The sequence below is a fragment of the Pseudomonas sp. MBLB4123 genome (assembly GCF_051904775.1).
Classification (GTDB): Bacteria; Pseudomonadota; Gammaproteobacteria; order Pseudomonadales; family Pseudomonadaceae; genus Aquipseudomonas; species Aquipseudomonas benzenivorans_B.
Genome location: NZ_CP196711.1, coordinates 3,269,568 through 3,381,088 on the forward strand (window position 1 = coordinate 3,269,568; position 111,521 = coordinate 3,381,088).

The following is a 111,521-nucleotide window of genomic DNA, read 5'->3' on the forward strand; positions in this document are numbered from 1 at the left end:
TTCGCCCTCACCGCGCGGCTCAACCACCGCCACGTGGTGCGCCTGTTCGGCTTCGAGGTGGACCTGCCGAGCCAGCGCGCCTTCCTCACCCTGGAACTGCTCAAGGGCCCGACCCTCGACCAACTGCTCGGCGAGCGACCCGACGGCCTGGCCTGGCCGGAGCTGCGCGAGATCGCCATCGCCCTGCTCGAGGCCCTGAGCTATTCCCACGACCAGGGCGTACTGCACGGCGACCTCAAGCCCAGCAATGTGATGCTCGCCGCCGACGGCCTGCGCCTGTTCGACTATGGTCTCGGCCAGCCGCTGGAGGGCCTGCTGCCCGGCCTGCCGCGCCTGTGCCGCAGCCGCTTCGCCGCCTGGACGCCACGCTACGCCGCGCTGGAGCTGCTCGACGGCGCGCCGCTGTCCGCCACCGCCGATGTCTATGCCCTGGCCTGCGTGCTGTACGAGCTGAGCAGCGGTCGCCACCCCTTCCGCCGCCTCAGCGCCAAGCAGGCCAAGGCCATGCGCCTGGACCACGAACTGCAACGGCCGCCCCAGCTGCCGGCGCACTGCTGGCACGCCCTGCGCACGGCCCTGGCGTTCGACGAGGCACAACGCAACATCGGCTGCGCCGAGCTGCTGGAGGCGTTTCGCACGCCACCGCCGACGCGCCTGCAACGCTGGCTGCGCCGGGCGCGCTGACGGCATCAATGGATGAGTTCTGCACAAGGAAATCGCAATGTTCAATCCGGCCAATGAAAGCCATTTCAGCCTGAGCATCGAAGGCGTCGAGCACGACCTGCAGGTGCTCGCCTTCAGCGGTCGCGAGGCGATCAGCCAGCCCTATCGCTTCGAGCTGGAGCTGGTCAGCGAGCGCCCCGACCTCGACCTGCAGAGCCTGCTGCACCAGCGCGCCTTCCTCGCCTTCGCCCCCGGCGGCCCGGGCATCCACGGCCAGGTCTACCGCGTGGCCCAGGGCGAATCCGGCAAGCGCCTGACCCGCTACCGCCTGAGCCTGGTGCCGCAGCTGGCCTACCTGGCCCATCGCCACAACCAGCGCATCTTCCAGCACCTCACGGTGCCGCAGATCGTCGCCACCGTGCTGGAGGAGCACGGCATCCTCGCCGATGCCTACCGCTTCCAGCTCGGCCCCACTGTCTACCCCGAGCGCGACTACTGCGTGCAGTACGACGAGAGCGACCTGCACTTCGTCCAGCGTCTGTGCGAGGAGGAAGGCATCCATTACCACTTCGAGCACGGCCCCCAGGGTCACGTGCTGGTGTTCGGCGACGACCAGAGCGCCTTCGCCAAGCTCGGCCAGCCCACGGCCTACCTGCAGGACAACGGCATGACCGCCGATGAGCCGGTGATCAAGCGCCTGCGGGTACGCCTGGAAACCCGCACCAGCCGCACCACTCGCCGCGACTACGACTTCGAGCAGCCGCGCCTGCTGATGGAGGCCGCCTACCAGGCGCCCCGCGACGCCGAAGCCAAGCCGCTGCCGGACCTGGAGGACTACGACTACCCAGGCCGCTTCAGCGACCGCAAGCGCGGCAAGCACCTGAGCCAGCGCATGCTCGAGCGCCACCGCGCCGACTACCGCCTGGCCGAAGGCCACAGCGACCAGCCCAGGCTGCTCAGCGGCCACCTGCTGGAAATCTCCGACCACCCGCGCCGGGAATGGAACGACCTGTGGCTGCTCAGCGAAATCCACCACGAAGGCAAGCAGCCCCAGGTGCTGGAAGAGTCGGTGACCCACGACGTGCACATCGCTGATGGTTTCACTCAGGGCTACCGCAACCGCTTCACCGCCACCCCCTGGGACGTGCCCTTCCGCCCGCCGCTGGTCCACCCCAAGCCGCGCGTGCTCGGCAGCCAGAGCGCGGTGGTCACCGGGCCAGCCGGCGAGGAGATCCACTGCGACGAATACGGCCGAATCAAGGTGCAATTCCACTGGGACCGCCACGGCCAGGCCGACGACACCACCAGCTGCTGGCTACGGGTGGCGAGCAGTTGGGCCGGCGACCGCTACGGCGGCATCGCCATCCCGCGCATCGGCATGGAGGTGTTGGTCACCTTCCTCGAAGGCGACCCAGACCAGCCCCTGGTCACCGGCTGCCTGTACCACAAGGAACACCAGGTGCCCTACGACCTGCCGGCGAACAAGACCCGCACGGTGTTCAAGACCCTGAGCAGCCCGGGTGGCGGCGGCTACAACGAACTGCGCATCGAGGACCGCAAGGGCGCCGAACAGATCTACCTGCACGCCCAGAAGGACTGGGACGAGAACATCGAACACGACCAGCGCATCCGCGTCGGCAACGAGCGCCACGACACCGTCGAGGCCAACAGCTACACCGAACTGCAGGCCGAGGAACACCTCACGGTGCACGCCGACCGCAAGGTCCAGGTCAAACCCGACGACCACCTCACGGTCGGCCAGAACCAGCACATCAAGCTCGGCAGCGCGCAACTGACCAAGGCCGGCAAGGAAATCCACCTCAAGGCCGGGCAGAAGATGGTCATCGAGGCCGGCACCGAGCTGACCCTCAAGGCCGGCGGCAGCTTCATCAAACTCGACCCCGGCGGCATCACGCTCTCCGGCCCCCTGGCCAAACTCAACGCCGGCGGCGCGCCGGGCAAGGGCTCGGGCATCAAGATCAAACCACCGGTACTGCCGGGGGCGGCGGACAGCGACCAGGCGGGCAACCTGCTGGACGAGGCCCTGCTCAACCGGCTCGAACAGACCAAGAAGAAGCCCAAGCGCATGCTCAATTTCTCCGGCTGACAAGGACAACCGGCCTCCCGGCCACCAAGGATTAGGACCAGGTAAGAAACCATGAGCGACACCACCAAAGTTGAGAACTGGGCGTTTCCCTTCAAGACCGCTGGCGAGGCCAGCCAAGAGGTCACCGACCCGCAGCTGTATTACGACGCCCTGGCCAAGGCCCGCAGCGGCTTCTACCCCCTAGGCGCCAATGGCCTCTGGCACGGCGGCGTGCATTTCGACCAAGGCACCGGAGCACTGCTGAATCAGAGCGAGGTCCGCTGCATCGCCGATGGCGAGGTCATCGCCTATCGAATCGATGAGAGATACCCCGAGACTCTATACGGGGCCATAGTCCCCGGTAACGGCCCCGAACCGCTCGGGGCCAAATTTTCGACGGGATTCGTGCTGGTCAAACACCGCTTGGAACTACCAGCGATGCCGCCCACGACAACCCCCGCGACCGGCGATGCAGCCGCGTCTCCCGCGGCGGCGACACCTCCTGCCGCTGCCGCCCCCGGAGATTCGGCGCCCGCGCCCGAGGCCTTGACCTTCTACAGCCTGTATATGCACCTACTCGATTGGGCCGGCTACCAGGCTGCGACGGCCCCCAAACCGCCAGTGTTCCTCGCACCGAGCCAGTACTCGGTGAAGCACACCTCAGACGACCCACTGTCAGGCTTGCGCGTGCGTGCATTGCACGACGATGGCATGACCGGGGTACTCGCCTTGCTCCCTAAAGGCTGCAAAGTGACCCTGGGTGAAGCTCACAGCATAAAGCCTCAATTCAAGCAGTTACTCAGCGTCGATGAAGGCGCAGCAGTTCCTGCCTTGCCGGCTGGCGCGACTGGCTGGGTGTATACCGCTGAACTGACCGGCAATACCGTGGCGGATAAAGCCCAGGACACCGAGCCGGCCTTAACACTCAGCCATCAAGGTTTGCGCGTGCGCAAAGAAGGCAACCGCAACGGGGCCATCATTGGTGTACTACCGCGCGGCGCAACGCTCAAAGTCGGAGAGAAGCGGTCCGGCGGCTATTGCAAGGTGTTGGAGGTAATGGACTATCGCGGCGTACCTGCCCTACCGAATGGGCCAGATGGCAAACCGCTGGGCTATGTGTATTTCGATGAACTCGAAACAAAGCAAACCGCGCCCAGCGATCTTGGGCATGTCCATCTGTTGCCAGAACCACACGCGATCAAGGCCGGCGAGTTAATCGGTCATATCGGTCTCTATCAGGACCATGACGAATCAACGCCCAAGCCGCGTCTGCACCTGGAAGTATTCAGTTGCGAGGATGTGCCCGCTTTCATCGCAAAGAGCCGCGCTCGGGCCGCCAGCCTGCCGGCCGAGCAAAAAACCCTGCTGAAGATCCACAAGGGCGCGAGCAAGCTGATCCCGCACCGAACCGATTTCAGCGCCAGCAACCCTCCGAAAATCACCGACACGGGCGTCACCATTGCTGTCGAGCGGACCATTCCCGTCAGCGTGCTGGAAAGCCTGCCTGCCGAGCGCAAAATACAGGTCAGCGAAGCCGTGCCCGGCAGCACCACGCCGCGCATCACCCACTGGTGGCGACTCGACAACCTGCTGGCCGATGAAGCGGGGAAACTTATCAGCGGCTGGCTGGCAGAGCAGGAACTGATCACCACCCGGCACAGCCCCTGGGAATGGGAAGGCTTCGACTTCATTAGCGAAACCACCTGCGCGGCCGACCACCTCGCCTGCCATCTCGCCGCGGAGCGCCTGCTAACAGAAGCGGAGCAGCCCGACTACCAGGCCCAAATCAGCACCGCCGACCACGGCCCCATAAAGACCCGCCTGTACGACATCATCGACGGCGCCGATGGCAGCACCCGCGACAAAAAGCTGAGCGTGCGCGAGATACGAGCGGCCCTAAGCAAACCCTGGCACGCACAATCCATTTCTCGGCTGATCACACACTACGAGAGCGAGTGGTTCTGGAAAGAGGGCAAGTGGGATGAGCTGGATAAGCTTATGGAGCATACAGAGGAAGACCCAAATCCACAGTGGGTGCGAGAGAAAGAGCGGATTAAAAAACTCAGTTGGTGGAGTGAGCTGGCAGGTAAGCAAGGGACTAATGCGGATGGGCGGGTTTGGCATTTTCAGCCGGCGGGGATGGTTTTTAGCTTTGGCAAACTAGACGACGAGAATGATCTTAAGTGGCTAAAAGTACCAAAAGGACAATTAACTTTTGATGTAGAAGGGAATGATATTGTCAACTCTATACATTTTAGCCGAGTGGTTCACTGGCCCAAGGGTCCTTCAGGAGTGACCATCGGGAGAGGTTATGATCTTGGTCAGCGCCCTAACCCAGAAGCAGATCTTACAGAGGCAGGTGTGCCAGAGCCTCTATTTAGTTGGCTCATAAACGCAAAAGGTTTAAAAGGACAAGCCGCGAAATCATATTTAGATGCTGCAAGCGAAGAAATTAGGCAATTTCAAATCACAAGAAAACAACAATACAAACTTTTCATACCAGTCTATGAATTCATGAAAAGTGAAGTAATACGAATATCTGGATCACCCGCAAACATTGAAGACTATGGAGCTCTTACCTGGGAAACAACTGACAGTAAGATTCAAGACATTGCCGTTGACTTGATATATAGAGGCGACTATACGCCAAACACTAGGAAGTTAGTGCAGCAGTATATTGTCGACAACGACTTGCCTGCGCTAAGCACTACCATAGCTGACAGTTCAAAATGGCCTGGCGTGCCAAGCGACAGATTTAACAGACGAGCAAGTTACTTGAGGTAGCACATGAAAAAAATATCCGTATTGTTTTTATTAATACTTATTCCGAGCTTAGTAGTCAGCGCCGAAATTGACTATTCCAAGATATCTGAAGCAAGATCCGCACGAATCGAAAAAATACTTGTACGCTACTTTAGACTATATGGAGAGCCATGTGTCAACATTCAAATACTTAACTCGAAAAACTGGGAAGCAGTAGAGACTAAACGCATCTGCGAACTCAACGGTCTATCTCTTGAGTCGGAAGTTGCTGATGCCTATTTTAGCAATCCTCAATTTTCCAACGAAGGCGTGCATCTTCAGCTAAGTATCACACCACTAGAGCCCGTTGGAGAGCAAAAAAAAGCATGTTTAATTCCAATTAAAGACAAACAGATAGGGGCGGTAGAATGTGCCGATATAGATTAGACACTCTTCTGGAAAATAGCTTGGTAGATAAAGCTGTATTGCTGGCTTAAGTAGTCCTATCTATTTTTAAATGGATTTTACTCTATGATCAAAAATATATTATTGCCACTATGTATAGCGACCATTTCGGTAAGTGGCTTCGCACAAGCGGAACCTTTCTACTCAGCGAAGATAATTCAAGCTGATTACTCAGCGGCACCTGACGTTAAGCTGCTGATTAGAATTCAGAACGTAAAAGGGAGTGGTGAAGAACCAAGCGGAGCCAGCCGAGCAAATTGCATGAAGGCTCATAAGTCGACGGACCAACCTGGGCCTGACCCCTGCTTTTCTTTCATGTTGGACGAAGGTGAAGGAAACGTTAAAGTAAAAAAGCAAACACTATTAAATGACCCTCAACGATCAACTGACCCAATTTATATCGAGTTGATTTATAATTCCGGCATAACCAAGAACCAGCATGGTTATTATGACAACAAGACCGTGAAGCTATGGGTTGATGATAATAATGGTTGGAATAACTGGGATGATGATCTGTTGCAAAGCATGCCTCAAGTTGCAATAACTCAAGATCGGGGAATTTATCAGCTGGTTCTTGCAGATGCGGATGCGCTGCTCAACTCTGCTTACCGAGATAAAGCCAGTCGACTGAGTCAAGAGAAGCGAATTATTTTTCGTGATATTCAACGGGCTTGGATGAAAAACAGAGACCTTGAATGCAACGGCGCTATTTTTGAGGAGTATCTGGATACATGCCTTATACGTCTAACACTTGACCGCGCAAGGCAAATTGCGGTAGCGCCAACACCAAAGTAATTTGGCAAAATTCTATATTGACGCAATAATGAGGGCGACGCAAAAAGGGGACAGATTTAATCTTAGCATTACGGCTGTAGCCGTCGCGCTATTTAACAATTAAAGCGAATATTACTTGGCGCCAAGTGCGAGGCGATTAGCCCACCCTATCGCTTCGAGCTAGAGCTCAAAAAAGGGGGACTGATTTATTTTCTAAACAATAAACCTGCCCCTCACCAAGCACCCAAACACCCTACTCATACATCAACAACCACCCCGCCGCCTTTAGCTGTTCGCCTTCCACCGCGAACAGCAGTTGGTCATGCTGGCCGCGCCAGTCGTAGACCCAGAGTTCGCCGGTCGGCTGGCCGCGCCAGTCGGTCAGGCGCAGCCAGTCGGCGTATTCATCCGATTCCGGCGTCCAGACCCGGTCCGGGGCGCCGAGCAGGGCGCGTAGCTGGGTTGCGTCGTAGCGCTCGCTCCAGGCCAGCTCGAGCAATTGCTGCATCAACTGGTGCTTGGTGCCCTGCCATTTGTCGACCTGGTCGTCCCAGGCAGCGCCAGAGAAATGCCCGGGCTTGGCGCGCAGCGCCTGCCATTGCTCGGCCAAGTGCCGGGCCTCGGTCGGCAGCGTCGGCGCAGGCTCGGCGACGGCGCAGGCAACCAGCGCCGTACTGAAACCGCAGACGGCCAGGAATCTCAAGAAACGGTTCTTGCTCGATTTTCGCGGATGCGACATATCCTTATATCTCCGTGATCGACTCGACACTTCGCGTGCACTTATCAGGTGCACAGCTTACAACTTCACCACCCAGTCATTAATTTGACTCGTTCAAAGCCAAATCCAAGCATCCCGTCTTAATGGCAGTAACAAATTGATTTGCCTGGCCGCCGTTGTTTCCCCGTAACCGATCCGGTCGGCTGCCTCTTCGGCTGGCCCGTCAAGCTGGCGTAAATACCGCAGAAAATGCCCAAAAAGCCTTCCAACACCCGGATATTCCCAGCAATTGACAGCAATTTAGAGCACTTCTACTTTGCAACGGTTCCCTGCCGGCGCTGGTATCGACAGCCGTTGCGGGTCAATTGAGGAAGTATTGACCCCGTTTCGAACTGGCAGCGGGATGCGTTTCCCAGCAGCCCTGAGTTCCACAAGAACTCTTCCCATCGCGAAGCCTATCCCGCTTCGCCGAGCAACTTTATTCGAAGGAAATGAATAATGAAGACAGCTCTACATACCTTGTCGGCTATCGCCCTTGTGGTCGCCGGTGTTAATACCAACTTGGCATTCGCCGACGCCGCTGTTGCACAGGACGATTTTCTCCTGCTCGAGCAGGAAAAGGCCGCCAACCAGGTCTACAAGGCGTTCTTCCCGAACAAGGAAATCGCCCGCAAGGCGGCCATCAGCTTCCACGGGCAGATGCTCGAGTCGCATTACGACGACGGCTACCTGGTCATGGAGTTGAACGACGAAGAGATGCAGAAGCTGCAGGTATTTGGCTTCACCTTCGCCCCGGCCACCGAGTTCATCGAGAAGCGCAACCAGATCCTGAGCAAGATGCAGAACCGCCTGCAGATGAAGGGCATGGCGGCGCCCAGCGCCAGCAGTGCCAGCGGTATTCCCGGTTACGCCTGCTACGCCACGGTGGAAGAGACCTTCGCGGCGGCCGCGGGGATGGCCAGCAGCAAGCCGAACCTGGCGCAGTGGCTGGATGTCGGCGACTCCTGGGAGAAGCGCAACAACCTGGGCGGCCACGATATGCGCGTGCTCAAGCTGACCAACCAGGCCAAGACCGGCGACAAGCCCAAGCTGTTCATCAATAGCGCCATCCATGCCCGCGAGTACACCACCGCCGCCCTGACCCTGGACTTCGCCCGCTGGCTGGTCGACGGCTATGGCGAAGACGCCGATGCCACCTGGATCCTCGACCATCACGAAGTGCACATCATGCTGATGGCCAACCCGGACGGCCGCAAGAAGGCCGAGACCGGGCTGTCCTGGCGCAAGAACACCAACCAGAATTACTGCGGCGCCAGCAGCAACAGCCGCGGCGCCGACCTCAACCGCAACTTCACCTTCGGCTGGAACAGCACCAACGGTCAGGGCTCCAGCGGTAGCCAGTGCAACGACACCTACCGCGGCCCCAGCGCCGGCTCCGAGCCGGAGATCCAGGCCCTGGAGAACTATGTGCGCAGCCTCTGGCCGGACCGCCGCGGCCCGGGCAAGAACGACGGCGCACCCAGCGACACCAGCGGCATCCACCTGGACATCCACAGCTACAGCGAACTGGTGCTCTGGCCCTGGGGCGACACCAGCAGCCCGGCGCCCAACGGCAGCGCCCTGCAGACCCTCGGGCGCAAGTTCGCCTTCTTCAACGGCTACAGCCCGCAGCAGTCCATCGGTCTCTACCCCACCGACGGCACCAGCGACGGCATCAGCTACGGCGAGCTGGGCGTGGCCGCCTACACCTTCGAGCTGGGCACCCAGTTCTTCCAGAACTGCAGCACCTACACCAACACCATCAAGCCGAACAACCTGCCGGCGCTGATCTATGCCGCCAAGGTGGTGCGCACGCCCTACCTGACCCCCTCGGGGCCGGACGTCACCGCCCTCAGCCTGAGCGGCACCGCCGCCACCACCGGCGTGCCGGCCGGTACCGCGGTCACCGTCAGCGGCACCGCCAGCGATGCCCGCTTCAACAACAGCAACGGCAGCGAAAGCACCCAGGCCATCAGCGCGGTGGAGGTCTATATCGACAAGGCGCCCTGGGAGTCCGGCGCGACGCCGGCGGCGCTGCAGGCCAGCGACGGCAGCTTCAACAGCGCCACCGAGGGCTTCACCGGCAGCCTGGTAACCGCAGGGCTCAGCGAGGGCAAGCATCTGGTCTATGTGCGCAGCCGCGACAGCTCGGGGGCCTGGGGCGCGGTCAGCGCCAGCTTCCTGGTGATCGACGAGGACGGCGGCACGCCGCCGGCGCAGTACTGCAGTGCCGCCAGCGGCAGCGCCAGCTATGAGTGGATCGGCAAGGTGCAGGTCGGCAGCTTCAGCAACGCCTCCGGCGCAGCCACCTACAGCGACTTCACCAGCCAGCAGATCGGCCTGCAGCGCGGCAACAACAGCCTGAGCCTGACCCCGCAATTCGCCGGCACCGCCTACAAGCAGTACTGGAAGGTGTGGATCGACCTCAACCAGGACGGCGACTTCAGCGACAGCGGCGAGCAGGTGTTCAGCTCGGGCAGCGCCAAGACCTCGGTGGTCAACGGCACGCTGAACATCCCGGCCAGCGCCGCCAGCGGCAAGACCCGCATGCGCGTGGCCATGCGCTACAACAGCGCACCCAACGCCTGCGGCAGCTACGACTACGGCGAGGTGGAGGACTACAGCGTGGTGATCCAGTAAGCCACCGCCAGGGCCGGGCAGCGCAGCCCGGTCCTGCCCCGTCCGCCGCGTATCCGCTCGGCGGCTCTTCCCGTCGCCCGCGCGCCCCCCTCGCCTGACCGCTCAGGCTCGCCGATCCAGGACGTCGGTCCGCCCGCGGGCCAGTTCGAACATCTGCTGCTCCACCCGCTCGATCAGCTTGCGGCTCTCCGCCGGTTCCAACACGCCCTCGTCGGCCAGATGCTGCACCGCCTCGCGCTGGCGGTTGAGCAACAGGCGCAGCGCCGTATAGCTCTCCAGCTGCGCCACTACCCTGCCGTGCTCGTGACGCAGCTCGGTCAACAGGGCCTGGGCCTGCTCGAGGTTGGCGCCGATCTGCTGCCGCGCGGCCGCCGCCATGCTCGGGTCCGGGGCCAGGTCGGTGGCCAGGCCCAGCAGTGCCTGCTGGGCCTGCAGGTAGCCGCGCAGGGTGCCGTAGACCGCGGCCAGGTGGCGGAAGCGGCTGCGCTGCAGCCAGCCCCAGCGGGCCAGGCGGCCGAGCCAGGGCGGCTCGGCCCAGAACCCCTGCAGGCGGGGTCGCGGCCCCAGATCGGGAACGCCGTCCAGGGCCGCTTCCACCGCCTCCACCAGACGCGCCGTGGCGCCCTGGTCGAGCAAGCCCAGGCCGAACTGGTTCCAGTAGTTCTGCCGTTCGCTCTCCAGCAGCTGGCGCTTGTAGAACACCGCCAGGTCCTCCTGCGGGCCGGGCGCGCGCGGCTGGAACTCGGCGCTGAGCCTGAGCCGCTGCAGGCTGCGCTCGATGCTCGGCCAGTCGGCATGGGCCAGCAGCGGGTCGCGCTGCAGGGCCTCGAGCAGATCGGCCACCTCGTTGTGGATCAGCCCCTCGGCCTTGACCACAGTGGCCTGCTTGGCCGGCGGCAGCTGGGCCAGGCCGAGCCACTGCAGCAGCGTGCCGATGCTGGCGCCGTTGATCACGATGGTCAGCACCACCAGGCCGGCGGTGAGGAACAGCACCTGCTCGCGGATGCTCGCCTCGATCTGCCCCTGCTGCGCCACCGACAGCGCCAGGGCCAGGGCCACCGCGCCGCGCAGACCGCCCCAGGTCAGCACTATGGCCTTGTCGCGGGTCAGGCCGATGCCCAGGCGGGCCAGCAAGGGCGAGAGCAGGGCGATGGTGGTGCCGCGGATCACATTGACCCCCAGGTACAGCAGCAGCAGGCTCAGCCACATATGCAACGGCGGCAGCGCCACCAGGCGGGCGATGATGATGCCCACCAGCAGGAAGATCAGGGTGTTGAAGATATAGGCGAGCATCTCCCAGAAGTGATGCAGGTAGTGCATCACCTCCGGGCTGAAGCGGGTGCGGCCGACCCCGGCCAGCAGCACCGCGGTGGTCACCACCGCCACCACCCCGGAGGAGTGGAAGCCGTGCTCGGCGACGATGAAACCCAGGTAGGCGGCGGCGATGGTCACCACGGTTTCCAGCACCGCGTCGTTGAACACCTTGCCGACCCAGAGCACCACCCCCGCCGCCACCAGCAGCCCGACCAGGGCGCCGACGCAGACTACGCGGAGGAACTCCAGACCGACCTGGGTCACCCCGGCCTCGACCGCGCCGCCCAGCAACATGGCGTAGAACAGCACGAAGAAGACGATGGCGGTGCCGTCGTTGAGCAGCGACTCACCCTCGATCAGGGTCTCCAGGCGCTTGCGCGAACTCTGTTCCTTGAGCAAGGACACCACCGCCACCGGGTCGGTGGCGCTGACCAGGGCGCCGAACATCAACGCCACCGGCCAGCTCCACTCCAGCGGCAGCGCCAGGCGCACCAGCAGCGCGGTGAGCAGGGTGGCGATGATCAGCCCCGGCACCGCCAGCAGGGCGATCTGCGGCAACATGCGGCGGAACAGGTGCACCTCCATGGCGAAGGCGGACTCGAAGATCAACGCGGGCAGGAACAGGAACAGGATCAGCTGCGGTTCGATACCGGCCACATAGTCGACGCTCTGGCCGAATTCCTGGGCCCAGGCCGGTAGCCAGGCCTGCTCCGCCAGGGCGCCGACCAGCAGGCCGAGCAGCAGCAGGGCGACCGAGTAAGGCACCCTGCTGCCGTGCAGCAGGAAGCGCAGCAGGGCGCCGCTGAGCAGGGCGAAGACCGCAAACAGCAGAATCGCCAGACCGTCCGTCATGGCTCACCCCCGTTTCGGGCAGGTGCTGGGCCTGTCCGCGCAGGAACAGGCAACCTCTGTTCAGCATAGGCAACGGCAGGCGCTCGGCCGGGGGCGCGTGAGGCGGTGCCGGCCTGGCGGCTAGAGGTCCGCCTCCTCCACCGGGCGCACCGCGGCGGCGTCCAGCGCGTAGGCCGCCTCCGCCAACTCGTTGCTGATCGGCTCGACCTTGAGCGTGCCGCTGACCCACAGCGGCGCGTAGATATCTTCCAGCGCTATGCCGGACGGGTAGCGCACCAGCACCAGCTGGTTCGGCGGCGGCGGCGGCACGTGGATGCAGGCGCCGGGATAGGGCACCAGGAAGAACAGGGTGCTGCGGCCCTCGGCGTCGCTCTCCAGCGGCACCGGGTAGCCGCCCAGGCGGATCGAGCGGCCGTCCAGCGCCGCCACCGTCCTGGCCGAGTACATCACCGCCGGCAGGTTCTTGTCCTGCTGGCGCAGGCCGCCGGGGTTGTAGAAGGTGCCGTCCTGCTCCGGGCCGTCGTGCTCGATCTCCGGCATGGCCTCCAGGGCCTGGCGGTCTTCTTCCGGCATCAGTTCCAGCCAGTCGGTTTCCGCCGGCTCGGCCAGCGCCAGGTGGCTGAGCAACAGCAGGGGCAGCAGCAGGTAGCGCATCGGCAGGCTCGCAACAGGTGGAAAGGGTCGGCTCAGCGCTTCTTGATCGCGCCGTAGAGGATCAGCAGCACCACCGCGCCGACCACCGCGCCGATGAAGCCGGCCCCCTGGCCGACCCGGTAGATGCCCAGCGCCTGGCCGCCGTAGGTGGCGGCGATGGAGCCGCCGATACCCAGCAGGATGGTCATGATCCAGCCCATGCTGTCGTCGCCGGGCTTGAGGAAGCGGGCGACCAGACCGACGATCAGGCCGATGAAGATGATACCGAGGATGTTCATGGCGGGCCCTCCAGCCAGATGGGAAACCTCAGGCGCAAAGCCTGTGGCGCTAGGCCATCAGACGGGAGGCGGCGGCAGAGGTTCAATCCGCCGCCGCCCGGACAGGTCGTCGGCAGCGCCTCAGGCCGGCTCGATCAGCGCCTGGACTTCGGCGATCTTGCGCTCCAGGGTGGCGCGATCGGCGCAGCGCAGGGTGGCGTGGCCGACCTTGCGACCGATCTTGAAGGCCTTGCCGTAGTGGTGCAGGTGGCAGTCGTCGATGGCCACGACCTTGTCGACCGCCGGCACCGCGCCGATGAAGTTGAGCATGGCGCTCTCGCCGACCTTGGCGGTGGAGCCCAGCGGCAGGCCGGCGACGGCGCGCAGGTGGTTCTCGAACTGACTGCACTCGGCGCCTTCGATGGTCCAGTGCCCGGAGTTGTGCACCCGCGGGGCGATCTCGTTGGCCTTGAGGCCGCCGTCGACCTCGAAGAACTCGAAGGCCAGCACGCCGACGTAGTCGAGCTTCTGCAGCACGCGGCCGACATAGTCCTCGGCCAGGGCCTGCAGCGGGTGATCGGTGCTAGCCACCGACAGGGCGAGGATGCCGCTGTCGTGGCGGTTGTGCACCAGCGGGTAGAAGCGCGTCTCGCCGTCGCGGCCGCGCACCGCCACCAGCGACACCTCGCCGGTGAAGGGCACGAAGCCCTCGAGGATGCATGGCACGCTGCCCAGCTCGGCGAAGGCATCGACCACGTCGGAGGCAGCACGCAGGACCTTCTGGCCCTTGCCGTCGTAGCCTAGGGTGCGGGTCTTGAGCACCGCCGGCAGGCCGATGCCGGCCACCGCGGCGTCCAGGTCGGCCTGGCTCAGCACGTTGGCGAAGTCCGGGGTGGGGATGCCCAGGTCCTTGAACATGGACTTCTCGAACCAGCGGTCGCGGGCGATGCGCAGCGACTCGGCGCAGGGGTAGACCGGCACGAACTGCGAGAGGAAGGCCACGGTCTCGGCCGGCACGCTCTCGAACTCGAAGGTCACCAGGTCCACCTCGTCGGCCAGCTGGCGCAGGTGGTCCTGGTCGCCGTAGTCGGCGCGGATGTGCTCGCCCAGGGCCTGGGCGCAGGCGTCCGGCGCCGGGTCGAGGAAGGCGAAGTTCATCCCCAGCGGGGTACCGGCCAGGGCCAGCATGCGGCCCAGCTGGCCGCCACCTATTACACCGATCTTCATGGTTCTACCTCATCAACGGCCGCAAGCGCCTGCGGCCCTCTGCACTGCCCTGGGCGCGGGTTGGCCCGCGCGACTCATCCCCGGTTGCCGGCGCGGCCCTCAGGCCTGGCGCGGGTCCGGGTTGTCCAGCACGGTCTCGGTCTGCTCCTGGCGGAACTGCTTGAGCGCCGCATGGTACTGCGGGTGCTGGTGACCGAGGATGCTCGCCGCCAGCAGCGCCGCGTTGACCGCACCGGCCTTGCCGATGGCCAGGGTAGCGACCGGCACGCCGGCCGGCATCTGCACGATCGACAGCAGCGAGTCGACGCCCGACAGCATCGACGACTGCACCGGCACGCCGAGCACCGGCAGATGGGTCTTGGCCGCGCACATGCCCGGCAGATGGGCGGCACCGCCGGCCCCGGCGATGATCACCTGAATGCCGCGGCCTTCGGCCTCCTCGGCATACTGGAACAGCAGATCCGGGGTGCGGTGGGCGGACACCACCTTGACCTCATGGGGGATGCCCAGCTTGTCCAGCATCTCGGCGGTGTGGCTAAGGGTGGACCAATCGGACTTGGAGCCCATGATCACGCCAACCAGTGCGCTCATCGTCGTGCCTCTTCATCGGGCGCCTCACGGCGCGTCAAAAACCAACAAGCCACGCACAGAGGCGTGGCTTGTCATGTTCGGGTCAAACCCGCGAGCGGGCGGGTTTAAAGGCGGCGCAGTATAGCGTAACGACACAAAGAGCGCCCCCCCTGCGTGACCGTCCGTCGCCGGCGCCGGGCGCCGCCGTGTCTGCTCGTTCCTCTATATAGGCCATGCGGGGCTGCGCAAGCCCTTGAGCTGGAAGGCCCCGAGGGGGCAGACTGCCGGCACACCCCGCCTCAGCAGGATATGGATATCTGGATGTGCCTCCTCCCGCCACGTCTGTGGACCCGCAAGAGCCGCACTTTTTCATCTTTCGACGAACAGCCCGGATATTCACGGTGAAAATGGCTTCGCCGTTTTCCACCCTACGTGGCCGCTGCAACGTTGGCTTCCGTAGAACGGGCAACGCTTGGCTTGCCCACCAGCCATGCGGAAGAACAGCAACGAACTGGTTTTAACCACACTATTTATTGACCCCTATCCCACACAGACCAACGGAGTATTGGATGTACCAAAACAGACAGGCCTTGGCCTTTGGAACGCTGGCTTTTCTGGTAATCGCCGGGTTTATCGCTATCGCCCTGGCGCTCTGGGCCTGGCCCAAATACAACGTCTACAAGATGCAGCTCAACGGTCAGGCCGCGCTGAAAGAAGCCGAGTGGTCGAAGCAGATCCTGATCGAAGAGGCCAAGGCCCGCGAGCAGGCGGCGCTGATGCAGGCCAAGGCCCGAGTCACCCTCGCCGAGGCGGAGGGGAAGGCTAAAATTGTTCAGGCGAAAGCCGAAGGGGCGGCCGATATCGAGCGCGCGAAGGCGGCGGCCGAGGCCAACCGGATCATCGGCGAATCCCTGAAACACAACGAGGAATACTTGCGGTATATCTGGATCAAGGGACTGCAGGACGGCAAGGGCGAGCGCATCTATATACCGACCGAGGCCGGTTTGCCGATTCTGGAAGCCGGAAAAGCGCGAAACTGAGGTTCAAGAGTCGAAAGGAGCACACTTATGAACCAGCACGGAAAACTCAACTACGTCGAACTCCCGGCCAGGGACCTGGCCGCGACCAAGGCCTTCTTCGAGGCCGCGTTCGGCTGGGTCTTCACCGATTACGGCCCCGAGTACACGGCGTTTGCCGATCAGGGGCTGGATGGCGGTTTCTTCAAGTCCGAGCTGTGCGCGGTGCAGGACAAGGGCAGCGCCCTGCTGGTGTTCTACAGCGGCGCCCTGGAGGAAACCCAGGCCAAGGTCGAGCGGGCCGGCGGGCGGATCAGCAAGGCCATCTTCGCCTTCCCCGGCGGTCGGCGCTTTCACTTCATCGAGCCCAGCGGCAATGAGTTCGCGGTGTGGAGCGATATAGGCGCCTGACGTTCCGCTGTTGAGCAAAGCGGCGTTGGGTGTGGTCGCCCCGGCCGGAGTTCTGCCGCTTTTCTGTGTTGGCCGCACCTGCTGGTTTCGCCCCCTCGGGCGAGTTACTTCTTCTTTGCTTGTGCAAAGAAGAAGTAACCAAGAAGAAAGCACACCCCACATCCGGCCCTGGCTGCGCCAGGGTCCCCTCGCTCCATCGCCGCTCCAGGGGCCCGCTACGAAGGGCCCTCCCTGGCCCATCGCAGCTCTCGCGGCATCCCTGCCGCTCGACCCCTTCCACGGCGATTGCACTCGGCCTCCTGAGGGGACCCGGGTCCCGGCACCACTTCCTGCGCAAGACCAATCATCGAGTCGGCGCCGCGCCCGCTGGCCCGCTTCGCGCCAAGTGGCCAGCACAGCCGCCGCTGCCGTCCAGCCATACCTCGGTGTGTCAGCCGTGGAACGATCCCCGTCAGGAGGCCGAGCAGAGGCGCTGCGCAGGGGGACGCGAGGCAGGACGCCGAGCGAGTCACGAAGGGGCAGGGACGCCCCTTCGTGACGTACCCCAGAGCGGTGCCGGCGCGAGGGAAGTCTCGCGCAGCGAGACCCGGATGCCGGGGCGTGTTTCTTTTGCTTACTTTTCTTTGTACCGGACGCCGATGCGGAGCAAAGAAAAGTAAGGCGCCCGAGGGGGCGCAACCCGAATGTGCAGCAAAAGCCGGGAATGGCTGACACCACACCTCACTCCCCATCACCGCGAAAAAAGTAGCGAGTGGCCTCGCCCCCCCTCGGTGGAAGACGAATAGCCTGCCCCAACGCCGTTCGGTTTTCCGAATGCGCCCAGCGCCCGCTGTTCGCCATGGCGAACGCGGCATCTCGGCCCCAGTCGCCAATCAAATATATTTTTCCTTTATTTTCAATAATTTATATTGATAAAGAGGCCGGCAATGCAGCTGGCACGCTCCCTGCTCTAACTCACTGCAGGCAAGCCAACGCCTTAGCCGCCGGGCAGCCAGCCGTCCGGTCCGATAACAACAACAGTGAGAATCCGCATGACCAAGAGCACGCTTTCCCGCGCCGTCGCCATCGCCCTGACCGCCGGCCTGCTCAGCGCCCCGGCGCTGGCCGAGGAACTGACCGGCACCCTGAAGAAGATCAAGGAGTCCGGCACCATCGTCCTGGGCCACCGCGACGCCTCCATCCCCTTCTCCTACTTCGGCGACAGCCCGCAGCAGCCGGTGGGCTTCTCCCATGACCTGCAGCTGAAGGTGGTCGAGGCGATCAAGCAGAAGCTGGAGCTGCCGGACCTCAAGGTGCGCTACAACCTGGTGACCTCGCAGACCCGCATCCCGCTGGTGCAGAACGGCACCGTGGACCTGGAGTGCGGCTCCACCACCAACAACGTCGAGCGCCAGCAGCAGGTCGACTTCTCCGTGGGCATCTTCGAGGTGGGCACCCGCCTGCTGGCCAAGAAGAGCTCGGGCATCGCCGACTTCGCCGACCTCAAGGGCAAGAACGTGGTGACCACCGCCGGCACCACCTCCGAGCGCCTGCTCAAGAGCATGAACGCCGAGAAAGAGATGGGCATGAACATCATCTCGGCCAAGGACCACGGCGAGTCCTTCCTGATGCTCGAGTCCGGCCGCGCGGTGGCCTTCATGATGGACGACGCCCTGCTCTACGGCGAGATGGCCAAGGCCAAGAACCCGGCCGACTGGGCCGTGGTCGGCACCCCGCAGTCGTTCGAGATCTACGGCTGCATGGTGCGCAAGGGCGACCCGGCGTTCAAGGCGCTGGTCGACGGCGCCATCACCGCCACCTACCAGTCCGGCGAAGTCACCGCCATCTACGACAAGTGGTTCATGCAGCCCATCCCGCCGAAGGGCCTGAACCTCAACTTCCCCATGAGCGCCGAGCTGAAGAAGCTCATCGCCAACCCCACCGACAAGTCTGCCGAGCAGCTGTGACGGTGACGCCGGGGCGCCCTCACGAGGGGTGCGCCGGCGGGGAACCGGGAGCCCAGGGCCCTGCGCGGCCCACTCCCCGCTACCACCAAGATGGACCGGGGGCACGTTCGCCAACCGCGGACGGGGCCGGCAAGCGCCTGCCCAGCCCCCGCCAACCCATGGTTTTGGATGCAGCCGCCGATGCCGGCGAAGACCGGCGAGCGGGCGGCTGAATCTGGCGACACCCGAGGTTTTACCCATATGAATTACAACTGGGACTGGGGCATCTTCTTCAAGTCCACCGGCATCGGCAGCGAAATCTACCTGGACTGGTTCTTCACCGGCCTGGGCTGGACCATCGCCATCGCCCTGGTCGGCTGGGTCATCGCCCTGCTGCTGGGCACGCTGCTGGGCGTGCTGCGCACCGTGCCGAACCGCGTGCTGGCCGGCATCGCCACCGCCTATGTGGAGGTGTTTCGCAACGTGCCGCTGCTGGTACAGCTGTTCCTCTGGTACTTCCTGGTGCCGGACCTGCTGCCCGAGCCGCTGGAGCTGTGGTTCAAGCAGGACCTGGCGCCGGCCACCTCGGCCTACCTCAGCGTGGTGCTGTGCCTGGGCCTGTTCACCGCCGCACGGGTCTGCGAGCAGGTGCGCACCGGCATCCAGGCGCTGCCCAAGGGCCAGACCGCCGCCGGCTACGCCATGGGCCTGCGCCTGCCGCAGATCTACGCCAACGTGCTGCTGCCCCAGGCGCTGCGCATCGTCATCCCGCCGCTGACCTCGGAATTTCTCAACATCTTCAAGAATTCCTCGGTGGCGTCCTTGATCGGCCTGATGGAGCTGCTGGCGCAGACCAAGCAGACCGCCGAGTTCAGCGCCAACCTGTTCGAGGCCTTCACCCTGGCCACGCTGATCTACTTCACCCTGAACATGACGCTGATGCAGCTGATGCGGGTGGTGGAGAAGAAGGTCGCGGTCCCCGGGCTGATCGCCGTAGGAGGCAAGTGATGGACTTTTCCGCGATCATCCCGGCCCTGCCGGGCCTGGCCGACGGCATGTGGATGACCCTCAAGCTGATGGTCCTCGGCGTGCTCGGCGGCGTGCTGCTGGGCACCCTGCTGGCGCTGCTGCGGCTGTCGCCGAACCGCCTGCTGGCCAACTTCGCCGCCACCTACGTCAACTATTTCCGCTCCATCCCGCTGCTGCTGGTGATCACCTGGTTCTACTTCGCGGTGCCCTTCGTGCTGCGCTGGATCACCGGCGAAGACACCCCGGTGGGCGCCTTCAGCTCCTGCCTGGTGGCCTTCATCATGTTCGAGGCGGCCTACTTCTGCGAGATCGTGCGCGCCGGCATCCAGGCCATCCCCAAGGGCCAGATGGGCGCGGCCAGCGCCCTGGGCATGACCTACGCCCAGAGCATGCGCCTGATCATCCTGCCCCAGGCGTTCCGCAAGATGACCCCACTGCTGCTGCAGCAGAGCATCATCCTGTTCCAGGACACCTCGCTGGTCTACACCGTGGGCCTGATGGACTTCCTCAACGCCGCCCGCTCGCGCGGCGACATCATCGGCCAGGCCCATGAGTTCCTGATCTTCGCCGGGTTGGTCTACTTCCTCATCAGCTTTTCCGCCTCGCAGCTGGTCAAGCATCTGCAAAAAAGGTTAGCCGTATGATCTCGATCCAGAACGTCAACAAGTGGTACGGGGACTTCCAGGTGCTCAGCGACTGCAGCACCGAGGTGAAGAAGGGCGAGGTGGTGGTGGTGTGCGGGCCGTCCGGCTCGGGCAAGTCGACCCTGATCAAGTGCGTCAACGCCCTGGAGCCCTTCCAGAAGGGCGACATAGTGGTCGACGCCACCTCGATCGCCGACCGCAAGACCGACCTGCCCAAACTGCGCTCGCGGGTCGGCATGGTGTTCCAGCACTTCGAGCTGTTCCCCCACCTGTCGATCACCGAGAACCTGACCATCGCCCAGATCAAGGTGCTCGGCCGCAGCAAGGCCGAGGCCACCGAGAAGGGCCTGGCCCTGCTCGAGCGGGTCGGCCTGGGCGCCCACGCGCACAAGCACCCCGGCCAGCTGTCCGGCGGCCAGCAGCAGCGCGTGGCCATCGCCCGCGCCCTGGCCATGGACCCGGTGGTGATGCTGTTCGACGAGCCGACCTCGGCCCTGGACCCGGAGATGGTCAACGAGGTGCTCGACGTGATGGTGCAGCTGGCCAACGAGGGCATGACCATGATGTGCGTGACCCACGAGATGGGCTTCGCGCGCAAGGTCGCCGACCGGGTGATCTTCATGGATGCCGGCAAGATCGTCGAGGACTGCCCCAAGGACGAGTTCTTCGGCGACATCAATGCCCGCTCCGAGCGGGCCCAGCAGTTCCTCGCCAAGATCCTCCAGCACTGAGGCCTAGGATGGGGCGGGCGGCTCACCGCTCGCCCGCCGCAACTGGTCAGCCCCGGACGACTGTGATGCAATGCCCTCCCGCCTGCCTTGGCGCCATGCCGCCCGCCCTGACCGTGAAGCCGCGTCTGACCCGCCATCTGCTGCTGCCGCTCCTGCTGCTGGCCCTGGTGCTCGCCTGTGGCTACGCCGGCTACCGCATCAGCGCGGGGGTGGGCATCCGCGCCCTGGCCGAGAACGGCGAACGCCAGCTGGAGCTCAACGCCCGGGCGGTGGAAAGCGAGATCACCAAGTACACCTACCTGCCCAGCCTGCTGGAGCTCAACGACGACGTCCGCCGCCTGCTGCAGACGCCCAGTCACTACCGCCGCCAGCGGGTCAACGACTTCCTCGAGGGGCTCAACCAGCGCAGCGGCAGCCTGGCCACCTATGTGCTGGACACCGAGGGCCGGGTGCTGGCCACCAGCAACTGGCGCGAGCCGAGCAGCTTCCTCGGCGAGGACCTGTCGTTCCGCGCCTACTTCCAGGACGCCATGGCCGGCCGCCCCGGGCGCTTCTACGGCATCGGCAGCACCACCGGCGAACCCGGCTACTACCTGGCCCACGGCCTCAAGCAGGGCGAGCGGATCATCGGCGTGGCGGTGGTCAAGGTGCGCCTGGATGCCCTGGAGCAGCGCTGGCAGCGCGCCCGCCTGGAGGCCTACGTCAGCGACGAGAACGGCATCATCATCCTCGCAAGCGACCCGGCGCGCCGGCTCAAGGCCGTCTACCCCCTGGGCCCGAACACCCGCGAGCGCCTGGCGCGCAGCCTGCAGTACCACTGGGTGGCCCTGGAGGAGTTGCAGCCCCTGGCGCGCCAGAGCCTGGGCGAGGGCATCGAGCAGGTCAGCTTCGCCGCCGCCGGTCCCGGCCAGGCCGTCGAGGCGGTCAACTACCTGCAGCAGAGCCGCGCCCTGGACGACACCCCCTGGCACCTGACCCTGCTCACCCCGCTGCGCGACCAGCGCCGCACGGCCATCGGCCACGCCCTGCTGGCCGCCGTGGCCTGCGCCCTGCTGATCTTCCTCGGCCTGGCGCTGAACCAGCGGCGCAAGGTGATCGCCACCCGCCTGGCCGCCCGCGAGGCCCTGGAGCAGGCCAACAGCCAGCTGGAACGACGCATCGCCGACCGCACCCGCTCCCTGCGCGCCAGCAACGAGCGGCTCAAGGCCGAGATCGGCGAGCGCCGGCAGACCGAGGCCAACCTGCGCAAGACCCAGGACGAGCTGGTCCAGGCCGGCAAGCTGGCGGTGATCGGGCAGATGTCCACCAGCATCGCCCACGAACTCAACCAGCCGCTGGCGGCCCTGCGCACCCTGTCCGGCAACACCGTGCGCTTCCTCCAGCGCGGCGCCCTGGACGTGGCCGGCAGCAACCTGCAGACCATCGGCGAGCTGGTCGACCGTATGGGCAAGATCACCGCCAGCCTGCGCGCCTTCGCCCGCCGCTCGGACGACCACGGCCAGGCCGACCTGGACAAGGCGGTGGAGGCGGCGCTGATGCTGTTGCACCCGCGCCTGCAGCGCACGCCCCTGATCGTCGGTCGCGGCTATAGCCCGGAGCCGGGCCAGGAGCCGCTGCGCCTGGCCATCGACCAGACCCGCCTGGAACAGATCCTGGTCAACCTGATCGGCAACGCCCTGGACGCCATGGCCCGGCAGCGCGACCGACGCCTGTGGCTCAGCGGCGCCCTGGACGGCGCCCGCTACCAGCTGGAAGTGCGCGACAACGGCCCGGGCATCGACCCGGCGCTGCGCGGCCACCTGTTCGAGCCCTTCTTCACCACCAAGCCCGGCGAGCAGGGCCTGGGCCTGGGCCTGACCCTGTCGGCCAGCCTGGCCGCCGCCGCCGGCGGCAGCCTCGGCGTGCGCCACCCGGACGAAGGCGGCACGGCCTTTATCCTCAGCCTGGCGCTGCACGCCGGCATGCCCCTGGAGCCTCCACACCATGGCTGAAGCCCTCAGCGTCCTGATCGTCGAAGACGACCCCCATGTCCTGCTCGGCTGCCAGCAGGCCCTGGCCCTGGAAGACATCCCCAGCGAGGGCCTGGGCAGCGCCGAGCAGGCCCTGGCGCGGGTCGGCGCGGATTTTCCCGGCATAGTGGTCAGCGACATCCGCCTGCCCGGCCTGGACGGCCTGCAGCTGCTGAGCGAGCTCAAGCGCCGCGATCCGAGCCTGCCGGTGGTGCTGATCACCGGCCACGGCGACATCGCCATGGCGGTGGGCGCGATGCGCGACGGCGCCTACGACTTTATCGAGAAGCCCTTCTCCCCGGAGCGCCTGGTCGAGGTCTGCCGCCGCGCCCTGGCCCAGCGCGGCCTGGCCCGCGAGGTCGGCGAGCTGCGCCGCCAGTTGGCCGGGCGCCAGGCCCTGGAGCAACGCCTGATCGGCCGCTCGCCGGCCATGCAGCGCCTGCGCGAGTTGATCGCCAACGTCGCCGATACCGGCGCCAACGTGCTGATCGAGGGCGAGACCGGCACCGGCAAGGAGCTGGTGGCGCGCTGCCTGCACGATTTCAGCCGGCGCTCGCGCAAACAGTTCGTCGCCCTCAACTGCGGCGGCCTGCCGGAGAACCTGTTCGAGAGCGAGATCTTCGGCCACGAGGCCCATGCCTTCACCGGCGCCGGCAAGCGGCGCATCGGCAAGATCGAACACGCCGACGGCGGCAGCCTGTTCCTCGACGAGATCGAGAGCATGCCGCTGAACCTGCAGATCAAGCTGCTGCGGGTGCTGCAGGAGCACAGCCTGGAGCGTCTGGGCTCGAACCAGCCGATCGCCGTGGACTGCCGGGTGATCGCCGCGACCAAGGCCGACCTCGACGCCCTCGGCCGCGCCGGGCAGTTCCGCAGCGACCTCTACTACCGGCTCAACGTGGTCAGCCTGGAACTGCCGCCGCTGCGCGAGCGGCGCGAGGACATCGGCCTGCTGTTCGAGCACTTCCTGCAGCTGGCCGCGCTGCGCTTCGACCGCCCGGCGCCCGAACCGGACCGCCACACCCTGGCCGCGCTGCTGGCCCACGACTGGCCGGGCAACGTGCGCGAGCTGCGCAACGTCGCCGAGCGCTTCGCCCTCGGCCTGCCGGCCTTCAAGCACAGCGGCCCGACCGCGGACGCCGGCGGGCCGAGCTTCGCCGAGGCGGTGGAGGCCTTCGAGCGCAGCCTGCTGGGCGACGCCCTGGCGCGCCACGCCGGCAACCTCAGCCAGGCCAGCCAGGCCCTGGGCATGGCCAAGACCACGCTGTTCGACAAGGTGAAGAAGTACGGCCTGTAGGCTGGCGGGCTAGCGCTCGCCGCCGCGCTGCTGGCTGTTGAAGCGCCGCCGGTAGGCGCCCGGCGCGATGCCGACCCGCTGCTTGAACAGGCGGCGGAAGGAGCTGCCGTCCTCGTAGCCCACCTGCTGGGTGATGCGCTCGAAGTTCTCCTGCCCGCCCTCCAGCAGGTGCTTGGCCCGCTCGATGCGCAGGTTCTGCAGGTACTGCCCGGGGGTCTGCCCGGTGGCGTCCTTGAAGCGCCGGATCAGGCTGCGCGGGGTCAGGGCGAAGCGCTCGGCGACCTGCTCCAGGGCGATGGGCTCGGCCAGGTGCTTCTCCAGCCAGATCTGCACCTTCAGCACCTCCTGGTCCTGGTGGGTCTTGTCGAACGGGCCGCTCATGTAGGGCGTCTGGCTGCGCTCGGCGCTGTCGACCAACAACTTTTTAGAGCATTCGGCGGCCAGCTGGGGCGAGGCGAAGCGGCGGATGATGTGCAGCAGCAGGTCGCTGCCGGTGGTCGAGCCGGCCGAACAGAGCAGCAGGCCGTCGTCGGTCACCGTGCGCTCGGCCTGCAGCCGCACCCGCGGGAAGTGCCGGGCGAACTGCTCGGCGAAGATCCAGTGGGTGGTGGCGCGCTTGCCGTCCAGCAGGCCGGCCTGGGCGGTGACGAAAGTGCCGGTGCACATGCTGGCGATATAGCCGTTACGCCCATGGTGATGGCGCAGCCAGGCGCACACCGGGCCCATCTCGGGCAGTACCGCGAGGATGTTGAACATGAAGCCCGGCACTATGACCAGGTCGCTGTCCCCGACCTCGGCCAGGGCCTTGTGCGGCGTCAGGCGCAGACCGCCGGTGCAGGTCACCGGCGCGCCGTCGATGGACACGCTCTGCACCTCGAAGGGGACGGTGCCGGCACCTCCGGTGGCGAACTGGTGCAACACGTTGGCGCACTCGAGGAACTCCAGGGCCGCCGATACGCTGGTGGCCGAGCAGCGATCGGCCATCAGAACCGTCACCTTCATCGCAATCTCCTCACTTCCCTGCCTCGCCTAGGTTTTTCGCCGGCCCGTTAGCCGCGCTTTTCGCACGCTTTTCGTCATTTTCACCCATGGTGAGCCCGTCCCCCGCTGCCTAGCATGGCGCCCCACCAGGGGATGGGAGGCGCCACTACGGGCGACTTAGCACCATGGTCCAAGAGGAGCGCGGCGATGAAACATACAGCCTATCGACTGTTCAAAAAACCCTTCTTCGGTCGCTTCATGCGGCCTTGGCGCTGGCCGGAGGGTATCGACCAGGGCCCCTGGCAGCGCCTGAGCATCGCCAGCGGCTCGGGCGCCCGCCTGGCCGCCCTGCTGGCCGAGGCCCATACGCCCGAGGCCAAGGGCGCGGTGCTATTGGCCCACCCCATGGGCACGGCGGCCAAGGGTTTCTGGCTGAAACAGGGCCACGCCGAGCTGCTGCGCCGGGCCGGTTATCACGTGATGCTGTTCGACCTCAACGGCTTCGGCGAGAGCAGCTCCACCACCATGGACTACCCCCTGGACGTGCTGGCCGCCGGCCAGGTCCTGCAGACCCGCTACCCGCAACTGCCGCTGGCGCTGCTCGGCGCCTCCATGGGCGCGGCCATGAGCGTCTGCGCCCTGGCCCAGGCCGGACATCCGTTCAAGGCCGCGGTGCTCGAGTCGGCCTTTCCGACCCTGCTGCACTTCTGGCGCCGCTACCCCATTCCCCGGCTCGGCATCCAGTTGTCCAGGCTGCTCTATCCGGCCGGCGAGCGGCGCCTGCGCCCGCTCCATGCCGCCACCCGGCTGGTGGGCCAGCCGCCCCTGCTGCTGATCTACGGCGAGGACGACCCCTACACCCCGGTGCGGGACGGCCGGCAGCTGCACCAGGCCCTGGCCCAGGCCACCCATAGCGAGTTCTGGCAGGTACCGGGGGCCCAGCACACCCTGGCCTATGCGGCGCAGCCCGAGGCCTACGCGCAGCGGGTGAGCGCCTTCCTCGACAGCCATCTGGCCGCTCAGGGCCACCCCCATAGCCGCGCCATCGCCTAACCAGAGGAACGACCATGAATTTTGCCGAGATGCTGCACGCCGCCTGCGCCTCATCCCCCAGCCAGGTGCAGATTCCCGAGCACTGGGGCCAGGGCCGGGCTACCTTCGGCGGCCTGCTGGCCGCCTGCCTGTTCGAGAAGATCCGCCCGCGGGTGGCCGCCGAGCGGGCGCTGCGCTCGCTGATGGTTTCGTTCGTCGCCCCAGTGGCACCCGGCGCCCTGGATGTGCAGGTCAGGGTGCTGCGCGAAGGCAAGGCGGCGACCCAGGTGCAGGCCACGGCCTATCAAGACGGTCAGCCCTGCGTGGTGATGCTGGCCAGCTTCGGCGGCGACCGCGCCTCGGCCGTGAGCGTGGCGGCCATGAACGCACCGACCACCAAGAGCCCAGAAGCCGCAACGCAGTTTCCCTTCATCCCCGGCCTGACGCCGGACTTCACCCAGCACTTCGACTACCGTTATGCGGTCGGCAAGATGCCCTTTATGGGCGGCCGGGAGCCCCACCTGGGCGGCTGGATCCGCCTGCGCGAGCCGGGCGGCCAGGCGGCCGGGGTGGCCGAACTGCTGTGCCTGCTGGATGCCTGGCCGCCGGCGGTATTCAGCCTGCTCAAGGCCCCGGCCGCCGGCAGCACCCTGACCTGGAGCCTCGGCTTCGTCGAGCGCCCCGAGGCCTGCACGGGCGGCGACTGGTGGCAGTACCTGGCCGACATCCAGCATGCCGCCAACGGCTACAGCCATATCGATGCCACCCTGTGGGACCGCCACGGCCACACGGCGCTGGTCAGCCGCCAGACCGTCAGCGTCTTCGCCTGAGCGGCCACCCTCCGCCACGCCCGACCGTGGGGTCGTCGACATTCGCGGTATGCTTCTTGCTCGCTTCTTGCCGACAGTCGGCCACCAGAAGACCGCGGACGCCACCGATGCTGCATGCCCACCTGACCACCCTGCACGTGGTCGCCCTGATCCTCGAGCTGCTCGCCGAGCGGCCCGAGCAGGCCGAGGCCCTGCTGGCCGGCAGCGGCATCCGCCCCGCCGAGCTGGCCAGCGGCGAGCGGCGCATCACCCGCACCCAGGAGTTGCAGGTGTGTGCCAATGCCCTGGAGCGGCGCGCCGACCTCGGCCTGGCGCTGGGCCGGCGCCTGCATGTGTCGTCCTACGGCCTGCTCGGTTACGCCGCGCTGTCGGCTGCCACCTTTGGTGACGCCTGGCGCCTGCTGCTGCAGTACCCGGCCCTGCTCGGCACCTACTTCAAGCTGGAACTGAGCGTCGAAGGCGAACTGGCCTGGGTCGGCGCCGCCGACTACCGCCATGACGCGGCGCTGGAGCGCTTCAACGTGGAGATGTGCCTGGCCTCGCTCAGGCTGGTTTGCGACGAGCTGCTGGGCCGGCCGCTGCCCCTGGCCGCGGCCCAGTTCCAGCACGCCAGGCCCGACTACGTCGCGCGCTACGCGGCCAGCTTTCCCTGCCCGCTGCAGTTCGACGCCCCTCGCAATGCCTTCGCCTTCCCCGTCGAATGGCTGCAGCGGCGCCTGCCACTGGCCGACCCGGTGACCCACCAGGACATGCTCGAACGCTGCCGCAAGCAGAACGTCGAGTTCACCACGCGCCAGCAATGGCTGCAGCGGGTGCGCGAGGCTCTGGCCAGCCAACTGGCCGAGCCGCCTGGCCTGGAGCAGTTGGCGCAGCAGATGCACTGCTCGCCGCGCACCCTGCGCCGCCACCTGCAGGAACTCGGCACCCACTACCAGGAACTGCTCGACGAGCTGCGCTTCGAACGGGCCAAGGCCCTGCTGGCCCGGGAGGACTGGCCGATCTGCCGCATCGCCGAGGCGCTGGGCTTCAGCGAGAGCGCCAGCTTCCGCCATGCCTTCCAGCGCTGGAGCGGCGTCGCCCCGAGTCGATTCCGCGCCTAGCCTGGATTAGCCGCAGGCGTCATCCGGGGGCTTCGGCCTGCCGAATTACGCTTCGCTAATCCAACCTACGCTCTACCCGACGGCCGCGGCCGCTGAATTTGGCCACTTCGATCCCCTATTGGCCGTTGCCAGCGTTCTCCCGCCGGCCACCTGGGCGAACAATGACTCCCACAACCACAAGCGAGCCCGGGAGCCGTTCACCCATGCTGACCTACTACAGCGACGACCATCACCTGCACCACGGCAGCTGCGAGCTGATCGACGGCCAGCTGCTGCCCTGCTTCGAGAAACCGCAGCGCGCCGACCATATCCTCGCACGGGTCAAGGAGCGCGGACTCGGCGAGGTACGTGCGCCCAAGGACTTCGGCCGCGCGCCGCTGGCGCGCATCCACTCGCCGGCCTACCTGGACTTCCTCGAAGGCGCCTGGGCCCGCTGGCAGGCCCAGGGCGGCAAGGGCGACCTGCTGCCCTACACCTGGCCGGCGCGCACCCTGCGCCAGCAGTTGCCCAGCAGCCTGCACGGCCAGCTCGGCTACTACAGCTTCGATGCCGGCGCGCCGATCACCGCCGGCACCTGGCAGGCGGCCTACAGCGCCGCCCAGGTGGCCCTCAGCGCCCAGGCGCAGATCGCCGCCGGCGCCCACAGCGCCTTCGCCCTGTGCCGGCCGCCGGGCCACCACGCCGCCGCCGAGGTGATGGGCGGCTACTGCTACCTGAACAACGCCGCCATCGCCGCCCAGGCCTTCCTCGACCAGGGCCGCGCCAAGGTGGCGATCCTCGACGTCGACTACCACCACGGCAACGGCACCCAGTCGATCTTCTACGCGCGTAGCGACGTGGTGGTGGCCTCGATCCACGGCGACCCGGCCGCGGAGTTCCCGTTCTTCCTCGGCTATGCCGACGAGTGCGGCGAAGGCGCCGGCGAGGGCTGCAACTTCAACTACCCGCTGCCGGCCGGCAGCGACTGGGCGACCTGGAGCGCGGCCCTGGAGCAGGCCTGCCGGCGCATCGCCGAGTCCGGCGCCGAGGTGCTGGTGGTGTCGCTGGGGGTGGATACCTTCAAGGACGACCCGATCTCCCAGTTCAAGCTCGACAGCCCGGACTACCTGCGCATGGGCCAGCGCATCGAGGCCCTCGGCCTGCCGACTCTGTTCGTCATGGAGGGCGGTTACGCGGTGGAGGCGATCGGGGTCAATGCGGTGAACGTGCTGGAAGGTTTCGAGGGCGCCTGAGCCCGCTCCAAGGATTCGGCTCGTCGGGGTGGATGGCGCTCTATCCAGCCACCCCCACCACAGCGTTAACTCACTACAAGAATGGAGTAACCCTGATGAACAGACTCACCCGCACCCTGACCGCCAGCCTCTGGGCCGGCGCCCTGCTCGGCGGCCTCGGCCAGGCCCAGGCCGCCGACCAGCCGCGCGAGCTGCGCGTGTACAACTGGGCCGACTACATGCTGCCTTCGGTACCCAAGGAGTTTCAGGCCAAGAGCGGCATCCAGCTGACCTGGGACGTGTTCGACACCAACGAGGCCCTGGAGGCCAAGCTGCTCACCGGCAACTCGGGCTACGACCTGGTGGTGCCGTCCAACACCTTCCTCGACACCCAGATCCGCGCCGGCGTGTTCCAGAAGCTGGACAAGAGCCAGCTGCCCAATTGGCGGCACCTCGACCCGGCGCTGCTCGAGCTGATGACCGCCAACGACCCGGGCAACGAGCATGCGGTGCCCTACATGTACGGCACCGTGCTGCTCGGCTTCAACCCGGACAAGGTCAAGGCCGCCCTCGGCGAAGACGCCCCGGTCAATAGCTGGGACCTGATCTTCAAGGAGGAGAACGCCGCCAAGCTGGCCCAGTGCGGGGTGACCATGCTCGACTCGCCCGGCGAGATCCTGCCGATCGCCCTGCACTACCTGGGCCTGGACCCCTCCAGCACCCAGCGCGAGGACTACGACAAGGCCACCGAACTGTTGCTGAAGATCCGCCCGCACGTGCGCTACTTCCACTCGGCCAAGTACATGAACGACATCGCCAACGGTAACATCTGCGTGGCCATCGGCTATTCGGGCAGCTTCTACCAGTTCGCCAACCGCGCCAAAGAAGCCGGCAACGGCGTGGTCATCGACTGGCGCCTGCCCAAGGAAGGCGCGCCGCTGTGGTTCGATTCCTTCGCCATCCCGGCCAGCGCGCAGAACGTCGACGAAGCCCACGAGTTCCTCAACAACCTGCTCGACCCGCAGGTGGTGGCGCCGATCAGCACCTTCCTCGGCTACCCGAACCCGAACAAGAGCTCGATGCCGCTGGTCAGCGCGGAAATCCGCGACAACCCCGACCTGACCCCGAATGCTGAGGCGCAGAAGACCCTGTACGTGCTCAAGCCGCTGCCGCAGAAGGCCGAACGCCTGCGCACCCGCGCCTGGACGCGGATCAAGTCGGGGACCTGAGCCGCGCTGCGCCCCTGACCGTGGCGGCCACCACGGCCGCCGCGGCCTCGCACGGCTAACGCAGGGCGGCGAGGATGGTGCGGATGTTCGCCTCGAGCATGCCGACATAGCTCTCCCCCGGCGTGCCGGGCAGGCCCAGGGAATCGGTGTACAGGGTGCCGGCGATGGCGATGCCGCTCTCGCGCGCGACCATCTGCATGCTGCGCGCATCGACGCTGGTCTCGACGAACAGCGCCGGCACCCGGCGCCGTTCGAGCTGCCCGAGCAGGGCGATGACCTGCTGCGGCGTGCCCTGGTTCTCCGCATTGATCTCCCAGATGTAACCGGCCTCGAAGCCGTAGGCGGCGCAGAAGTACTTGAAGGCCCCCTCGCTGGTGACCAGGTAGCGGCGCTCGGCCGGAATCTCGGCGAAGGCCGCCAGCGCCCGGTCGTGCAGCGACTGCAGCCGCTCGAGATAGGCCTGGGCATTGGCCCGGTAGGTCTCGGCATGGGCCGGGTCGACCCGGATCAGGGCGTCCCGGGCATTGCGCGCGTACTGCATGCCGTTGCGCACATCCAGCCAGGCGTGGGGGTCTTCGCTGCCGGCCTGACCGGTGGAGGTCAGGTACTGCGGCGTGACGCCCTCGCTCAGGCGGAACACCGGGGCGTCTGCGCCGGCCTTGCCGGCGGTGCGCAGCAGCTTGGCGAACCAGGCATTGCCGGCCTCCAGGTTGAGGCCGTTGTAGAACACCAGGTCGGCGTCGCTGGTGTGCTGCACGTCCAGCGGCAGCGGGTCGTATTCGTGGGGGTTGGAGCCCAGCGGCGCCAGGCTGTGGATCGCCACCCGCGCGCCGCCGACGTTCTTGACGATGTCGTAGAGGATCGAATAGGTGGTGACCACCTTGAGCTTGGCGCCGCTATCGGCCCAGGCCGAGGGCAGCCAGAGGCCGAGGACGAGCAGCAGCAGGGTTCTGATCATGGCGACACCTCATGCTTGAGCAGGGAGCGTTCGGGATTGTTGAGCCGCCGCCGGCGCCTGGCCCGCAGGGCACGCCAGACCAGGCCCTGGCTGGGGGACAGGAGCAGCGCGACGAAGAACAAAACCGTCGCGATCATGACGATGGTCGCCCCCGAGGCCAGGTTGTAGGTGAAGCTCAGGTAGAGGCCGCAGCAGGCCGAGACAAGGCCCAGGCCGGCGGCCCAGGCGATCATCAGTGACAGGCGGTTGGTCAGCAGGTAGGCGGTCGCCGCCGGGGTGATCAGCATGGCCACCACCAGGACGATGCCGACCGTCTGCAGCGAGGCCACGGTGACCAGGGTCAGCAGGGTCAGCAGCAGGTAGTGAATCAGCCGCACCGGCAGGCCGCTGGCGGCGGCCATGGTGGCGTCGAAGGTGCTGAGCAGCAGCTCCTTGTAGAACAGGTAGATGGCCACCAGCACCAGGGCGCCGATCGCCAGGGTCAGCGCCATGTCCCCGGGGCGCACCGCCAGCACGTTGCCGAAGAGGACGTGGTAGAGGTCGCTGCTGCTCTTCTGCAGGGTGATCAGGACGATGCCCAGGGCGAAGGCGGCGGTGAACAGCACGCCGATCGACACGTCCTGCTTGATCCGGCTGTGCTGGCTGACGTAGCCGATGGCCACGGCGGTGAGCAGGCCGGACAGCACCGCGCCAAGCAGCAGGTTGATGCCGAGCATGTAGGACAGCGCCACCCCGGGCAGCACCGCGTGGGAGATGGCGTCGCCCATCAGCGCCATGCCGCGCAGGATGATGAAGCAACCGATCACCCCGCAGAGGATGCCGACCATGGCCGAGGTCAGCAGGGCCTTCTGCAGAAAGTCGTATTCCACTAACGCGTGCAGGAAGTCCATCAGCAGGCCACTCCCAGCTGTACGGTGCCGGGCAGCTCGCCCAGGTAGGCCCCGGCCAGCACCGCCGGGGTGCAGACCTCGGCGGCGCTGCCGTAGCCATGGATGCGCCGGTTGATCAGCAGCACGCGGTCGAAATACGCGGCGGCCTTGCTCAGGTCGTGGTGCACCACCAGCACCGTCTTGCCGGCGTCGCGCAGGGCCTTGAGGATGCCGATGATGGTGCGCTCGCTGAGGGCGTCGATGCCGACGAAGGGCTCGTCCAGCAGGTACAGCTCGGCGTGCTGCGCCAGCGCCCTGGCCAGGAACACCCGCTGCTGCTGGCCGCCGGACAGCTCGCCGATCTGCCGCTGGGCCAGGTCCTGCAGGCCGACCCGCCGCAGGCACTCGAGGGCCCGCTGGCGCTCGTGGCGCCCGGGCCGGTTGAACCAGCCCAGGTTCGGGTAGGTGCCGAGCACCACGGTGTCCAGCACATTGATCGGGAACTGCCAGTCGATCGCGCTGCGCTGCGGCACATAGGCGACCTGGCGGCGCGCCTGGGCCAGGGGCCGGCCGAGGACCTCGACCCGGCCGCGCTCGCGGGGGATCAGTTCCAGCAGGGCCTTGAGCAGGGTCGACTTGCCGGCGCCGTTGGGGCCGATCAGACCGACCAGCTGGCCCGCCTCGATGCACAGGCTGGCCTCCTCGACGGCCGGGCGGCCGGCATAGGAGACACACAGGTTGTCGATCCGCAGGGCGTGGTGCATGGCGGCTTTCCTCAGGCTGGGGACGCGTCGCAGGCGACGGCGTGGCGATGCCGGGCGGCTGACCGGCAGTGGGTGAGGAAAGCCTACCAATCATGTTGATTGGTTGTTTTGGCGATATTAATCGCTAATTACGATTTAAACCCTCCGGATGCTCCTCAGTCGAGGGCGATCAGGCGCAGGGCCTTGAGCGCCTTGCCGATCTGCGGGCGGTGGCGGTTCTTGCTGAGGAAGGAGACGAACACCGGCTGCTCGATCTGCGGCGCGTCGAGCACCGGGAAGAAGTCGCCGCTGTCGATATGCTGCTGCGCCAGGTCGGCCGGCAGGTAGGCCGCGCCGCCATGGCCGCGCAGGTATTCCACGCTCATCACCCCCAGGCCCATGGACACCGGCGCCAGCTGCAGCTGCGGCAGCAGCTCGCCGTGGCGGGCGACGAAATGCGGGCTGATGGCGGCCAGCACATAGTGCTCCACGGCGACCTCGGCGAGGGACTGCGGCTTGGAGGCGATCATCACGAAACGCTCGTCGAACAGGTGCTGGATCTCCAGTTCCGGGCGGTACTGCGGGGTGTAGAGCACCGCGATGTCCAGGTTGCCGAAGCCCAGCTCGTCGATCATGGTCTTGGAGTAGTCGGCCTCGACATGGATGGCGGTCTTGGGGAACTCCTGGCGCAGCCAGAACACCCATTTGCTGATCAGCCGTTGCCACAGGCTGACCTGGGTGGCGATGCGCAGGCGGCCCTGGTAGTCGCGCGGCATGCTGATGTCCTGACGCGCCTGGTTCCAGCACAGGCGCAGGTTGGCCGCGTAGCTCTCGAAGCGCCGGCCCTCGGCGGTCAGCTCGGCGCCGGCGCGGCCGCGGATGAACAGCTGGGCACCGATCGCCTCCTCCAGGCTGCGGATGCGCATGCTCACCGTCGACTGGGTGACGCACAGGCGCTCGGCGGTGCGATTGAAGTTACGCGTCTCCACCAGGTCGGCGAAGGTGTCCAGAAACTCGATCTTCATTCGCGGCCTCCCAGGCCAGGCAATCAATCGTAATTTTGCTTTTATACGGTATTTTTAATTCATTATAAAAATCAAATTCAGGCCCATAGGATGGCAGCCATCACCCAGCCGTGGTGGCAGGGGTCGGCCTCGACCCACCGCCACGCATCACCACAGGAGCCTGAAAGATGACCACGATCATCGACTGCGATTGCCACAACTACTGGATGTCGGCGGAGGTGCTGCTCCCCTACATGGACGGGATCTTCAAGGACTTCTTCATCCGCGGCGAACAGCCCGGCCCGGTCGGAGCCTTCCCCCACGGCCACCGCCCCTGGCTGCATCCGGAAGGCTTCAAGCGCGCGGACATCAACCCGGCGACCCAGGACGAGCACTACAGCATCATGAAGGAGAAGCATCTCGATCGTTACAACATCGACTATGCCATCCTCACCGGCGACGAGGCCCTGGAGGCCTCGACCCTGGCCAACCCGCACTATGCCGCGGCGCTGGTGCGCGCCTACAACGACTGGATGGTCGACTACTGGCTGCCCAAGGACCGGCGCTTCAAGGGCTCGCTGCTGATCAGCCCGACCGACCCGCACGGCGCCGCCGCGGAAATCCGCCGCCTCGGCGGCCACCCGGACATCGTCCAGGTGCTGGCTTCCCATGGCGCCCAGCGGCCCTATGGCGACCCCTTCTACCACCCCATCTACGAGGCCTGCGCGGAGATGGGCCTGCCCTTCGCCATCCACCTGGGCGGCCAGGGCGGGGTCAACAGCAACCCGATCGGCGCCGGCCCGACCACCTATTTCTGGGAGACCCATGCCCTGCTGCCGCAGTCGGCCATGACCCACGTGGCCAGCATGATCGCCCAGGGCGTGTTCGAGAAATGGCCGGACCTGTACTTCGTGGTCATCGAGTGCGGCGTGGCCTGGGTGCCCAGCGTGCTCTGGCGCCTGGACGCCAACTACAAGGCGCTGCGCAAGGAGACACCGTGGCTGAAGATGCTGCCCAGCGAGTACTTCAAGCGCAACATCCGCTTCACCACCCAGCCGCTGGAGCAACCGGGCACCAAGGTCGAGCACCTGTGGGCGATCCTCGAGGCGATGGACGGCGAGAACACCCTGCTGTTCGCCTCCGACTACCCGCACTGGGACTACGACAGCGTCGAATCCCTGCACATCCCGCCGCAGTGGCGCGACAGCATTCTCGGCGGCAACGCCCTGAAGGTGTATTCGCGCCTGACCCAGCCCCTGGCCAAGACCGCCTGATAGAGAGGAGAAGCCCATGAATGCGAAGAAAGTACTGGCCTGCAAGACCCATGAAGTCGCCAGCGGCCAGCAGAAGATCGTCAAGCTCGGCCACCTGCCGGTCGGCATCTTCAACGTCGGCGGCGAATACCACGCCATGCTCAACGTCTGCCCGCACCGCGGCGCGGCGCTGTGCGAGGGGCCGCAGTGCGGCACCACGCAGGACACCGCGCACTACGAATTCATCTACGGCCAACGCGATGACCTGGTGCGCTGCGCCTGGCATGGCTGGGAATTCGAGATCAAGACCGGCGAGTTCCTCGTCGACCGCCGCATCAAGGCCAAGACCTACCCGGTCAGCGTCGAGGGCGAGGATCTCTACGTGCACCTCTGAGCCAGACCGCCGGACAGCGCTCAAGCCTGGGCCGCACAGGGACGGTGCGGCGTGCTCGACGATCCATGAAAAAGCCAGTCATTAGCTGAGCTTGGCCTTAGCGGTCGAATAGATCGTTTGTCAGCCATTCCGCCAGGTCGCAGTCTTGGTCTGCGCCCGGTCCCGGCCGAGTGCCCTGCACGGACGGCCGGGCCGCATTTCCACCCAGGCACCTGAACGGAAAGGCCCGAAGACTGCAACCCCGCTGTCGCCAGCCCCCCGGCGTTGACGCCAGCGACCATGCGGCAGCCGCGCCAGTAACGCCGCTCGCCCCTGCCACAACCTGAACCTGACGAGACGAACAACATGAATAAAACGAATCGTACTGCTTTGGTGGCTCTTGCACTGACCCTCGGCGCCAGCCAGTCCTGGGCCCAGGAGGCCCCAGCGTGCCAGACCATGCGCATGGCCGACGTCGGCTGGGTGGACAACGGCGCGATCAACGGCCTGACCATGGCTGTGGCCGAGGGCCTGGGCTACCAGGCGAAGGTCTCCACCCTGAGCCTGCCGATCATCCTGGTCTCGGTGCAGAAGAAGGATGTCGACTTCTTCCTCGACTACTGGTCGCCGGCCTCCGACCCGCTGTTCCAGCCGGCGGTCGCCGACAAGAGCGTCACCCTGGTGGAGGAGCCCAACCTGGTCGGCGCCAAGTTCACCCTGGCGGTGCCCAGCTACCTGGCCGCCGCCGGCCTCAAGGACATGAGCGACATCGCCCGCTTCAAGGACCAGCTCAAGGGCAAGATCTACGGCATCGAGTCGGGCGCCGGCGGCAACCAGCTGATCAAGACCATGATCAAGGAGAACCGCTACGACCTCGGCGACTTCGAGCTGGTCGAGTCCAGCGAGACGGCCATGCGCCTGCAGGTCGCGCGGGCCATCCGCAAGCAGGAGCCGATCGTCTTCCTCGGCTGGGCCCCGCACCCGATGAACCTGCAGTTCGACATGACCTACCTCAGCGGCGCCGACGACCTCTGGGGGCCGGACGGCGGTGCGGCCAAGGTGCACACCGTGATGGCCAACGACTACCAGGCGCGCTGCCCGAACGCCGCCCGGCTGGTGAGCAACATGAGGTTCGACATCCAGATGGAGTCGCACATGATGGAGAAGATCATGGACAAGGAGCCGGCCGTGGACGCGGCCAAGGCGCTGATCGCCAAGAACCCGCAGTGGCTGGACACCTGGCTGGAGGGGGTGACCACCTTCGACGGCAAGGACGCCAAGGCCGCGGTGCTGAGCTACCTGCAGCAGTGACCGCCTGAGCCGGCGCCTCAGTCGCAGCGGTGGCGCACCAGCCAGTCCCACAGCTGCTGCGCCGGCGCGCGCAGCTGGCGGCGCAGCGGGCGCACCAGCCAGAAGCGCTCCGGCGTGCTCACGCACAGGTCGAACACCGGCACCAGGCCGTGGCGCACCTCGCGCTGCCAGCGCATGAACAGATTGCGGTGGGCCAGGGCCAGGCCCATGCCCTGGCGCGCCAGCTCCAGGGCCATCACCTGGGTATCGCAGCTGACCCGCCGGGTCTGCCGCTCCAGTTCCGCCACCCCTGCCGCCTGCAACCAGGCCCGCCAGCCGACGGCGAAGCCCACCGAATGCAGCAGCGTCTGCCCGGCCAGGTCCTCGGGGCCCTGCAGGCGCGCCGCCAGTTCCGGCGCCGCCAGCACCACCATCTGTTCCTCGCCCTCGCCCAGGGCGACGCACTCCTGCTCCTCCCAGTCGCCGCGGCCGTAGCGGATCTCCATGTCGGCGCCCTCGCTGCCGAAGTCGGTGATCCAGAAGCCGCTGGCCAGGTGCAAGGCCACCTCGGGGTGCTCCCGGTGAAAGGCCACCAGGCGCGGCGCCAGCCAGGCCTGCTGCGCCAGCGGGGTGGCGCGCAGGGTCACCGGCGCGTCCCGGGTCAGGCCGAACACCTCGGCGGTGCTGTCGCGCAGGCGCACGAAGGCGGCCTGGATCGAGGGCAGCCAGGCCTGGCCGGCCAGGCTCAGGCTGAGGCTGCGCGGGTGACGCACGAACAGCTGCTGACCGAGGCGGTCCTCCAGCAGGCGGATGCGCTGGCTCACCGCCGACTGGGTGATGTTCAGCTCGCGGCCGGCGGCGGTGAAGCTCAGGGTCCGCGCCGCCACCTCGAAGGCCTCCAGCCAGAGCAGCGGCGGCAGGTCGTGGCTCAGCCCGGGCCAGTCCGGGTGCTCCGCCATCGGCCCGCCGCTGCCGGGTGCTACGGGGCGCTGGGAATCGCTCATGGGCAGGGCTCCTGAAACGGGAAGGGTCCGCCGAAGATAGCAGCATATGACTAAGCCAGGCATTAGTTTGGCTTGGCCTTAGAGCGCGAATTGATCGTTTGTCAGCCACCCGCCCAGGCCCCACTCTTGGCCTGCACCCGGCAGCGGCCCAATGCCCCGCCCCAGGCGGCCGGCCCCCTTCATGCGATGCGCTTCAGTGGAGATACCCCATGACTACCAGCCTCCTTTCCCCAGCCGCCGCCAGCCTGGGCCCCTCGGTCGACATGAAGGAATACGGCGCCTACGCGCTGACCCTGCCGATCGGCGCCGCGCGCTACGCCGAGGCCTGCATTCAGGTCAACTGGCAGGTACTGGAGACCCTGGAAAGCGCGGAATTTCCGCTGCTGTGGCTGCGCGACCACTGCGCCTGCGACGCCTGCCGCCATCCGCAGACCTACGAACGCACCCAGTTCATCATCGACCTTGACCCCGCCTGCCTGGAGACGGCGCCGGCCATCGACATCGAGGGTGGCCACCTGTGCCTGACCTGGAGCGACGGCCATGTCAGCCGCTTCGATGCCGGCTGGCTGTACCGGCTGCGTCCCCACCAGCAGGCCTGGCAACCGAACATAGTGCCGGCCAACCGCCCCTGGGCCGAGGACTTCAGCCCCCAGCGCACCGACTTCGCCGCCTACATGGCCGGCGGCAGCGCGCGCCTGGACTGGCTGCACGCGCTGTGTCGCGACGGCTTCGCCATCCTGCAGAACGGCCCCAGCGAGGGCGGCGAGATCGACCAGGTGGCGGCCAGCATAGGGCCGATCCGCGCCACCAACTTCGGCGGCCGCTTCGAGGTGTTCAGCAAGCCCAAGCCGAACAACGCCGCCTACACCGCCCTGGGCCTGGAGCTGCATACCGACCTGACCAACTGGAAGAACCCGCCGGACATCCAGATGCTCTACTGCCTGGCCAACGACGCCCAGGGCGGCGAGTCGATCTTCGCCGACGGCGTGGCCGTGGCCGAGGCCCTGCGCCGGCAGGACCCGGAGGCCTTCCGCCTGCTGGCGGAGACGGCCATCGACTGTCGCTTCGCCGACGAGGAAACCGACCTGGTGGTGCGCGCCACGGTGATCCACCTGGACGAGCACGACCAGGTCATCGAGGTGCGCTTCAACAACTGGCTGCGCGACAGCCTGCGCCTGCCGCCGGCGCTGATCATGCCCTGGTACCGCGCCTACCTGGCGTTCTGGACGCTGCTGCGCTCGCCGCGCTACCGCCTCGACCTGCGCCTGGACGCCGGCGAGATGGTCGCCTTCGACAACCGCCGGGTGCTGCACGGGCGCAAGAGCTTCGACCCGCAGACCGGGCGGCGCCACCTGCAGGGTTGCTACGTCGACTACGACATGGTCGAGTCGGCCCTGCGGGTCACCGCCCGCCAGGCCGGCACCGCCGGCTGAGCCGGCCTCAGCGCCCCAGCCCGCCGCTTTCCAGCTTGCGCCAGAGCAGGCGCACCGCCGCCTTGCGCACCAGGGCGCAGCGGTACAGGCGGATCTCCAGCGGCGTCTGCCACTGCTCGTCGCCGCACACCGCCAGCTCGCCGCGGGCCAGCTCGGCGGTCACCGACAGGCGTGGCACCCAGGCCACACCCATGCCCTGCAGGGCCATGCTCTTGAGGCTGTCGGCCATGGCCGTCTCGTACACCGTGGTCGAGCGCAGGGCGCGCTGGCGCAACAGCAGGTTGACCGAGCGGCCGAGGAAGGCCCCGGCGGTGTAGGCCAGCAGCGGCACGCTCTGGCCGCTGGCCAGGTCGAACAGCGGCCGGCCGCCCTCGTCCACCGCGCACACCGGCAGCATCGCGGTTTCGCCCAGGTGCAACGAGGGGAAGATCTCCGGGTCCATCTGCAGCGCCGCGTCCGGGTCGTAGTAGGCGAGGATCAGGTCGCAGGCGCCCTCGCGCAGGGCGTGCACCGCCTCGCCGACGTTGCTCGCCACCAGCCGGGTGTTCAGCGGCAGGCCCTCGCGACGCAGGCGGGCGATCCACTCGGGGAAGAAGCCCAGGGTCAGCGAGTGCGCCGCGGCGATCTGCAGCACCTCGCCCTGCTGGCCCTCGAGGTTGTGCAGGTGGCGCACCACCTCGCCGAGCTGCTCCACCAGGCTGCGCGCGGTGACCAGGAACAGCTGGCCGGACTCGGTCAGCTCCACCGGCGTGCAGGCACGGTTGACCAGGGTCAGCCCGAGCATCTGCTCCAGCGCCTTGATCCGCCGGCTGAAGGCCGGCTGGGTGACGTGGCGCTTCTCGGCCGCCTGGGAGAAGCTGCGGGTGGCGGCCAGGGCAACGAAGTCCTCCAGCCATTTGGTTTCCAGGTTCATGCTCGGCCTTTGCGGTTTCGCGGCATACGACCGACGAGTTTAGAACGTCACACCGACATTATGCCGATTATGCATACCCCAGCGCTTAACAGCATTGGCCGACGCAAGGGCTCAGCCCTTAGTCTAGAAGGCATCGCGGCCTTCGCCGCCTATCCCAGAGACTCCGCTCATCATGTCCGCTGCTGCATCCTTCCGCGTCGAAAAAGACCTGCTCGGCACCCTCGAAGTCCCCGCCGATGCCTACTACGGCATCCAGACCCTGCGCGCCGTCAACAACTTCCGCCTGTCCGGCGTGCCCCTGGCGCACTACCCGAAGCTGGTGGTCGGTCTGGCTATGGTCAAGCAGGCCTCGGCCGACGCCAACCGCGAACTGGGCCACCTCTCGGCGGCCAAGCACACGGCGATCAGCACCGCCTGCGCACGCATCATCCAGGGCGAGTTCCACGAGCAGTTCGTGGTCGACATGATCCAGGGCGGCGCCGGCACCTCGACCAACATGAACGCCAACGAGGTCATCGCCAACATCGCGCTGGAGGCCATGGGCCATGAGAAGGGCGAGTACCAGCACCTGCACCCGAACAACGACGTGAACATGGCGCAGTCGACCAACGACGCCTACCCGACCGCCATCCGTCTCGGCCTGCTGCTGGGCCACGACAGCCTGCTCACCGCCCTGGACAAGCTGATCCAGTCCCTGGCCAGCAAGGGCCTGAAGTTCGACCACGTGCTGAAGATGGGCCGCACCCAGCTGCAGGACGCCGTGCCCATGACCCTGGGCCAGGAATTCCGCGCCTTCGCCACCACCCTGGGCGAGGACCTGCAGCACCTCAAGCTGCTCGCCCCGACCCTGCTCACCGAGGTCAACCTGGGCGGCACCGCCATCGGCACCGGGATCAACGCCGATCCCAAGTACCAGGCCCTGGCGGTCAAGCGCCTGGCCATCATCAGCGGCCACCCGCTGACCCCGGCCGCCGACCTGATCGAGGCCACCTCGGATATGGGCGCCTTCGTGCTGTTCTCCGGCATGCTCAAGCGCACCGCGGTCAAGCTGTCGAAGATCTGCAACGACCTGCGCCTGCTGTCCAGCGGCCCGCGCACCGGCATCAACGAGATCAACCTGCCGCCGCGCCAGCCGGGCAGCTCGATCATGCCGGGCAAGGTCAACCCGGTGATCCCCGAGGCGGTCAACCAGGTGGCCTTCGAGGTGATCGGCAACGACCTGGCGCTGACCATGGCGGCCGAGGGCGGCCAGCTGCAGCTCAACGTCATGGAGCCCTTGATCGCCTACAAGATCTTCGACTCGATCCGCCTGCTGACCCGCGCCATGGACATGCTGCGCGAGCTGTGCATCGACGGCATCACCGCCAACGAGGCGCACTGCCGGGCGCTGATGGAGAACTCCATCGGCCTGATCACCGCGCTCAACCCCTACATCGGCTACGAGAACGCCACGCGCATCGCCAAGCTGGCCCTGGACAGCGGCCGCGGCGTGCTGGAACTGGTGCGCGAGGAGAAGCTGCTGGACGAAGCCGAACTGGCCGAGATCCTCCGCCCGGAGAACATGATCGCCCCGCGCCTGGTGCCGCTGCAGGCCTGAGCCACCGGCCAGGGCGCTCCCGCCCCGGCAACCGGAAAGGATGGCCGACGGCCATCCTTTTTCGTGTCCGGCCCGTGACGAACCGCCTTACTCCGGCACCGCCCAGGCCCGGCGCAGCGCCTGCAGCGCCGCGGCGATCTGCGCCTCGGGCACCGCGGCGAAACCCAGCACCAGCCCGGCGCGCGAATCCGCCGGCCCCGGGCTGTCCGCCAGCCAGTAATCGCTGAGGGCGCCGACCTCCACCCCCACCTCGGCCGCAGCCGCCACCAGTTCGCGTTCGCGCGCCAGGCTGGCGACCCGCACGCACAGATGCAGGCCGGCCTCCACCTGCGGCAGCGGCGAGCAGCCCGGCACCGACCGCGGCCAGCCCGCCAACAGGGCGTCGCGCCGGCTGCGGGCGGCCGTGCGCATGCGCCGGATATGCCGCTGGAAGTGGCCGGCGGCGATGAACTCGGCCATCACCGCCTGGCTGCCGATCTCCGAATGGCGCATGTCCAGGGCGCGGCGGCGGGCGAAGGGCTCGACCAGGGCCGGCGGCAGCACCAGGTAACCCAGGCGCAGCGCGGGAAAGGCGATCTTGCAGAAGGTGCCGACATAGAGCACCCGCCCCCGGCGGTCGAGGGCGGCCAGCGGCGCCAGCGGCGTGCCGCTGTAGCGGTACTCGCCGTCGTAGTCGTCCTCGACTATCCAGCCGTCGTGACCCTCGGCCCAGTCGAGCAGCTCCAGACGCCGCGCCAGCGACAGGACGACCCCGGTGGGGTACTGGTGCGAGGGCGTGACATAGGCCAGGCGGCAGTCGCCGGCGCGCGCCAGCGCGGCCGTATCCAGCCCCTCGCCATCCACCGGGATGCCCTGCAGGCGCCCCCCGGCCACGGCGAAGGCATGGCCGGCGGCGCGATAGCCCGGGTTCTCGATGGCCACCCGGTCGCCCGGCTGCACCAGCAGCTGGGCGCACAGGCTGATGGCCTGCTGGGCGCCACAGGTGACGACGATCTGCGCCGGGTCGCAGTGCAGGCCGCGGCTGTTGCGCAGGTAAGCGGCGATCAACTCGCGCAGCTGCCAATCGCCGGCCGGGTCGCCATAGCCCAGGCGCGCCGGCGAGGGCTTGCGCCAGAAACGCGCCGACAGCCGCGCCCAGGTCTCGAAGGGAAACAGGTCGAAGGCCGGCACGCCGACCCGGAAGGCCCGCGGCGCCCCCTCCAGCGGCGGGTTCAGGTGATGCGTCACGAGCCGCTGCAGGGCCGGGCTGGCCCCCGGGGCGGCGCCGCTCGGCGGCGCGGGGCGCACCACCGCGGCCAGCTCGGCGACATAGGTGCCGGCGCCGACACGTCCTTGCACATAGCCCTCGGCATACAGCTGGTCGAAGGCGCGCGTCACGGTGTTGCGCGAGATACCCAGCAGGCCGGCGAGGTCGCGGCTGGCCGGCAGGCGGGTGCCGCCCGCCAGGCGGCCATCGAGGATGCGCGCGCGCAGCGCCTGGTAGAGCTGACGCGCCAGGCCCCGGGCCGGGTCGAGTTGGATGCCGTAGAGGTCGACGGGCAAGGGCACTGGGCGGGCCATAGATTGGCTCCATGAAAGTCGCAATAAATGGATCTTACAACAGACCAATGTCCTGCCTAGCATGGCCCTACCCCATTCGGAGATTCGCCATGCACACCCCCGCGATCTTTCGTCAGCACGACCTCCCCACCCTGCACCGACAGATCGCCGCCAACCCCCTGGCCACCGTGATCAGCCAGGGCGAGCGCGGCCTGCAGGCCAGCCACCTGCCGCTGTTGCTGGTGCCCGAGGAAGGCGAATTCGGCACCCTCTACGGCCATTTCGCCCGGGCCAATGGGCAATGGCGCGACCTCGAGAGCCGCGGCGAGGTCCTGGTGGTCTTCCAGGGCCCGGATGCCTACGTCAGCCCCGGCTGGTACCCGAGCAAGGCCGAGCACGGCAAGGCGGTGCCGACCTGGAACTACATCGCCGTGCATGCCCATGGCCGCGCCGAGCTGTTCGACGAGCCCGAGCGCCTGCTGCACCTGCTCGGTCGCCTCAGCGACCGGCATGAGGCCGGCCGCGCCCAGCCCTGGGCGCTGAGCGATGCGCCGCGCGACTATATCGACGCGATGCTGCGCGCCATCGTCGGTTTCGCCCTGCCGATCCAGCGGCTCGACGGCCAGTGGAAGCTCAGCCAGAACCGCAGCCCGGCCGACCAACAGGGCGTGCACCTGGGCCTGAACAGCAGCGGCGCCAGCCGCGACCGCGAGCTGGCCCGGCGCATGCGCGAACACTGAAACCACCCGCAAGGAGCCCTTATGTCCCGCACCGCCCTCGCTATCCGCCCGGTCACCGCCGCCGACCACGCCGCCTGGCTGCCGCTCTGGCAGGCCTACCTGAGCTTCTACCGCAGCGAGCTCCCTGAGGCGACCAGCGCCATCACCTGGCAACGCCTGCTCGCCGCCGACGAGCCGACCCATGCCGCCCTGGCCTGGCAAGGCGAGCGCGCCGTCGGCCTGGTGCAGTGGATCTTCCACCGCAGCAACTGGTCGGTGGAAGACGCCTGCTACCTGCAGGACCTGTTCGTCGCCGAGGAGCTGCGCGGCACGGGCGTCGGCCGGCGACTGATCGAACAGGTCTACGCCGCGGCCCAGGCGGCCGGCAGCCGCCGCGTGCACTGGCTGACCCATGAGAGCAATGCCACCGCCATGCAGCTCTACCAGCGCATCGCCGAGCGCGCAGGCTTCGTCCAATACCGCAAGAGCCTGTGAAGGGAGCAGCGCCATGACCTGCGCCGACTTGTCCGGCTGGCAGCCCCGCCCTATTCCGCCACGCGCCGCGCTGCACGGCCGCTACGTGCGCCTGGAGCCCCTCGACCCGGCGCGGCACGGCGACGACCTGTGGTGGGCGCTGCAGGGCCCGGACAGCGACCCGTTGCTGTGGGACTACCTGCCCTACGGCCCCTTTGCCGAACGCGCGGGCTTCGACGCCTGGCTGACCGGCAACGCGAGCAGTGCCGACCCGCTGTTCTTCGCCGTGATCGAGCAGGCCGGCCGACGCTGCGTCGGCCTGCTCAGTTTCCTGCGCATAGCGCCCCGGGACGGCTGCATCGAGATCGGCCACATCGCCTTCGGCGCCGCCATGCAGCGCAGCCCGGCCTCCACCGAGGCGGTCTACCTGCTGGCCGAGCTGGCCATGGGCAGGCTCGGCTACCGTCGCCTGGAGTGGAAGTGCAATGCGCTCAACGCCCGCTCGATGCGCGCCGCCGAGCGCCTGGGCTTCGTCTACGAGGGCCGCTTCCGCCAACACATGGTGGTCAAGGGGCAAAACCGCGACAGCGCCTGGTTCTCCATCATCGACCGGGAATGGCCGCGCTGCCGCGGCGCCTTCGAACGCTGGCTGGCCGAGGACAACTTCGACGCCCGGGGCCGTCAGCGGCAGCGCCTGCAAGCGCTGCGCGGCTAGAGCGGTCTAGTCGATCTCGAACAGCCCGTCGCGGATATCCGCCGCTGTCAGGCGCTGCAGGATATCGGCGTCGATCCGCGGATCGTCCGGACTGTAGAGCATCACCTGGCGATAGGCGTTGACCCGGTTGATCTCAGTGCCGAGGAACTCCCAGACCACCCGGGTGCAGGCCGGGGTGCGCCGGTCGCCGCTGGACACCCCGGTCTTCAGGCCGTTGAGCCGGGTGATGCGGCTCTTGAAGCTGGGAATGAGGATGGTCTGGCTCATCTCGTTGCCGGTCAGCGACTCGTAGTCGATCAGGAACAGCCGGTCCTGCAGATAGAAGGCCGCCCCCAGATAGCGGCAGCGCACCCAGTCCTCGGCCTTGCCGCTGTCGGCGCGCGAGGGTTCCTGACGTTCCTGACGCTCGAACAGGTAGCTGCCGCGCTCCTCGCGCAGCTGCACCAGCGACAGCAGGATCTTGCCCGGCACCGACATGCAGTTGGCGTATTCGAAGTAGTAACCGCAATAGCGCGACAGGCTGCTGGAGTGCGCGCGCAGCGGCTGGAGAAACTCCAGCAGCGGGTCACCGGCCACCTGCGGGGCCTGGCCGCCGCTGCGCGCGCCGATCAAGTCGGCGAACTGCTCGCCCGGCAGACTCAGCTCATAGGTCTCGACCCCGAAGAAGTCGCAGATGCGCTTTAGGTTGTAGGCGGTCGGCCGGCTCTGCCCGCTGAGGTATTTGTTGAACTGGGCGCGGTTGATCGCCAGCTGCCGACACACCTCGGCAATCGAGCGGTAGTGGCTGCACAGCAGCTTGAGATTGGGGCCCAGATGGTCGGACATGCGCCTGTTCCTGATGGTGCGAACGACGCAATTCTAGCATCGACTCGCATCAGGTCGCCGTCACCCGCGAAATTGCATGACGGGCGTATCTGACCAACCATTCCTCTTTCGTCCCTTTCCGGCACAACAACAAGAGAGCCCCGTCATGCTCGACCTCCTCAACGACCTTATCTGGAGCAAGCTGCTGATCGTCATGCTGATCGGTCTGGGCCTGCTCTTCACCCTGGCCTCGCGCTTCGTCCAGTTCCGCTACTTCGGCCGCATGTTCCGCATCTTCGCCGAGGCGTTCCAGCGCCAGCCGGGCCAGCTCAGCTCCTTCCAGGCGCTGATGCTCAGCGTCGCCGGCCGCGTGGGCGCCGGCAACATCGCCGGGGTCTCGGTGGCCATCATGCTCGGCGGCCCGGGCGCGATCTTCTGGATGTGGATAGTCGCCCTGGTCGGCATGGCCACCAGCTACTTCGAATGCTCCCTGGCCCAGCTGTACAAGCGCCGCGAAGCCGACGGCAGCTACCGCGGCGGCCCGGCCTTCTACATCGAGCACGGCCTCGGCCAGCGCTGGCTGGGCATCGTCGTATCCTTGCTGCTGCTGGTGACCTTCGGCTTCGGCTTCAACGCCGTGCAGTCCTTCACCGTGGCCAGCTCGCTGCACGACACCTTCGGCCTGCCCACCCACATCAGCGGCATTGCCCTGGTGGTGGTGATCGGCCTGATCATCTTCGGCGGCATCAAGCGTATCGCCAGCGTCGCCGACGTGCTGGTACCGTCCATGGCCTTCGCCTACATCGCCATGGCGCTGTTCGTCATCGGCAGCAACCTCGACGCCGTGCCGGAGACCCTGGCCCTGATCGTCAACAGCGCCTTCGGCCTGGAGCCGGCCTTCGCCGGCGGCATCGGCGCGGCCATCATCATGGGCGTCAAGCGCGGCCTGTTCTCCAACGAGGCGGGCCTGGGCAGCGCGCCCAACGTCGCCGCCGTGGCCGAGGTCAAGCACCCGGTGGCCCAGGGCATCGTGCAGTCGCTGAGCGTGTTCATCGACACCCTGATCCTGTGCAGCTGCACCGCGCTGATCATCCTGCTGTCGGGCGTCTACCAGCCCGGCATGGAACAGGCCGGCGTGGTCCTGACCCAGACCGCCGTGGCCAGCGTGGTCGGCGAGTGGGGCCGGGTGTTCATCAGCCTCGCCCTGCTGCTGTTCGTCTTCACCACCCTGATCTACAACTACTACCTCGGCGAGAACGCCCTGAGCTTCTTCACCAGCAAGCGCAGCCCGGTGATGGTCTACCGCGTGCTGGTGATCGGCCTGGTGCTCTGGGGCTCGGTGCAGGACCTGGGCACGGTGTTCGCCTTCGCCGACGTCACCATGGGCCTGCTGGCCATCGCCAACCTGGTGGCCCTGGCGCTGCTGTTCAAGGTCGGCCTGCGCCTGATGCGCGACTATGATGGCCAGATCAAGGCCGGCGTCGAGTCGCCGGTGTTCGATCCCAAGCAGTTCGCCGACCTGGATCTCGATCCGGCGGCCTGGCCGGCCCGCCCGGAGAGCCCGATGGCGAGCGCCGAGGTCGCCCACAACCTGCATCAGCGCTGATCGCATCGCGAATAGATACAACAGGGGCCGTCAGGGCCCCTGTTGCTTATTGAGGAGACGCCAATGGCTTCGACAAAACTCCTGGTGCTCTACACCGGCGGCACCATCGGCATGCAACAGACCGCCAGCGGTCTGGCGCCGGCTTCCGGCTTCGAGGCCCGGCTGCGCTCGCAGCAGGCCCTGGAGACCGGCCGCCAGCTGCCGAACTGGGTATTCCGCGAACTGCTGCCGCCACTCGACAGCGCCAACATGAACCAGGCCAACTGGCTGACGATGGCCGCGGCGATCCGCGCCGGCGTCGAGCAGGACGGCTGCGACGCGGTGCTGGTGCTGCACGGCACCGACACCCTGGCCTACAGCGCCGCGGCGCTGAGCTTCCTGCTGCTGGGCCTGCCGGTGCCCGTGGTGCTGACCGGCTCCATGCGCCCGGCCGGCGCCCCGGACAGCGACGCCTGGGCCAACCTGTTCGGCGCCATGACCGCGCTGCGGCAGGGCGTGGCACCGGGGGTGCGGCTGTTCTTCAACGGCAAGCTGATGCACGGCGCCCGGGTCAGCAAGCTCGGCAGCGCGGTGTTCGATGCCTTCGCCGAGCAGCCGCGCCAGCGCCTCGCCGCCCGGGCCGGGGCGATTCCCGCCGAGCTCGATTACCGCCAGCCGCGCCAGCCGGTGAGCCTGGCGGTGCTGCCCCTCTATCCCGGCATCCAGGCCGCCCAGGTCGAGGCCCTGCTGGCCAGCGGCGTGCGCGGGCTGCTGCTGGAATGCTACGGCAGCGGCACCGGGCCGTCGGACGATGCCGCGCTGCTCGCCGCCCTGCAGAACGCCCACGACCGTGGCGTGGTGCTGGCCGCGATCAGCCAGTGCCCCCATGGCCATGTCGAGTTCGCCACCTATGCCGCGGGCAGCCGCCTGGCCAGCACCGGCCTGGTCTCGGCCGGCGGCATGACCCGCGAGGCGGCCCTGGGCAAGCTGTTCGCCCTGCTCGGCGCCGGCCTGCCCCAGGCCGAGGTCGAGTCCTGGTTCGCCCTCGACCTGTGCGGCGAGAACGCCGACTGAGGCCGGCACGGCCCCGGGTCGGCTCGCCGCCGGCTGCGGGGCTGCGCCCGACTCCCGGGCTTGCACGGCGCCCGCAAGAGTCTCAGGATGAGAAATTGCAGCTACAGGAGGTTGTCCGATGGCCGTTCGCATTCCCGTTGAGATCCGCCCGGTCGGCGCCGCCGACCAGGCCGCCTGGCTGCCGCTCTGGCAGGGCTACCAGCGCTTCTACATGACCGAGATTCCCGCCGCCGCCAGCGAGCAGGCCTGGCAGCGCTTCCTCGACCCCGCCGAACCCATGCATGCCGCCCTCGCCTGGCACGAGGACAAGGCCATCGGCCTGGTGCACTGGGTCTACCACCGCTCCAGCTGGACGGTCGGCGACTACTGCTACCTGCAGGACCTGTTCATCGCCAAGGACGTGCGCAGCAGCGGCATCGGCCGCCAGCTGATCGAGCATGTCTACGACCAGGCCCGCCAGCGCGAATGCGCCCGGGTGTACTGGCTGACCCATGAGAGCAACAGCCGCGCCATGCTGCTGTACGAGCGCATCGCCGAACGCTCCGGCTTCGTCCAGTACCGCAAGCTGCTGGGCTGAGCGAGGCCCCCATGGCGAGTGCCCCGCTGTTGCCCTGGCGCACGGCCAAGACGCCCGCGCGGCGGGTCCTGGACGGGCAGTACGCGCGCCTGGAGCCCCTCGACCCGGGCCGCCACGGCGACCACCTGTGGCAGGCCCTGCACGGCCCCGCGGCCGACCCGAGGCTGTGGGACTACATGGCGTTCGGCCCCTTCGCCAGCCGCCCGGCCTTCGATGCCTGGCTGCTGGGCAACCAGGCCAGCGAAGACCCGCTGTACTTCACGGTAATCGACCTGGCCTGCGGCCGCGCCCAGGGCCTGCTCAGCTTCCTCAACATAGTCCCGAGGCACGGCCGCATCGAGATCGGCAATATCTGCTTCGGCCGCGCCATGCAACGCAGCGCGCAGGCCACCGAGACCCTCCACCTGTTCGCCGGCTACGCCTTCGAGCTGGGCTACCGGCGCCTGGAATGGAAATGCGATGCGCAGAACATCCGCTCCCGGCAGGCCGCCGAGCGCTTCGGCTTCGCCTACGAGGGCCTGTTCCGCCAGCACATGGTGATCAAGCAGCGCAATCGCGACACCGCCTGGTACGCCCTGCTCGACAGCGACTGGCCGGCCATCGGCCTGGCCTGCCAGCGCTGGCTGGCCCCGGACAACTTCGACGCCGAAGGCCGGCAGCGGCGCCGGCTGGCGGAGCTGCGTCGGCGCGATCCGGCCGAGTCACGCTCCTAGAACACCGACCAGCCGATGCGCTGGCTGAGCAGCTCCAGCGCGGCCATGCCGGCCAGGGAGTTGCCGGCGGCGTTCAGTTCCGGCGACCAGACGCAGACGCTGAAGCGCCCCGGCACCACCGCGACGATGCCGCCGCCCACCCCGCTCTTGCCCGGCAGACCGACCCGATAGGCGAAGTTGCCGGCTTCGTCGTACAGCCCGCTGGTGGCCATGATGGCGTTGACCTGCTTGGCCTGGCGGCCGCTCAGCACCTGCTCGCCGCTGTGCGGGCAGAACCCGTCGTTGGCCAGGAAGCTGAAGGCCCGGGCCAGGTCGACGCAGCTCAGGCGCAAGGCGCAGTAGCTGAAATAGCTGCGCAGCACCGCCTCGACGTCGTTGTGGAAATTGCCGAAGGCCTGCATCAGGTAGGCCATGGCGGCGTTGCGCGCGCGGTGCTGGTATTCCGACTCGGCGACCTGGTTGTCGATGGTCAGATGGGGGTTGCCGGCCAGGCGGCGGACGAAGTCGCGCATCGACAGCGCCGGGGCGGCGAAGCGCGACTGGTTGATGTCGCAGATCACCAGGGCGCCGGCGTTGATGAAGGGGTTGCGCGGCCGGCCACGCTCGAACTCCAGCTGTACCAGGGAGTTGAACGGCTGCCCGGACGGCTCGTGGCCCAGGCGCTGCCAGATCGCCTCGCCGGAATGGCCGATGGCCTGGACCAGGCTGAACACCTTGGAGATGCTCTGGATCGAGAAGGCGCTGTGCGCGTCACCGGCGCAGAACAGCTCGCCGTCGTTGCCGTACACGGCGATGCCCAGCTGGTTCGGCGCGACACCGGCCAGGGCGGGAATATAGTCGGCGACCTTGCCCTGACCGATCAGCGGGCGGACTTCGTCGAGTATCTCGTTCAACAGTGCTTGCATGGTCGAGTTCGCAGCCATCCCCGAGCGGCGCCCGGGCTATGGCTGCTAGACGCTCGACGGCCCGCGCTGATCACAGCCGCCGTCCGCTCGCCTGCGGGTCAGAATTTCTGCGGGCGCAGCACCTCGACCTCGGCCAGGTAGCAGATCATCGCGTAATCGGCGTAGTAGTGCTGTTGCAGGTGCTCGGCCAGCTGCTCGGCCCGCTCGCGGGCGCAGATGATCTCCACGCGGATATTGCCTTCGGTGTCCCAGCCGGCGCTGCGTACGCCGTGGGCACCGCGGCCCCGGGCATCGGTGATGGTCCAGCCGGGGGCGCCGAGGTGTTCCAGGTCGGCCACCAGCTTCTTCTCCAGGGCCGCCTCGCAGATCACGGTGAGCAGGGTACGGGTCGATGCGTTCATGTCAGAGCCCCCAGGCGATGAGTCGTTCGGCCAACCCATGGTAGAGCGGAATGCCGATCAGGATGTTGAAGGGGAAGGTGATCCCCAAGGACGCGGTCAAGGATAGCGACGGATTGGCCTGGGGCAACGCCAGGCGCAGGGCCGCCGGCACGGCGATGTAGGAGGCCGACGCGGCCAGGGTGGCGAGCATGGCGGTGCCGCCCACCGACAGGTCCATGAAGCGCGCCAGCAAGGCGCCGATCAGTGCGCCGAGCAGCGGCATCAGCAGGGCGAAGGTCGCCAGGCGCAGGCCGAACTGCTTGAGCGAACCCAGCTGGCCGGAGGCGATCAGGCCCATCTCCAGCAGGAAGAACGCCAGCACCGGCTTGAACATGCTGGTGTACAGCGGCTCCAGCGGCTTGATCGCCTCCTTGCCGGCGATCGCGCCTATGACCAGGCCGCCGAGCAGCAGCATGATGCTCTTGCCGAGGAAGATCTCCCGGCCCAGCTCGCCCCAGTGGGTGTCGCGGCTGATGCCCTTGGCCAGGACGATGCCGACCAGGATCGCCGGGACCTCGAGGATGGCCACGAACAGCGGCATATAGCTCTCGAAGGCGATCTCCCGGGAGACCATGTAGGCCACCACCACGGCGAAGGTACCGGCGCTGACCGAGCCGTAGTGGGCCGCCACCGCCGCCGCGTTGATGCGGTCGAAACGCAGGCCGCGCAGCAGGACGAAGGCCAGCAGCGGCAGGCCGATGCCCAGCAGCAGCACCAGCGCCGACTGGCCGAGCAACTGCGCGCTGGCCTGCTCGGCCAGCTCGACCCCGCCGTGCAGGCCGATGGCCAGCAGCAGGATGATCGACAGCGTCTCGTACAGCGCCGGCGGCAGCTTCAGCTCGCTCTTGAGCAGGCCGGCGGCCAGGCCGAAGACGAAGAACAACACTACGGGATCTATACCCATCTCAGGCTCCTGATCCGGCCGATCCGTTTCGGCCGGGCAAAAAAAGGGAGCCTTGCGGCTCCCAGAGGACTCACTCGTTACAAGACGCTTGCAAGCCTAGCGCGCGATACATGCGGCGGCCTTCACTCGATCTCGACCAGCACTTCGCCCGGGTTGACCCGGTCGCCCTTGGCCACGTGCACGGCCTTGACGGTGCCGGCGATCGGCGCCTGCACCTCGGTTTCCATCTTCATCGCCTCGGTGATCAGCACCGCCTGGCCGGCCTTGACCGCATCGCCTTCCTTGACCAGGACCTCGACGATGTTGCCCGGCATGCTGGTGCTGACGTCACCCGGCGCGCTGGTCTGCTTGCGCTTGCCGCCGGCGCCCGCGACGAACTCGTTGAGCGGCTCGAACACCACCTCCTCCGGCACACCGTCGATGGACAGGTAGAAGTGGCGCTTGCCCTCGCCCTTGACGCCGACCCCGGTGATATCGACGCGGTAGCTCTCGCCATGCACGTCGACCACGAACTCGGTCGGCACCCCTTCGCCGCCCGCCCGGGCCACGCCGCCCGCCTCGGGGATCGGCAGCAGCACCTCGGGGGTCAGGCTGCCGGCCTCGCGCTCCTCGAGGAACTTGCGGCCGATGTCGGGGAACATGGCGTAGGTCAGCACGTCTTCCTCGGACTTGGCCAGGGCGCCGATCTCGCCGCGCAGCTTGACCATCTCCGGCTTGAGCAGGTCGGCCGGGCGCACGTCGATCACCTCTTCGTTGCCGATCGCCTGCTTGCGCAGCTGCTCGTTGATCTTGCCCGGCGCCAGGCCGTAGCGGCCCTGCAGGTAGAGCTTCACCTCGTTGGTGATGGTCTTGTAGCGCTCGCCGGCCAGCACGTTGAACACCGCCTGGGTGCCGACGATCTGCGAGGTCGGGGTGACCAGCGGCGGGAAGCCGAGGTCCTCGCGCACCCGCGGAATCTCCGCGAACACCTCGTCGATGCGGTCCAGGGCGCCCTGCTCCTTGAGCTGGTTGGCCAGGTTGGACATCATCCCGCCCGGCACCTGGTTGAGCTGCACCCGGGTATCGACCCCGGTGAACTCGCTCTCGAACTGGTGGTACTTCTTGCGCACCGCGTAGAAGTACAGGCCGATCTCCTGCAGCAGCTCCAGGTCCAGGCCGGTGTCGTAGGCGCTGCCCTTGAGCGCGGCGACCATCGACTCGGTGCCCGGGTGGCTGGTGCCCCAGGCCATGCTGGAGATGGCGGTGTCGATATGGTCGGCGCCGGCCTCGATGGCCTTGAGCTGGCACATGGCGCCCAGGCCCGCGGTGTCGTGGCTGTGCACGAACACCGGCAGGTCCACCTCCTCCTTCAGCGCCTTGACCAGGTCGTAGGCGGCGTAGGGGGTCATGAGGCCGGCCATGTCCTTGATCGCCACCGAGTCGATGCCCATGGCCTGCATGGCCTTGGCCTGCTTGACGAAGGCCTCGACCGTGTGCACCGGGCTGACGGTGTAGGCCAGGGTGCCCTGGGCGTGCTTGCCGGCGGCCTTGGTCGCCTCGATGGCCACGCGCAGGTTACGCACGTCGTTCATCGCGTCGAAGATGCGGAACACGTCGATGCCGTTGACCGCCGCCTTGGCCACGAAGGCCTTGACCACGTCGTCGCTGTAGTGGCGGTAGCCGAGCAGGTTCTGCCCGCGCAGGAGCATCTGCAGGCGGGTGTTGGGCAGCGCCGCCTTGAGCTGGCGCAGGCGCTCCCAGGGGTCTTCCTTGAGGAAGCGGATGCAGGCGTCGAAGGTGGCGCCGCCCCAGACTTCCAGGGACCAGTAGCCGACCCGGTCGAGCTTGTCGCAGATCGGCAGCATGTCCTCGGTGCGCATGCGCGTGGCCAGCAGCGACTGGTGGGCGTCGCGCAGGACGGTATCGGTGACGGTGATCTTCTTGCTCATGTTCTGATCCTTCCCTTACAGGCCAGCGTGGGCCGCGATGGCAGTGGCGATGGCGATGGCCAGGTGCGACGGGTTGCGTTTGATCGAATACTCGGTCAGCTCCGGGTGGCTCTCGACGAAGCTGGTGTTGAACTGGCCGCTGCGGAACTCGGGGTCGCGCAGGATCTCCTGGTAGTAGGCGGCCGTGGTCTTGACCCCCTGCACGCGCATGTCGTCCAGAGCGCGCAGGCCGCGGTCCATCGCCTCCTCCCAGGTCAGCGCCCAGACGATCAGCTTCAGGCACATGGAGTCGTAGTAGGGCGGAATGGTGTAGCCGGTGTAGATCGCCGTGTCGGTGCGCACGCCGGGGCCGCCGGGGGCGTAGTAGCGGGTGATCTTGCCGAAGCTGGGCAGGAAGTTGTTCTTCGGGTCCTCGGCGTTGATGCGGAACTGCAGGGCGAAGCCGCGGTGGATGATGTCTTCCTGCTTGACCGACAGCGGCAGGCCGCTGGCGATGCGGATCTGCTCGCGGACGATGTCGATGCCGGTGATTTCCTCGGTGATGGTGTGCTCCACCTGCACCCGGGTGTTCATCTCCATGAAGTACACCTCGCCCTCGGCGAGGAGGAACTCCACGGTACCGGCGTTCTCGTAGCCCACCGCCTTCGCCGCGCGCACGGCCAGGTCGCCGATGTAGGCGCGCTGCTCGGGGGTCAGCTGCGGGCTGGGGGCGATCTCGATGAGCTTCTGGTTACGCCGCTGGATCGAGCAGTCGCGCTCGTACAGGTGCACGGTGTTGCCCTGGCTGTCGGCGAGGATCTGCGCCTCGATGTGCTTGGGATTGACGATGCACTTCTCGAGGAACACCTCGGCCGAGCCGAACGCCTTGGTCGCCTCGGAGATCACCCGCGGGTAGGCCTGCGCCAGCTCCTCGTGGCTGTTGCAGCGGCGGATGCCGCGGCCGCCGCCGCCAGAGGTGGCCTTGAGCATCACCGGGTAGCCGATGCGGTCGCCCTCGCGCAGCGCCTCCTCCAGATTGGCGACGTTGCCCTCGGTGCCCGGGGTGACCGGCACGCCGGCCTTGATCATGCTGCGCCGGGCCTCGGTCTTGTCGCCCATGCGGCGGATCACTTCGGCGCTCGGGCCTATGAACTTGATCCCGCGTTCGGCGCAGATCTCCGCCAGTTCGGCGTTTTCCGACAGGAAGCCGTAGCCCGGGTGGAGGGCGTCGCAGCCGGTCTCCACCGCCAGGTTGACCAGCTTGCGCGGGTTCAGGTAACCGGCCAGCGGGTCTTCGCCGATGCCGTGGGCTTCGTCGGCGCGCTTGACGTGCAGCGCCATGCGGTCGGCGTCGGAGTAGATGGCCACCGAGCGGATGCCCATTTCGGCGCAGGCGCGCACGATGCGCACGGCGATCTCTCCGCGGTTGGCAATCAGGATTTTCTTGATCACGAGTTCTTTCCTCGGCCAGGCTCTGATGATTCGGCGACGGGCGGACCGGGCATGCAGTCGCCACGTGACCGCCCGCGATGTAGCGGTCGCGTAGTCACCCTACGCCGAGCAGCGGATTACCCCAAATTAATAATAATTTGATTGGCTATAAGTAAAAGCTAATGCATCCTGACAGACAGGCTTCGACGAACCGCCGCCAGAGGAGGCACGCGATGCGTAAGTCATTGATGCGCATGACATTGCGCCAGCTTCAGGTGTTCCGCTCGGTGTGCCAGCAACGCTCCTATAGCCGCGCCGCCGAGGAGATGGCGCTGACCCAGCCGGCGGTCAGCCTGCAGATCCGCCAGCTCGAGGAGCTGCTCGGCCAGCCGCTGTTCGACTACGTCGGCAAGAAGCTGCACCTGACCGATGCCGCCGAGGCCCTGCAGTTGGCCAGCGCCGACATCTTCGGCCGCCTGGAGAGCCTGGACATGCAGCTGGCGGACCTGCGCGGTTCGCTGCAGGGGCAGCTGAGCCTGGCGGTGGAATCCAGCGCCAAGTACTTCGTTCCCCACCTGTTCGCCGCCTTTCGCCGCGAGTATCCCGAAGTCAGCCTACAGCTGGTGGTGACCAACCACGCCCAGGCGGTCAAGCGCCTGAGCGCCAACCGCGACGACCTGCTGATCATGTCCCTGGTGCCGCCGGACATGGCCCTGGAGTTCCTGCCCTTCCTCAACAACCCGATCATCGCCGTGGCGCCGCCCGAACATCCGCTGTGCGCCCGCGCCCAGCTGGGCCTGCAGGACCTGAGCGACTGGCCGCTGCTGGTGCGCGAGGCCGGCTCGGGCACGCGCAAGGCCTGCGAGGAGTATTGCCACCAGAAGCGCGCGCACTTCGCCCAGACCCTGGAGGTCGGCTCCTTCGAGGCCCAGGTCGAGGGGGTGCTCGCCGGCCTCGGCCTGGCCCTGCTGCCGCGCCATGCGGTGCGCCGCGAACTGGCCCAGGGGGTGCTGCAGGAACTGGCGGTGACCGAGCTGCCGTTGATGCGCAGCTGGTGCCTGGCACATCCGCGGGGCAAGTACCTGTCGCCGGTGGCCCAGGCCTTCTTCGCCTTCGTGCGCAGCCAGCGCAGCCAGATCAACGCCCTGGCCGAGCGCTTCGCGGCTCCAGGGCCTGGGCTGCCGCCAGGTAGTTAGCGGCGATCAGCTCGGGATAGTCGGACAACTCCTGCTGCAGCAGGCGCTGTTCGGCGTAGCTCTCGATGGCCCGACGGTAGCTCATGCGCCGTTGGTCCAGCAGCTTGCGACGGGTCTTGGCATCGAGCTTGGCGTACGGCTGCGCTTCATCCACATGGCGAGACATGGTGTGACTCCCAGGCTGACTCTCGGAAGCCTCAGCATGGCCGCACGCCGTGACGCTTTGACGGCGCGGCGATGACGCCGGGATGACCATGGCCCGCGGGCCATGGACGACGGCGTCTAGTGCTCCTCGACCGCCTTCACCGACTTGGGCGACAGGCGCAGGCTGCGCAGGCTGCGTTTGACGCTCTTGAGGTGGTTGACCAGGCTCGGGCCGCGGGCCATGGCCACCCCCATGGCGAGCACGTCGATCACCACCAGGTGGGCGATGCGCGAGGTCAGCGGGGTGTAGATCTCGGTGTCTTCCTGCACGTCGATGGCCAGGTTGACCGTGGCCAGGTCGGCCAGCGGCGTCTGGCTCGGACACAGGGTGATCAGGGTGGCACCGGTCTCGCGCACCAGGTTGGCGGTGATCAGCAGGTCCTTGGAGCGGCCGGACTGGGAGATGCAGATGGCCACGTCGGTGGGCTTCAGGGTCACCGCGCTCATCGCCTGCATGTGCGGGTCGGAATAGGCCGCGGCCGTCAGCAACAGGCGGAAGAACTTGTGCTGGGCGTCCGCCGCCACCGCGCCGGAGGCGCCGAAGCCGTAGAACTCCACGCGCTGGGCCTGGGCGCAGGCGGCGATGGCCTGCTGCAGCGCCTGGGGGTCGAGGTGCTCGCGCACCTCCATCAGGGTGTGCAGGGTGGTGTCGAAGATCTTCAGGCTGAAGTCGGCGACCGAGTCGTCCTCATGGATGGCGAACTGGCCGAAGCTGGCGCCGGCGGCCAGGCTCTGGGCCAGCTTGAGCTTGAGGTCCTGGAAGCCGCCGCAGCCGATGGCCCGGCAGAAACGCACGATGGTCGGCTCGCTGATGCCGACGCTATGTGCCAGTTCGGCCATGGAGCTGTGCATCACCGCCGCCGGATCGAGCAGGACATGGTCGGCGACCTTGAGCTCCGACTTGCGTAACAGGTGGCGGGACTGGGCGATGTGCTGCAACAAATTCACAAGATTAGGCTCGGCTGAAAGGATGACAAATCCGTCGGCGTCCCCTCCTCCGAATGGCGACTCGGTTATGATCGGGGGCACGCCGGGTTGTAGTGACCTTGTAGTTATACTACATGGCCGGCGCCCCCGCACGGCCAAACCGAGTCGGAGTTCCTGCTTTTGAGCATTTCCTGTGACATGCTGGTCTTTGGCGGCACCGGCGACCTCGCCCTGCACAAGCTGCTGCCCGCGCTCTACCACCTGCATCGCGACGGGCGCCTGCACGCCGACATGCGCATCCTCGCCCTGGCCCGCAGCCCGCACAGCCGCGCCGCCTACCAGGCCCTGGCCGAACGCCGCTGCCGGGCCCAGGTGGCGCGGGCCGACTTCGACGAGGCCAGCTGGCAAGGCTTCGCCGCGCGCCTCGACTACTTCGCCATGGACGCCGGACAGAGCGCCGACTTCGGCCGCCTGGCCAAGCACCTGGGGCAGGCCGAGGAACGGGTGCGGGTCTATTACCTGGCCACCGCGCCGGACCTGTTCGAGGACATCGCCGCCCACTTGCAGATCGCCGGCCTGGCCGGCCCCCGGGCGCGCATCGTGCTGGAGAAGCCGATCGGCCACTCGCTGGAGTCGGCCCGGGCGATCAACGCCGCGATCGGCGCGGTGTTCGACGAGCCGCGGGTGTTCCGCATCGACCACTACCTGGGCAAGGAAACCGTGCAGAACCTGATGGCGCTGCGCTTCGCCAACGCCCTGTTCGAGCCGGTCTGGCGCGCCGGGCATATCGATCACGTGCAGATCAGCGTGTGCGAGACCCTGGGCGTGGAGAACCGCGGCGGCTACTACGACCAGGCCGGGGCCATGCGCGACATGATCCAGAACCACCTGCTGCAACTGCTCTGCCTGGTGGCCATGGAGGCGCCGGTGCGCTTCGATGCCGAGGCGGTACGCAACGAGAAGGTGAAGATCCTCGAGGCGCTCAAGCCGATCTCCGGTCTCGACGTGCAGGACAAGACCGTGCGCGGCCAGTACACCGCCGGCAAGATCGGCGGCCAGGAGGTGCCGGCCTACTACTTCGAGAAGCAGGTGGACAACGACAGCGACAGCGAGACCTTCGTCGCCATCCAGGTGGAGATCGACAACTGGCGCTGGGCCGGCGTGCCCTTCTACCTGCGCACCGGCAAGCGCATGGCGCGCAAGGCCTCGGAGATCCTCATCCAGTTCAAGCCGGTGCCGCACCGCCTGTTCGGCGACGGCGAAGCCAACCGCCTGCTGATCCGCCTGCAACCGGAGGAGCGCATCAGCCTGCAGCTGATGGCCAAGAACCCCGGCAAGGGCATGCGCCTGAAGCCGGTGGAGCTGGACCTCAACCTGGCCAACGCCTTCAGCAAGCAGCGCCGCTGGGATGCCTACGAGCGCCTGCTGCTGGACGTGATCGAAGGCGATTCGACGCTGTTCATGCGCCGCGACGAGGTGGAGGCCGCCTGGCAATGGATCGACCCGATCATCCAGGGCTGGCACCAGCACTACCAGAGCCCGCGCCCCTATGCAGCCGGCAGCAACGGCCCGGAGCAGTCGCAGAACCTGCTGGAGCGCCACGCGCGGCAGTGGGCGGACTGAGCCGAGCGCCAGTGCGGCGCCCTCAGGCCATGACCGCCTGCGTTCGCCGGAAGTACAGCGGCAGCAGGACCAGCACCCCGGCCCCCAGCGCCCCGGCGACGAGGAACAGGCCGGCATAACCCAGCCAGGCCGCCAGCACGCCGCTGGCCGCGCCGACCAGCCCGCCCAGCAGCAGCTGCGCCGAGGCCTGCAGGGTGAAGTCGGCGCCCTCGTGCTCGGCGCGACACTGGCGCATCATCGCGGCGAACAGCGCCACCGTGGACATGCCGTCGGCCGCCTGCTCGAACAGCGCCAGGGCATAGACCAGGGCGTGATTGTCGCCGGCCTGCGCCAGCACGGCCATGGCGGCGATGCCCAGGGCCTGCAGCGCGCCGCCGAGCAGCAGCGCCCGCAGCACGCCGAGGCGCGCGTAGAGCAGGCCGCCGAGCAGCGCCCCGGCGATGCCCACCAGGCTGCTGAGCAGGGTCAGCCGGCCCAGTTCGGCATTGCTCCAGCCCTGGTCCACCAGCATCGGCTTGATCATCGGCGAACCCAGGGCATCGCCGAGCTTGAAGCTCAGCAGCACCGCCAGCCACAGCCACATTCCCGGCTGCGCCAGCAGGCCGCGATAGTGGCGCAGCAGCAGGCCGGGCCCCGGCGGCTCGGCCAGTGCCGGGCGAAAGGGCAGCTGCCGGCGCTCGGCGAAACGCCAGATCGGCACCAGGGTCAGTAGCAGCAACAGCACCAGCAGGCCCACCGACAGCGACCAGCCGACGCCGTCGTACACCAGCAGCAGGCCGCTGCCGCTGACCAGCATGCCGACCTTGTAGCCGCCCACCTGCAGGCTGTTGCCCAGGCCGCGCCAGCGCTCCGGCAGCAGGCGCACGGTGAGGCCGTCGGTGGCGATGTCCTGGGTCGCGGCCGCCAGGTTGACCAGCAGCAACAGCCCCAGCAGCAGCGGCAACTGGCTGCCGAACAGCGCGGCGGGCGACAACAGCGCCAGGGCCGCGACGACCAGGGCGATGCCGCCCTGCAGCGGCAGTATCCAGCCGCGGTGGTGGCCGAGCCGCGGCGAGGCCAGGCGGTCGACCCAGGGCGCCCACAGCACCTTGAGCAACCAGGGCAGGGCCAGCAGCTTGAGCAGGCCGATCAGCGCCAGGTCGACACCGTGCTGGCGCAGCAGCACCGGCAGGGAATGGGCGATCAGCCCCGAGGGCAGCCCCTGGGCGCAGTAGAGCGAGGCCAGCAGCAGCAGGGTGGCGTTGGCCGGGCGATCCGGGGAAACGAGACGATGGGTCGGCATGGCAGGCTCAGCACAGCAGCGCGGCTTGCTCGCGCAGCAGCTGGGCGAAGGCCGACGCCTCCACCGGCCGGCTGATCAGGTAGCCCTGCAACTCGTCGCAGTGCTGGGCCTTGAGGAAGTCCATCTGCGCCTGGGTCTCCACCCCCTCGGCGACCACCTTCAGCTCCAGGCCGTGGGCCATGGCGATGATCGCCCGGGTGATGGCCGCATCCTCGCCGCCGGCCGCCAGGTCGCGGATGAAGCTCTGGTCGATCTTCACGTAGTCCACCGGGAAACGCTTGAGGTAGCTGAGCGAGGAATAGCCGGTGCCGAAGTCGTCGATCGCCAGCTTGACCCCCAGGTCGCGCAGCTGCTGGAAGGTGGCGATGACGCTCTCGACGTTGTCCAGCAGCTGGCTCTCGGTCAGCTCCAGCTCCAGCAGGTGCGGCGCCAGGCCGGTCTCCTCCAGCACCTGGCGCACCAGGCTGGTCAGGTTGCCCTGGCGCAGCTGATGCACCGACAGGTTCACCGATACGCGGATCTCCGCCAGGCCCTGGCGCTGCCACTGGCGCGTCTGCTGGCAGGCCTGGCGCAGCACGAACTCGCCGATCGGCGCGATCAGCCCGGTTTCCTCGGCCAGGCCGATGAATTCGCCCGGTGGCACCAGCCCGAGGCTCGGATGACGCCAGCGCACCAGCGCCTCGGCGGCCTTGACGCTGTCGTCGGCCAGGCACAGCTTGGGCTGGTAGAACACCTCCAGCTGGCCCTCGTCGATCGCCTTGCGCAGCTGGTTCTCCAGCTGCAGGCGTTCCAGGGTGCAGGCCTGCAGGTTGTCGGTGAAGAACTGGAAGGTGTTGCCGCCCAGATGCTTGGCATGCTGCATGGCCATGTTGGCCTGGCTGATCAGCGCGGAGATTTCCCGCGCGTTGTCCGGCAGCAGGCTGATGCCGATCGAGGCGCTGATCACCAGTTCCTGGTCGCCGACCACCAGCGGCAGGCGCAGCTTGGCCAGCAGGCGGCTGGCCATGCGCGCCAGGCTCGACAGGCTGCCGTAGGAATCGAGCAGCACGGCGAACTCGTCGCTGGACAGCCGGGCGATGCAATCCGCCTCGGGGGCGGCCTGGGTCAGGCGCTGGCTCATCTGGCGCAACAGCTGGTCGGCCAGGTCGTGGCCGAGGCTGTCGTTGAGCAGCTTGAAGCGATCCAGGTCGATATGCAGCAGGGCCAGGCTGCGGCGGTTCTGCCGGGCGCGCTGGGCGGCCTCGTGCAGGCGCTGCTTGAACAGGCTGCGGTTGGCCAGACCGGTCAGCTCGTCGTAGTGCGACAGGTAGCGCAGGCGCTCCTCGGTCTCGCGCCGCGCCGACAGGTCGGCGAAGAAGCCGACTATGTGGCTGGCCTGGCCCTTGGCGTCGCGCACCACCTTGAGCTGCAGCCACTGAGGGTACAGCTCGCCGTTCTTGCGCGTCTCGACCAGCTCGCCCTGCCAACTGCCGAGGGCCTCCAGCTCCGGGCGGATCATCTGGTACTGGCGCCGCGACTCGCGGCTGCTGATCAGGGTCGCCGCGTTCTGCCCGACCAGTTCGTCCTCGCGGTAGCCGGTGACCTGGAGGAAGGCCTGGTTGGCCGCCAGCAGGCGGTAGTGCGGGTCGAGGATGACGATGCCCTCGCTGGCCGCATCGAACACCGTGGCGGCCAGCCGCTGCTGCTCCTCCAGGCGCTTGCGCGCGCTGATGTCGCGGCGCGTGCCGAGCATGCGCAGCACCCGTCCCTGGGCATCGCGCTCCACCGCCCGGCCGCGATCCTCGATCCACACCCAGTGGCCGCGGGCGTGCTGGATGCGGTACTCGATCTGATAGCCGTCGCTGCGTCCCTTGAGGTGCTCGACCAGGGCCCGGCGCAGCAGCGGCAGGTCCTCCGGGTGCAGCCGTGGCTTGAGGTCGCGCAGCATGATCTGCACGGCCTCCGGCTCCAGGCCGAACAACTCCTTGAGGTGCGAGTGGTGCACCTCGTCGGTTTGCAGGTTCCAGTCCCACAGCCCCAGCTCGCTGGCCTCCAGGGCCAGGGCCAGACGCGCCTGGCTCTTGCCCAAGGCCTGGGTGGCGGCATCCAGCTCCAGGGTGCGCTCGGCCACGCGCAGCTCCAGCTCGCCATGGGCCTCGCGCAGCTCGTGCTCGGCCCGACGGCGCTGCTCCACCTCCCGCGCCAGCTCGGCGTTGAGGTTCTCGGCCTGCTGCTTGGCGTGCTCCAGGTTGTCGATCAGCGCCTGGTTCTGGAAGCGCTGCAACAGGCTGCGTTGCACCAGGCGGTTGACCTGCCAGGCCACCACCAGCAGGGCCAGGGCCAGGATCACCCCGAGCAGGCCCCAGCCGCGCAGCAACTGGTGCTCGCTCAGCAGCAGGTAGGCCAGGGTCGGCACCAGGCAGGGCAAGGCGAAGGTCAGGAAGGCCGTCAGGTTGACGGCATAGGCGACGCTGGCGGAGAGGATCGCCGCGGAAATCAGGCCGTAGAGCAGGGCCTGCTGGAAGAACTCGTCGGCCGGCACCAGGGCGATGGCGGCGAAGGCCAGGGTCAGGCCGGAAGCCGCGGCACCGAACAGGAAACGCCAGCGCCAGTGCGGCAGGGCCTGGCGGCTCGGCGGCGCCACGTTGAAGGCCTGCACCTGAACCAGGCGCAACAGCGCCAGCAGCACCAGCCAGACCAGCCAGCCGCCGAGCAGCAGCCTGGTCTGCGGGGACCACAGCAGATAGGTGCAGGCCAAGCCGTTGAGCAGCATCAACAGGGTCGGCGCCCGCGAGCCCTGATAGAGCAGGCGGGTGCGCTCGACGGCGATCTGCGTGGCGAACTGGCGGTGGATCGAACTGCTGCTGTCGAGCGGTGGCTCCGCGAGGGCGGCGTTTGGCGTGGCTGTCATAGGCGATGTTCTTGTAGTGGTTGCCTAGGCGTCGGCTGAGCATACCCGAGCTAGACGCCTTGCCCAAGCGGCCAGAGCGCATTTTCCGACGCCTGCCCCCCACACCTGCACCCGCGCTCGGCCAGACAAGCGGCGGTCGCCAGGTTGACCCGCCGGTCGTCCGCCGTCGCCTGCCGGCGGCGGCGGTTTGCCCTGCTGGGCCCCGCCCCCTAGAATGCCGCGATGCGCGACGATCTCTCCCTTCTGCTCAACTCCCTCAACGATGCCCAACGCCAGGCCGTGGCCGCCGGCCTGGGCCGTCAGTTGGTCCTGGCCGGCGCCGGCTCCGGCAAGACCCGGGTGCTGGTGCACCGCATCGCCTGGCTGATCCAGGTCGAGGGTGCCTCGCCCCACAGCGTGCTGTCGGTGACCTTCACCAACAAGGCCGCCGCCGAGATGCGCGCGCGCATCGAACAGATGCTCGGCCTGAATCCGGCCGGCATGTGGGTCGGCACCTTCCACGGCCTGGCCCACCGCCTGCTGCGCGCCCACTGGCAGGAGGCCGGGCTGGCCGAGAACTTCCAGATCCTCGACTCCGACGACCAGCAGCGCCTGGTCAAGCGGGTGATCCGCGAGCTGGGCCTGGACGAGCAGCGCTGGCCGGCGCGCCAGGCCCAGTGGTTCATCAACGGGCAAAAAGATGAAGGGTTAAGACCCCAGCACATCCAGCCCGGCGGCGACCTGTTCCTCGCCACCATGCTGAAGATCTACGAGGCCTACGAGGCGGCCTGCGCCCGCGCCGGGGTCATCGACTTCTCCGAGCTGCTGCTGCGCGCCCTGGACCTGTGGCGCGACAAGCCCGGCCTGCTGGAGCACTACCAGCGGCGCTTCCGCCACATCCTGGTGGACGAATTCCAGGACACCAACGCCGTGCAGTACGCCTGGCTGCGGATGCTCGCCAAGGGCGGCGACAGCCTGATGGTGGTGGGCGACGACGACCAGTCGATCTACGGCTGGCGCGGCGCGCGGATCGAGAACATCCAGCAGTTCTCCGACGATTTCAAGGACGCCGAGGTGATCCGCCTGGAGCAGAACTACCGCTCCACCGCCGGCATCCTCAAGGCCGCCAACGCCCTGATCGCCCACAACCAGGGGCGCCTGGGCAAGGAACTGTGGACCGAGGGCGGCGACGGCGAGCCGATCAGCCTGTACGCGGCGTTCAACGAGCACGACGAGGCGCGCTACGTGGTCGAGTCGATCGAGGACGCCCTGCGCAAGGACGGCCTCAGGCGCAGCGAGATCGCCATCCTCTACCGCTCCAACGCCCAGTCGCGGGTGCTGGAGGAGGCGCTGCTGCGCGAGAAGATCCCCTACCGCATCTACGGCGGCCAGCGCTTCTTCGAGCGCGCCGAGATCAAGAACGCCATGGCCTACCTGCGCCTGCTCGACGGCCGCGGCAACGACGCGGCGCTGGAACGGGTGGTCAACGTGCCGGCCCGCGGCATCGGCGAGAAGACCGTCGAGGCGATCCGCGAGTACGCCCGCGGCCACGAGGTGTCGATGTGGGAGGCGGTGCGCCTGATGCTGGCCGGCAAGGCCCTGCCCGGCCGCGCATCGGGGGCGTTAGCGGGCTTTGTCGAGCTGATCGACAACCTCGCCGCCAAGGTACTGGAGATGCCGCTGCACCTGATGACCCAGACGGTCATCGAGCAGAGCGGGCTGATCGCCTACCACCAGGCGGAAAAGGGCGAGAAGGCCCAGGCGCGCATCGAGAACCTCGAGGAACTGGTCAGCGCCGCGCGCGCCTTCGATAACGACGAAGACGACGAGCTGACCCCGCTGCAGGCCTTCCTCAGCCATGCCTCGCTGGAGGCCGGCGACACCCAGGCGGCGGAGAACGAGGACAGCGTGCAGCTGATGACCCTGCACAGTGCCAAGGGCCTGGAGTTCCCCCAGGTGTTCCTGGTGGGCATGGAAGAGGGCCTGTTCCCGCACAAGATGAGCCTGGAGGAACCCGGCCGCTTGGAAGAGGAACGGCGCCTGGCCTATGTAGGCATCACCCGGGCCATGCACAAGCTGGTGATCACCTACGCCGAGACCCGCCGCCTGTACGGCAGCGAGACCTACAACAAGGTGTCGCGCTTCGTCCGCGAGATCCCGCCGCAGCTGATCCAGGAAGTGCGCCTGTCCGGCAGCGTCAGCCGGCCCTTCGCCACGCCGGGCCGCGGCACAGCTGGCGGCATGTTCGCCGGCAGCGCCGTGCCGGACACCGCCTTCAGCCTCGGCCAGCGCGTGCAGCATGCGCTGTTCGGCGAGGGCACCATCCTCAACTTCGAGGGTTCCGGCGCCCAGGCCCGGGTCCAGGTGAATTTCGAAAACGAAGGCAGCAAGTGGCTGATGCTCAGCTACGCCAAGCTGCAGGCGCTCTGACAAGCACCATAACCACACCACTGCGCAACTGGGGAGACTCTCGATGAACCGCCGTTACCTGTTCGGCGCCGCCGCGGCCCTGCTCGCCGCCCTCGGCCTGGCCGGCTGCAAGGATGAACAAGCCAGCACTGAGCAGGCCGCGGCCGAGCCGATGCAGCGCTTCGAATGGAAGATGGTCACCGCCTGGCCGAAGAACTTCCCCGGCCTCGGCACCGCCGCCGAGCGCCTGGCCGAGCGGGTCGCGACCATGAGCGACGGCCGTCTGAGCATCAAGGTCTACGCCGGCGGCGAGCTGGTGCCGCCGCTGGAGGTGTTCGACGCGGTGTCCCGCGGCACCGCCGAGCTGGGCCACGGCGCCGCCTACTACTGGAAGGGCAAGGTGCCGGCCGCGCAGTTCTTCACCGCCGTGCCCTTCGGCCTGTCCACCAGCGAGATGAACGCCTGGCTGAGCAAGGGCGGCGGCCAGGCCCTGTGGGACGAGGCCTACGCCCCCCATGGGGTGAAGCCCCTGGCGGTGGGCAACACCGGCATGCAGATGGGCGGCTGGTATAACAAGGAGATCAACGCCCTGGATGACCTCAAGGGCCTGAAGATCCGCATGCCGGGTCTCGGCGGCGAGGTACTCGGTCGCCTCGGCGCCACCACCGTGAACCTGCCCGGCGGCGAGATCTTCACCGCCCTGCAGACCAACGCCATCGACGCCACCGACTGGGTCAGCCCTTACAACGACCTGGCCTTCGGCCTGCACAAGGCGGCCAAGTTCTACTACTACCCCGGCTGGCAGGAGCCCCAGGCGGTGCTCGAGCTGCTGATCAACCAGAAGGCCCTGGACGGCCTGCCGGCCGACCTGCAGGCGATCCTCACCGAGGCGGTCCGCGCGGCCAATCAGGACATGATGGACGACTACGTCTACCACAACGCCCTGGCCCTGGATCAGCTCAAGCAGCAGGGCACCCTGCTCAAGCGCTTCCCCGACGAGGTTCTGGCCGCCATGCAGCACGAGTCCGAGTCGGTGCTCGGCGAGCTGGCCGCGCAGAACGAGCTGAACGGCCGCATCTGGGCCTCGATGAAGGCCTTCCAGGCCCAGGTCAGCCAGATGCACCAGCTGTCCGAGAAGGAGCTGTACAACGGACGTTGAACGCCCGCTGCCTGCCACACCACGCAGACGGAGCCCTCGGGCTCCGTTTGTCGTTTCGCCCCGCCCCGGCGACATACCCGGCCCATACTCGACTGCGAGGTGAGCCGATGAAGAAAACCAGCACCACAGCCCCGAAGATCCTCGACGCCGCCCTCGAACTGGCCGACGTCTGCGGTTGGGAGCGCCTGCACCTGTTCGATGTGGCGGCGCGGCTGGGGGTCGGTCTGGAGGCCATCGCCAGCCACTACCGGGACAAGGACCAGTTGGTGGAGGCCTGGTTCGACCGGGCCGACCAGGCCCTGCTGACCCGGGCGAGAGCCGCCGACCTGATTCCCCTGGAACCGGCCAAGCGCCTCGAGGAGCTGCTGATCGCCTGGCTCGACTGCCTGGCCGCCCACCGCGCGGTGACCGGACAGATGCTGCTGTACAAGCTCGAACCCGGGCACATCCACCTGCAGGTCCTCGGCCTGCTGCGCATCAGTCGCACCGTGCAGTGGTGGCGCGAGGCGGCGCAGCGCGAGTCCGTGCACCTGCACCGCATCGCCGAGGAGAGCCTGCTCAGCGGCGCCTACCTGCGCAGCGTGCTGCACTGGCTGCGCCACCCGGAGGAAGACGCCGCCGAATGCCGTGCCTTCGTGCGTCGGCAACTGCGCGGCGGGCCACTGCTGATGCTGCTGCGCCGCTAGGCAGGCTGCGACTCCCTTATACAAGAGCAAAAGCCCGAAACACTCTGCGGCTGGCATTCGCCACCCCGGCCATGCAAGATGCCGTGCAGCGTTCCAACCAACAAGAGACCGACCGAACATGCAGCGTTTTCTCAGCGTCGCCCTGGCCATGTGCCTCAGCCTGGGCCTTACCATGAGTTTCGAAGCCGAAGCCAAGCGCCTGGGCGGCGGCAAGTCGTTCGGCTCCGCGCCGAGCCACCAGACTCGCCAGACCGCGCCGCAAAGCCAGCCGGCCGCCACCGCCCCGACCGCCGGTCGTCAGCCCGCCGCCGCCAGCGGTGCCTCGCGCTGGCTCGGCCCACTGGCCGGCCTGGCCGCCGGCGGCCTGCTCGCCTCGATGTTCATGGGTGACGGCTTCGAAGGCCTGCAGATCATGGACATGCTGATCTTCGGCCTGATCGCCTTCCTGCTGTTCCGCTTCCTCGCCGCCCGGCGCCGCCAGGCCCAGCCGGCCATGGCCGGTGGTGCGCCCTACCAGCGCGAGATGCCGGCCGCACCGACCTCGATCTTCGGTGGCAACGGCGCCGCCGCGAGCAAGCCGGTGATCAACGCCCCGGCCTGGTTCAACGAGCAGAGCTTCGTCGCCGCCGGCCGCGAGCACTTCCTCAGCCTGCAGCAGCACTGGGATGCGGCCGAGATGGACAAGATCGCCGAATTCGTCACCCCGCAGTTGCTGGAGTTCCTCAAGCGCGAGCGCGCCGAACTGGGCGACGGCTTCCAGTCCACCTACATCGACAACCTCGAGGTGCAGCTGGACGGCGTCGACGACATGAGCGACAAGACCGTGGCCACCCTCACCTTCAGTGGCCTGTCGAAGACCTCGCGCTTCGACCAGGGCGAGGCCTTCAGCGAAAGCTGGCGCCTGGAGCGCGCGGTCGGCGACAACCAGCCCTGGCTGGTCGCGGGCATCCGCCAGAACTGATCGCACCGCTAACGAAGAACCCCAGGCTTGCCTGGGGTTTTTTATGCCGCCGCCCCTGCCCGCGCCGCCACCCGTTCAACGCCGCCCCTTGCCCTTCTGGCCGCTACGGTGGCGCTGGCGACAGGCGATCGAGCGCCGCCAGTAGTAGAGCGGTGGCCGCGCCGCCTCAGGCCTGCGGGCACAACTCGCAGACTTCGGCATTGGGCACCAGGCGGAGGAAGTGCTCGGTGCTCATGTGCACCAGGCTCTCGTGATCCCCGGCCTCGAAGTAGATGTCCTGCTGCCGGGTCAGCATCGGGTCGACCCGCATGTGCATGCCGTAGGCTTCGCCGACCGCCGGCACGGCACCCAGCTCGCAGTCCTTGAACAGCCCGGCGATGGCCGACTCGCTGCTCAGCTGCCACTGCTCCGCGCCCTTGCACACCATGCTCATGTCCAGATGGCGGTTGGCCGGCAGCACGGCCATCAGGTAATGGCCCTTGCGGTCATCGAGGATCACCGGCTTGGCCAGACGTTCGGCCGGCACGCTGGCGACCCGCGCCGACTCCAGGCTGCTCGCCGAATGCGGATGCGGCACGACATCGAACTGACACTGCGCACGCTCCAGGCTGCGCTGTAAGGTTGCTGCCATATGCATGATGCACCTCCTCTCACGCCCACTCGCTGGGCTGTGAACCAGACACCGACCCCCTGTTTGAATTTTAGTCCGCAGGGCGGCACGGGCAGAAACACTTGTGACTAGGCAGTCCGCCTGAAAGCAGTTACGGGCCTAAACCCTCGGGTGCCGCAGTCTGGCCACGGCCCCTGCGCGGCATCGACGGCAGCGGAGTTTTTCCCCGGCGCCGGCTGCTGTATAAAGCCCGTTTCAACCCATGAGGGCCCGCTGCCATGGAAGAAGTCATAGAACAGCTGCGCGAACTGAACGAGCCGGTGCCGGTGCCCCTGGAGCTGCCGGACGAAGAAACCCTGGTGGAGATCCAGGAACAGATCCTCATCCACCTGCCCTACGAGCTGCGCGAGTTCCTGCTCACCGTCAGCGACGTGGTCTACGGTCGCCTGGAGCCGGTGACCGCCGCCGACCCGCAGTCCCACACCTACCTGCCGGAAGTCGCCTCGGTGGCCTGGGACCTGGGCCTGCCCCGCGAGCTGGTGCCGCTGTGCGAAGACCAGGGCGACTACTACGCGGTGGCGGCGGACGGCACCGTGGTGCTGTGGGAAGGCGATAGCGGCGAGCTCAGCGAGGAGAGCTGGGAAACCGTGTGGCACTGGGTGCGCGACGTCTGGCTGGAGAGCTGAACGGCGATCGCCACCGTCCCCCGCACGCAGGTCTCGCCGCCTTGACACCCGGGCGACCCGGCGCGGATCATGTGCAACAAATCGAACGGTCGACATCAGGATATTTGACGCCTGTTTGTCCCGCCCCCTCGGCCTCAGCCCCATCCAAGACGAGCCCCACATCGCCGAGCAAAGCCACCGCCCTTGCCTAAACTGCATTGACCATCGCCCCCGGAGGTTCTCCCCATGAGCACACCCGTCATCCTCATCACCGGTGCCGCCGGCGGCCTCGGCCGCGCCATCGCCAAGCGCTTCTCGCAGAGTCATTGGCGAGTCACCGCCACCGATGTCGACAAGGGTGGCCTGCACGTGCTCAACGGCCAGGTGCCCCTGGACTTCAGCTGCACCGCCGACCTGCGCAGCGCCGGCAACTGCCATGAGCTGATCGCCAAGGTCATGGCCAGCACCGGCCGCCTGGACGCCGTGGTCAACGCCGCCGGGGTCTGGCGCGAGGGGCCGGTGGAGCAGTTCGGCGAAGAGGACTTCGACCAGGTCATGGGGGTCAACCTGAAGGCCGCCTTCTACCTCAGCCAGGCGGCCATTCCCCACCTCAAGGAGTTCCGCGGCAGCATCGTCAACATCGCCAGCGATGCCGGCCGCCAGGCCTATCGCGGTTCGGCGGCCTATTGTGCGAGCAAGGCGGCGCTGGTGATGCTGAGCAAGACCCTGGCCCTGGAGCTGGCCGAACACGGGGTGCGCGTCAACGCGGTATCCCCCGGCGACATCGCCACGCCGATGCTCGACTACCAGGCCGAGCGCTACGGCAAGGGCAACCCCACGGCCTACAAGCGCGAGCTGCTCAACCTCTACCCGCAGGGCCGCGGCGCACGCTTCCTGCGCCCCGAGGAGGTGGCCGAGATGGTCTGGTACCTGTGCCAACCCCACGCCGAGGCCATTACCGGCGCCGACCTGGCGATCGACTTCGGCCTCTCGGCGGGCCGCTAGCCAGGGGCCCTGGCAGGCCCGGTGCCTGCCCGCAGCGCACGGCGGCGTGACCCGCCCCCGGCCTGGGTCGTTCTGATAGACGGGGCGCCGCGCGCCCCGCGCCGTCCCTCAACTGCAGAGAAGCCCATGGAAGCCGGAAACGCCCAACTGTCGATGACCGTGTTGATGACCCCGGATATGGCCAACTTCTCCGGCAACGTCCACGGCGGCACCCTGCTCAAGTGCCTGGACGAGGTCGCCTACGCCTGCGCCAGCCGCTATGCCGGCTGCTACGTGGTGACCCTGTCGGTGGACCAGGTGACCTTCCGCGAGCCGATCCACGTCGGCGAGCTGGTGACCTTCCTCGCCTCGGTCAACTACACCGGGCGCAGCTCCATGGAAATCGGCATCAAGGTGGTCACCGAAAATATCCGCCAGCGCTCGGTACGCCACACCAACAGCTGCTTCTTCACCATGGTCGCCGTCGACGACAAGGGCAAACCCACCCCCGTGCCGCCACGCCAGCCCCAGGGCGCCGAGGAGCAGCGGCGCTTCGCCCAGGGCCAGCAGCGCCGGGCCATCCGCCAGGAGCTGGAACGGCGCTACCAGCAGCTCAAGGGCGAGGACTGAGGCCCCGCGCAAGACAGTGCCCCCGCCGGCCTGGCAGAATGCGGGATGACCCCGGCCGATCTCCATGGCCGCCTGGAGCCCCCATGCTGACCCTCGGCAATATCTTCGTCCTGATGCTGCTGGCCACCGCCGGCGCCTGGTTGTGGCACGCCCACGGCCTGCGCGAGCGCGCCCTGGCCCTGGTCAAGCAGCACTGCGCCAAGGCCGATGTCGAGTTGCTCGACGGTAACGTCGCCCTGCGCAAGATCACCCTGCTGGCCGACGCCCGCGGGCGCAAGCGCCTGGCCCGGGTCTACGGCTTCGAGTTCACCGTCACCGGCGAGCAGCGCCACGCCGGCAGCATCGTCATGTTCGGCCAGCAGCTGGGCCGTATCGAGCTGGCGCCGCACCCCTTCAATGCCCCGCCGGCGGACAATCCCCGGGTGATCGAACTGGAGCGCTGGCGCCGCGAGCGCGAGCGCTGAGGCCTGGGGCTACAGCAGCCCCAGGGCACGCAGGCTGGCCTTGCCCAGGGCCACGCGCTCGGGCAGCGCGGCCTGGTCATGGATGTCCATGTTCAGCGCGAAGCTGTAGCGCTTGCCGTCCTGCTCCAGCCAGCCCACCCACCAGCCGAGGGCCGGCTCGACGGACGTGGCCCACCCCGTCTTGCCGTACAGGCGCCAGCCCGGCCCCTGCTCGAGCAGGCTGATCTCCCGCACCTTGGCCTGAATGGCCGGCTCCAGGGGCAGCCGATCCTGGCTCAGGCGGGCGAGAAACTCGCTCTGTTCCACGGCGCTGATCGCCAGCGGCCCGTCCAGCCAGAACCTGTCGACTACAGTGCCGACCTCGCCGTTGCCATAGCCCAGGGCCGCGACCTGGCGGCGCATGCGCGGCAGGCCGATACGCCGCGCCAACGCCTGGTACACGGGCAGGTTGGACACCCTGATCGCCTCGCGCAGGCCCATGTCGCGCTCCCAGCTCTTGAGGAACCTCGGCGTGCCGTCGTAGGGGAACACCTCGTCGACGCTGGCGACCGCGCCCGTCGCCAGGCCGATCAGGCTGTTGGCGACCTTGAAGGTGGAGGCCGGCGGGTAACGGGTTTCCGCGCGCCGGCGATTGTGTCCCTGCAGCTGCTCGCTGCCGACTTCGTGGAGGACGAAGGTGCCCGTCGCCCCGGCACGGGCGAAGGCCTGGTCCAGCGCCGGGCTGTCCTGCCAGTCCAGGGCCTGGACGTGGCCGGCCAGCACCAGCAAGGCGCTGCAAAGCATGCGTTTCATGATCGTTCCCGGTGATTGAGCCCGCAGCCTAGACCACACCGCCCTCCAGCGGTTCCGCGCGGCCCTGGCGGGTCGCATCAACCGGCCGCCTGGAGAAACGCCCGCACCCGCTCGGCGGCGGCGTCCGGTTGCTCCTGCATGAAGCAATGCCCGCCCGCCACCACCTGGGCATGCACATGGGGATTGCCGGCGCACCAGCGCGCCACCGACTTGGCGACGAAGGGATAGCTGCGCTGGCCATAGAGCACCTGGGTCGGCGTCAGCACCTTGGCCAACGACGGCCACAGACGCTTGGGAAACGAGCCGAAGATATCCGCCTCGCGGCTCGGCCGGCATTTGAGCTCGACGCCGTCCTCGGTGTCTTTCAGGGCATGGTTGATATAGGCCTCGAACGCCGCCTCGCTCCAGCCGCGGAACATGCCGCGGCCGTGCAGGGCGGCATGGGCGGCGAGGCGATCCGGCCACTGCCGGCGGCGCTTGCGCGCCTTGCTCGCCAGGGTGTTGCGCCGGGCCAGGCCGACCACATCGGACAGCGCCATCACGCCGATCATCGCCGGGGTGAAGAGCACCGGGTCGAGCAGCACCGCGCGCTGGAACAGCTGCGGCTGCTGGGCCAGCATCAGGCTGCTGAGCACCCCGCCGAAACTGTGGCCGACGGCATGCACGGGCACCGCACCGAAGGCGCCGCGGCCCTGGGCGAAGGCCTCCAGGGCCAGCTCGGCGCTGCGGTTCCAGCCGTGGAAGCGGCCGCCATGGTCGCTGTCGCCATGCCCCTGCACGTCGCACAGCCAGAGGTCGAAGTCCTCGGCCAGGCGCTCCAGCATGGGCTCGTAGACGCGCCCGCAATAGCCGTTGCCGTGCAGGAAGTGCAGCAGCGGCTTGCCACTGGGGTGCGAGTGCCAACCGCGCAGGGTGAAACCGGCGGAACAGGCATGGGACCAGGACTCTAGATGCATGGTGGTATTCGGCGATCAAGGGACGACAGCCAAGCTTATCAGGCCTGCGCCGGTGACCCGCCGGTTCTGCCGCGTATGCGCCATGACGGGCCCCGGATGGCGAAGAGGCCGCGGCTCTCAGGTCAGACGGCAGCGGCCGAAGGCGGAGGACAGGGCAGCGGCATCCTGTGCCTCGGCGAAGATCAGCTCCAGGCGCGAATCCTGGCGCCAGGCGCTGGCCTGCCAGTGCAGGGGCCGGCCATCCAGGGCATTGGCCGACAGCCAGCCGGCGTCGGTGTGCAGCACCAGCTTGGCGCGGCGCCAGGGCAGGGTCTCGAGCCACTGCTGCACCCGTTGCCGCACGAAGCGCTGACTGGAGTGCCAGGTCCAGCCGATGCTCCAGCCTTCCGGGCCCACCTGGGTCTGGCAGATCGGCGCGTCCACCGCGGGCCGGATACTCGGCAGCGGCGCGCTCGACTCGGGCACGTCCGGCAGCTCGATGCCGGCCGCCACGCTGCCGGCATAGCCCGGCAGAGCCGCCAGTGGCAGCACCGCCTGGCTGGTCCAGCGCAGCGGCCGTTGCGGCAGCCGGGCCAGGACCCGCGCCCTGGCCTTCTCGTCCAGGCCTTCGGCCTTGTTCAGCAGCAGCAGGCCGGCCGCCTCCAGCGCCGCCTGCTGGCTGTCGGCCAGGGGTTGACCGGCGGCCAGGGCTGCGGCATCGAGCACCAGCAGCGCCGGCTGCACGGCCAGCACCCCGGCCCAGGGCGGTTGACGCAGTTGCGCCAACAGCTGCAGCGGGTGGCCGAGTCCGGACGGCTCGATCAGCAGGCGCTGCGGCCGGGCCCTGCGCAGCAGACGGCCCAGGCCGACCTGGAAGGGCACGCCGTTGACGCAACACAGGCAGCCGCCGGCCACCTCGCCGAGGGCCACGCCGTCGGCGTCGCTGGCGAGCAGGGCGGCGTCCAGGCCGATCTGGCCGAACTCGTTGACCAGCACCGCCCAGCGCTCGTGCGCCGGCCGCTGCGCCAGCAACTGGCGAATCAGGCTGGTCTTGCCGGCGCCCAGGGGGCCACCGATCAGGTGGGTGGGGATATGATTGAGCATGGGCCTATGGTGCGGCTTTACCGCGGCGAGGAGAAGGGCGGGCTGCCGACGCCATGCGCTGACGCCGCAAAGTCCCCGTGCTAGAGTCGCCGGCACACGAACCCGGAGCCCATACGATGCGTCGTCTAGCGCCGCTGATCCTCTGTAGCCTGTCCTCCCTGGCCTGGGGCGAGGCCTGCGTGATTCACAGCCAGGCCGAACGCCTGGACGTCAAGGTCTGTCAGCAGAACCGCAGCATCCCGCCGAACCTGTTCCGCAGCGGCTTCTGTCAGCCCCAGCTGAAAGGCCAGAAGGTCGAGGTGGCCTTCGTCGAGCAGTGCCCGCTCGGCGCCTTCGGCGTCTGTCGCAGCGCCAAGGTCGGTGGCACCCCCTACCAGCAGGACATCCACTACTACGGCGTGGCCACCGACGCCAACTACCTGAAACCCTTCTGCGAGGGGCAGAACCGCGGCGTCTGGATGGCGCGCTGACGCCCCGCGGCCGTTCACTCCAGCCAGTCCAGGGTCAGCAGCAGACGCCGCTGACCGGGGACCGGTTGCGGCGAGCGATGGATCAGCCCGCGGCCCTCGTTACCCAGCCAGCCCTCGCCCTTGAGCAACGCCACATGGCCGCTCTCGAGCTGCTCGATCGGCGCCACCTGCCCCTCGGCAGCCGCCTGGCCCAGCCCCGCGCGCGGCAGCACGCCCTCCTTCAGCCACTGGCTGCCGCCGCCGGCATAGCTGGTGACCAGGCGCAGGGGCACCCGGTCGACATGAAAGCGCGGACACATGGCCCGGTCCAGCGCGCGCAGGCGCAGGCCGATCAGGCGGGCATCGAGCAGGCAGGCATAGGCCCGCACCAGCCAGGCGACATCGGCGCGAAACGCCTGGCAGCCGGGTAGCTCATCGAAACCGGCGAGCAGCCCCCGCAGGTCCGGCTCGGCATCCTCGGCCGCCAGCTCCAGGGTCAGGCTGTGCGCCAACGGCGCGCCCGTGGCCAGCAGTTGCGCGGCGAAGCTGGCGACCCGGGGCTCCAGCCGGCGCTGCCAGACCGCCAGGTTGACGTCATCGCGCAGCACCTCGGTCAGCACCTGCATCCGCTCCCCCGCCACCTGGCGTGGCAAGGGTCGATACGGCGCCGGCATCAGTCGGCCTCCTGCTGCCAGGGCCCGAACGGATCGGGCATGACGCGCCAGGCCTCCGGGCCCTGGGCCAGCTCGCCGTCGTCGAGCAAACAGGCGTCCAGTTCGGCGTTGAGACGAGTGAAATCGATATGCTGGCCGATGAACACCAGTTCCTGGCGGCAGTCACCGACCGTGGCGTGCCACTTGCCCAGGATCGTCGCCTGGCCCTCTTCGTCCTGCGGCCACTGCGCCTTGGGCACGAAGCGCCACCAGCGGCCGGCATAGCCATGCCGCATCAGGCCGCCGGCCTGGGACCAGCTGCCGGCCTCCTCGGGCTTGCTCGCCAGCCAGAAGAAACCCTTGGAGCGCAGCAAGCGGCCATTGCTCCACTCCCGAGAGAGGAAATCGAAGAAGCGTTCGGGATGAAACGGCCGACGCGCCTGGTAGGCGCCGGAAGCGATGCCGTATTCCTCGGTCTCCGGCATCTGCTCGCCGCGCAGCTGCTTGAGCCAGCCGGGCGCCTGGGCGGCGCGGGCGAAGTCGAAGCGACCGGTGTCGAGTATTCGCGCCAGCGGCACCTGGCCCATGACCATGGGCCAGATTTCGGCCTCGGTATTGAGGCCTCGCAGAATGGCGCTCAGCTCCTCGCGCTCGGCACTGGAGATCAGGTCGGTCTTGCTGATCAGGATGACGTCGGCGAACTCCACCTGCTCGATCAGCAGATCGGTGATCGAGCGCTGGTCGTCCTCGCCGAGGGTTTCGCCACGGCTGACCAGGCTTTCGGCGGCGTGAAAGTCGCGCAGGAAGTTGACCCCATCCACCACCGTCACCAGGGTGTCGAGGCGCGCCAGATCCGCCAGGCTCTGGCCCTGTTCGTCGCGAAAGGTGAAGGTCTCGGCCACCGGCAAGGGCTCGGAGATGCCGGTGGACTCGATCAGCAGGTAGTCGAAGCGGCCGTCGCGGGCCAGGCGGCTGACCTCTTCAAGCAGGTCCTCGCGCAGGGTGCAGCAGATGCAGCCGTTGCTCATCTCCACCAGCCTTTCCTCGGTGCGGCTCAGGCCGACATCGCGCTGCACCTCGTGGCCATCGATGTTGATCTCGCTCATATCGTTGACGATCACCGCGACCCTGAGCCCTTCGCGGTTCTTCAGGATGTGATTGAGCAGGGTGCTCTTGCCGGCGCCGAGAAAGCCGGACAACAGGGTAACGGGGAGGCGCTTGGGCACGATGGAACTCCAGGGCTAGAGGCGGCAGTGGTCGAGTTGCGCGGGATCGTCCCGGCAACATATTATTTGTTATAACATAACACCAATGATTCGACACTGCCCCCGGAACTCCGATGACTGCCCAGATACTCCCGGACATCGCGTCCCATGCCACAGCCCATGACCTACCCCTGGACTGGGTCGGCATGGGCGCCATCGCCCTGCCTGTGCTGCTGCTCGGGCAGCGCATCAATGCCCGCGCCGACGCCGGCGTCAGCCTGGACAATGGCGGCAGCCGCGGCATTCACATGTCGCGGCTCTACCTGGCCCTGCAAATCCTGGAACATCGGTCCCTGACCCCGGCGCTGCTGCAGCAGGTGCTGGAAGACTTCCTCGCCAGTCACGACGGCCTGTCCGAGACGGCCTACCTGAGTCTGCGCGGCGAGGTCCTGCTGCAGCGTCCGGCCCTGGTCAGCGCGCTGGCCGGCTGGAAGTCCTACCCCTTCGAGGTGCACGCACGCCAGGATCGGCGCGGGTTCCACGTGGAACTGCAGCTGACCCTGGCCTACTCCTCGACCTGTCCCTGTTCCGCTGCCCTGGCCCGCCAGCTGATCCAGCGACGCTTCGTCGAGGACTTCGCCGACCAGGCACTCGATCACGAGCGCCTGCTGGCCTGGCTCGGTTCGACCCAGGGCATCCTCGCCACGCCCCACAGCCAACGCAGCCACGCGACCCTGCGCGTGCGCCTGGAAAAAGGCGCCGACGACCTGCCGCTGCTCGAGCTGCTCGACGCCGCCGAACGGGCTCTCGGCACTGCCGTGCAGACTGCGGTCAAGCGTGCCGACGAGCAGGCCTTCGCCCTGGCCAACGGGCAGAACCTGATGTTCTGCGAAGACGCCGCCCGCCGCCTGCACCAGGCCCTGGGCCAACAGCCCCGGCTGCAGGCTTTCACGGTGCGGGTGGTGCATGCCGAGAGCCTGCATGCCCACGATGCCCAGGCCGAAAGCCACTGGCAGCGGGGCGAATCGCCGCTGAGCGCGCCACGGCTAGGCTTCGGCGACAGCCCCCGGTTGGGCAGCGCTTAACGCCCGGTTGGACTGCACGCCATGGATCGCCCGCCGGACGGCGGCAACAATGCCTGAGGGCCCGCCTGGGCTCTACTCCTCGATTGGCGTGCAGCGACCCGAGTTCGTCGCAGCACAGCGGGCATAATGCGGCAATAGCGGTTATGGTCTTGCCTTGACCACCGATCCAGCCAGCGAGGAGCGCATGCAGGTCGAAATCATCGAAATACGCGACCATCTGAGTCGTTACGCGCCCTTCGACGCGTTGCCGGAGGAGGTCGTCGATGACATCGCCCGGCAGGTGGAGGTCGGCTACTTCAAGGCCGGCAGCGACATCCTCAGCTACGGCGAGCCGATCGAGGACCTGCACTACATCCGCAGCGGCGCCGTGGAGATCTACCGGCGCAATGGCGAGCTCTACAACCGTCTGGCCGAGGGCGAGGTGTTCGGCCAGTTCGGCCTGCTGCGCGGCCACAAGGTGCGCCTGCCGGCCAGGGCCATCGAAGACAGCCTGATCTACTTCATTCCCGGCGGCCTGTTCGAACAGCTGTGCGAGACCTACGACCACTTCGCCGACTTCGTCGAGGCCGAGGGCCTGTCGCGCCTGAAATCCAAGGAAGCGCCCCAGGGCACGGCCACGGAACTGCTGAGCATCGAGGTGCGCAAACTCATCACCCGGCGCACGGTCAGCGTGCCCGTGGGCACCTCGGTGCAGGACGCCGCGCGGGTGATGACCGAGCACGGCGTGTCGTCACTGGTGATCTTCGGCTCGACTCCGGCCGCCGACACGGGCCCCCGGCAGACCCAGATCATGGCCGGCATCACCACCGACCGCGACCTGCGCACCCGGGTGCTCGCCGAAGGCCTGCCCCTCGACACCCCGGTCGACCAGGTGATGTCGCCCAACCCGATCACCATCCAGGCCGAGGACTCGGTGTTCGAAGCCATGCTGTGCATGCTGCGCAACAACATCCACCACCTGCCGGTGGTGCATCGCCAGCGCCCTGTCGGGGTCATCAACCTCTCGGACATCATCAAGTACGAGTCGCAGAGCAGCCTGTATCTGGTCAATACCATCTTCAACCGCAAGTCGGTGGTCGAGTTGCAGGCGCTGCTGCCGGATCTGCGCGCGACCTTCCTGCGCATGGTCAACGAAGAGGCCAACTCCCACATGATCGGCAGCGCCATGTCGGGCATCGGCCGCAGCCTCACCCAACGCCTGCTGGAGCTGGCCGAGGAAGAACTCGGCCCGCCCCCGGTGCCCTACTGTTTCATGGCCCTGGGCTCCATGGCCCGCGACGAGCAGCTGATAGTCACCGACCAGGACAACGCCCTGGTCCTCGACAACCGTTTCGACCCGCGGGTGCACGACGAGTACTTCCTCAAGCTGGCGACCTTCGTCAGCGACGGCCTGGCGGCCTGCGGCTACAGCTATTGCAAGGGCGGGATCATGGCCACCAACCCCAAGTGGCGCCAGCCGCTGCGGGTGTGGAAAGGCTATTTCAACCAGTGGATCGAGCAACCCAACCCGGAGACCCTGCTCAACGCCTGCATCTTCTTCGATCTGGACAGCGTCTACGGCGAGGCCGGGCTGGTCGAGAGCCTCAAGGAGCTGCTGGCCGAGAAGGCCAGCCGCAACCCCATGTTCCTCGCCAGCCTGGCGCGCAACGCGCTCAACCGCACCCCGCCACTGGGCTTCTTCCGCACCTTCGTGATGGAGAAGGACGGCCAGCAGAACAACATCATCAACCTCAAGGGCCGTGGCACCGCGCCGCTGACCGACCTGATCCGCGTGCACGCGCTGGCCTGCGGCTCCAAGGCGCAGAACTCCCTGGAGCGCCTGGATGCCATCGGCGAAACCAAGCTGCTGACCGAGGAGGCAATCACCCAGCTGCGCCATGCCCTGGAGTTCCTCTCCATCGTGCGCATTCGCCACCAGGCCATGGACCTGCAAGAGGGCCGCGACCCGGACAACTACATCGAACCGGAGAAAATTTCCTCCAGCGACCGGCATGACCTCAAGTCGGCCTTCCAGGTGCTGAGCAATGCGCAGCGCTTCCTGCGTTTCCGCTATCCGGGACAAGAACCGGGGCGGCCGCTATGAGCCTGCCCGAAAGCCTGCGCAAGACCAGCCATGGCGTGATCCCGGACTGGCCGAAAATACTCGGCGATCTGGCGGAGAGCACCCGCGATGAACGGCTGGCGCGCTTCTACCGGGCCGGCACGGTAAGCGCCGATACGCCGCTGGAGCAGGTGCCGTTGCTCGCCCTCGATGTGGAGACCACCGGCCTGGACAGCCAGCGCGACTCGATCGTCAGCCTCGGCCTGGTGCCCTTCAATCTGCAGCGCATCCGCTGCGGCGCGGCCAAGTACTGGGTAGTCAAACCGGTGTGCGAACTGAGCAGCCAGTCGGTGACCTTCCATCACATCACCCACTCGGATATCCGCGATGCGCCGCCCCTGGCCAACGTGCTCGACGAACTGCTGGCCGCCATGGCCGGCAAGGTGGTGGTGGTGCACTACCGGCGCATCGAACGCGGCTTTCTCGATCAGGCCATGCGCCAGCTGGTCGGCGAAGGGCTGCACTTCCCGCTGATCGACACCATGCAACTGGAGGCCCGCCTGCACCTGGGCAAGCACCGTCCGGGCTGGCTGGACCGGCTGCTGGGCAAGAAGCCCGTGTCGATCCGCCTGGCCGACAGCCGCCTGCGCTATGGCCTGCCGCTGTACCAGGCCCACCACGCCCTGACCGATGCCCTGGCCACCGCCGAACTGCTGCAGGCCCAGGTGGCCAGCCTCGACGCGGCACAGATCGCCGTCGGCGAACTCTGGCAATAAAAAGGCGTGCCCGCCGGGCACGCCTTCTTCACCGCTGAAGCCGGACAGGCACCGCGCTTAGCGCGGTTCCGACATCAGCCCCTTGACGATGGACACGCAGCCCACCAGCAACACGATGGTGAACGGCAGGCCGGTGGACACCGCCATCGCCTGCAGGGCCACCAGACCACCGCCGAGCAGCAGGGCGATGGCCACCACGCCTTCGAGGATCGCCCAGAACGCCCGCTGCGGCACCGGCGCGTTGACCTTGCCGCCGGCGGTGATGGTGTCGATCACCAGGGAACCGGAGTCCGAGGAGGTGACGAAGAACACGATCACCAGGACGATGCCGATGAAGGAGCTGATCTCGGTCAGCGGCAGCTGGCCGAGCATGGAGAACAGCTTCAGCTCCAGGGCCGCGTCCTGCACGCCGGTGAAGCCGTCGCCGATCAGCTGGCTGAGCGCCGTGCCGCCGAAGGCGGTCATCCACAGCACCGAGACCAGGGACGGCACCAGCAGCACCGCGATGAGGAACTCGCGCACCGTGCGGCCACGGCTGACCCGGGCGATGAACATGCCCACGAACGGCGACCAGCTGATCCACCAGGCCCAGTAGAAGGCGGTCCAGCCCTGGCTGAAGTTGGCGTCTTCGCGGCCGAAGGGGTTGGACAGCGCCGGCAGGTTCACCACATAGCTGCCCAGGTTGCTGAAGAAGCCGGTGACGATCGCCAGGGTCGGACCGGCGATGATGATGAACAGCAGCAGCAGCAGGGCCAGCACCATGTTGATTTCCGACAGGCGCTTGACCCCCTTGTCCAGGCCGGCCATCACCGATATCAGGGCGATGGCGGTGATGCCGACGACGAGCAGCACCTTGCTGGTGTTGTCGGCGGTGAAGCCGAACAGGTAGTCGAGACCGGCGGCGGCCTGCTCGGCGCCCAGGCCCAGGGAGGTGGCCAGGCCGAACAGGGTGGCAAACACCGCGAGGATGTCGATCACGTGCCCCGGCCAACCCCAGACCCGCTCGCCGAGCAGCGGATAGAAGATCGAGCGGATGCTCAGCGGCAGGCCCTTGTTGAAGGAGAACAACGCTAGGGACAGCGCGACGATGGCGTAGATCGCCCAGGGGTGCAGGCCCCAGTGGAAGATGGTGGCGGCCATGCTCAGGCTGGCGGCGGCCTCGGCATCGCCGGCGGCGGCGCCCAGGGGCGCCCAGTCGGTACGCACGCCGTTCTCGACGCTGGTGCCGCCCAGGGCCGAGGAGAAGTGCGACATAGGTTCGGCCACGCCGTAGAACATCAGGCCGATGCCCATGCCGGCGGCGAACAGCATGGCGAACCAGCCGGAGTAGGAATAGTCCGGCACGGCCTCGCGACCGCCCAGACGCACCTTGCCCAGCGGCGAGACGATCAGCCCCAGGCAGAGCAGCACGAAGATATTCGCCGAACCGAGGAAGAACCAGGCCAGGTTGCTGGTCAACCAGCCGCGGATGGCGGTGAACAGCGGCTCGACCTCGCTTTGCAAGGCCAGGGTCAGCACTACGAACAGTACGGAGGCCAGGGCCGAAATGCTGAAGACCTTGCCGTGGATGTCCAGGTCGAAGAGATACCGCCCCTTGATGTTGTCCTGACCGATGACGTAGTCGGTGTCGATCAGATTCGCCGCCCCAGTCGGCGCCGGGATGCTATCCAGGCTGTCCGCTGGCGGGGCCGTGCCCTGCGCAGGATCTTTTGCCATGTGATGTGCTCCTTAAAATGCATTTGGCTCGCAGATAAGCGTAGACGGAGGCCGACGCTCTGCTCGAATCAACCGGTCTTGGCCCGGTTGAACGATAAGCCTAACAGCACAGTCGTAAAACAATCGGTCCGTGCGCGGCACTGTCCATAGCGAGAACGTCAGGTATTGCCGCTGCGCCCCCGGTTGGTGCCACACTGCGACACGGCCCTGGCCCCTTTCCAACCGGCCTCCGCATCACAGGAACACGCATGCTCACGGACTTCGGCATCCCCCATTTGTTCACCTACCTGATCGCCGCCATCCATGCCCTCGGCGTGCTGGCGGCCATCCACGCGGTGTTCACCGTGCGCACCGCCCAGGGCGCCATCGCCTGGGCGGTATCGCTGTTCTTCATGCCCTACCTGACCCTGCTGCCCTATCTGGTATTCGGCCGCAGCCGCTTCGACGCCTATATCAAGGCCCGGCGCCTGGCCGACCAGGAAATGCACCGGGCCATGGCCCAGCTGAACTGGCGCCCCTGGGTCGAGGAGGCCCTCACCGCCAGCGAGTCCAAGGCCTTCCGCCGCCTGCGCGCCCTGCCGCGCCTGGGGCAGATGCCCTGCCTGGCGAACAACCAGGTGCGCCTGCTGATCGACGGCGAGGCGACCTTCGCGGCGATCTTCGCCGCCCTGGCCGAGGCCCGCCAGGTCATCCTGCTGCAGTTCTTCATCGTCCGCGACGACGCCCTGGGCCGGCGCCTGCACGCCCTGCTGCTGGACCGGGCCCGCGCCGGGGTGCGGGTGTACTTCCTCTATGACGGCATCGGCAGCCACGCCCTGCCGCGCCCGTACATCGACAGCCTGCGCCTGGCCGGGGTGCAGATCCACGCCTTCCCCACCCGCGGCGGCCTGCTCAACCGCTTCCAGCTGAACTTCCGCAACCACCGCAAGATCGTGGTGGTCGACGGCGAGCGCGGCTTTCTCGGCGGGCATAACGTCGGCGATGCCTACCTGGGGCTCGAGCCGCCCCTGGCGCCCTGGCGCGACACCCATGTCGAGGTGCGCGGCCCGGTGGTGGCCTGCCTGCAGGAATCCTTCGCCGAGGACTGGTTCTGGGCCACCCGGCAGATGCCGCCGCTGCTATTGCCCGCGGCCTACCCCGGTAGCGGCATGCTCTGCCAGGTGATCACCAGCGGCCCGGCCGACGCCCAGGAGACCGGCTCGCTGCTGTTCGTCGAGGCGATCCACGCGGCGCGCGAGCGCATCTGGATCACCAGCCCCTACTTCGTCCCCGACGAGGCCCTGTTCAGCGCCCTGCGCCTGGCGGTGCTGCGCGGCGTCGACGTGCGCATCCTGCTGCCGGCCCGCGCCGATCACCGGATGGTCTACGCCGCCTCCAGCCTCTACGCCTTCGAGGCGCTGCGCGCAGGGGTCCGGGTGTTCCGCTACCTGCCGGGCTTCCTGCACCAGAAGGTGATGCTGATCGACCGCGGCGCCTGCGCCATCGGCAGTGCCAACCTGGACAACCGCTCGTTCCGCCTGAACTTCGAGATCACCCTGCTCACCGTCGACGACGAGTTCGCCGCCCAGGTCGCGCAGATGCTCGAGGAGGACTTCGCCCGTTCCCGGGAACTGGCCAACGCCGACCGACGCAAGGTGCACCGCCTGCAACAGCTGGCCATGCGCGTGGCGCGGCTGATCTCGCCGATACTCTGAACGGCGCAAACAGCGGTCCGGGCTATGGTTAGAGCTGAACGCCTGCGCAACGCATAGCACCTTCTCAGCGGGTACCTGCCGATGAAGACCTGGTCAGCGATGATCCTCTGTTCCAGCCTGTGGCTCGCCGCCGCCGGAACCCCGGCCGAGCAGTTCCGCGTCGGCGTCGAGCTGCAGCCCTACCTGCCCTACTTCGCCGTGCAGGACGGCCAGTACCGGGGCTACGCGCGGGAGCTGCTGGACGCCTTCGCCGCCGACCAGGGTCACCGCTTCGTCTATGTAGCCCTGCCGGTCAAGCGCCTGCTGGGCGACTACCTGGCCGGCCGGCTGGACTTCAAGTTTCCCGACCATCCGCAGTGGAAGGCCCGGCAGAAGCAGGGCCACCAGATCCGCTACAGCCGCCCCGTCGCCCCCTACCGCGACGGCGTACTGGTGCCGCCCGGCCAGCTCGGCCTGGGCAAGGCCCGGATCAGAGTGCTCGGCACCCACCTCGGCTTCACCCCCTGGCCCTACCTGGCCGATATCGAAGGCGGCCGCATGACCCTGACGCAGAGCAGCAGCATCGACTCGCTGCTGCGCATGGCCCTGAGCGGCCGTGTCGACGGCATCTACCTCAACCCCAAGGTGGCGCACCAGGCGCTGACCGCCGCCGGCCTGGCGGGCGATGCCCTGGTATTCGATGCCGATTTGCCCCATGTCGAGGATCACTATTACCTGTCCAGCCGCCTGCACCCCGAGGTGATCGCCGCGTTCGACCGCTTCCTGCAGCGGCACCCGCAACTGCTGCGGCGCTTGCAGGCCAAGTACGGGATCGACTAGTCGGCCGGCTCGACGCAGAGTTCCTCGCGATAGAGCCGCAGGCCGCGCGCCTGGTAGTTGGCCAGGGCACTGGGGTGATCGAAGGTGCAGGTGTGCACCCAGACCCGCCGGGTACCCGCCCAGGCCCAGGCCGACTGCAGGGCATGGGTCAGCAGCGGGCCGCCGAAGCCTCTGCCGACGAAGCTATCGACCAGGCCGAAATAGAGGATCTCCACTTCGCCCTCGGCATCGCGCAACAACTCGTAGTAACCGGCGATGGCACCCTGGTGATAGGCCACCCAGGTACGGTGCCCCGGCTGTTCGACCAGCGCCTGCCACTGTGCGTCGGACCAGCTCAGCTTGTCGGTCCAGGCCCAGGGGGCGCCCACCAGCTGGTAGAGAAAGCGATTGAAGCGGTACTGCTTGATCCGGCATTCGACGATGGCCAGGTCCTCGAGCATCGGCTTGCCGCGCAGCTGCGAGGGACAGTGCATGTCCAGGTAGTAGATGGTGTAGCGATGCTCGCTCATGTGTGCGTCCCTGCCGTGGCGCCCCGAAAGTCTGCCGAGACTAAACGAACGGAACCCCCAGCGGCCAGGCCGTCTGGGGGTTCGGTTGTGCTGTTGCCACCGGCGCTTGTGGCGCCGTGAGCGGGCGCGGCCTCGACCGGCGCCCAGGCCCTTATCCACAGGGGATCAGGGGGAGCCGAGCTCACAGCTCCAGAGTTCCAGCGCCGGCCGGCTCGCTTGTGGCGGGCCGAGCCAGTCGGCCATCGGCCGACAACGCTGGTCGAAACACAGTTGGTAGTCCCCCGCCTCGGGGGTTCGCCCCAAGCGCAGCGGTTGCAGGGGCGGTAACTGGCGACGGTAATGCCAGCTGCCCTCACGCAGTTCGGCGCCGTCCGGTATTTCCATGCCGGCGCCCGAACCCTTGACCCGCGCCTCGCCGAGCAACAGCCCCTCGGCGGTGACGCGGTAATCCTCCTCCCAGCGGACCTTCTCGATCGTGTGCTGCCAGGCCAGGGTGAACTCGGCCGTGGGCAGCTGTGCCCACACCGTCCCGGCCAGGCCCATGCACAGGCCGATCACACCGCGGCCGCCTGGGCGCGGCGACCGCGCCAGAAGTGCTGGGCGAGGAACAGCGCCGCCAGGGCGAAGCCGACCTCGTCGCTCATCGGCGTGGCCAGGATCAGGCTGGCACCGGCGGCGAAGCCCAGCGCGCGCTCCCACCAGGGCATCTTGGCGTGCAGGAAACCGGTGAACACCGCGCCCCACAGGCCGATGGCCACGGCCGCCTTGAACAGCATGTAGAGGGTCGCAAGCCAGCTGTCGCCCTGCAGCATCAGGGCCGGGTCGTAGACCGCCATGAAGGGCACGACGAAGCCGGCGATGGCGATGCGAATCGCCCACAGGCTGATCTTCAGGCCCTTCTCCTTGGCGATCGGCGCCGCGGCGAAGCAGGCCAGGGCCACCGGCGGGGTGAGGTCGGCCATGATGCCGAAGTAGAACACGAACATGTGCGAGACGATCAGCGGCACCCCCAGCTCCAGCAGCGCCGGCGCGGCGATCGAGCTGGTGATGATGTAGTTGGGGATGGTCGGGATGCCCATGCCCAGCACCAGGCAGGTGAGCATGGTCAGCACCAGGGAGAGGAACAGGTTGTCCTGGCCGATGGCCAGGATGTAGCCGGCGAAGGTCGAGGCCACCCCGGTCAGCGACACCACGCCGATGATCACCCCCACCAGGGCACAGGCGATGCCCACCGGCACCGCGTGGCGCGCGCCTTCGACCAGGGCGTGCAGGCAGATGGTCAGGGTGTCGTGACCGCCCTTGATGAACCAGCAGGTGGCCACCAGCAGCCCGACCACAGCGAACACCACGCCGATGCCGAGCTGGAAGAAGCCGGCGCAGAGCACCCCGAGGACGATCCAGAAGACCATGCGCAGGGCGGTCGAGGACACCCGCAGGATGATCGCCGAGCCGAGGATGACGATGGCGGTCAGGGCCAGGCCGACCATGCCGGAGAACAGCGGGGTGCGCCCGGAGAACAGCAGGTAGACCAGGATGAACAGCGGGATCAGCAGGTACCAGCGCTGCTTCACCGCGGCCCAGGGATCGGGGCACTGGTCCTTCGGCAGGCCCTGCAGGTTGGCGCGCTTGGCCTCCAGGTGGACCATCCAGAACACCGAGCCGAAGTACAGCAGTGCCGGCAGCAGCGCCGCCTTGGCCACCTCGAAGAAGGGCACGTTGATGGTCTCGGCCATGATGAAGGCCACCGCGCCCATGATCGGCGGCATGATCTGGCTGCCCATGCTCGAGGTGGCTTCCACGCCGCCGGCGAAGGCCGGCTTGTAGCCGAAGCGCTTCATCAGCGGGATGGTGAACTGACCGGTGGTGACCACGTTGGCCACCCCGGAACCGGTGATGGTGCCCATCAGCGCCGAGGACACCACCGAGACCTTGGCCGGACCGCCGAGCTTGTGGCCGAACAGGCCCATGGCGAAGTCGGTGAACAGCTTGATCATCCCGGCCTGCTCGAGGAAGGCGCCGAACAGGATGAACAGGAAGATGTAGGTGGCCGAGACATAGGTCGGCGTGCCGTAGAAGCCCTCGGTGCCGAAGGACAGCTGGTTGACGATCTGGTCCAGGCCATAGCCGCGGTGCGCCAGGTCCCCCGGCAGGTACTGGCCGAGCAGGCCATAGGCGAGGAACAGGCCGCAGATCAGCGGCAGGGCGATGCCCATCACCCGCCGCGCCGCCTCGAATACCAGGCCGATCAGCACCAGGCCGATAAACATGTCCATGCCGGTCAGGTCGCCGGAACGCTGGATCAGGTCGGCCTCGAACACCCACTGATAGGCGGCGGTGGCCATGCCGGCCAGGCCCAGCAGCCAGGCCAGCGGCTGCCAGGGCTGCTTGGCGCCGAAGGCCGGCACGCTGAGGAACACCGTCAGCAGCAGGAAGCCGACGTGCACCGCGCGCAGGACCTGGCTGGATACCGGGTGAAAGGCCGCGGTGATGATCTGGAAAGTCGAGAACAGCAGCGCCACGTAAAACAGCGCCTTGGGCCAGTCGCCCGGATGCGCCGCGAGGCCTTGGTTGTGTTCACTCATGGAGGTCGAACCCTCGTTACTACGTCGATGGGGCGAAAGAGCCGCTAACAAAACCTGCCGTGGGCTTCACGCTGGTTTTAGTAGCAGTTCTGCATCTGCCTGGATGGGGTGGCCGCGCAGCGGCCTGAGTCGGGTAGGGTGGGTCGGCCCGACCCACCCTACTCAACTGCAACAGCCTTACAGCGCGCCGGCTTCCTTGTAGAAGCGCTCGGCGCCCGGGTGCAGCGGGATCGGCAGGTGCTTCGCGGCGCTGTCCAGCTTGATGTCCTTGGCCGCGGAGTGGGCGTTGCCCAGGCGCTCGAGGTTGTCGAACATCAGCTTGGTCATCTGGTAGGCGACCTCGTCGGACACGCCTTCATGGCTGACCAGGATGTTGGTGATGGCCACGGTCGCCACCTCGGTGTCCTGGCCGTCGTAGGTGCCGGCGGGGATGGCGGCGGCCTGGTAGGCGGCGTTGCCGATCTTCGCGGTGACCTCGCCGGGAATGGCGACGAAGGTGATCGGCAGGGTCGCGGCCAGATCGCGGATGGCGGCCATGCCCAGGCCCGAGGACTGCAGGGTGGCATCCAGCTGGCGGTTCTTGATCAGCTCGACCGACTCGGCATAGGGCAGGAACTCGACCTTGCCCATGTCCTCGTAGCTCATCCCGGCGGCCGCAAAGATGGCGCGGGCGTTCAGCTCGGTGCCGGACTTCGGCGCGCCGACGGAGATGCGCTTGCCCTTGAGGTCGGCCAGGCTGGTGATGCCGGACTCCTTGCTGGCGACGATCTGGATGTAGTTGGGGTAGGTGGCGGCGATGGCGCGCAGCTTCTTCAACGGTGCCTTGAAGCCGGCGTCTTCCACGCCGTTCCAGGCGTCGGCCACCGAGTCGCCCAGGGCCAGGGCCAGTTCGCCGCGGCCTTGCTGCAGCAGGTTGAGGTTTTCCACCGAGGCCTTGGTCGCCTGCACCGAGGTCTTCGAGCCTTCGATGCCGTTGCTGTACAGCTGCGACAGGCCCACGCCGATCGGGTAGTACACACCGCTGGTGCCGCCGGTGAGGATGTTGATGAAGGTCGGTGCGGCGAGTACCGCGGTGCTGGCGGTGAGGGCCGCGGCGGCGGCGAGCAGGCTGAAACGCTTGGTCAGTCGCATGGATCAATCTCCGTCGTTGTTATGGCTTTGTGCAGAGTTTTCACTGTAGACGATGCCCCTGCGCCGCAGCGCCCGGGCCCGCACGGGTTCAGAGGGTGGCGCGAAGGCGCCAGGCGCCCGCACCGGACCCGGTGCGCAAGAGGGAGCGGAGAACGGCGAGGCGAGACGGGCTCGCGTAGGGGCAGTGGCAGTTCATGGGCAACACCTCTTGTCTTTCTTATGTTCGCCCGCACACAGGCTGTGCGTGGCTGACAAGGGCTATAGCAGATGCCGTGCCAGAGTGGCAAAGCCTCGGAATAGAGCGGTTGGCCTGGAGCCTGGGGGTATCGACCAGCAGGATTTCGCCGATCGCCGAACGGCCATCGGCAAGATCCCGCCTAGTCCTCGTCAACGCTGCCCGCCGGCCTGTAGCTGGCGCGCTGCAGGCCGTGGCGCTGCATCTTCTCGTTGAGGGTGCGCCGCGGCAGCTGCAGCAGGGCCATGACCTGGGCGATGTTGCCCTGGCAGCGCTGCAGCGCGTTGTGCAGGCACTGCGCCTCGAAGGCCTCCATCTGTTCGGCCAGCGACTGGCTGCCGACCTCCGGCTGCGGGGCGCTGAGGCCCAGGGCGTGGCGCTCGGCGGCGTTGATCAGCTCGCGCACGTTGCCCGGCCAGTCGTGGCCGAGCAGCCGCGCCAGTTCGCCGGGGGTCAGCGGCGGCGCCTCGCGGCCGTTGCGCTGGGCCGCCTGGCCGGCGAAGTGCTCGAACAACAGGGCGATGTCCTCGCGGCGTTCGCGCAGCGGCGGAATCTGCACGCTGGCCACGTTCAGCCGGTAATACAGGTCCTCGCGGAAACGCCCCGCGCGCACCTCGTCCAGCAGGTCCGGCTTTACCGCGCCGATCACCCGCAGGTCGACGCGGATGCTCTTGTTCGAGCCGAGGCGCTCCAGGGTCTTCTCCTGCAGCACGCGCAGCAACTTGACCTGCTGCGCCAGCGGCAGGCTCTCCACCTCGTCGAGGAACAGGGTGCCGCCGTCGGCATGCTCGATGCGCCCGACGCGCTTGCCCTGGGCGCCGGTGAAGGCGCCGCTCTCGTGGCCGAACAGCTCGCTCTCGAACAGCTGCTCCGGGATCGCCGCGCAGTTCAGGGCGACGAAGGGCTTGCCGGCGCGCGGGCTGAAGTCGTGCAGGCAGCGGGCCACGCGCTCCTTGCCGCTGCCGGTGTCGCCGCGGATCAGGACGTTCACCGAGGTGGCGGCCAGTTCCAGGACCTGCCGGCGCAGGCTCTCCATCGGCCTGGAGACGCCGAGCAGCTGCGCCTCGATGCGGTCCTTGAAGGCGACCTGCTGGCGCAGCTGGCGGTTCTCGCAGACCAGGCGGCGCTTGTCCAGGGCGCGGTGCACGCTGTCGAGCAGGCGCTCGGGGGTGAAGGGCTTCTCGATGAAGTCGTAGGCGCCCTGGCGCAGCGCCTGCACCGCCATGGGCACGTCGCCGTGGCCGGTGATCAGGATCACCGGCAGGTCGCGGTCCAGCGCCACCAGCTTGTCGAGCAGCTGCAGGCCATCGCTGCCGGGCATGCGCACGTCGCTGACCACTACCCCGGGGAAGTCGCGGTCGACCAGGGTCAGGGCCTGCTCGGCACCGGCGCAGCTCTGCACCCGGAAGCCGGACAGCTCCAGCCACTGCTGCACCGCCTCGCGGATCGCCGCCTCGTCATCGACCACTATCACCCGACCGCTCATAGCACCTCCTCACCCGATGGCCTCAGTGTATCGCGCCGAAGCGCCCGGCCGTAGCCGCAGGCCGTCACCTAGGGCGCCAGCGGCAGGCGCAGGCTGAACACCGCGCCCCGCTCGCCATTGGCCGCCTCCAGGCTGCCGCCCAGCTCGCGGACGATGCCGTAGGACACCGCCAGACCCAGGCCCAGGCCCTGGCCCACCGGCTTGGTGGTGAAGAAGGGCTCGAACACCTGGCCCAGCCGCTCGCCGGGGATACCGCCGCCGCTGTCCGCCACCGTCAGCAGGCACTGCTCGCCCTCGCGCCGCAGCACCAGGTCGAGTACCCGCCGCTCGGCGCCGGCCATGGCGTCCAGGGCGTTGTGCAGCAGGTTGAGCAGCACCTGCTCGAGGCGGATGGCATCGCCCAGCACCTGCAGCTCGCCGTCGATCGCGCGGCGCAGTTCCACCTGCTCGCTGCGCAGGCGCGGCGCCAGCAGCTGCAGGGCCTGCTCCAGCACCTCGCTCAGGCGCAGGCGCTCGGCGAGGCCGGCGGGGCTCTTGCGGGCGAAGGTCTTGAGGTGGCCGGTGAGTCCGGCCAAGCGCTGCAGCAGGCCGTCGATGCGCTGCAGGCCCTCGCGCACCTCGTTCTCGCGACCGCCGTCGAGCAGCAGGCGCAGACTGCCCAGTTGCATGCGCATGGCGGTCAGCGGCTGGTTGATCTCGTGGGCCATGGCCGCCGACATCTGCCCCAGGGCGGCCATCTTCGCCGCGTGCACCAGGCCCTCCTGGGCCTCGCGCAGCTCGGCGGTGCGCAGCGTCACCTCGCGCTCCAGGCGTTCGCGGATGCCCGCCTGCAGGCGCTGGTTCTTGCGCCGCTGGGCCAGGTAGAGGAGGAGGAAGGCCAGGGTCATCCACACCCCGGCGGCGGCCAGGCGATAGCTGCGCACGCTGTCGACCAGGGCCTGGGGCTCGACGAGCAGGTGCAGGGTCCAGTCCTCCTCCGGCAAGGCCAGGCGTTGCCAGAGGTAGTCGCGGCGGCCCTGCGGGCCATCGACCCGCCGCCACTCCGCGGTCGCGTCGATCCGGCGGCGCAGCTCGCTGGGCAAGGGTTGCAGCGCCTGTTCGGCGTACTTGCGCACCTCCACCAGCTCCGCCCGGTCCCGCTCGCTCAGCGGCTGCAGGGCGCGAAAGCGCCAGGCCGGGCGATTGCTGAGGATCACCACGCCATAGCTGTCGGCCACCAGCAGCACCCCGGCCTGCCCCGCCCACTCGCGCTGCAGCTCCTCCAGTTCGAGCTTGACCACCAGCACGCCGAGCACGCCGCCGGCGTCGTCGCGCACCACATGGGACAGGAAGTAGCCGGGAATCCCGGTGGTCACGCCGACCGCGAAGTAGCGCCCGGACGACTGACGCAGGGCATCCTGGAAATAGGGGCGGAAGGCGTAGTTGTTGCCGACGAAGCTGCTCCAGTCGCGCCAGTTGCTCGCCGCCAGGGCCTCGCCGCGCCGGTCGAGCAGGTACAGCACGTTGGAGCCGGCGGCGGCGTTGAGCCGCTCCAGGCGCTGATTGAGGGCATCGCGCAGCAGGCGGTCGTGGGGCGCGCGCAGCAGCGCCTTGATATCGCTGTCCAACGCCAGCACCTCGGGCACCGAGCGGAAGCGCTCGACCAGGGTGTGCAACGACTGGGCGTACAGCTGCAGCTGGCCGCGGGCCTCGAAGCTGCGCTCCTCCCAGGCGCGCCGCTCGGCATAGCGCCCGGCCAGCCAGATGCTGGCCAGCAGGCCGAGCAGGATCAGCAGCACGATCAGGACGACGCGATAACGCAGCAGGAAAGCGGGCATGCACGGCTCGACTCGGGACGGTCCCGCTATGCTAAGGCAAAGCGCCGGGCGCTGCTGGCCAGGCTTTGTACCGCACGCGTCCGGGGCTATAGTCTGCCTGCGGCCGCTGTCGGTCGGCAGGCGGATAGGCATGAGCAAGGCGATTCAGGCAACCACTCCGCGCTTCTGGCGCGACCCCGCACTGCCCTTCGTCGAGGCCCGCGAGGTGCTGGACGGCCGCCGGGTCTGCTACGCCCCGCACGCCCACGAGACCTTCTCCATCGGCGCCATCACCCGAGGCCGCAGCAGCTACCTCAACGAGAAGGCCCGCGAACGCATCGGCGCCGGCACCGTGGTGCTGATGAACCCGGGCGACGTGCATGCCTGCAATCCCCTCGAGGGTCAGCCCTGGTCCTACCGGATGTTCTATGTGGACACGGCCTGGCTGACCGAACTGCAGCACCAGCTGGGCTTCGACCGCAACCAGCCGCTGCGCGCCTTCGCCGCCATCCTCAGCCAGGACCCCGCGCTCCATGCCGGCCTGAGCGGCCTGTATCGCCTGCTCGTCGACCCGCAGGCCGAGACCCTGGCCAAGCATTGCGCCCTGCTGGAGTTCTTCGGCGCGCTGCAGCAGCGCCTCGAACCGGCGCCCGCCCCGCGCCGCACCGACAACCCGCGTATCCACCTGGCCGCCGACTTCATCCGCGCGCACTGCACCCGGCCCCTGAAGCTGGAGGACATCTGCGCGGCGGCCGGCCTCTCCGCCTCCTACCTGAGCCGCAGCTTCCGCCGCCATTACGGCCTGACGCCCCATGCCTACCTGGTCAACTGCCGCATCCAGTTCGCCCAGGCCCGCCTCAGGCGCGGCGAGGATATAGTCGAGGTGGCCCTGGCGGCCGGCTTCGCCGACCAGGCCCACCTGCAGCGCACCTTCAAGCAGCTGCTCGCCGCCACCCCGGGCCAGTACCGCCGCGCCGGCTGATCAGGCCCCCAGCAGATAGACCGCCGAACCCAGCAACAGCAACGCCAGGCCACGGTTGAACAGGCGCAGGCGCCCGGGAGCCTGCAGATAGCGGCCCATGCACGCCCCGGCGTAGGCCCAGCAGGCGATGGACAGGTAGCAGATGACGAAGTACAGCACGGCGAACTGGCCGACCAGCCCCGGCTCGCCGCCCGCCCCGTAGGCGCCCATGCCGGCCAGGGCCGCCAGCCAGGCCTTGGGGTTGAGCCATTGCATCAAGGCGCCGGTGAACAGCGACGGCGGCCGCCGCGCCTGGCCGCCGTCCAGCCGGCCATCGGCGCGCGCCAGGCCGTAGGCCATGTACAGCAGGAAGGCCACGCCCGCCCAGCGGATCAGCGCGCCCAGCGGCGGCCACTGGCTCAGCAACTGTTGCAGCCCCAGGCCCATGGCCAGCAGCAACAGGGTGAAACCCAGGGTAGCCCCGGTCACATGACGCAGGCTGGCGCTCAGGCCGTAGCGTGCGCCGCAGCTCAGCGCCACCAGATTGACCGGGCCGGGGGAAATCGAGGCGGCCAGGGCAAAGGCCGCCATGGAGAGCTGTAGATTCATCGCACACCTATCGGCAGTCGTCAGCGGGAGGACGCAGACTGACGCCGGCAGGGGGCTGCGGTATTGAAGGAAACTGCCCTACGGCGACGGCGTAGGGCGGCTCAGCGGTACAGGTCGGCGCGGGTCCAGGGCAGGTCGTGGCCGCCATCGGCCTGCGGCTTGACCGCGAGGATCTGGTGCAGATTCATCCAGCCGTGGGCGAAGCCATAGGCGCAGCCGGCCAGGTAGAGGCGCCAGATGCGCAGCGTCTGCTCCGGCACCAGCTGCGCGGCCCGCTCCAGCTGCGCCTCCAGACGCGCGCTCCACAGCTGCAGGGTGCGGGCATAGTGCAGGCGCAGGCTCTCCACGTCGACGATCTCCAGGCCTGCCTCGCTGATCGCCGCGCCTATGGTCACCAGGTGCGGCAGCTCGCCCTCGGGGAACACGTAGCGGTCGATGAACTCGCCGCCGCCGCGGGCCACCGGGCGGCCGTCGGTGTACCGGGCGGTGATGCCGTGGTTCATCACCAGGCCGCCGCTCTTCACCGCACCGAACAGACGCTGGCAATAGAGCGGCAGGTTGCCGTGGCCAACGTGCTCGAACATGCCGACGCTGACCACCTTGTCGAAGCGGCCGTCCTGGGGCAAATCGCGGTAGTCCTGCAGCTCCAGCCGTACCTGCCCGCCCAGGCCCTCCTCCGCGACCCGCTGGCGGGCCAGTTCCAGTTGCGCGCGGCTGAGGGTGATGCCGTACACCTCGACGCCGAACTCGCGGGCGGCGAAGCGTGCCAGGCCGCCCCAGCCGCAGCCGACATCCAGCAGGCGTTCGCCCGGCTGCAGGCGCAGCTTGCGGCACAGATGGCGCAGCTTGGCCTGCTGGGCCTGGTCGATGTCCTCCTGGCCGGTCTCGAAGTAGGCGCAGGAATAGACCAGCTCGCGATCCAGCCAGAGGGCGTAGAAGTCGTTGGACAGGTCGTAGTGATAGCTGATGGCCGCGGCGTCGGCGGCCTTGTCGTGGGGCCGGTAGTCGAGCTCGCCCGGCTCCTCCTCGCCGATCAGCGCCTGACTCAGCGCATCGCCGATCTCGATCACCTCACTGATCGGCCCCTCCAGGTCGAGGCGGCCTTCGACGTAGGCACTGCCCAGGGCGTCGAGACTGGGGTGGGCCAGCTGCGCCACCAGGCTCGGGTCCTTGACCACCAGGGTGACCCGCGGCTGGGGACCGAGATCGATTTGCTTGCCATCCCACAGGCGCAGGCGCAGCGGCAATTGCAGCTCCCGCAGGGTTGGCGGCAGATACGCGAGCATGGGCACCTCCACCTCTCGAAATCATCGGAAAGGTTAGTTCAGATGACCCGTTTGTCAGGGCTTAGGTTCCCTAAAAGCTGGCTATGCGCCATGCCGCTGCAGCAGGCCCTCGTGCAGCCACTGGCGCAGCCAGCTGGCGGCCTGCAGCGGTGCCTGGTCGCCCAGCTCGCCGAGCCGTTCGCACAGCTCGGCGAAGCTCCAGCCGGCCACCGCCATGCCGTGCAGGGCCGCCGCCTCGGCGGGCTCCAGGCTGCGATAGCGGCTGATCAGGCCCTGGCGCCAGATCAGGCAGACCAGGGCCTGGGGCAGCTCGCTGCTGCCGGGGAAGGCGGCCTGCTCCTTGTGTGCGCGCCAGATCGCCAGGCTGTTGAAGCGACAGGCCTGCCACTGCACGCTGGGCAACAGGCGCACCTGCAGAGCCGGCCACTCCTGCGGCGCCAGGCCGGCCATCTGTTCCAGGGTCAGGGGTTGGCCCGCCGGGGCATCGAAGGCCAGGGTGAAGGCCCATTCCAGACGCGCCAGCTCGCCCAGCGGGGCGGCCTGGGCCGGTACCAGGTAGCCGTCGATGAAATCGCCCAGGCGCTCGCCCAGCCAGCGCAGGCTGAAGTGCCGCGACGGGTGAGCATCGACATAGGCCAGGGCCAGGGCGTCGAACTCCTCGTCGCCGAGCCAGCCGTGCAGAGCGCCATAGTCGCCGCGCAGGGCCTCGAGCAGGCGCGCCCGATAGGCGTTGTGGTAGATCGCCAGGCCCTGCTCGACCGCCAGGGCCTCGCTGCCGCGCAGGCTGGCGCACAGCGCCGGGTCGGGCTGCGGATCGCCACCGAGCAGGTAGTTTTCGAGCTGCCGCTGCCAGTCGTTCAGTCGCATAGGGCCTCGCACTCCAGGGCGCTAGCGGCCACGGCGCGGGCCCTGTCCAGTTCGTCGAGCAACTCCTGCAGCGGCGGGAAGTGATCGTCGCGTTCCAGCAGGGTCGCCACCGGGCCCAGATGGCGCAGGGTGCGTGCGTAGAGTTGCCAGACCGGGTCGCTGACCGGCGCATCGTGGGTGTCGATCAGGTAGCTGCCGTAGTCGCTGTGGCCGGCCAGGTGCAGCTGGCGGATGCGTTGCTTCGGCAGGCCGCTGATGAACGCCCAGGGCTCGAAGCCGTGGTTGCGCGCGCTGACGTAGACGTTGTTGACGTCGAGCAGCAGCTCGCAGCCGGTGAGGTCGCTGAGGGCGGCGAGGAACTGCCACTCGCTGAACTGATCGTCGGCGCTGCGCAGGTAGCTGGAGACATTCTCCAGCACCAGCGACCGCTCGATCACCTCCTGCACCTGGCGCACGCGGTCCGCCACGTGCTGCAGGCTCTCCTCGGTGAACGGCAGCGGCAACAGGTCGTGCAGCTGATGGGCACTGCCGCGGCTCCAGCACAGGTGGTCGGAGATCCACGCCGGCTGGACGCGGTCGGCCAGGCGCTTGAGGCGCTGCAGGTAGTCGCGATCCAGCGGATGGGGGCCGCCGATCGACAGCGACACGCCATGCATCACCAGCGGATAGTGCTCGCCGATGGCCTCCAGGTAGTAGAGCGGCTTGCCGCCCTCGACCAGATGGTTCTCCGAAACCACCTCGAACCAGTCGACCGCCGGCCGCCGCTCGAGAATCTCCTGGTAATACGGGGTGCGCAGGCCCAGGCCGAACCCCAGGCAGGCTGCATCAGTGGACATGCCCAACTCCTATGCAGGCAGGATCGAGGCGACCCGACCGGGGTCGCCCTCTCCCATTCACTCGCCGACAGTACCACCGGCCTCGTTGCACTCGGCCAGGGTCATGCTCTTGAAGCCCTGGCCCTTGCACGAGCCCTGGCCCTTGCAGGCGTTGTTGGCGGTCTTGCAGTCGTTCTGGCCCTTGCAGGCGTTGACGCCGTAGCAGTTGACCATGGCCTCCTCGGCCACGACCAAAGTCGGCAGGCTGGCGAACAGCCCGGCGGCGGCGAGTGCCAGGGCGGCACCGGCGGCGGTAGTCTTGATGGACATGCTGGTGATCCTCTCGATGCTAGGGGGAAGGTCGGTGCCGTACACCAGGAGCGGAGCCGACTCCCTAATTAGAGTAGGCGCAATCGACGACGTTACAGCGGCTGCGCGGCAATCATGCGGCGAACGACGAACCGCCGCGACGCCGGCTCAGGCCGGCGCCGCCAGATCCAGCAGTCGGCGCACCGCGGCCTGCACCAACTCGCCGATCAACTGCTCGTCGGCCCGCGGCGTGAGGTCGTCCGGCTGACCTTGGGCGCCGGTCGGCTTGGCCTGCAGGCGGTCGCCGGCGCCGGCCTCGAGGCGGTACTCGCCGCCGCAGGAGCGGCAGTAGAGACGTTCGCCGGCCTGCTGGCCGCGGCGCTGGACCAGGGTCGGGCCACACATGATACAGACCTGCAGGGGAATGCCCAGGTCGCTGTGGCCGACGATATGATCGAGTTCGCCGGCACGCCCCAGCCGGAGGAAGCGCTCCCCCAGTTCGGCATCGAATTGCTTGCCCAGATTCGCCTCGATGAGGTCCAGCGCCTGCGCCACGGCCATGCCGGCGCGGTAGGGACGACTGCTGGTCATGGCGTCGAAGGCGTCGCCGATGCCGACGATCCGCGCCATCACGGGAATCTCCTCGCCCTTGAGGCCCAGCGGATAGCCGCGCCCATCCGGCGTCTCGTGATGCAGGCGCACCGCATCGCTGACCAACGCGGCCAGCGGATGCCCCTGCAGCATGCGAAAGCCGACCTCGGGGTGGGTCTTGATCACCGCGTACTCGTCATCGCTCAGTTGCGCGGGTTTGTTCAAGATCGCATCGGGAATGCCGATCTTGCCGAGATCGTGGAGGAAGCCGCCAAGGCCGATCCGCGCGGTCTCGGCCTCAGGCATCCCGGCCTCCCGCGCCAGCCGCTCGGAGAAGCGCGAGACCCGCCACAGGTGTCCGCCGGTGTAGGGGTCGCGCGCCTCCACCACCCAGGCCATCGTCAGCAGGCTGGCCAGCAGTTGCGCCTGAGCCTCGTTCGCCGCTCGCTGCGGCCGGGCGGGCTGGCCAATGGCGCGTCCCAAGAAATTCAGCAATCCCATCACAGGTTCTCCGCTCCAGGCGTCCAACTAGCGTAGTAGTCCGCTGGGCGTTTGCCCCTTGACGGAGTCCGGGACCGGCGCCGCCGGCCCCGTGCCCTTTCACTCGCCGACGGTGCCCTTGGCGAGGTTGCACTCGGCCAGGGTCATGCTCTTGAAGCCCTGGCCCTTGCACGCGCCCTGGCCCTTGCAGGCGTTGCTCGCCGTCTTGCAGTCGTTCTGCCCCTTGCAGGCGTTGACGCCATAGCAATGGATCTGGGCTTCCTCGGCCACGACGGCGGTGCTGGTCAGGCCGGCGAACAGGCTGGCGGCGGCGAAGGCGATGGCGGCGCCGGTGGCGGCTGTCTTGGTATGCATGGGGTGATCCTCGAATAGTCTGATGGGCCGGTGTGTGCACGCCGTGCGCCACCGGTACAGGACTAGAGGACGATCGCCGGCCGGCGTTACAGCGAGCGGAAGATTTAGCCCCCTGTGCATGACGCGGCAAAGTCCGGGGCCGCGGGAGCCCCCCAGGCGCGACTGGCCTGACCACCGGTCGTTGACACTCGGGCCGACCGTATTAATCTCAATTTGTGGGAAATTTTCCCACATAATATGGCTGACTGGTCCCGAAGGATCGTGCGGAAACCGCAGTTGCACCGAGTCACTGCAGAAAGATGGCCGCGCTGGTTGGCTAGCCGCCCCGATGGGCGGCGGGAAACTCACCGGTTACTGCATGCGCGGCGCAAGCCGCCACGCAGTTCTAAGCGGAGGTTCATCATGCTGCTCAAGAAATGTTTGTTGGCTCTGGCCATTGGTGGCGTCCTGTCGGCATCGACGGTCCTGGTACCCGATTACGTGGACAGTTTCTCCAGCGTGTATGCCAAGGAGGGGGGTAGCGGCGGTGGCGGTCACGGCGGTGATGGCGGCGGCGGTCGAGGGGGGGACGGTGGCGGCGGCCGTGGTGGTGACGGCGGCGGCGGTCGGGGCGGTCACGGTGGCGGCGAAGGCGGACACGGCGGCGACGGCCGTGGTGATGGCGGCGGTCATGGCAGAGGGGGCCACGACGGCGACGGTCATGGCGGCCGGGGCGGCGACGACGCCGACCATGACGGCATGGCCGGAAACAGGGGCCATGGCAAGGACCGGGACCACGACGCGGCGAGAGATGCCGCAGATGCGGACAGAGACGCCGCGAAAAATGAGGCCGATGCGACCCGGGAGGCGGCTAGAGACGCTGCAGACGCGGCCCGGGATGCCGCCAGAGCGGCTGCAGATGCCGCCCGAGATGCGGCCAAGGCGGCTGGAGATCCGAACGCCGATGCCGCCCGCGACGCGGCCAGAGACGCTGCAGATGCGGCCCGGGATGCCGCCAGAGCGGCTGCAGACGCCGCCCGGGATGCCGCCAAGGATGAGGCCGATGCTGCTCGAGATGCGGCCAAAGCGGCTGCAGATGTAGCCCGAGATGCCGCCCGGGATGCGGCCAAGGCCGCTCGCCCGCATGACGACGATGACGCGCCCGATGCCCCCGATGACCCGGACGACGATGTCGTCGAGATGGAGCCCGATGACGCGCCCGACGCGCCGGACCTGGACGTGGTCGAGGTAGAGCACTAGGCCTGCACGTGGTAGAGGACGTCCCGGGGGCCCGAGGGACGTAACGCCAGGGTGTCGCAAGCCTCGGTTCGCCGGGCTTGCGACACCTCGATGCAATCGGCGCACACGCTGCACAGGAGCTACAGATGCCCTAGCGTATCGTCCACCCTCTCGCGGCAAGCATCTGGTCCGGACGCGGGTGCCGGCCCAGGTTGCTGCTAGCCTGGGCGCTGGTCAGGACTCTTGAGGAATACCTTGAATGCATTTGCCCACCTTGCCTCCCTCCCTGCTGTCGGCGCTGCAACACGTCATGCGCCCGGTGGTGAGGTTGATGCTCAAGAAGGGGGTCACCTACACCAGCTTCGCCAATCTGCTCAAGCAGGTGTTCGTCGATGTCGCCGAGCACGAGTTCCGCCTCGACGACAAGCCGCCGACCGACAGCAGGATCAGCCTGCTGACGGGCGTGCATCGCAAGGATGTGCGGCGCCTGCGGGCCAAGGCGAGCGAAGACGAGAGCAGCCTGCCCGAAGTCATTTCCTTCGGCGCTCACCTGGTCAGCGTCTGGCTGAACAACCCGCCGTTCTGCGAGCGGCCCGGTCGGCCGTTGCCCCTGGCGCGCCTGGCCAGCACCGGCGGCGCCGGCTCCTTCGATGCGCTGGTGGCCCAGGTCAGCACGGATATCCGTGCCCGCGTCGTGCTGGACGAGTGGCTGCGCCTGGGCGTCGTGCGTCTGGACGAGCAGGACCGCGTCCATCTGCAGGCGCTGGCGTTCATTCCGCAGCGGGGATTCGACGAGAAGATCGCCTATTTCCGGCACAACCTCCACGACCATGCCTGCGCCGCCGTGCACAACCTGACCGAGGCCGGCACGCCCTTCTTCGAGCGCAGCGTGCACTACGACAGTCTGTCGCCCTGGGCGGTTGCCCAGCTGCGCGAGGCCGTGGAGATCGAAGGCATGCAGGTGCTGAACGGCCTCAACCTGCTGGCAGCGGAGATGGAGGAACGGGACGTACCCTCCGCCGACGCACGGCAGCGCATCACCATCGGCCTGTATTTCTACACTGAAGCCAATCCGCCAACAGCATCCAACCCGACGACGGCCAGTTCATCATGAGCACTACCACGCGTCTGCTCTGTGCCTTAGCTTTCCTCTGCACCTCACTGCTGCCGGCCTCTGCGGCGCTTGGCGCCTTGCCGGCGTGCCTCGAGCCCGGCGGCATGGGCGGAACCGGCGCCGTGGCGACTGGCGGTGTCGGCGGCACCGGCGCTCCGGCCGAGCAGGGGGGCGTAGGGGGTACGGGGGCGACCGATAACGGCGGAATCGGTGGCACGGGCATAGTGGGCACCATCACCGGCTTCGGCTCCATCTGCGTCAATGGCGTGGAAGTGCACTTCGACAACCAGCTGGTGCTCAGCGAGAACGGCCTCCCCGCCAGCAGCGACCGGCTGGCGATCGGTCAAGTCGTGGCGGTGGAGGCCCGCCCATCGAAACGTGGCCTCGAGGCGCGGAGCATCGCGATCCTGCATGCCTATGAGGGGCCGATCACGGCGCTGGCAACGGGCGCCGCGCCGCTGCGGGTGATGGGGCAACCGGTGCGCGTGGCCGCCGGCGCCCGGGTGGCCCAGGACCTGCGCCCCGGCGAGGCGGTACGGGTCAGCGGCCTGCGCAATGCCCGGGGCGAAGTGCTCGCCAGCCGGATCGACCGGGCCGCCAACCTGACCCAGGCCAGCGCCATAGGCACCGCCGCGCGAGGCGGCGATCTCCACGGCCTGGCCCTCAGCAAGCCGCTGGCCGTCAGCGGCGAGGTCCTGGTGCGCGGCACCTGGGACGGCAGGCAGCTGGAGGTCGTCCAGACGCACAGCGATCCGGGCATGCCCTTCGCCGGCCGGGTGCGCCACGCCCTGGTGGAGGGCCTGGTACGCGGGCGCCAGGGCGATCGCATCGCGTTCGGCGGGTTCACCGCCCAGGTGGATCGCGATACCGCCTATCTCGGCGGCCAGGCCGCCGACCTGGCGCTCGACCGCCGCATCCGGGTCAGCGGCGAGTTCGCCAAGGGACGGGATATCCGCGCCCTGCGCATCGAATTCTCCCGCGAGCAGCCGGCCGCGCCGGGCCACTCGGGCAGCGGCCAGCACGACCCGTCCGCGGCCGCAGACGAGCAGCAGCAAGGCCGCAGCGCCGAGCGCGACGGCCTCGAGTCACGCGAGCGCAGCGACGACGGCGAGACCCGTGAGCGCATCGAACGGCGCGACGATGGCGAAACCCGCGAGCGCATCGAGCGCCGGGAGGAATCCGCCTCCGGCGAGCTGGAGCGGCGCGAGCGGATCGAGGTACGCGACGCCCCGGACCGCCTGGAGACCCGCGAACGGATCGAGATCTTCGAGAACGGCGTGCGGGTGGAGCGGATCGAGCGCATCGAACGCGTGGATCGCGCCGATAAGCCCGAACGGGTGGAGCGCGTGGAGCGGGTGGACAGGCTCGAACGACCGGAGCGGGTGGACAACTCCGGCCGTCACTGAAGGCGGCAGCACGCCTGTGTCCAAGCGCAGCGCGGATCGCCGGCTAAGCTGAACGAGGCGGGTTGTCCGCCGCGCCGGCCTGGTGGCGACCAAGGCCCCGAGGCTCGACGCGGGCGGGCTGCGCGCGATCCGCACGTCGTTATCCGGATAGCCACGAGGTATGCATGAGAAGCGCTCGCGTGATCTTGTCGGGCCTGTTGCTCGTTCTCGCCGTACCCGTTCTGGCCGAGGGGCTCACGGTTTCGACCGGGGTCGATTACTCGCGGGGAAAGTACGGCACGTCGACAACCAGCGAGACCTGGTATGTCCCGGTGATCGCCAGGTACGAAGCCGGCCCCATGCTCTACAAGCTGACCGTCCCCTACCTGCGCATCACCAATCCCTCGGTGGGGCCGGACGGCGAACCCCTCTCCGGAAGCTGCGGCCGCGTCGAGAGCGGCATGGGCGACACCGTGGCCAGCGCCGGTTACGCCCTGCTCGACGGCAGCGGGAGTAGCGGGCTGATGCTGGACCTGGTCGGCAAGGTCAAGCTGCCGACGGCCGACGAAGACCACTGCCTGGGAACCGGCAAGACCGACTACTCCGCCCAGCTCGATGTCGCCCGGGCCTTCGGCGCGATCAGCGGTTTCGCCACCCTGGGCTGGAAGAAGTTCGGCGACCCCGCGGACACCGACCTGCGCGATCCGCTCTTCGCCTCCCTGGGCCTGGTCGGCAGACTCGCGTCGGCGACCTACCTGGGCGCGGCCTACGACTGGCGGCAGAAGGTGACCGCCAACGGCGACGAGATCCAGGAGCTCACCCTGTTTCTGACCCAGAGGCTCGGCCCGTCCTGGAAGGTCCAGCTCTATGCGCTCAAAGGCTTTTCCGATGCCAGCCCCGACGCCGGCGGTGGCCTGCTGCTGAGCCACTCGTTCTGAACCCGGAGCCCCTGCATCGACTCCCGCCCGCCGCCAGCTGTTCGGCACCGGCAGCGCCAGCGGGTCGCTACGCACGGGCAGGCGCCGGCCTCAGGCGAGGCTCTTCTTCTGGTGGATCTGGCGAATCCTTTCGCGGGTTTGCGCATTGGCGCCCGGCCCGTCACAGATGCCGACGTCGCTCGGGCTCACTTCATTGCCCTCCTGGTCATAGAACCTTGCACGCGTCAGCGGCAAGCCGGTTTTCTTGTTGACCAACAACACGGGCGGCCCTTCTGCATGCGGGTACCAGCGGTCCCCCCATTGCAACATGCTCATGATGATGGTGTTGACCTCCTGCCCCTTTTCCGTGAGGTAGTAGTCGACGCTGCCGCCCTGGTTCTGCTTCCGCAGAACCTCATGTTCGAGCAGCAGTTTCAGGCGCTTGGATAGGATGCTCTTGGACATGCCCAGGTTGCGTTGAAACTCATCGAACTTGGTGGTTCCCCATAGCGCCTCCCTGACGATCAGCACGTTCCACCAGTCGCCGAGGATGTCCAACGACCGCGCCAACGAGCAGTTTCGCCCTTCGAAGCTCACTCTCTCCATGACTCAACACCTAATCATCTGAAATTTAACGAAATTACCCAAGACTCTGAAGCTCTTGACAGGTTCTATCATGGAACCTATGGTATTCATGGTTCTATGATGGAACCATGTATCCCGCAAGTCAAACCCTTGGAGCGATCGACATGAGCAGAATGCTGTACCCCAGCCTCGTGGCCGTGACCATGGCGGCCTTCGTCGGCTACGCCTCGGCGAGTCAGGAGCCCGTCGAACCGGTCTGCCTTACCAATGAAGTCGATAAGGAACTGATCAGCAGTAGCCTGGCCATTACGGCCGGAGAGTGTCACCTGAATGCCGCCGAGAAGGATCGGCAACAGGCCATGCAGCATGCGCAACTGGCCCATAGCTGGTTTGCCTATGCGCAACGGCTATCCGGCAGCGTCAGCCCGAAATATCTGCAACAGGCGGCCGCGAAAATCGATGAACTGCAGGTTAAATAATATGAAGAATACTTTTCTGCCTTCTTTGCTGCTGCTCGGTTGTCTCTCTGCCCAGGCCCAGGAACTTACCGCCGTGGGGGCCGAAGTCGCGGCCAACGCAGACGGATCGATTCCGGCCTGGACCGGCGACTTCAAGGCTGCCGGCCCGGGCCTGTCCGATCCGTTTGCGGGCGAGTCGGCGACCCTGCGCATTGCGGCCGACAACGTCCACGCGCACAAGGCCCATCTAACCGATGGCCAGGTTGCCATGCTGCAGCGCTACCCGGACAGCTACTTCATCGATGTCTACCCGACGCATCGCACCGCCGTGCTGCCCGAGCCGGTGCAGGAGGCGGCGAAGTACAACGCGCGCAACGCCAGGTTGAGTGCCGATGCCAATGGCGTGGAGGGATACAAGGGCTACTACCCCTTTCCCTCGCCCAAGAATGGCCTCGAAGCCGTCTGGAATCATTTCATGCGCTACCGCGGCGGAAGTCTGCTGCGCGATCAGGTGCAGGTCGTCACCCAGGCCAATGGCGGCTACAGCGAAGTCAGAATCAACGAACAGGTCGTCTGGCCGGAAAAGCTCGATGGCTACGACGAGGTCGCCGACAAGAACGTGATGCTTTACGCCAGGCAGGCCGTCGTGGCGCCGTCCCGGCTCGCCGGAAACATCTTGCTGGTTCATGAAACCGTCAACCAGGTCGAGCAGCCGCGTCTCGCCTGGATGTACAACGCCGGCCAGCGCCGGGTGAGGCGCGCGCCCCAGGTGGCCTACGATGGTCCCGGCACGGCCGCCGACGGGCTGCGCACCTCCGATAACGCGGACATGTATTCCGGCTCACCGGACCGCTACGACTGGAAACTCGAGGGGAAACAGGAGATTTACATTCCCTACAACAACTACCGACTGGCCGACCCGTCGCTTTCGGTCGCCGATGTTGCCGGCAAGGGCCATATCAACCAGAACCTGACCCGCTATGAGAAGCATCGGGTCTGGAAAGTGGTTGGCACGCTGAAGGCCGGGATGCGCCATATCTACAGCAAGCGCGTGCTCTACTTGGATGAGGATACCTGGCAGATCGCCTTGGCCGAGCAATATGACAATCGCGGCGAGTTGTGGCGCTTTTCCGAAGGCTTCCACGTGCAGTTCCATTATGCCGATACCCCCTGGTATGCGGCGGAAGCCATCTATGACCTGACCAGCTCCAGATACCTGATCTATGGCCTGCTGGTCGATGCCCAGCATCCCATCGAGTTCGGCTTTCGCGCGTCCAAGAGCGACTACCAACCCGCTGCGCTGCGCCACCTGGGGATCAAGTAAGGCCCATGAGCAACGCCCTGCACCGGCGCCCTGCTCGGCTGCAGTGAGGCCGACATCGCCACTGGCCGGGTCGAAATGGCGGGATGGAACTGCACGTCCATCCGCCATTTCACCCCAGGCCTGCGCGGACTATTCGACCGTCACACTCTTGGCCAAATTGCGCGGCTGGTCGACGTCGGTGCCCTTGAGCACGGCGACGTGGTAGGACAGCAGCTGCAGCGGGATGGTGTAGAGGATGGGCGCCAGCACGTCGTGGATGTGCGGCATGTTCACCACATGGGTGCCCTCGCCGTTGCTCATGCCGGCCTGCTGGTCGGCGAAGACGATCAGCTCGCCGCCGCGGGCGCGCACTTCCTGCAGGTTGGACTTGAGCTTCTCCAGCAGCTCGTTGTTCGGCGCCACGGTGACCACCGGCATGTCGCTGTCCACCAGGGCCAGGGGGCCGTGCTTGAGCTCGCCGGCCGGATAGGCCTCGGCATGGATGTAGCTGATCTCCTTGAGCTTGAGCGCCCCTTCCATGGCCACCGGGTACTGGGCGCCACGGCCGAGGAACAGGCTGTGGTGCTTCTCGGCGAACAGCTCGGAGACCTTCTCCACCACCGCGTCCATGGCCAGGGCCTCGCCCAGGCGGGTCGGCAGGCGGCGCAGCTCCTCCACCAGCTCGGCTTCCAGCTGCGGCGCGAGGCTGCCGCGCACCCGGCCCAGGGCCAGGCACAGCAGCAGCAGGCCGACCAGCTGGGTGGTGAAGGCCTTGGTCGAGGCCACGCCGATCTCCGGGCCGGCCTGGGTCAACAGGCACAGGTCGGACTCGCGCACCAGGGAGCTGATGCCGACGTTGCAGATCGCCAGGCTGGCCAGGTAGCCGCCCTGCTCGGGACTGAGGGCCTTGGCGTTGCGCAGCGCGGCCAGGGTGTCGGCGGTCTCGCCGGACTGGGAGATGCTGACGAACAGGGTGTCGGGCTGCACCACCACCTGGCGGTAGCGGAATTCGCTGGCCACCTCGACCTGGCAGGGCACCCCGGCCAGCGCCTCCAGCCAGTAACGGGCGACCATGCCGGCGTGGAAGCTGGTGCCGCAGGCGACGATCTGCACGTTGCGCACCTTGGCGAACAGCTCGGCGGTCTGGGGGCCGAAGGCCTGGGTCAGCACGTGGTCGGCGGCCAGGCGGCCTTCCAGGGTGCGCTGCACCACCTTGGGCTGCTCGTGGATCTCCTTGAGCATGAAGTGGCGATATTCGCCTTTATCCGCCGCCTCGGCGCCCTCGTGGTACTGCACCTGCTCGCGCTGCACCGGCTGGCCGTCGAGATCCCAAACCTGCACGGCATCGCGGCGGATCTCGGCGATGTCGCCCTCCTCCAGGTACATGAAACGGTCGGTGACCTGACGCAGGGCCAGCTGGTCGGAGGCCAGGAAGTTCTCCCCCAGGCCCAGGCCGATCACCAGCGGGCTGCCGCTACGGGCGGCCAGCAGGCGATCGGGCTGGCGGGCCGAGATCACCGCCAGGCCGTAGGCACCGTGCAGGTCCTTGACCGCCTCCTTGAGCGCGACGGTCAGGTCCGGCTGGCTCTTGAGCTTGTGGTCGAGCAGGTGGACGATGACCTCGGTGTCGGTGTCCGAGGCGAAGGCGTAGCCCAGACCCTTGAGCTGGCTGCGCAGCGCCTCGTGGTTCTCGATGATGCCGTTGTGCACCACCGCCAGCTCGCCGCCGGAGAAATGCGGGTGGGCGTTGTGTTCGGTCGGCGCGCCATGGGTGGCCCAGCGGGTATGGGCGATGCCCAGGCGCCCGGCCAGGGGCTCGGCAGCCAGGGCCTGCTGCAGTTCGCTGACCTTGCCGACCCGGCGCCGGCGCGCGAGGCCGCCCTGATCGTCCAGCAGCGCCACCCCGGCACTGTCGTAGCCGCGGTATTCCAGGCGCTTGAGGCCCTCGACCAGCACGGCGGTGATGTTGCGTTCGGCGACGGCGCCCACGATGCCACACATAGTTGTCTCTCCTTAGTCGTGCACGGCCGCGCAGATCAGCTTGATCCCGCGCGCCGTCAGTTGTTCACGGGCCTCGGCGGGGAGGCGCTCGTCGGTGATCAGGGTATGGACGCTGCTCCAGGGCAGCTCCAGGTTGGGAATCTTGCGGCCGATCTTGTCGCTCTCGACCATGACGATGACCTCCCGGGCCACCTCGGCCATGACCCGGGACAGCCCCAGCAACTCGTTGAAGGTGGTGGTGCCGCGCGCCAGGTCGATGCCGTCGGCGCCGATGAACAGCTGGTCGAAGTCGTAGGAGCGCAGCACCTGTTCGGCGACCTGGCCCTGAAAGGACTCGGAATGAGGGTCCCAGGTTCCGCCGGTCATCAGCAGCACCGGCTCGTGCTCCAGGTCGCGCAGGGCGTTGGCCACGTTCAGCGAATTGGTCATCACCACCAGGCCGGGCCTGTGCCCAAGCTCGGGAATCATCGCCGCGGTGGTGGTGCCGCTGTCGATGATGATTCGCGCGTGCTCGCGAATCCGCGCCACCCCGGCGCGGGCGATGGCCTGCTTGTAGCGGGAAATGGGCTGGCCGCCGTCGCCGATCAGTTCCTGCGGCATGGGCACCGCGCCGCCGTAGCGACGCAGCAGCAGGCCATTCTTCTCCAGCGCGGCGAGGTCCTTGCGGATGGTCACTTCCGAGGTGGCAAAGCCCTTGGCCAGTGCATCGACGCTGACCTCGCCCTGCTCGTTGAGCAGGGCGAGGATGGCGTGGCGGCGCTGCGGGGTGTTGCGCTTCGACATGGAAAAGTTTCGATTCGAAAGTTAGTGGCGCGAATCAAAACCTAACGAAGCTTTTACGTCAAGCACGAGATGGACAAGTGGCTGAATCCCGAGCCGGGTCATCGTTCGGCGCGTGACAGGATCTGGTTGGGATCGAGGTAGAACATCTTCTTCCAGCCCTGGGTCGTATCGTCCATGCGCCATGGCAAAGGCAGCAGGCTGACGACTGAATAGTGCAGATGCGCCGGCTTGCCCCGTGCATTGCCACTGTCGCCGACCCTGCCCAGGTAAGTGCCGCCGAGCAGCGGCTGCCCTGGGTAGACATCATAGGCTTGCAGGTGGGCATAGTAGTGAATGCGCCATTTCGGCCCCAGGACGACGATCACCTTGCCGCCCCGCTCGATCTCACCACGGTACAGCACCACCCCATAGCTGGCAGCACGTACCGCTGTGCCCGGCTTGGCAAAGATATCGATACCCTTGTGCACGCCGGAGCGGCCCCAGGGTTCGTACCAGAAGGTCTGCGCGTTCCAGTCGCGGGGGCTGGCACCCTCCACCGGAATCCGTGGCCATTCGGGCAGACAAGCCCACAGCAGCGCAGCCGCCACCCCTAGCCAGGCTTTGCGTGACGGCATCCTTGCCTCCCCGTGCATTCAGCCCTTGCGCTTGGTCGGCCGCTTCCAGCCGTCGATATTGCGTTGCTTGGCCCGGCCCACCGCCAGGCTGTCGGCCGGCACGTCGGTGGTGATCACCGAACCGGCGCCGGTGGTGGCGCGGTCGCCGAGGGAAACCGGGGCGACCAGGGCGCTGTTGGAGCCGATGAACACGTCCTCGCCGATGACGGTGCGGAACTTGTTGGCGCCATCGTAGTTGCAGGTGATGGTGCCGGCGCCGATGTTGCTGCGCGCGCCGATCTCGGCGTCGCCCAGATAGCTCAGGTGGCCGGCCTTGGCCCCCTCGCCCAGTACGGCGTTCTTCAGTTCGACGAAGTTGCCGACATGGGCCCTGGCACCTAGCACGGCACCGGGGCGCAGGCGGGCGAACGGGCCGCAGTCGGCGCCCTCGCCCAGCTCGGCGCCGTCCAGGTGGCTGTTGGCCTTGACCACGGCGCCCTTGCGCAGGACGCTGTCCTTGATCACGCAGTTGGCGCCGATCTCGACGCCCTCCTCGATCACTACCCGGCCCTCGAGGATCACGTTGATGTCGATGAGTACGTCGCGGCCGACGCTGACCTCGCCGCGCAGGTCGAAACGCGCCGGGTCGCGCAGGGTTACGCCCTGGGCCATCAGCTGGCGCGCCGCGCGCTGCTGGTAGTGGCGCTCCAGCTCGGCCAGCTGGATGCGGTCGTTGGCGCCCTGCACCTCCATCGCGTCCTGCGGCTGCTCGGTGGCCACCGGCAAACCGTCGGCCACCGCCATGGCGATCACATCGGTCAGGTAGTACTCACCCTGAGCATTGCTGTTGGACAACCGCCCCAGCCAGTCGCCGAGGCGCGCGCCGGGCACGGCGAGGATGCCGGTATTGCCCTCGCAGATCTGCCGCTGCTCGGGCGTGGCGTCCTTGTGCTCGACTATGGCCTGCACCGCGCCGCTGGCGTCACGAACGATGCGCCCGTAGCCGGTCGGATCAACCAGATCGACGGTAAGCAGGGCCAGCTGATCGTCGCCGACCTTCTGCAGCAAGCGCTCCAGGGTGGCCTGCTCGATCAGCGGCACGTCGCCGTAGAGGATCAGCACCCGCTCGGCGGACAAGGCCGGCAGCGCCTGGGCCACCGCATGGCCGGTGCCGAGTTGCTCGCGCTGCAGGACGAAATTCAGGTCGTCCGCCGCCAGTCGCTCGCGCACCATTTCGGCGCCATGGCCGATCACCACATGGATGCCCTGCGGATTCAACTGACGCGCGGTGTCGATGACGTGGCCGAGCATGGACTTGCCGGCGACCGGGTGCAGGACCTTGGGCAGGGCGGAACGCATGCGGGTGCCTTGGCCGGCGGCGAGGATGACGATATCGAGGGACATGGGCAGGACAGATCCAGAAGAAGACGGAAAAGAAAAAGGGTAGCCAAGGCTACCCTTTTACCGACGTGCGATGAAGCCTGGCGGAATCAGCTGCCGCCGAACTTCTTGCGCAGCTGCTGG

104 protein-coding genes (2 of these 104 cut by a window edge) are annotated in these 111,521 nt (G+C 67.6%); 53 read left to right on the plus strand and 51 right to left on the minus strand.

The annotated features are described in order from the left end of the window. The 5 genes from ACSX1C_RS15125 to ACSX1C_RS15145 all read left to right on the plus strand — a co-directional run. Window positions 1–684 carry the 3' portion of a serine/threonine-protein kinase gene (locus ACSX1C_RS15125; protein ID WP_439886811.1) on the plus strand. It extends 321 nt beyond the left edge of the window, so the window shows 684 of its 1,005 coding nt (coding positions 322–1,005); the start codon falls outside the window, past its left edge; its stop codon occupies window positions 682–684. Between the two features lie 37 nt (window positions 685–721). Then, window positions 722–2,770: a type VI secretion system tip protein TssI/VgrG gene (gene tssI, locus ACSX1C_RS15130; protein WP_439886812.1), complete on the plus strand. Its 2,049-nt coding sequence runs from the start codon at window positions 722–724 to the stop codon at window positions 2,768–2,770. Between the two features lie 51 nt (window positions 2,771–2,821). Beyond that, the gene (locus tag ACSX1C_RS15135) at window positions 2,822–5,533 is read left to right on the plus strand and encodes a hypothetical protein (protein WP_439886813.1); all 2,712 of its coding nucleotides are present in this window, start codon (window positions 2,822–2,824) and stop codon (window positions 5,531–5,533) included. Window positions 5,534–5,536: 3 nt separating this feature from the next. Then, a complete protein-coding gene (locus ACSX1C_RS15140) occupies window positions 5,537–5,938 on the plus strand; it encodes a hypothetical protein (RefSeq protein ID WP_439886814.1) in 402 nt (133 codons plus the stop codon). Between the two features lie 84 nt (window positions 5,939–6,022). After that, window positions 6,023–6,751 carry a lysozyme inhibitor LprI family protein gene (locus ACSX1C_RS15145; protein ID WP_439886815.1) on the plus strand — a complete coding sequence of 243 codons (729 nt, stop codon included), beginning with the start codon at window positions 6,023–6,025 and terminating at the stop codon, window positions 6,749–6,751. A gap of 232 nt (window positions 6,752–6,983) precedes the next feature. On the opposite strand, the gene ACSX1C_RS15150 is transcribed toward ACSX1C_RS15145, so the two are convergent. Continuing rightward, window positions 6,984–7,433 (minus strand): hypothetical protein, encoded by a 450-nt coding sequence (locus tag ACSX1C_RS15150; RefSeq protein ID WP_439886816.1) that lies wholly within the window; start codon window positions 7,431–7,433, stop codon window positions 6,984–6,986. Window positions 7,434–8,009: 576 nt separating this feature from the next. Here ACSX1C_RS15150 and ACSX1C_RS15155 point away from each other — a divergent pair. Next, the gene (locus ACSX1C_RS15155) at window positions 8,010–10,127 is read left to right on the plus strand and encodes a M14 family zinc carboxypeptidase (protein ID WP_439886817.1); all 2,118 of its coding nucleotides are present in this window, start codon (window positions 8,010–8,012) and stop codon (window positions 10,125–10,127) included. A 102-nt stretch (window positions 10,128–10,229) separates the two neighbouring features. On the opposite strand, the gene ACSX1C_RS15160 is transcribed toward ACSX1C_RS15155, so the two are convergent. The 5 genes from ACSX1C_RS15160 to purE form a co-directional block, all read right to left on the minus strand. Then, window positions 10,230–12,293, minus strand: coding sequence for a cation:proton antiporter (locus ACSX1C_RS15160; protein ID WP_439886818.1), 2,064 nt, complete (start codon window positions 12,291–12,293; stop codon window positions 10,230–10,232). Window positions 12,294–12,413: 120 nt separating this feature from the next. Then, window positions 12,414–12,947 (minus strand): DUF3299 domain-containing protein, encoded by a 534-nt coding sequence (locus ACSX1C_RS15165; RefSeq protein ID WP_318644426.1) that lies wholly within the window; start codon window positions 12,945–12,947, stop codon window positions 12,414–12,416. A 32-nt stretch (window positions 12,948–12,979) separates the two neighbouring features. Then, entirely contained in the window at window positions 12,980–13,225 is a 246-nt protein-coding gene (locus ACSX1C_RS15170; RefSeq protein WP_318644425.1) for a GlsB/YeaQ/YmgE family stress response membrane protein, read from the minus strand. Window positions 13,226–13,345: 120 nt separating this feature from the next. After that, window positions 13,346–14,431, minus strand: a complete 1,086-nt coding sequence (locus ACSX1C_RS15175; protein ID WP_439886819.1) for a 5-(carboxyamino)imidazole ribonucleotide synthase — start codon at window positions 14,429–14,431, stop codon at window positions 13,346–13,348. A 99-nt stretch (window positions 14,432–14,530) separates the two neighbouring features. Then, window positions 14,531–15,022: a 5-(carboxyamino)imidazole ribonucleotide mutase gene (gene purE, locus ACSX1C_RS15180; protein ID WP_439886820.1), complete on the minus strand. Its 492-nt coding sequence runs from the start codon at window positions 15,020–15,022 to the stop codon at window positions 14,531–14,533. 548 nt (window positions 15,023–15,570) lie between these two features. Between purE and ACSX1C_RS15185 the strand changes: the two genes are divergently transcribed. The 8 genes from ACSX1C_RS15185 to ACSX1C_RS15220 all read left to right on the plus strand — a co-directional run bounded on the left by ACSX1C_RS15185 (window position 15,571) and on the right by ACSX1C_RS15220 (window position 24,063). Then, a complete protein-coding gene (locus tag ACSX1C_RS15185; protein WP_318644421.1) occupies window positions 15,571–16,041 on the plus strand; it encodes a hypothetical protein in 471 nt (156 codons plus the stop codon). A 27-nt stretch (window positions 16,042–16,068) separates the two neighbouring features. After that, window positions 16,069–16,428, plus strand: coding sequence for a VOC family protein (locus tag ACSX1C_RS15190; protein ID WP_439886821.1), 360 nt, complete (start codon window positions 16,069–16,071; stop codon window positions 16,426–16,428). Window positions 16,429–17,459: 1,031 nt separating this feature from the next. After that, entirely contained in the window at window positions 17,460–18,374 is a 915-nt protein-coding gene (locus ACSX1C_RS15195; RefSeq protein WP_439886822.1) for a glutamate/aspartate ABC transporter substrate-binding protein, read from the plus strand. Between the two features lie 240 nt (window positions 18,375–18,614). After that, window positions 18,615–19,361, plus strand: coding sequence for an amino acid ABC transporter permease (locus ACSX1C_RS15200; RefSeq protein WP_369958380.1), 747 nt, complete (start codon window positions 18,615–18,617; stop codon window positions 19,359–19,361). Next, complete coding sequence (locus ACSX1C_RS15205) at window positions 19,358–20,026, plus strand: amino acid ABC transporter permease (protein ID WP_439886823.1); 669 nt, start codon at window positions 19,358–19,360, stop codon at window positions 20,024–20,026. Before ACSX1C_RS15200 ends, ACSX1C_RS15205 begins: the two co-directional genes overlap by 4 nt. Continuing rightward, window positions 20,023–20,757 carry an amino acid ABC transporter ATP-binding protein gene (locus ACSX1C_RS15210; RefSeq protein WP_439886824.1) on the plus strand — a complete coding sequence of 245 codons (735 nt, stop codon included), beginning with the start codon at window positions 20,023–20,025 and terminating at the stop codon, window positions 20,755–20,757. The genes ACSX1C_RS15205 and ACSX1C_RS15210 overlap by 4 nt, the downstream gene beginning before the upstream one ends. A 65-nt stretch (window positions 20,758–20,822) precedes the next feature. Further along, a complete protein-coding gene (locus ACSX1C_RS15215; protein WP_439886825.1) occupies window positions 20,823–22,748 on the plus strand; it encodes a sensor histidine kinase in 1,926 nt (641 codons plus the stop codon). Then, a complete protein-coding gene (locus ACSX1C_RS15220) occupies window positions 22,741–24,063 on the plus strand; it encodes a sigma-54-dependent transcriptional regulator (RefSeq protein WP_439886826.1) in 1,323 nt (440 codons plus the stop codon). The genes ACSX1C_RS15215 and ACSX1C_RS15220 overlap by 8 nt, the downstream gene beginning before the upstream one ends. A gap of 9 nt (window positions 24,064–24,072) precedes the next feature. Here the strand turns inward: ACSX1C_RS15220 and ACSX1C_RS15225 are convergent, their stop codons facing one another. Then, window positions 24,073–25,065, minus strand: a complete 993-nt coding sequence (locus ACSX1C_RS15225) for a GlxA family transcriptional regulator (protein WP_439886827.1) — start codon at window positions 25,063–25,065, stop codon at window positions 24,073–24,075. A gap of 186 nt (window positions 25,066–25,251) precedes the next feature. Here ACSX1C_RS15225 and ACSX1C_RS15230 point away from each other — a divergent pair, with 186 nt between their 5' ends. From ACSX1C_RS15230 to ACSX1C_RS15250, 5 genes are all read left to right on the plus strand, one after another. Beyond that, window positions 25,252–26,097, plus strand: coding sequence for an alpha/beta hydrolase family protein (locus ACSX1C_RS15230; RefSeq protein WP_439886828.1), 846 nt, complete (start codon window positions 25,252–25,254; stop codon window positions 26,095–26,097). Between the two features lie 14 nt (window positions 26,098–26,111). Next, window positions 26,112–26,906, plus strand: a complete 795-nt coding sequence (locus ACSX1C_RS15235; RefSeq protein ID WP_439886829.1) for an acyl-CoA thioesterase — start codon at window positions 26,112–26,114, stop codon at window positions 26,904–26,906. A gap of 107 nt (window positions 26,907–27,013) precedes the next feature. Next, window positions 27,014–28,006, plus strand: a complete 993-nt coding sequence (locus ACSX1C_RS15240) for an AraC family transcriptional regulator (RefSeq protein ID WP_439886830.1) — start codon at window positions 27,014–27,016, stop codon at window positions 28,004–28,006. 203 nt (window positions 28,007–28,209) lie between these two features. Further along, window positions 28,210–29,238: a histone deacetylase family protein gene (locus ACSX1C_RS15245; RefSeq protein ID WP_439886831.1), complete on the plus strand. Its 1,029-nt coding sequence runs from the start codon at window positions 28,210–28,212 to the stop codon at window positions 29,236–29,238. 95 nt (window positions 29,239–29,333) lie between these two features. After that, window positions 29,334–30,446, plus strand: a complete 1,113-nt coding sequence (locus ACSX1C_RS15250; protein ID WP_439886832.1) for a polyamine ABC transporter substrate-binding protein — start codon at window positions 29,334–29,336, stop codon at window positions 30,444–30,446. A gap of 55 nt (window positions 30,447–30,501) precedes the next feature. On the opposite strand, the gene ACSX1C_RS15255 is transcribed toward ACSX1C_RS15250, so the two are convergent. From ACSX1C_RS15255 to ACSX1C_RS15270, 4 genes are all read right to left on the minus strand, one after another. After that, entirely contained in the window at window positions 30,502–31,404 is a 903-nt protein-coding gene (locus tag ACSX1C_RS15255; protein ID WP_439886833.1) for a metal ABC transporter substrate-binding protein, read from the minus strand. Continuing rightward, window positions 31,401–32,294: a metal ABC transporter permease gene (locus tag ACSX1C_RS15260; protein WP_439886834.1), complete on the minus strand. Its 894-nt coding sequence runs from the start codon at window positions 32,292–32,294 to the stop codon at window positions 31,401–31,403. Before ACSX1C_RS15260 ends, ACSX1C_RS15255 begins: the two co-directional genes overlap by 4 nt. Beyond that, on the minus strand, window positions 32,294–33,037 hold the full coding sequence (locus ACSX1C_RS15265) for a metal ABC transporter ATP-binding protein (RefSeq protein WP_439886835.1): 744 nt from the start codon (window positions 33,035–33,037) through the stop codon (window positions 32,294–32,296). Before ACSX1C_RS15265 ends, ACSX1C_RS15260 begins: the two co-directional genes overlap by 1 nt. Window positions 33,038–33,192: 155 nt before the next feature. Then, window positions 33,193–34,041 carry a LysR family transcriptional regulator gene (locus ACSX1C_RS15270; protein WP_439886836.1) on the minus strand — a complete coding sequence of 283 codons (849 nt, stop codon included), beginning with the start codon at window positions 34,039–34,041 and terminating at the stop codon, window positions 33,193–33,195. A gap of 167 nt (window positions 34,042–34,208) precedes the next feature. Here ACSX1C_RS15270 and ACSX1C_RS15275 point away from each other — a divergent pair, with 167 nt between their 5' ends. The 3 genes from ACSX1C_RS15275 to choX all read left to right on the plus strand — a co-directional run bounded on the left by ACSX1C_RS15275 (window position 34,209) and on the right by choX (window position 36,957). Continuing rightward, window positions 34,209–35,294 (plus strand): amidohydrolase family protein, encoded by a 1,086-nt coding sequence (locus ACSX1C_RS15275; protein WP_208709627.1) that lies wholly within the window; start codon window positions 34,209–34,211, stop codon window positions 35,292–35,294. Between the two features lie 16 nt (window positions 35,295–35,310). Further along, on the plus strand, window positions 35,311–35,667 hold the full coding sequence (locus tag ACSX1C_RS15280) for a Rieske (2Fe-2S) protein (RefSeq protein WP_439886837.1): 357 nt from the start codon (window positions 35,311–35,313) through the stop codon (window positions 35,665–35,667). A gap of 345 nt (window positions 35,668–36,012) precedes the next feature. Next, entirely contained in the window at window positions 36,013–36,957 is a 945-nt protein-coding gene (gene choX, locus ACSX1C_RS15285; RefSeq protein WP_439886838.1) for a choline ABC transporter substrate-binding protein, read from the plus strand. Window positions 36,958–36,974: 17 nt separating this feature from the next. Here the strand turns inward: choX and ACSX1C_RS15290 are convergent, their stop codons facing one another. After that, complete coding sequence (locus ACSX1C_RS15290) at window positions 36,975–37,940, minus strand: LysR substrate-binding domain-containing protein (protein WP_439886839.1); 966 nt, start codon at window positions 37,938–37,940, stop codon at window positions 36,975–36,977. Between the two features lie 209 nt (window positions 37,941–38,149). On the opposite strand from ACSX1C_RS15290, the gene ACSX1C_RS15295 reads away from it, so the two are divergent. Then, window positions 38,150–39,373: a TauD/TfdA family dioxygenase gene (locus ACSX1C_RS15295; protein ID WP_439886840.1), complete on the plus strand. Its 1,224-nt coding sequence runs from the start codon at window positions 38,150–38,152 to the stop codon at window positions 39,371–39,373. A gap of 7 nt (window positions 39,374–39,380) precedes the next feature. Here the strand turns inward: ACSX1C_RS15295 and ACSX1C_RS15300 are convergent, their stop codons facing one another. After that, on the minus strand, window positions 39,381–40,286 hold the full coding sequence (locus tag ACSX1C_RS15300) for a LysR substrate-binding domain-containing protein (RefSeq protein WP_439886841.1): 906 nt from the start codon (window positions 40,284–40,286) through the stop codon (window positions 39,381–39,383). A gap of 172 nt (window positions 40,287–40,458) precedes the next feature. On the opposite strand from ACSX1C_RS15300, the gene ACSX1C_RS15305 reads away from it, so the two are divergent. Beyond that, complete coding sequence (locus ACSX1C_RS15305) at window positions 40,459–41,883, plus strand: aspartate ammonia-lyase (RefSeq protein ID WP_439886842.1); 1,425 nt, start codon at window positions 40,459–40,461, stop codon at window positions 41,881–41,883. Window positions 41,884–41,970: 87 nt separating this feature from the next. Here the strand turns inward: ACSX1C_RS15305 and ACSX1C_RS15310 are convergent, their stop codons facing one another. After that, window positions 41,971–43,443 (minus strand): PLP-dependent aminotransferase family protein, encoded by a 1,473-nt coding sequence (locus tag ACSX1C_RS15310; protein WP_439886843.1) that lies wholly within the window; start codon window positions 43,441–43,443, stop codon window positions 41,971–41,973. An 89-nt stretch (window positions 43,444–43,532) separates the two neighbouring features. Here ACSX1C_RS15310 and ACSX1C_RS15315 point away from each other — a divergent pair, with 89 nt between their 5' ends. The 3 genes from ACSX1C_RS15315 to ACSX1C_RS15325 are packed head-to-tail and all read left to right on the plus strand — an operon-like array spanning window position 43,533 to window position 45,330. Then, window positions 43,533–44,162 carry an FMN-binding negative transcriptional regulator gene (locus tag ACSX1C_RS15315; protein WP_439886844.1) on the plus strand — a complete coding sequence of 210 codons (630 nt, stop codon included), beginning with the start codon at window positions 43,533–43,535 and terminating at the stop codon, window positions 44,160–44,162. 21 nt (window positions 44,163–44,183) lie between these two features. After that, a complete protein-coding gene (locus ACSX1C_RS15320; RefSeq protein ID WP_439886845.1) occupies window positions 44,184–44,636 on the plus strand; it encodes a GNAT family N-acetyltransferase in 453 nt (150 codons plus the stop codon). 13 nt (window positions 44,637–44,649) lie between these two features. Further along, on the plus strand, window positions 44,650–45,330 hold the full coding sequence (locus ACSX1C_RS15325) for a GNAT family N-acetyltransferase (protein WP_439886846.1): 681 nt from the start codon (window positions 44,650–44,652) through the stop codon (window positions 45,328–45,330). A gap of 6 nt (window positions 45,331–45,336) precedes the next feature. Here ACSX1C_RS15325 and ACSX1C_RS15330 read toward each other — a convergent pair whose 3' ends face one another. Further along, a complete protein-coding gene (locus ACSX1C_RS15330) occupies window positions 45,337–46,155 on the minus strand; it encodes a helix-turn-helix domain-containing protein (RefSeq protein WP_439886847.1) in 819 nt (272 codons plus the stop codon). A 145-nt stretch (window positions 46,156–46,300) separates the two neighbouring features. Between ACSX1C_RS15330 and ACSX1C_RS15335 the strand changes: the two genes are divergently transcribed. From ACSX1C_RS15335 to ACSX1C_RS15350, 4 genes are all read left to right on the plus strand, one after another. After that, a complete protein-coding gene (locus tag ACSX1C_RS15335) occupies window positions 46,301–47,740 on the plus strand; it encodes an alanine/glycine:cation symporter family protein (protein WP_439886848.1) in 1,440 nt (479 codons plus the stop codon). A 63-nt stretch (window positions 47,741–47,803) separates the two neighbouring features. Next, the gene (locus ACSX1C_RS15340; protein WP_439886849.1) at window positions 47,804–48,793 is read left to right on the plus strand and encodes an asparaginase; all 990 of its coding nucleotides are present in this window, start codon (window positions 47,804–47,806) and stop codon (window positions 48,791–48,793) included. A 118-nt stretch (window positions 48,794–48,911) separates the two neighbouring features. After that, window positions 48,912–49,370 (plus strand): GNAT family N-acetyltransferase, encoded by a 459-nt coding sequence (locus ACSX1C_RS15345; RefSeq protein ID WP_439886850.1) that lies wholly within the window; start codon window positions 48,912–48,914, stop codon window positions 49,368–49,370. A gap of 11 nt (window positions 49,371–49,381) precedes the next feature. Continuing rightward, a complete protein-coding gene (locus tag ACSX1C_RS15350) occupies window positions 49,382–50,083 on the plus strand; it encodes a GNAT family N-acetyltransferase (protein WP_439886851.1) in 702 nt (233 codons plus the stop codon). Here the strand turns inward: ACSX1C_RS15350 and glsB are convergent. From glsB to ACSX1C_RS15375, 5 genes are all read right to left on the minus strand, one after another. Continuing rightward, window positions 50,080–50,988 carry a glutaminase B gene (gene glsB, locus ACSX1C_RS15355; protein ID WP_439886852.1) on the minus strand — a complete coding sequence of 303 codons (909 nt, stop codon included), beginning with the start codon at window positions 50,986–50,988 and terminating at the stop codon, window positions 50,080–50,082. The two genes, ACSX1C_RS15350 and glsB, sit on opposite strands and share 4 nt — an antisense overlap. 98 nt (window positions 50,989–51,086) lie before the next feature. After that, window positions 51,087–51,389, minus strand: coding sequence for a DUF3240 family protein (locus ACSX1C_RS15360; RefSeq protein ID WP_439886853.1), 303 nt, complete (start codon window positions 51,387–51,389; stop codon window positions 51,087–51,089). Between the two features lies 1 nt (window position 51,390). Continuing rightward, the gene (locus ACSX1C_RS15365) at window positions 51,391–52,332 is read right to left on the minus strand and encodes a sodium-dependent bicarbonate transport family permease (RefSeq protein WP_439886854.1); all 942 of its coding nucleotides are present in this window, start codon (window positions 52,330–52,332) and stop codon (window positions 51,391–51,393) included. Between the two features lie 122 nt (window positions 52,333–52,454). After that, window positions 52,455–54,260 (minus strand): sodium-extruding oxaloacetate decarboxylase subunit alpha, encoded by a 1,806-nt coding sequence (gene oadA / locus ACSX1C_RS15370; protein WP_439886855.1) that lies wholly within the window; start codon window positions 54,258–54,260, stop codon window positions 52,455–52,457. A gap of 15 nt (window positions 54,261–54,275) precedes the next feature. Continuing rightward, window positions 54,276–55,691, minus strand: coding sequence for an acetyl-CoA carboxylase biotin carboxylase subunit (locus ACSX1C_RS15375; RefSeq protein WP_439886856.1), 1,416 nt, complete (start codon window positions 55,689–55,691; stop codon window positions 54,276–54,278). Window positions 55,692–55,903: 212 nt separating this feature from the next. On the opposite strand from ACSX1C_RS15375, the gene ACSX1C_RS15380 reads away from it, so the two are divergent. Continuing rightward, window positions 55,904–56,866, plus strand: coding sequence for a LysR family transcriptional regulator (locus ACSX1C_RS15380; protein ID WP_439886857.1), 963 nt, complete (start codon window positions 55,904–55,906; stop codon window positions 56,864–56,866). Here ACSX1C_RS15380 and ACSX1C_RS15385 read toward each other — a convergent pair. Both ACSX1C_RS15385 and hexR read right to left on the minus strand, forming a co-directional pair. After that, window positions 56,808–57,032, minus strand: a complete 225-nt coding sequence (locus ACSX1C_RS15385) for a PA3496 family putative envelope integrity protein (RefSeq protein ID WP_318644383.1) — start codon at window positions 57,030–57,032, stop codon at window positions 56,808–56,810. The two genes, ACSX1C_RS15380 and ACSX1C_RS15385, sit on opposite strands and share 59 nt — an antisense overlap. A 116-nt stretch (window positions 57,033–57,148) precedes the next feature. Continuing rightward, entirely contained in the window at window positions 57,149–58,018 is an 870-nt protein-coding gene (gene hexR / locus ACSX1C_RS15390) for a transcriptional regulator HexR (RefSeq protein WP_318644382.1), read from the minus strand. 177 nt (window positions 58,019–58,195) lie between these two features. Here hexR and zwf point away from each other — a divergent pair, with 177 nt between their 5' ends. Continuing rightward, on the plus strand, window positions 58,196–59,620 hold the full coding sequence (zwf, locus tag ACSX1C_RS15395) for a glucose-6-phosphate dehydrogenase (protein WP_439889429.1): 1,425 nt from the start codon (window positions 58,196–58,198) through the stop codon (window positions 59,618–59,620). Between the two features lie 22 nt (window positions 59,621–59,642). Here the strand turns inward: zwf and ACSX1C_RS15400 are convergent, their stop codons facing one another. Further along, complete coding sequence (locus tag ACSX1C_RS15400; protein ID WP_439886858.1) at window positions 59,643–60,902, minus strand: MFS transporter; 1,260 nt, start codon at window positions 60,900–60,902, stop codon at window positions 59,643–59,645. A 7-nt stretch (window positions 60,903–60,909) separates the two neighbouring features. After that, window positions 60,910–63,792 carry an EAL domain-containing protein gene (locus tag ACSX1C_RS15405; RefSeq protein ID WP_439886859.1) on the minus strand — a complete coding sequence of 961 codons (2,883 nt, stop codon included), beginning with the start codon at window positions 63,790–63,792 and terminating at the stop codon, window positions 60,910–60,912. Window positions 63,793–64,014: 222 nt separating this feature from the next. On the opposite strand from ACSX1C_RS15405, the gene uvrD reads away from it, so the two are divergent. The 4 genes from uvrD (at window position 64,015) to ACSX1C_RS15425 (ending at window position 68,986) form a co-directional block, all read left to right on the plus strand. Further along, entirely contained in the window at window positions 64,015–66,201 is a 2,187-nt protein-coding gene (gene uvrD / locus ACSX1C_RS15410; RefSeq protein ID WP_439886860.1) for a DNA helicase II, read from the plus strand. 43 nt (window positions 66,202–66,244) lie between these two features. Next, window positions 66,245–67,339, plus strand: coding sequence for a TRAP transporter substrate-binding protein (locus tag ACSX1C_RS15415; RefSeq protein ID WP_439886861.1), 1,095 nt, complete (start codon window positions 66,245–66,247; stop codon window positions 67,337–67,339). Between the two features lie 107 nt (window positions 67,340–67,446). Next, window positions 67,447–68,025 (plus strand): TetR/AcrR family transcriptional regulator, encoded by a 579-nt coding sequence (locus tag ACSX1C_RS15420; RefSeq protein ID WP_318644375.1) that lies wholly within the window; start codon window positions 67,447–67,449, stop codon window positions 68,023–68,025. A 118-nt stretch (window positions 68,026–68,143) separates the two neighbouring features. After that, window positions 68,144–68,986, plus strand: a complete 843-nt coding sequence (locus ACSX1C_RS15425; RefSeq protein WP_439886862.1) for a Tim44 domain-containing protein — start codon at window positions 68,144–68,146, stop codon at window positions 68,984–68,986. Between the two features lie 166 nt (window positions 68,987–69,152). On the opposite strand, the gene ACSX1C_RS15430 is transcribed toward ACSX1C_RS15425, so the two are convergent. Next, window positions 69,153–69,623 (minus strand): aminoacyl-tRNA deacylase, encoded by a 471-nt coding sequence (locus ACSX1C_RS15430; protein ID WP_439886863.1) that lies wholly within the window; start codon window positions 69,621–69,623, stop codon window positions 69,153–69,155. A gap of 251 nt (window positions 69,624–69,874) precedes the next feature. Between ACSX1C_RS15430 and ACSX1C_RS15435 the strand changes: the two genes are divergently transcribed. From ACSX1C_RS15435 to ACSX1C_RS15450, 4 genes are all read left to right on the plus strand, one after another. After that, window positions 69,875–70,282, plus strand: coding sequence for an SMI1/KNR4 family protein (locus ACSX1C_RS15435; protein ID WP_318644372.1), 408 nt, complete (start codon window positions 69,875–69,877; stop codon window positions 70,280–70,282). A 225-nt stretch (window positions 70,283–70,507) separates the two neighbouring features. After that, window positions 70,508–71,266 (plus strand): SDR family NAD(P)-dependent oxidoreductase, encoded by a 759-nt coding sequence (locus ACSX1C_RS15440; protein WP_439886864.1) that lies wholly within the window; start codon window positions 70,508–70,510, stop codon window positions 71,264–71,266. 126 nt (window positions 71,267–71,392) lie between these two features. Beyond that, window positions 71,393–71,875, plus strand: a complete 483-nt coding sequence (locus ACSX1C_RS15445; protein ID WP_439886865.1) for an acyl-CoA thioesterase — start codon at window positions 71,393–71,395, stop codon at window positions 71,873–71,875. An 83-nt stretch (window positions 71,876–71,958) separates the two neighbouring features. Beyond that, window positions 71,959–72,339, plus strand: coding sequence for a DUF3301 domain-containing protein (locus ACSX1C_RS15450; RefSeq protein WP_369960405.1), 381 nt, complete (start codon window positions 71,959–71,961; stop codon window positions 72,337–72,339). Window positions 72,340–72,348: 9 nt separating this feature from the next. Here ACSX1C_RS15450 and blaOXA read toward each other — a convergent pair whose 3' ends face one another. The 3 genes from blaOXA to ACSX1C_RS15465 all read right to left on the minus strand — a co-directional run bounded on the left by blaOXA (window position 72,349) and on the right by ACSX1C_RS15465 (window position 75,170). Continuing rightward, window positions 72,349–73,131, minus strand: a complete 783-nt coding sequence (gene blaOXA / locus ACSX1C_RS15455) for a class D beta-lactamase (RefSeq protein ID WP_439886866.1) — start codon at window positions 73,129–73,131, stop codon at window positions 72,349–72,351. A gap of 77 nt (window positions 73,132–73,208) precedes the next feature. Then, a complete protein-coding gene (locus tag ACSX1C_RS15460) occupies window positions 73,209–74,087 on the minus strand; it encodes an alpha/beta fold hydrolase (protein WP_439886867.1) in 879 nt (292 codons plus the stop codon). A 117-nt stretch (window positions 74,088–74,204) separates the two neighbouring features. Continuing rightward, window positions 74,205–75,170, minus strand: coding sequence for a CobW family GTP-binding protein (locus ACSX1C_RS15465; RefSeq protein ID WP_439886868.1), 966 nt, complete (start codon window positions 75,168–75,170; stop codon window positions 74,205–74,207). Window positions 75,171–75,286: 116 nt separating this feature from the next. Between ACSX1C_RS15465 and ACSX1C_RS15470 the strand changes: the two genes are divergently transcribed. After that, entirely contained in the window at window positions 75,287–75,640 is a 354-nt protein-coding gene (locus tag ACSX1C_RS15470; protein WP_439886869.1) for an NADH:ubiquinone oxidoreductase, read from the plus strand. Window positions 75,641–75,654: 14 nt separating this feature from the next. On the opposite strand, the gene ACSX1C_RS15475 is transcribed toward ACSX1C_RS15470, so the two are convergent. Continuing rightward, the gene (locus tag ACSX1C_RS15475) at window positions 75,655–76,293 is read right to left on the minus strand and encodes a DUF1826 domain-containing protein (RefSeq protein ID WP_439886870.1); all 639 of its coding nucleotides are present in this window, start codon (window positions 76,291–76,293) and stop codon (window positions 75,655–75,657) included. Then, window positions 76,293–77,498 (minus strand): zinc metallochaperone GTPase ZigA, encoded by a 1,206-nt coding sequence (gene zigA / locus ACSX1C_RS15480; RefSeq protein WP_439886871.1) that lies wholly within the window; start codon window positions 77,496–77,498, stop codon window positions 76,293–76,295. The genes ACSX1C_RS15475 and zigA overlap by 1 nt, the downstream gene beginning before the upstream one ends. Before the next feature lie 113 nt (window positions 77,499–77,611). Between zigA and folE2 the strand changes: the two genes are divergently transcribed. The 3 genes from folE2 to ACSX1C_RS15495 all read left to right on the plus strand — a co-directional run bounded on the left by folE2 (window position 77,612) and on the right by ACSX1C_RS15495 (window position 81,379). Next, a complete protein-coding gene (gene folE2 / locus ACSX1C_RS15485) occupies window positions 77,612–78,562 on the plus strand; it encodes a GTP cyclohydrolase FolE2 (protein ID WP_439886872.1) in 951 nt (316 codons plus the stop codon). A gap of 184 nt (window positions 78,563–78,746) precedes the next feature. Continuing rightward, on the plus strand, window positions 78,747–80,645 hold the full coding sequence (locus ACSX1C_RS15490; protein WP_439889430.1) for a DUF294 nucleotidyltransferase-like domain-containing protein: 1,899 nt from the start codon (window positions 78,747–78,749) through the stop codon (window positions 80,643–80,645). Continuing rightward, a complete protein-coding gene (locus tag ACSX1C_RS15495; RefSeq protein ID WP_439886873.1) occupies window positions 80,642–81,379 on the plus strand; it encodes a 3'-5' exonuclease in 738 nt (245 codons plus the stop codon). The genes ACSX1C_RS15490 and ACSX1C_RS15495 overlap by 4 nt, the downstream gene beginning before the upstream one ends. Before the next feature lie 57 nt (window positions 81,380–81,436). On the opposite strand, the gene ACSX1C_RS15500 is transcribed toward ACSX1C_RS15495, so the two are convergent. Next, window positions 81,437–83,095: a BCCT family transporter gene (locus ACSX1C_RS15500; RefSeq protein ID WP_439886874.1), complete on the minus strand. Its 1,659-nt coding sequence runs from the start codon at window positions 83,093–83,095 to the stop codon at window positions 81,437–81,439. A 248-nt stretch (window positions 83,096–83,343) separates the two neighbouring features. Here ACSX1C_RS15500 and cls point away from each other — a divergent pair, with 248 nt between their 5' ends. After that, a complete protein-coding gene (gene cls / locus ACSX1C_RS15505) occupies window positions 83,344–84,789 on the plus strand; it encodes a cardiolipin synthase (RefSeq protein ID WP_439886875.1) in 1,446 nt (481 codons plus the stop codon). Window positions 84,790–84,870: 81 nt separating this feature from the next. After that, the gene (locus tag ACSX1C_RS15510; protein ID WP_439886876.1) at window positions 84,871–85,608 is read left to right on the plus strand and encodes a substrate-binding periplasmic protein; all 738 of its coding nucleotides are present in this window, start codon (window positions 84,871–84,873) and stop codon (window positions 85,606–85,608) included. Here ACSX1C_RS15510 and ACSX1C_RS15515 read toward each other — a convergent pair. From ACSX1C_RS15515 to ACSX1C_RS15540, 6 genes are all read right to left on the minus strand, one after another. Next, window positions 85,605–86,117 carry a GNAT family N-acetyltransferase gene (locus tag ACSX1C_RS15515; protein ID WP_439886877.1) on the minus strand — a complete coding sequence of 171 codons (513 nt, stop codon included), beginning with the start codon at window positions 86,115–86,117 and terminating at the stop codon, window positions 85,605–85,607. The two genes, ACSX1C_RS15510 and ACSX1C_RS15515, sit on opposite strands and share 4 nt — an antisense overlap. A gap of 165 nt (window positions 86,118–86,282) precedes the next feature. Beyond that, window positions 86,283–86,675, minus strand: a complete 393-nt coding sequence (locus ACSX1C_RS15520) for a DUF1850 domain-containing protein (protein ID WP_439886878.1) — start codon at window positions 86,673–86,675, stop codon at window positions 86,283–86,285. Next, on the minus strand, window positions 86,672–88,699 hold the full coding sequence (locus ACSX1C_RS15525; protein WP_439886879.1) for a TRAP transporter permease: 2,028 nt from the start codon (window positions 88,697–88,699) through the stop codon (window positions 86,672–86,674). The genes ACSX1C_RS15520 and ACSX1C_RS15525 overlap by 4 nt, the downstream gene beginning before the upstream one ends. Window positions 88,700–88,876: 177 nt before the next feature. Next, on the minus strand, window positions 88,877–89,830 hold the full coding sequence (locus ACSX1C_RS15530) for a TAXI family TRAP transporter solute-binding subunit (RefSeq protein ID WP_439886880.1): 954 nt from the start codon (window positions 89,828–89,830) through the stop codon (window positions 88,877–88,879). 377 nt (window positions 89,831–90,207) lie between these two features. Beyond that, window positions 90,208–91,551: a sigma-54-dependent transcriptional regulator gene (locus ACSX1C_RS15535; protein ID WP_439886881.1), complete on the minus strand. Its 1,344-nt coding sequence runs from the start codon at window positions 91,549–91,551 to the stop codon at window positions 90,208–90,210. A gap of 68 nt (window positions 91,552–91,619) precedes the next feature. Next, window positions 91,620–93,368, minus strand: a complete 1,749-nt coding sequence (locus tag ACSX1C_RS15540) for a sensor histidine kinase (protein WP_439886882.1) — start codon at window positions 93,366–93,368, stop codon at window positions 91,620–91,622. Window positions 93,369–93,498: 130 nt separating this feature from the next. Between ACSX1C_RS15540 and ACSX1C_RS15545 the strand changes: the two genes are divergently transcribed. Then, a complete protein-coding gene (locus tag ACSX1C_RS15545) occupies window positions 93,499–94,329 on the plus strand; it encodes an AraC family transcriptional regulator (protein ID WP_439886883.1) in 831 nt (276 codons plus the stop codon). Here the strand turns inward: ACSX1C_RS15545 and ACSX1C_RS15550 are convergent, their stop codons facing one another. The 8 genes from ACSX1C_RS15550 to ACSX1C_RS15585 all read right to left on the minus strand — a co-directional run bounded on the left by ACSX1C_RS15550 (window position 94,330) and on the right by ACSX1C_RS15585 (window position 100,876). Continuing rightward, entirely contained in the window at window positions 94,330–94,917 is a 588-nt protein-coding gene (locus tag ACSX1C_RS15550) for a LysE family translocator (protein WP_439886884.1), read from the minus strand. A gap of 101 nt (window positions 94,918–95,018) precedes the next feature. Continuing rightward, window positions 95,019–96,203, minus strand: a complete 1,185-nt coding sequence (cfaB, locus tag ACSX1C_RS15555) for a C17 cyclopropane fatty acid synthase CfaB (RefSeq protein ID WP_439886885.1) — start codon at window positions 96,201–96,203, stop codon at window positions 95,019–95,021. Between the two features lie 81 nt (window positions 96,204–96,284). Then, window positions 96,285–97,070, minus strand: coding sequence for an HvfC/BufC family peptide modification chaperone (locus ACSX1C_RS15560; protein WP_439886886.1), 786 nt, complete (start codon window positions 97,068–97,070; stop codon window positions 96,285–96,287). Next, entirely contained in the window at window positions 97,061–97,906 is an 846-nt protein-coding gene (bufB, locus tag ACSX1C_RS15565) for an MNIO family bufferin maturase (protein ID WP_439886887.1), read from the minus strand. Before bufB ends, ACSX1C_RS15560 begins: the two co-directional genes overlap by 10 nt. Before the next feature lie 57 nt (window positions 97,907–97,963). After that, window positions 97,964–98,215: a BufA2 family periplasmic bufferin-type metallophore gene (gene bufA2, locus ACSX1C_RS15570; protein ID WP_318644342.1), complete on the minus strand. Its 252-nt coding sequence runs from the start codon at window positions 98,213–98,215 to the stop codon at window positions 97,964–97,966. Window positions 98,216–98,362: 147 nt separating this feature from the next. Beyond that, window positions 98,363–99,286 carry an HD-GYP domain-containing protein gene (locus ACSX1C_RS15575; RefSeq protein WP_439886888.1) on the minus strand — a complete coding sequence of 308 codons (924 nt, stop codon included), beginning with the start codon at window positions 99,284–99,286 and terminating at the stop codon, window positions 98,363–98,365. Window positions 99,287–99,385: 99 nt separating this feature from the next. Then, complete coding sequence (bufA2, locus tag ACSX1C_RS15580) at window positions 99,386–99,640, minus strand: BufA2 family periplasmic bufferin-type metallophore (protein ID WP_318644340.1); 255 nt, start codon at window positions 99,638–99,640, stop codon at window positions 99,386–99,388. 351 nt (window positions 99,641–99,991) lie between these two features. Beyond that, window positions 99,992–100,876 carry a hypothetical protein gene (locus ACSX1C_RS15585; protein WP_439886889.1) on the minus strand — a complete coding sequence of 295 codons (885 nt, stop codon included), beginning with the start codon at window positions 100,874–100,876 and terminating at the stop codon, window positions 99,992–99,994. Window positions 100,877–101,117: 241 nt separating this feature from the next. On the opposite strand from ACSX1C_RS15585, the gene ACSX1C_RS15590 reads away from it, so the two are divergent. The 3 genes from ACSX1C_RS15590 (at window position 101,118) to ACSX1C_RS15600 (ending at window position 104,295) form a co-directional block, all read left to right on the plus strand. Beyond that, window positions 101,118–101,972, plus strand: a complete 855-nt coding sequence (locus ACSX1C_RS15590) for a DUF6502 family protein (protein WP_439886890.1) — start codon at window positions 101,118–101,120, stop codon at window positions 101,970–101,972. Further along, window positions 101,969–103,378: a DUF5666 domain-containing protein gene (locus ACSX1C_RS15595; protein WP_439886891.1), complete on the plus strand. Its 1,410-nt coding sequence runs from the start codon at window positions 101,969–101,971 to the stop codon at window positions 103,376–103,378. Before ACSX1C_RS15590 ends, ACSX1C_RS15595 begins: the two co-directional genes overlap by 4 nt. A gap of 164 nt (window positions 103,379–103,542) precedes the next feature. After that, window positions 103,543–104,295 carry a hypothetical protein gene (locus tag ACSX1C_RS15600; protein ID WP_439886892.1) on the plus strand — a complete coding sequence of 251 codons (753 nt, stop codon included), beginning with the start codon at window positions 103,543–103,545 and terminating at the stop codon, window positions 104,293–104,295. A 90-nt stretch (window positions 104,296–104,385) separates the two neighbouring features. Here ACSX1C_RS15600 and ACSX1C_RS15605 read toward each other — a convergent pair whose 3' ends face one another. Then, a complete protein-coding gene (locus ACSX1C_RS15605; RefSeq protein ID WP_439886893.1) occupies window positions 104,386–104,880 on the minus strand; it encodes a winged helix-turn-helix transcriptional regulator in 495 nt (164 codons plus the stop codon). A 143-nt stretch (window positions 104,881–105,023) separates the two neighbouring features. Between ACSX1C_RS15605 and ACSX1C_RS15610 the strand changes: the two genes are divergently transcribed. After that, entirely contained in the window at window positions 105,024–105,338 is a 315-nt protein-coding gene (locus tag ACSX1C_RS15610; protein WP_439886894.1) for a hypothetical protein, read from the plus strand. A 1-nt stretch (window position 105,339) separates the two neighbouring features. Beyond that, on the plus strand, window positions 105,340–106,641 hold the full coding sequence (locus ACSX1C_RS15615) for a DUF1329 domain-containing protein (protein ID WP_439886895.1): 1,302 nt from the start codon (window positions 105,340–105,342) through the stop codon (window positions 106,639–106,641). A 129-nt stretch (window positions 106,642–106,770) separates the two neighbouring features. Here the strand turns inward: ACSX1C_RS15615 and glmS are convergent, their stop codons facing one another. The 5 genes from glmS to ACSX1C_RS15640 all read right to left on the minus strand — a co-directional run. Further along, on the minus strand, window positions 106,771–108,621 hold the full coding sequence (gene glmS / locus ACSX1C_RS15620; RefSeq protein WP_439886896.1) for a glutamine--fructose-6-phosphate transaminase (isomerizing): 1,851 nt from the start codon (window positions 108,619–108,621) through the stop codon (window positions 106,771–106,773). Between the two features lie 12 nt (window positions 108,622–108,633). Beyond that, entirely contained in the window at window positions 108,634–109,404 is a 771-nt protein-coding gene (locus ACSX1C_RS15625) for a DeoR/GlpR family DNA-binding transcription regulator (protein WP_369958428.1), read from the minus strand. A gap of 98 nt (window positions 109,405–109,502) precedes the next feature. Beyond that, window positions 109,503–110,018, minus strand: a complete 516-nt coding sequence (locus ACSX1C_RS15630) for a M23 family metallopeptidase (RefSeq protein ID WP_439886897.1) — start codon at window positions 110,016–110,018, stop codon at window positions 109,503–109,505. Window positions 110,019–110,036: 18 nt separating this feature from the next. Continuing rightward, entirely contained in the window at window positions 110,037–111,401 is a 1,365-nt protein-coding gene (gene glmU / locus ACSX1C_RS15635; protein ID WP_439886898.1) for a bifunctional UDP-N-acetylglucosamine diphosphorylase/glucosamine-1-phosphate N-acetyltransferase GlmU, read from the minus strand. 86 nt (window positions 111,402–111,487) lie between these two features. After that, window positions 111,488–111,521, minus strand: partial view of a F0F1 ATP synthase subunit epsilon gene (locus tag ACSX1C_RS15640; protein WP_213640004.1) — the final stretch only. It continues 395 nt past the right edge of the window; the window shows 34 of its 429 coding nt (coding positions 396–429); its start codon lies off the right edge, out of view — the gene reads right to left on this strand; the stop codon is at window positions 111,488–111,490.

Coding starts and splice junctions, on each gene's coding strand:
- tssI (WP_439886812.1), top strand. CDS start 722: ATGTTCAATCCGGCCAATGAAAGCCATTTCAGCCTGAGCATCGAAGGC.
- ACSX1C_RS15135 (WP_439886813.1), top strand. CDS start 2,822: ATGAGCGACACCACCAAAGTTGAGAACTGGGCGTTTCCCTTCAAGACC.
- ACSX1C_RS15140 (WP_439886814.1), top strand. CDS start 5,537: ATGAAAAAAATATCCGTATTGTTTTTATTAATACTTATTCCGAGCTTA.
- ACSX1C_RS15145 (WP_439886815.1), top strand. CDS start 6,023: ATGATCAAAAATATATTATTGCCACTATGTATAGCGACCATTTCGGTA.
- ACSX1C_RS15160 (WP_439886818.1), bottom strand. CDS start 12,293: ATGACGGACGGTCTGGCGATTCTGCTGTTTGCGGTCTTCGCCCTGCTC.
- ACSX1C_RS15165 (WP_318644426.1), bottom strand. CDS start 12,947: ATGCGCTACCTGCTGCTGCCCCTGCTGTTGCTCAGCCACCTGGCGCTG.
- ACSX1C_RS15170 (WP_318644425.1), bottom strand. CDS start 13,225: ATGAACATCCTCGGTATCATCTTCATCGGCCTGATCGTCGGTCTGGTC.
- ACSX1C_RS15175 (WP_439886819.1), bottom strand. CDS start 14,431: ATGAAGATCGGTGTAATAGGTGGCGGCCAGCTGGGCCGCATGCTGGCC.
- purE (WP_439886820.1), bottom strand. CDS start 15,022: ATGAGCGCACTGGTTGGCGTGATCATGGGCTCCAAGTCCGATTGGTCC.
- ACSX1C_RS15185 (WP_318644421.1), top strand. CDS start 15,571: ATGTACCAAAACAGACAGGCCTTGGCCTTTGGAACGCTGGCTTTTCTG.
- ACSX1C_RS15190 (WP_439886821.1), top strand. CDS start 16,069: ATGAACCAGCACGGAAAACTCAACTACGTCGAACTCCCGGCCAGGGAC.
- ACSX1C_RS15195 (WP_439886822.1), top strand. CDS start 17,460: ATGACCAAGAGCACGCTTTCCCGCGCCGTCGCCATCGCCCTGACCGCC.
- ACSX1C_RS15200 (WP_369958380.1), top strand. CDS start 18,615: ATGAATTACAACTGGGACTGGGGCATCTTCTTCAAGTCCACCGGCATC.
- ACSX1C_RS15210 (WP_439886824.1), top strand. CDS start 20,023: ATGATCTCGATCCAGAACGTCAACAAGTGGTACGGGGACTTCCAGGTG.
- ACSX1C_RS15215 (WP_439886825.1), top strand. CDS start 20,823: ATGCAATGCCCTCCCGCCTGCCTTGGCGCCATGCCGCCCGCCCTGACC.
- ACSX1C_RS15220 (WP_439886826.1), top strand. CDS start 22,741: ATGGCTGAAGCCCTCAGCGTCCTGATCGTCGAAGACGACCCCCATGTC.
- ACSX1C_RS15225 (WP_439886827.1), bottom strand. CDS start 25,065: ATGAAGGTGACGGTTCTGATGGCCGATCGCTGCTCGGCCACCAGCGTA.
- ACSX1C_RS15230 (WP_439886828.1), top strand. CDS start 25,252: ATGAAACATACAGCCTATCGACTGTTCAAAAAACCCTTCTTCGGTCGC.
- ACSX1C_RS15235 (WP_439886829.1), top strand. CDS start 26,112: ATGAATTTTGCCGAGATGCTGCACGCCGCCTGCGCCTCATCCCCCAGC.
- ACSX1C_RS15240 (WP_439886830.1), top strand. CDS start 27,014: ATGCTGCATGCCCACCTGACCACCCTGCACGTGGTCGCCCTGATCCTC.
- ACSX1C_RS15245 (WP_439886831.1), top strand. CDS start 28,210: ATGCTGACCTACTACAGCGACGACCATCACCTGCACCACGGCAGCTGC.
- ACSX1C_RS15250 (WP_439886832.1), top strand. CDS start 29,334: ATGAACAGACTCACCCGCACCCTGACCGCCAGCCTCTGGGCCGGCGCC.
- ACSX1C_RS15255 (WP_439886833.1), bottom strand. CDS start 31,404: ATGATCAGAACCCTGCTGCTGCTCGTCCTCGGCCTCTGGCTGCCCTCG.
- ACSX1C_RS15260 (WP_439886834.1), bottom strand. CDS start 32,294: ATGGACTTCCTGCACGCGTTAGTGGAATACGACTTTCTGCAGAAGGCC.
- ACSX1C_RS15265 (WP_439886835.1), bottom strand. CDS start 33,037: ATGCACCACGCCCTGCGGATCGACAACCTGTGTGTCTCCTATGCCGGC.
- ACSX1C_RS15270 (WP_439886836.1), bottom strand. CDS start 34,041: ATGAAGATCGAGTTTCTGGACACCTTCGCCGACCTGGTGGAGACGCGT.
- ACSX1C_RS15275 (WP_208709627.1), top strand. CDS start 34,209: ATGACCACGATCATCGACTGCGATTGCCACAACTACTGGATGTCGGCG.
- ACSX1C_RS15280 (WP_439886837.1), top strand. CDS start 35,311: ATGAATGCGAAGAAAGTACTGGCCTGCAAGACCCATGAAGTCGCCAGC.
- choX (WP_439886838.1), top strand. CDS start 36,013: ATGAATAAAACGAATCGTACTGCTTTGGTGGCTCTTGCACTGACCCTC.
- ACSX1C_RS15290 (WP_439886839.1), bottom strand. CDS start 37,940: ATGAGCGATTCCCAGCGCCCCGTAGCACCCGGCAGCGGCGGGCCGATG.
- ACSX1C_RS15295 (WP_439886840.1), top strand. CDS start 38,150: ATGACTACCAGCCTCCTTTCCCCAGCCGCCGCCAGCCTGGGCCCCTCG.
- ACSX1C_RS15300 (WP_439886841.1), bottom strand. CDS start 40,286: ATGAACCTGGAAACCAAATGGCTGGAGGACTTCGTTGCCCTGGCCGCC.
- ACSX1C_RS15305 (WP_439886842.1), top strand. CDS start 40,459: ATGTCCGCTGCTGCATCCTTCCGCGTCGAAAAAGACCTGCTCGGCACC.
- ACSX1C_RS15310 (WP_439886843.1), bottom strand. CDS start 43,443: ATGGCCCGCCCAGTGCCCTTGCCCGTCGACCTCTACGGCATCCAACTC.
- ACSX1C_RS15315 (WP_439886844.1), top strand. CDS start 43,533: ATGCACACCCCCGCGATCTTTCGTCAGCACGACCTCCCCACCCTGCAC.
- ACSX1C_RS15320 (WP_439886845.1), top strand. CDS start 44,184: ATGTCCCGCACCGCCCTCGCTATCCGCCCGGTCACCGCCGCCGACCAC.
- ACSX1C_RS15325 (WP_439886846.1), top strand. CDS start 44,650: ATGACCTGCGCCGACTTGTCCGGCTGGCAGCCCCGCCCTATTCCGCCA.
- ACSX1C_RS15330 (WP_439886847.1), bottom strand. CDS start 46,155: ATGTCCGACCATCTGGGCCCCAATCTCAAGCTGCTGTGCAGCCACTAC.
- ACSX1C_RS15335 (WP_439886848.1), top strand. CDS start 46,301: ATGCTCGACCTCCTCAACGACCTTATCTGGAGCAAGCTGCTGATCGTC.
- ACSX1C_RS15340 (WP_439886849.1), top strand. CDS start 47,804: ATGGCTTCGACAAAACTCCTGGTGCTCTACACCGGCGGCACCATCGGC.
- ACSX1C_RS15345 (WP_439886850.1), top strand. CDS start 48,912: ATGGCCGTTCGCATTCCCGTTGAGATCCGCCCGGTCGGCGCCGCCGAC.
- ACSX1C_RS15350 (WP_439886851.1), top strand. CDS start 49,382: ATGGCGAGTGCCCCGCTGTTGCCCTGGCGCACGGCCAAGACGCCCGCG.
- glsB (WP_439886852.1), bottom strand. CDS start 50,988: ATGCAAGCACTGTTGAACGAGATACTCGACGAAGTCCGCCCGCTGATC.
- ACSX1C_RS15360 (WP_439886853.1), bottom strand. CDS start 51,389: ATGAACGCATCGACCCGTACCCTGCTCACCGTGATCTGCGAGGCGGCC.
- ACSX1C_RS15365 (WP_439886854.1), bottom strand. CDS start 52,332: ATGGGTATAGATCCCGTAGTGTTGTTCTTCGTCTTCGGCCTGGCCGCC.
- oadA (WP_439886855.1), bottom strand. CDS start 54,260: ATGAGCAAGAAGATCACCGTCACCGATACCGTCCTGCGCGACGCCCAC.
- ACSX1C_RS15380 (WP_439886857.1), top strand. CDS start 55,904: ATGCGTAAGTCATTGATGCGCATGACATTGCGCCAGCTTCAGGTGTTC.
- ACSX1C_RS15385 (WP_318644383.1), bottom strand. CDS start 57,032: ATGTCTCGCCATGTGGATGAAGCGCAGCCGTACGCCAAGCTCGATGCC.
- zwf (WP_439889429.1), top strand. CDS start 58,196: ATGCTGGTCTTTGGCGGCACCGGCGACCTCGCCCTGCACAAGCTGCTG.
- ACSX1C_RS15400 (WP_439886858.1), bottom strand. CDS start 60,902: ATGCCGACCCATCGTCTCGTTTCCCCGGATCGCCCGGCCAACGCCACC.
- ACSX1C_RS15405 (WP_439886859.1), bottom strand. CDS start 63,792: ATGACAGCCACGCCAAACGCCGCCCTCGCGGAGCCACCGCTCGACAGC.
- uvrD (WP_439886860.1), top strand. CDS start 64,015: ATGCGCGACGATCTCTCCCTTCTGCTCAACTCCCTCAACGATGCCCAA.
- ACSX1C_RS15415 (WP_439886861.1), top strand. CDS start 66,245: ATGAACCGCCGTTACCTGTTCGGCGCCGCCGCGGCCCTGCTCGCCGCC.
- ACSX1C_RS15420 (WP_318644375.1), top strand. CDS start 67,447: ATGAAGAAAACCAGCACCACAGCCCCGAAGATCCTCGACGCCGCCCTC.
- ACSX1C_RS15425 (WP_439886862.1), top strand. CDS start 68,144: ATGCAGCGTTTTCTCAGCGTCGCCCTGGCCATGTGCCTCAGCCTGGGC.
- ACSX1C_RS15430 (WP_439886863.1), bottom strand. CDS start 69,623: ATGCATATGGCAGCAACCTTACAGCGCAGCCTGGAGCGTGCGCAGTGT.
- ACSX1C_RS15435 (WP_318644372.1), top strand. CDS start 69,875: ATGGAAGAAGTCATAGAACAGCTGCGCGAACTGAACGAGCCGGTGCCG.
- ACSX1C_RS15440 (WP_439886864.1), top strand. CDS start 70,508: ATGAGCACACCCGTCATCCTCATCACCGGTGCCGCCGGCGGCCTCGGC.
- ACSX1C_RS15445 (WP_439886865.1), top strand. CDS start 71,393: ATGGAAGCCGGAAACGCCCAACTGTCGATGACCGTGTTGATGACCCCG.
- ACSX1C_RS15450 (WP_369960405.1), top strand. CDS start 71,959: ATGCTGACCCTCGGCAATATCTTCGTCCTGATGCTGCTGGCCACCGCC.
- blaOXA (WP_439886866.1), bottom strand. CDS start 73,131: ATGAAACGCATGCTTTGCAGCGCCTTGCTGGTGCTGGCCGGCCACGTC.
- ACSX1C_RS15460 (WP_439886867.1), bottom strand. CDS start 74,087: ATGCATCTAGAGTCCTGGTCCCATGCCTGTTCCGCCGGTTTCACCCTG.
- ACSX1C_RS15465 (WP_439886868.1), bottom strand. CDS start 75,170: ATGCTCAATCATATCCCCACCCACCTGATCGGTGGCCCCCTGGGCGCC.
- ACSX1C_RS15470 (WP_439886869.1), top strand. CDS start 75,287: ATGCGTCGTCTAGCGCCGCTGATCCTCTGTAGCCTGTCCTCCCTGGCC.
- ACSX1C_RS15475 (WP_439886870.1), bottom strand. CDS start 76,293: ATGCCGGCGCCGTATCGACCCTTGCCACGCCAGGTGGCGGGGGAGCGG.
- folE2 (WP_439886872.1), top strand. CDS start 77,612: ATGACTGCCCAGATACTCCCGGACATCGCGTCCCATGCCACAGCCCAT.
- ACSX1C_RS15490 (WP_439889430.1), top strand. CDS start 78,747: ATGCAGGTCGAAATCATCGAAATACGCGACCATCTGAGTCGTTACGCG.
- ACSX1C_RS15495 (WP_439886873.1), top strand. CDS start 80,642: ATGAGCCTGCCCGAAAGCCTGCGCAAGACCAGCCATGGCGTGATCCCG.
- ACSX1C_RS15500 (WP_439886874.1), bottom strand. CDS start 83,095: ATGGCAAAAGATCCTGCGCAGGGCACGGCCCCGCCAGCGGACAGCCTG.
- cls (WP_439886875.1), top strand. CDS start 83,344: ATGCTCACGGACTTCGGCATCCCCCATTTGTTCACCTACCTGATCGCC.
- ACSX1C_RS15510 (WP_439886876.1), top strand. CDS start 84,871: ATGAAGACCTGGTCAGCGATGATCCTCTGTTCCAGCCTGTGGCTCGCC.
- ACSX1C_RS15515 (WP_439886877.1), bottom strand. CDS start 86,117: ATGAGCGAGCATCGCTACACCATCTACTACCTGGACATGCACTGTCCC.
- ACSX1C_RS15525 (WP_439886879.1), bottom strand. CDS start 88,699: ATGAGTGAACACAACCAAGGCCTCGCGGCGCATCCGGGCGACTGGCCC.
- ACSX1C_RS15530 (WP_439886880.1), bottom strand. CDS start 89,830: ATGCGACTGACCAAGCGTTTCAGCCTGCTCGCCGCCGCCGCGGCCCTC.
- ACSX1C_RS15535 (WP_439886881.1), bottom strand. CDS start 91,551: ATGAGCGGTCGGGTGATAGTGGTCGATGACGAGGCGGCGATCCGCGAG.
- ACSX1C_RS15540 (WP_439886882.1), bottom strand. CDS start 93,368: ATGCCCGCTTTCCTGCTGCGTTATCGCGTCGTCCTGATCGTGCTGCTG.
- ACSX1C_RS15545 (WP_439886883.1), top strand. CDS start 93,499: ATGAGCAAGGCGATTCAGGCAACCACTCCGCGCTTCTGGCGCGACCCC.
- ACSX1C_RS15550 (WP_439886884.1), bottom strand. CDS start 94,917: ATGAATCTACAGCTCTCCATGGCGGCCTTTGCCCTGGCCGCCTCGATT.
- cfaB (WP_439886885.1), bottom strand. CDS start 96,203: ATGCTCGCGTATCTGCCGCCAACCCTGCGGGAGCTGCAATTGCCGCTG.
- ACSX1C_RS15560 (WP_439886886.1), bottom strand. CDS start 97,070: ATGCGACTGAACGACTGGCAGCGGCAGCTCGAAAACTACCTGCTCGGT.
- bufB (WP_439886887.1), bottom strand. CDS start 97,906: ATGTCCACTGATGCAGCCTGCCTGGGGTTCGGCCTGGGCCTGCGCACC.
- bufA2 (WP_318644342.1), bottom strand. CDS start 98,215: ATGTCCATCAAGACTACCGCCGCCGGTGCCGCCCTGGCACTCGCCGCC.
- ACSX1C_RS15575 (WP_439886888.1), bottom strand. CDS start 99,286: ATGGGATTGCTGAATTTCTTGGGACGCGCCATTGGCCAGCCCGCCCGG.
- bufA2 (WP_318644340.1), bottom strand. CDS start 99,640: ATGCATACCAAGACAGCCGCCACCGGCGCCGCCATCGCCTTCGCCGCC.
- ACSX1C_RS15590 (WP_439886890.1), top strand. CDS start 101,118: ATGCATTTGCCCACCTTGCCTCCCTCCCTGCTGTCGGCGCTGCAACAC.
- ACSX1C_RS15595 (WP_439886891.1), top strand. CDS start 101,969: ATGAGCACTACCACGCGTCTGCTCTGTGCCTTAGCTTTCCTCTGCACC.
- ACSX1C_RS15600 (WP_439886892.1), top strand. CDS start 103,543: ATGAGAAGCGCTCGCGTGATCTTGTCGGGCCTGTTGCTCGTTCTCGCC.
- ACSX1C_RS15605 (WP_439886893.1), bottom strand. CDS start 104,880: ATGGAGAGAGTGAGCTTCGAAGGGCGAAACTGCTCGTTGGCGCGGTCG.
- ACSX1C_RS15610 (WP_439886894.1), top strand. CDS start 105,024: ATGAGCAGAATGCTGTACCCCAGCCTCGTGGCCGTGACCATGGCGGCC.
- ACSX1C_RS15615 (WP_439886895.1), top strand. CDS start 105,340: ATGAAGAATACTTTTCTGCCTTCTTTGCTGCTGCTCGGTTGTCTCTCT.
- glmS (WP_439886896.1), bottom strand. CDS start 108,621: ATGTGTGGCATCGTGGGCGCCGTCGCCGAACGCAACATCACCGCCGTG.
- ACSX1C_RS15625 (WP_369958428.1), bottom strand. CDS start 109,404: ATGTCGAAGCGCAACACCCCGCAGCGCCGCCACGCCATCCTCGCCCTG.
- ACSX1C_RS15630 (WP_439886897.1), bottom strand. CDS start 110,018: ATGCCGTCACGCAAAGCCTGGCTAGGGGTGGCGGCTGCGCTGCTGTGG.
- glmU (WP_439886898.1), bottom strand. CDS start 111,401: ATGTCCCTCGATATCGTCATCCTCGCCGCCGGCCAAGGCACCCGCATG.